The following is a 115,343-nucleotide window of genomic DNA, read 5'->3' as shown; positions in this document are numbered from 1 at the left end:
AAATCTATCCGCTTACCAAACCATCGCCAGTCAGTTAAACAACAAAATAATCAAGGGAATAACAGATATCCAGTCACCTCTTTACGAAGTGGTTGGCGCCAGTGTCACCTCATCCCAAAGCAATACGGCTAAGCTAAAAGCTTTTATGTTAGACAGAACGAAAGGGGTGGAAAATGAAATTACCATACCAGATTCCAAGGCCTTGTTTGAAGCGAGTATTCAGAAATACACAAAGGATAATGGACGGTTAGTGAAAACAGAAAAAAAGGGGTACCTCAAGCGAACAGAGACTTATATGGACAAAACTACCCAGCAGAAAAAAACAAGAACAGTATACGACAAAGTAAAGTATTACGAATACTATCTTGAACGCAAAGCTAATTTAACGGTATCTTATTCTATGAAAAGAAGAGATAGGGATGAAATTATCATTTCAAACGCCTTTAACAAAGAAGAAAAAGATATTATTCACTACGCTTATTTCGAGGGTGATTATAAAAAGATTGTTCCCGGCACCTGGAAATACCAAACCAAAAGCAATGCTGCCGATAAGGTATACGATGATGCTTCGAGCGTAAATAAACTACGTCAACTCTTCGAAGGTAACAGAACTGCTAAAACACTGACTCAATTAGAGAACACCCTAATGAATAACTGTGTGGCACAAATCACCCAAGAAATTAAAAATTATCAGCCAGAGAACTAAAATAAGATCGTATGCAAAAAATATTTACACTCATTGCCATAACAATTTTACTTTCTGCGTGCGCTTCCACCAAAAAACAAGCAGCACTATTAGAAGAATCAAAACCTGCCTGGTTAAAAGAGCGTCCCACTGATCCGGATTACTATTTTGGCATTGGAATAACACCCAAAATAGGAGCTCCCATGTTATATGAGGACAAAGCAAAGGAAAGAGCTTTAGCGGATATATCCAGCCAGATCAATTCAACAATTAAAGCAGAAGCCCTATTTTATCAGGTGGAAGACAAACAGGGAGTTCATGAGTATTTACAAAATAGAATCAAGTCCACCTCCTCCGAATACTTGGAGGGCTACGAATATGTGGATGACTGGGAAGACCTTTCAAACGTATATTTGATGTACCGCCTTTCTAAACAAAAATACAAGGAAACAAAAGAACTACGAAAGAAAAAAGCTTTTAAGCTGGCTACTGAAAAGTATCTAAAAGGACTGGAACTACGAGACGAAGGCAGACACATTTCGGCCATTGAACATTTTGCCCAAACGCTGGATGCATTGAGTGGTTATATGAATGAATCTACCTCCACCGATATCAATGGGAAACAGCTCGATTTGGCCTCAGAGGCGACAGTTCAAATCAACAAAATGATCAATAGCTTTGAAATTGTATCTGACCTAAACAACTTGGATCCATCTAATTTTTTTGTTGTATATGATGGAGATGAACGAACAGTGAGCAACTGTCCTGTGCATTTCAAGTATTCTGGTGGCTACTTGGTCAATGATCACGTAAAAACAGACGACAAGGGCAAAGTAGCAATACCCGCACTACCGCAAACAGAAACAGTCCAGTCGCAGGAACTATCCATTGAGATTGATTTGCTTAACTTAGGTCGCCAGGTTACTAAAAACCTATATGTCAGAAAACTAATCGAACAACAAAAAGCGGGGAGTTTGATCTTGGGAGAATAGGTCTTTATGCATCAGACCTTCACACAGTGAAATAGGAGTCGAATTAAACCATTAAAAAGACACCTTACACGATGGTTTTTCCAATCTCTATCCCAAACTTTTTTATTTTACGCTTAAGTGCATCCCTTGAAATACAGAGTAGATCAGCAGCTTGTGTCTGGTTCATTTGGCAACGTCTAAGTGCTTCCACAATAAGCTGCTGTTCATTACGCTCCAGATCCAAGGTATCAAAATACATACTCTCCTTTTGGGCATCCCCTTTTAAGGGGAAATCTCCAGGCAATAGCTCATTACCCTCCAATAAGATCAAAGCCCGCTCTACCATATTACGCAATTCCCGTACATTACCCGGAAAATAATATCCTTGTAATTTCTTAATTAAATCACCACTTATTCCGGGTGCTTCCATATTTTTTTTGCGCGCAAACGAGTCCACAAAATGGTTTAACAACGGCTCAATATCCTCGGGTCTTTGCCGTAAAGGAGGAATATTAATCTCTATGGTATTGATACGATGATACAAATCAATACGAAACTTACCCTCCTCAATCAGCTGCTCAATATTTTTATTGGTAGCCGAGATAATACGTACATCCACCGGCATCTCCTTGTTCCCTCCTACCCGCTTCACTTTGTTTTCTTCGATGGCTCTCAAAAGCTTGGCTTGCAAGGAAAAAGGCATGTCGGCGATCTCGTCTAAGAACAAAGTACCATTATTAGCCAGTTCAAAATATCCTTTTTTATCATCGCGGGCATCTGTAAAAGCCCCTTTTACATGACCAAAAAATTCACTCTCAAGCAATGTGGCAGGGATGGCCGAACTATTCACCGGGGCAAACACTTGCTCACTGCGGGGACTGGCATAATGTATAATACGCGAGATGATTTCCTTTCCAGTTCCGTTCTCACCTGTCACCAGCACGTTTACATCTTTATCTTTGGCCGTTTTAAGCGCTATTTTTATAACTCTTTTAATGGCATCACTCTCACCAATAAAGTCCTTTTCAATCATCCCTTCCAATTCACGCGAGACAAGCGATCCTATATCTTCTGCACGCTCCAGCTTCTTCTGAAGGGCAATAAATTTACCTGTTCGCTCCACAGCTACCTGAATATCCATTACCTGAAAAGGTTTTCTTATAAAGTCTGAAGCACCTTTACGCATGGCTTCAATTACCATATCCATATCACCATAACCACTTATCATGATCACCTCTATACTCGGATAATCCTCCTTCACCTTTTTCAACACGTCCAACCCATTCATACCCGGAAGTATCACATCCAGAATCAGTATGCCCGGCTTCTCCTTTTCCAGCAAAGCAAAACCCTCGTTGGGTGTATTGGCGGTATACACCTCAAAACTTCTCTTATCCAGATGATATTTTAATTTTTCGGTGATACGAACTTCATCATCCAGAATCAATATTTTCAAGTTACTCATTATATATTTATACTTTATAACAACAAATCATCGATTTGTCTGCTGCTTCTTTCAATAATCACATTATATGATATAAACACAATTTACCGACGAATAAGCCATAACAATAAAATACCATTCATTGCACAAAAACAACTCCACCCAATCAAATAATTATCCTATTGATTTATATTCTTCTTATCCACAGGAAAAATAACTTTCATGATCGTTCCATCCATCACTCGGCTTTGTACTTCTATACGTCCATTCATTTCTTTTACTAGACTATACGAGATAGACAAACCAAGTCCGGTTCCCTTTCCCAACTGCTTACTAGTGACAAAAGGGAGAAAAATATCGGTTTGTTTATCATGCGGAATGCCTGCTCCATTATCCCTGACTTTAATAAACACTTCGTTTGCTTCATAACCCGTTTCAATCACTATTTGCTTTTTAAAGTCAGGATTCTTTCGTTCTCGTTCATCCACAGCATCTCTGGCATTGGACAGCAGGTTATGAATCACCTGTTCCACTTTATGCGGGTTACCCATCAAATCGGGTACCTCATGACTTAATTGAAGCTGCAAATCTATATTGTGGTTCTGGTACTGACGCCGTATCATCGATATGGCAGCATTCACACATTCAGAAACCGAAAACCACTCGTACACTGTCTCCTTTTGTCCGCTGGAAAAAATACGTATATGATCTACTATTTCACGTACTCGGACAATATCTTCAAATATCTCACCAACCGACTTCTTTACAAAAGCATGATCGGGCGTTGTCTCCATTAGTTCAAACTGTATCCCTTCAGCAGACAGGGATATATTTTGAATGGGTTGATTGATTTCATGAGCAATACCTGCGGCCAATTCACCCAGAGAAGAAAGACTCGCCTGATGCACTATAATTTGCTGTTGTTCCTCTTGCTTTTTAAGCGCCTCCTTCACTTTTGTCTCCAGATTCTTATTTTCCTCGCGTTTCAAATAATAACGATAATAAATAACAAAGACCAGTATCAAAACCACGAGAATGGTAAAACCAAAAGAAAGCCGCCAGGCAGACAGGTTTTCTTTTTCTAACCTTAAACGATAATTTTCATTTCGTGCCTCCAGTACTTCATTCTCTCTTTTTTCTTTTTCAATATCATTTACCATCAAGGTTCTTATGTATTGATCTACATTCTGTGCTCTGGCTAACACACCCGAAGTATTAGAATACAAAACCTGATATTTATAGGCCAGTTTAAAATCCCCTTTTTTACTATAAATAATGGCTAACATTCTATAGTTATCCTGTTGAACATCCCGGCTACCAATCACCTTGGCCAGGGCAATACTCTTTTTATGAAGCAAGATAGCCTCTGGATGATCATTGAGTTTACTATAAATACGAGCCAGGTTAAGCAGCGAGATAGAAGCTCCCAAATGATCATTCATTTTTATTTGTAAATCCAAAGCCTGCCGATAAACATCTTTGGACTTATTTAACTGATCTTTACGATAATATACACCTGCCAAATTATTCGAAGCAGAGGCAATGCTCAATGTATCCCCCCTTTTCATATACTCATCATGTAACAAAGTATAATACCTCAATGCTTTATCATACGCTTCCTCATTAAACCATATATATCCAATACTCTCCCACAAGGCAGTCTTTTCCAGTTCATAGCCTTTCTTTTGCTCACCAATATAATCCAGCGCTTTCAAATAATTTTCCAATGCTATTTGGTAATCTCCCATACTCTTATGTACATCACCCATATTCTTATAGGTGGCTATAATTTTTTTTACATCATTTTCATTTAGATACAGGAGCAAGGAATTTTTGTAGTTATCCAAGGACTTCTGTGAATTGTCCAATCGATAAAATTTAGTAGCTAGATCTGTGATACCTCTCTGATCACCCAAAGAATCATAGGCCGTCAATGATCTTTTATAATACTCACGTAGATTATCGTAATCACTCAGGAAATAATACCCCATTCCCAAATTACCATAAGCCCTCGCTTTTCCAGGTAAGTCATTTAATGAATGAGCAATTTTGAGCGCCTGATTGGCGTATTTAATCGCTTTTTCGGCATCCGAAGAAATATAATAGGCTGAAAGCTGATTGTACACCTCCACCTTCTCGGGTAAAGAGGCATTTTTAAGTTTTCGATGAAGTTGATTAAGAACTGTTTCCTCGGCTTTTAACGGGGAAGCCAGTACCAATAAAAAAACAAATCCATATTTCAAAAAGCTCCTCATATCCCATTACCCATTAGTACCCGACAAGCTAAAAGACAATTCTCCGGAGAACTGAATCGACTTTACTTTTTTCACCTCAACCTCGGCCCTATCGACTCTTCCTTCCTCCAAAACAGTGTCCAAAATCATACGGGTAAAAGCCTCTATTAAATTAAAATGCCCTGACTCTGCCCGTCCCATAATCTCCTTCACCATGAGGTTTAAATCTATGGCATCCTTGGGATCGTCACTCCCCTCCTCTAACAAACTGTTATAACAAATAGAGATAGTCACCAGCAAGTCCTGCTGATAATCACGAATATGCGGCTCAAACCCCACATTACTACGAACCAATAAATTTTTTATTTTTAATGTTCCCATATGCCAATATTATTTCCCTTGTCATAAAAAAAATAAATGTAAGAATTTAAGCGAAATCACAACAGAAATAAGCATGATTATTATGCACAATTAGCCAAACATAAATATAAAATCGCAAATACATTAGAAAATCTAATTCGAAAGTCTAAAACATCTTTGGCACACTAAAATAAAAAAGAGGATACTACGAGCGCATCCTCTTTCCTAAATCGGAACATAAATTCACTATTTAAACATAAAATACATCACAAAACAGCATACAACCAAAATTACAGATAGTACCCTGAAATTTTTGTACCACACAACACCCTTTAGTTCCGCTGTTTCTTCATGCCATATTTTGACAGTCCAAGTATTTTGAGCCACTTTTTCGGCATCTGGTAGAACAGTCAACAAACTAACTATCACATTAACACTCATACTAAACATCATTACCACTGGAGCTATTAGTAAGAAATGATATGGAATATCAATACCCAACACATATTTTGAAATCATAAGAAATGCAGCAACTATTATCCCTGAAATCAATCCCCAAAGCGCACCATATTCATTAGAGCGTTTCCAAAACAACCCCAAAAAGAAAGTACCAACAATTGGGGGAGCCAAATAAGATACCACCTCCTGATAGTAAGACACTAAAGAATCAAATTTCGCGATAAAAGGAGCCCACATAATAGCAATAAGCAATACAACAATCGAAGTAATCCTTCCCACCTTTACCAACTTCTTACCATCAGCATTTTTATCCCATCGTTGATAAAAATCCATTGTAAACAAAGTAGACACGGAGCTCAGTGTAGCACTTAATGTAGATGTCAAAGCTGAAATCATAGCTGCCAGAATGAGTCCAATTAACCCTATAGGCAATAAATGAACAATCAATCTAGGATACACCTGATCGGTATTTATCCCAAACGTTGACTTCAATGTGCTTCCATCAATAATTTCAGCAGGAAGATTTTCAACACCAAACAAATGAATACCTCTCCCTATCAATCCGGGTAAGATAAAAATAAATAAAGTAAACAAATACAAGAAACCAACAAACAACACTCCTTTTCTACCATGATCTATAGACTTGGCAGATAACACACGCTGCACCATGACTTGGTTATTGGCCCAGAAGTAAAATCCCAGAATAGGAATACCTAACCACATACCTAACCAGGGAACTGTTGGATCATCAATGGGTCTGGTGAGCTTTAACCATACTCCATCGCCAAATTTATTATAAAGTTCTTCCCAGCCCCCTATTTCATTGAGTGCAAAAAAATAAAGAACACCTGAACCTATTATTAAAATAGTGGCTTGAATCATATCGGCATTGATGGCTGAAGACAATCCTCCAACAATGGTGTAACTACCAGCTACCAGAGCCATGATGACTATAATCCAAAACAAATCAACTTCAGGAAATATTAATTTAATGATTAAAGCGCCAGTATATAAGGTAGCAGCAGCATCCAAAAACACATTACCAAAAATAGTAATAAAAGAAAAATAATACCTCGACCGTTTATCAAAACGCTTCTCCAGAAACTCTGGCATTGTGAAAATTCCCGATTTAATATAAAAAGGTAAAAAGAATAGCGCAAAAAACACCATAACTAAAACAGATATCCAGTTATAATTAAAGACAGCTATTCCGGTAATAAACCCTTCTCCCGAATGCCCCATTAGGGTAGAACTTGAAACACTTGCCGCAAATAAAGACAGTCCCACCACCGGCCATGTCATATTCCTTCCTGCCAGAAAATAGGAAGTAGAATCGGAACTCTTCCCATTTTTTAAAGCCCACCATACTATACCCACCATAAAAAGCACCAGGATAGTAATATCTATTGTACTAATATTCATCATTATATAATATCATATAAAAAAAACAAAGCTCCTAAAAGCAATAGTGTAACAATTTTTCTAAAACAAAAATCAAAACAATTTACTTTACCAACTAATAATCCAGAGAGGTCAAAATAACAAAACTACTGGCAGGCATTGTCAACTCAATGGAATGTTTCGCATCTATTTTTTCCTCTACAGGAATTGGAAAACGATTGACATCAACTGCCCTATCTCCATCAAAATACAAGAATTTCTTAAGCTGTTTATGAGTTGGTATATTCAAAGAAATCGTATTGTCTACCCCCGAATTATTTACAATAGCAACAGTAATATCATCATTATAAACACCCGCAGTAAGCCTAAGGCCTTCTATTCCGGTAGAATCGGTTTTAACAACACTGCAACCACTAGGGAAATAACGACACAATAAAGACCAGCTATAAAACCAAGGACGCATATTTTCATCAGCTGGATTCTGACAGAGTTCGGTACCCAAGCTATTCCACATACCCCACCGTTTCAATTCATTTTTATTGCCCAGATCACCACATGTATGCATTGCATCATCCAATGCCCAAGCCGCAGCACCAGAATAACCGGCATTCATACTTTGAATAACAGCATCAGCCATATCTACACCATAACTAAATTTGAACACATCAAATTGACTATCCTCACAGGCGTAGAGATCACGGCTTGCTCTCTCTTGATTTTCAACCCCATTCCTACTAAAACCAAGCTCTCCAAAAATGATTTGCTTATTCGTATGTGCCATTAATTGAGCAATGTCTCCATGGTATTTTTTAAAGCCTCCACTTCTAACCAAATCGTATTCCGTATAGTCGTGCACTTCATAAATACCAACCATCTCATCCAGCTGTTTAGCTGTTTCCCTTACCCAGCCTGCTCCGCTATAAGTTGAATTTGGATTATCGTAACGCGTCACGGCATCTGGTCCGGCAACAGAAATATATTTATCCAAGCCTTTCTCTCTTAAAGCAGCCGTTAACATTCTCACGCCTTCAGCCCATTCCTCAAAATCACCTTTGGTACTTGCCCAATCACCATTGGGTTCATTTACCAGATTATAATACTTGATACAGGTATATCCTTTTTTTACAATCAGATAGTCAAGATATGCAACTATACTGCGAATCCACTTAGGATCGTTAGCGCCCTTAAATTTATCGCTATTACCTGCATCTAAATCATGCATTTTATAGGGCGTTCCCCACTCTCCAAACAAAACGGTAATATTATTTTTTTGAGCATAGGACAATATTTTCTCTACGGCTTTTACTTCAGGGGTATGAAAATCCAAAATAGGCTCACCATCTGAATCGAAACCGACCATATATCGCCAATTAGCCTGATCCAGCACTCTAAAAAGTTTAGGCTTCATATAATCCAACCTTTTAAAGTTCATCTCCCATTTCTCAGAAGTCATTAATTTACCCCACTCTCCATTCTCAGTATCACCATGTGGATATGCTGACCACTGAACCCCATTACCCATAAAATGAGTACTGATGAGTTCTTTGGTTTTAATTCTAATCTGCTCAGTATCATCCCGCTGACAAGACAATAACATAATTGTTCCAATGATAATCAATAATATATTCTTCATATGTCTATTTTTAACCAAACCATCATAAACCAGTACAAATTACAATCATTCAAGTACCTAATAATTTGCTCCACCCATGTGGATTCATGTGATGATCATTCTCTGCCAATTAATTATAGATAACACCCCATCCTATTCTTTTAATATCCCAGAATAGAAAGCATTTCCACCGCATATCTCCTCCCTAACTTTCTCACTCCAGCTGAATTAAAGTGCACGTTATCCTCTCTTACACTGCAACCGCTGGATGAAATAACAAATGCTGTTGGCACATAAAATGGCAAGGTATTAATAATATAATTCATACTAGAACACTTACCTCCCTGATCGGCATGAACCACCTCTCCTGCCAGCAATGGCACATCGTCGGCACTTAAAGACAGATCGTGCAGTAAATTTTCATAAACAGCCTTGACATACAAAGGCCAATTGGAATCTCGTTCATTGGTCTCGCCTTGATGCAACAATATTCCTTTAATCACACCAGTCCTCTGCGCTTTTTTAGCCATTTTGACCAAGCGCTCATATGGGTTTCCTCCATAGGCATTTATCTGATCTGCAAACCATTGCTCAGGGTAAGTATTTGTATATGCTTTGTACAAATCCTTATTAAACAAACGAATATCTGAGCCCCCGATGGCTACATTAATCACTCCCACAGTAATACTATCTGGAGTACAAGCCGCCATCGTTCTTCCAAAATAGTCAGCCGGAGAAAGACCTGCCCAACATTGGCTTAATGGAGGCACAGCTTGATACCACTGTCCAACTTTTCTCCCTTTCTCTGAACAATCCGTGGTGGCCATCATTTTAAACCGTGGCATCACAACTTTATCTTGGGCTTCAACAGTGGCTGAACCCTGCATATTAGATTGCCCCAGACACAAATAAATATGAAAATTTTGGTCTTGTGAAAACATATGAACGCTCAATAAAATTATCGAAATAAAAACTACTATTCTCTTTTTCATAATTCAGTTACATTCGTTTTATATTCCTTTTACAAATGCTAAAATATCAGAAACTTTACATGTGGCCAATCCAACGTATTTATCAGCGGCTCCATAATACACATATAAAGTATCGTCAACAATCACATTACCGGTTGGAAAAACACAGCCCTGATAAAACCCATTTGTTTCATATTCATACTCTGGTTCCATGATCCATTCGCTGGCACGAGCAATTACCTTTGTTGGATCATCTATATCCAATAAGGCTACTCCTACACGGTAAAAACCTTCTCCACCATTCTCAACTCCATGATAAAGAAGCAACCAACCATCATCTGTTTTTAGCGGTGGGGTACTACCTCCAATCTTTTCCTCCCATGTTCCATCTTTACCTGCCAACAACAATTTACTCGGTTCATTCCAGACCATTAAATCATCAGAAAACCGAATCCAAACAGCTGGCTTATCACATCCATATGCTTCACCCACCCATTGCTTCGGACGATGAAGCATGGCAAACTTACCATGAATCTTTTCCGGGAACAAGATAACATCTCTATCATCCAGATTTGTTTCAGTAATACGGCCCAAACGGCGCCAGTTTATAAAATCTTTGGTTACGGCTAAACCTGAGTTAGCAATATTTTCCTTGATTACCGCCGGAGAATACGCATTAGATTCCGGTAAAAGAATTACATCATGTGCAAATTTCCAATATTGGCCGGGATAATGGGGTCGATAGGCATAAGTCACATAAAATTCATCACCAAACTTCACAATTCTAGGATCTTCTACCCCACCTTGATCAGGACCATCAATACTTGGACCAAAAGCTGGCTCATCCGATACCCTTTCAAAATGCACACCATCGGTACTTATCGCAGTTCCCATTCTAATAAAATGTTGTTCATCATCACCCGCTGCCCGATATAGCATCGTGAATTTACCATTTTCGTACCATACCCCCGGATTACAGACCACTAAATTTTCCCAATAATTAGTAGCATGTGGTTTTAATATAGGGTTGTCTGGATGTTTTATTAATTTCATGCGTTTATAATTTTCAATTGTTGCATAAAACTCGCCAAAATTAGTCATGCTCCTGTGTGAGAAATACTCTATCGTGGCGCGTTTTAAATATTCTACTTCATTAATTTTTCAACGACCCAATAAAACTTACCTGAATACATAACATTTTTGTACAAGGTATTTCTCTTGATTCGTCTCATTTGATTATTTTCTTTTAATTCTTACCGACTTGCAGCTCTCTAAAAGCATACTTATTCCATATTGGTATATAGTATAAAAGATTCTCCTTTCAAGGTCATATCAAGTCCTTTTGAAAAATCAATTACCACGTTTTCCTCTACTGGGACAGCAAATCCATCGGCATCTACAACTCCAATAAACGCCTGTCCTTCTTCTACTTCATAACAGTATTTATTGAGAGTAACTTTGGGTAAAAAGTCCGACTTCAACTCTACTTCGTAATCGACATAGTGTGAATTCACAATGGCGATGGTATATTTTCCATCCTTTTCGCCCATCACGGCACGCACACCCTTTTTATTGGCAAATTCCACATTGTAAATGGTGGTACCAGCAGGAAAGTACCTACACAATAAGGAAACCGGATAAAAAAACGGACGTATCTCCTCATCTGCTGCATCCCCTACATGTTCTTCTCCTAGTATATTCCAGAATCCCCAACGTTTCATTTTATCCACATTATAATTGTTTCCATCGGGACTAACATACATCGCATCATCCATATCCCACACCAAGCCACCTGAAAAACCAGCTAACATCGACTGCATAATAGCATCAGCCATATCCGTACCATAAAATGACTCATAAATCATCATATTAGAATCATCTCCAGCATATGGATCATTTGCTATGGCTCTATCATTGGCTTCTTTTAGTTCATAATCAACCTCATCATATTTAAAACCAATCTCACTTAACACTATTTTCTTTTCATTTGGCACAACATCCCTATAAGCTTTGAGCATCTCTGTATAATCACCATTCCTCACAATCAACTGCTTGGGATAAACGTGAATATCATACAATCCAATCGATTCATCAAAATCATGATGAGCATTGGTTATCCAGTCTATTCCACTCACACTGTTAAAGATAGCAATATCAGGTCCCATCAGTTGAACCGCAGAAAGCCCGCTATACTTATCCATTTCAGCCAAATAAGCACTTTGGGCATTTTTCCATGCCGTATAATCACCTTTTGCACTGGACCATTCTCCATTGGGCTCATTAATGATATTCACTGTTTTAATACAGGAGTAACCTTTTTCATTTACCAAAAAATTTAAAAACTTAACTGATTGAGAAATCCAATCAAGATCTATATCCTGCAAGTTATTGTTGCTGTAGTGATGTCCCCACTCTCCGTATGCAATTTCTATATCACGGCTTTGTGCATAGTCTAACATCTTAAACAAAGAGCTAGAATTAGCCGTTTCATTATAAACACCCTCGCTGATATAAGACGATGCATTCACCATTATCCTTAGAAAAGGTGGACGCATAAAATCTATTCGCTGATAGAGCGTATTCCAATCTTCATCACTCAACGTTTCCGAACCTATCCAATCCTGTGTTGATTCATAGCCTCCCCACTGAGCTCCATTACCCACATAATCAGTGGATATTACTTCTGAAGTAATATTTATTACCCTATTCTTCATTACATTTTCTGGAACACCTCTATCTTCACTATCACAAGCAGAAACAGAAAGCACCAAAGAAAGTAATCCTATAAAAATTAAAACTTTTTTCATGTGTTTAAATTTATTTTTCAAAGGCCATATGGAACTCGCCAGAATTAATCATCCCCTGCTGTGAATAAAAGATCAGCGGAGTTAATTACACAATCATAGCGCGTTCCATCATTATCTTATTTTTATTAAAGTAAGCCTTAACTCTTTTTTTATAACTAACTTATTGAATATAGAACATCAAAACCTTACGTCTATTTACAATCTCATTAAAGTATAATACAACGCAGTACCAGCAATAAATTTATTTGAATGATCACCATAATAATTGTCCCAATTTATCTTATCAAGCTCTTGGGCACCTGTATTTAATGGAATTTTAAGAGTTGATTCATCCTCCTTCTGAAATATGCTAGTGGTATAAGATTTATCATCAACGGTAATGGTTATTGAATTATCTTTATTTAATACCCACTGCCCAGTTCCTACTGGCAACTGACCAAACAAGCTACTCCAATCAACCCCTGTTGATTCATAAACAAACGAAGCTACAGCCCCATCATCACCTGTTGTACGCTCATAGTCGCCGAACACTCTACCATCACTATCAGCACCTTTCACCTCGCCAAAAGTAATCACATCATCAAGTCCGGACGCTGATGCGGGCAATAAGGCAGCTACCTCATCCTCTCCTGCATTTCCCCAACCAAATCCATCATCCCACATAAAATAGAAACTCGAAATGGACCATGATCCTTCCAGTTCATTCACAAAAGGTTCAATAAAAACATCCCAAATAAGTGTTTCTCCTTTCTTTGAAGTCACCGTAATTGAAGCTTTATTTTCTGGATTATCAAAATCCAATTTTTCACCAACAGATGTATTTGCCGTGGCGTCATAAGACAAAGTAAGGTCTGTAATAGCAATTGCCGAAAGATCTAAATCAACTGCATTAACTGTAATATTTATTGTTGCTTCATCTGCTGTTCTTTTAATAACAGCCTCTCCAATCTGCTTATTTAAGTTGATACCTAAAATATTACGTTCATTATTCCAGTTACCCTCATTCACCTCATCCATCAAGTCTTTCTCACAAGAATGAAACAGCAAGGCTGTTATCAGAATTAGAATACTATATATTGTTGTTTTCATGCGTTTATAATTTTCATTTGTTGCATGAAACGCGCCGAAATTAATCATACTCTCGTGAGTGAATTCATTTCCATTGCTCGTTTCATGTATAAATTTTTCATCATTCACCCTAAACAATTTCCACCTAAAGGATCTAAACAGGTATTAAAACATATATCCTACCAACAAAACGCAAACTCGTTTTGCTACTTTTACACTTTGACACCTATCGCTGAAACCATTATCTGGCATTAGGATTTAAGTCTAGTTCCCTTAACGGAATTGGATAAAATGCAGCATCATCTTCCGTTACACCAGCCACCTTAGCTGCTGTAATAGTAGATGTTACCGAAGCCGTCCTTCTTAAATCATACAAACGATGACCTTCAAATGCTAATTCCCAACTCCTCTCCTGTAGTACAGCTTTTCTAAAATCCTCCGTGCTCATTCCTGTTGTTACCGGATCAACACCTGCACGAGCACGCACTCTATTCAACCAAGCTTCTCCCTCAGCAGTTGGACCTACAGCTTCAGCATACGTCAATGCGATATCTGTAAAACGGATCATTAAGGGCCTACAGCTGGATCTATTACCATTAAAAAAAGGATCTAAATATTTTTTACTGAAAAACCCTGGCACATTTCCATCCTCCACACTTCCAATTACATTACCATCCTTATCATAAATTGTATCATCCATCAAAGCTGTCATACGCTTATCTCCAGAATCAAATGTCGACCTAAAGTCGTCAGTGATACGATATACTTCCCAGCCATTCTGGGCAGGTTCCAGCACACCATCTGCATTTGTTACATAATATGAGACACCAGGACCCCAAGGCAACCACATTAATTGTGATGAACCAAACTCCTCGGTATTATCACCTGTTCTATCCATACTAATAATCCATATATGCTCAGGACCATCAGGTTTTTCTACATTATAAATATCACTTAGCTCTTCGTCAAAAGCATATTCTGCTTGGTCATTTAGCACCTTTGCCGACCACAACGCGGCTTCATTATACATGGCATTAACATCTTTAGCCATATCACGATAGCCGGCTGCACCATTATCCATACCAGAAGCAATGTTCAAATACACCTTTGCCAATATCGCCCAGGTGGCTACTTTATCAAAACGTCCAACCTTTCTGCCAATTTGCAAATAAGATTCAGCCAAGGTTAAGTCTTCAAGAATAAAATCATACACCTCATCCAAATCTTCTGCCAACACGGGATTCGTCTGCCCCTCTGTAACCACTAATTGTTTTAACATAGGAACCCGTCCAAAAACACGAACTAGGCTAAAATAACTCCAAGCTCTAATGGTATAAGCTTCACCAAGGATACGCTCTTTATCTTCTTGGTTAAAACTTTCATCTTTCACATTTTCGATAACACCATTGGCTCTATTTATGGCGATATAACAATACTGAAAAAAATCAGACAGGGTGCCATTGGTATTGTTTACCTTCCAAGAATTCAACTCCTGTACACCATTTCCTTCCCCCACCTTTACTGTCATCGTTTCAGAAGGCAAGTCGCCCGTATCAATAATCCCTCTATTATATCCCTGATAGTTGAATGCACGATAAGCGTACAGCAGTGCAGCATCAGCATCTTCTACTGTTTTATAAAAGTTATCATCAGAGTAAAAACCATAAGGCTCCTCCGACAAATCACAAGAACTCAAGGCCACTATTATTGTAAATAGATATATAATTTTATTTTTCATTGTTCTTCAGATTAAAAAGTTACATTTAAACCCAGTGTTACATTTCTAGTACGAGGATAACCGCCCCAATATATTCCATCCAAACCTACTTCAGGATCATACCCAGTGAAGTCACTAAATGTAAACGTATACAAGTTTGTCGCATTCAAATAAAGTCTCGCTTTCGATATAAACGATATATCATCCACATTAAAACGATATCCAACGGTCATATTTTGAATACGTACAAAAGAACCATCCTCAATAAACCAATCACTTAATCTTAAATCTCTTATACTTTTCAATTTCGGATAATCATTTGTTGGATGATCCATGGTCCATCTTAAAGGCATGATATTCGCCTGATCTAATTTTCCGGGATAAAATATATCATTACCAAAAACTCCATTGAAGAAAAGCGAGATGTCAAAGTTTTTATAGGTAAAATCCAGACCTAAACTTGCAATAAAATCAGGATTAGGATCACCTATAATTGTTCTATCCTCCTCATCAAACACCCCATCTTCATTAATATCTACATATTTAAATTCTCCGGGCAAAGCCATATCGCCCGTTAATCCAGCAGCAAGTCCTTCCTCCTCACTCTGGATGATTCCGTTGGTTTTATACCCATAAAATACATTCAACGGCTCGCCAACAGCATAAATATTTGCAGTAGCCATTCCAAAAGTATCAAAGCCTTCGCCCTGAAACTCATACTCCATACCTGTATTAGAGTCCTTTAGCAGCCCCATGGCAGCACTATTCCCAAGATCCTGAACTTCATTTCGATTGACAGATAACATCAAATTAGAAGTAAGACTTACATCTTTTCCACTAATGATATTACCTTCGAGTGATACCTCAACACCTTTATTCAATATTGTTCCATCATTCACCCATATTCGACTATAACTTGAGGACAAAGGCAAGAACTTTTGACGCAATAGATCGTTGGTTTCCTTACTATACAAATCGACCGTTGCCCTAAGTCTTCGCTGAAAGAATGCCATATCTAACCCAAAGTTTAACTGAGTAGTAGACTCCCACTTTAAATCCTTATTAGGAATACCTGACCAATAATTATAACGATAATCTGGCCCATACTGTCCACTAATATAGCCTGGCCCAATAACCGTTTTCCATTGTCCTTGGTCATAATAGTTTTCAATACCATATCTACTCAATGTTTGATAAGCTGAAATACCTTGATTTCCGGAAACTCCATAGCTCAAACGAGCTTTTAATTCCTGAAATACGCCTAAACTCTGAATAAAAGGTTCTTCATGTGCTTTCCAGCTAATAGCTGCCGAAGGGAAATATCCCCATTTATTATTCTCACCAAACTTCGAAGATCCGTCTGCACGCACAGTTCCTGTAAATAAATATTTATTTTTAAAACTATAGTTTACCCGACTATAAAAAGACAATAGTTGGGTTTTGATCTTATCATTTGATAACTCATTAGATTCAGGATCACCTGCACTCATATTTTCATTGAGAAGGGCTTCATTAACAAACCCTTTTGCTTTTAATTGCGACGATCTACTTACGTAATTTTTATACGAATGCCCAGCCATCACATCTAACTTATGCACTCCAAAATCGTTTTTATAGGTAGCAAATGTCTCCGATAAAATATCTTCCGACTGCCAGTTATCAATATAGGCTACCCCATCAAAATAATTACCTTCCCATGTATAATCTTTGGGGTAGTATTTATCGGCAATTGTAGAGCCATATTTATAGTTCAACTGCGTTTTAATATTCAAGTGATCACTCAATGTAAAATCAAACAAATAAGATGATATAACATCTAGTCCTTTGGTGGTATTCAACACATTATCGGTATAAGCCAATGGATGGTCAAAATCCTGCGAAGAAGTTCTCCAATAATCTCCACTCTCATCATATACAGGCCATAAAGGGTTTCTCCAATAGGCTAAACCGTCATTTTTATCACGCTTATTTTTAGACAAGATGTTAGATGATACCACCTTTAACCAATCATTAAATTGGTGAGAAACACCAAGGTTTATTATCATTTTTTCATAATCATCTTTTATATACACACCTTGTTCTGATAAGTAGTTGGCACTAATATTAAAAGATGTCGTTTCATTGGCGCCACGTAAGGAGACCGTGGAATTATGAGAGATAGGATGATTCCTAAAAACAACATCTCCCCAATCGGTATTATAGGGCCAAGCACCACTCGATATCTCAGACAACGAAGGATAATAAACCTGGTCAATAGATTGCCCTGTATAATATGGCACCATCCCATCATTCACACTCCTCTCATTACTCAACTGAGCCATCAACAGAGGATCTTCCCATTGAATTAGATTTGAAGTAAAATCCTTGACCGAAGTTTGATGGTTGACTTCGATGGTTGCTTTTCCGGCTTTTGCTTTCTTTGTGGTAATCATGATTACACCATTGGCTCCTCGAGAACCGTATATAGCAGAGGCGGAAGCATCTTTCATTACTTCAATAGATGCTATGTCTGAAGGATTAATCTGTTTTAAATTTCCTGCACTACCCAATGGAAACCCATCAACAACAACCAAAGGATCATTGCTTCCGCTAAAGGAGCTGGCACCTCTTATTCTAATGGTAGAACTAGCACCTGGTTCTTGTGACGAATTAATAACTTGCATCCCAGCTACACGTCCTTGCAATACCCCATCAATGGAGTTCGCAGGAATAGATTGCAACTTCTCAGTCTTAACACTAGCCACCGAACCTGTTAAATCACTTTTTTTAACAGACCCATACCCCACAACCAACACTTCATCCAAACCAAGCAATTCCTCTTCTAAAACAACATCAATGATGTTTTGCTGACCAACAACAATCTCCTGTGTCACCATACCAATTGATGAGTAAACAACAATTGCATTCTCCGAAGAAACCTCCAGCTCATATAATCCATTAATATCTGTTATGGTTCCTCTTGTTGTACCTTTTTCATATACATTGACACCAGGAAGAGTTGCCCCCAAAAAATCTTTAACTTCTCCTTTGATCCTCAGTTGTCCTTTTGCAACAAAGGAAAGCGAACACATGGAGAAAATAAAGAACAAAACTCTAAATTTATTTGTCCAACATTTCATAGAAATAACTGTTTACGTTAACTAACCTATTTAATTAATAATTTGATGATTAATCACAAAACAAAAATAGATCGTTTATATTTGTTAAAATATGTTTTTCATGTTAAAATATGATGATATTATGAATAAATTTACAACATAAAAGCAATATATCTACACAACATCCACCTTTACACCTTATTTATAAGCACTTAAAAAATATATGTATGCAATGATATTATGAAATTTTAATTACATTTGTAAAAAATATCATAAGACCATTAAGATGAACGGAAGAATAATAAGAGAAATAGCCCCTTTATCAGAAGATGATTTCTTTGTAATCATGAACCATCAGAATGCAAAATTTGACTTCCCGGTTCATTTTCATCCTGAATACGAGATAAATTTGGTACTAAATGCGAAAGGGAAAAGAATCATTGGCGACTCCATCATGGAGTTCTCTTCACCAGATTTAGTAATGATTGGCCCCAACACCCCTCATGCATGGACAGGTAACTCTCCCAATGCACAAGTGATCACCTTGCAATTTCACTCCAACTTTCCCAGTGATAATTTTCTCACAAAAAAACTATCCTTACCCATCAAAGATTTACTTGAACAGTCGAAAATGGGTATTTTATTTGGCCAACAAATTACCGAAGAAATGATAGGTCGCATTACTAAACTATCTAACCAACATGGATTTGACTCTGTTTTAGACATGCTTTCACTCTTATACGACCTAGCTACTTCACGAAACAAAACCAACCTTTCATCTTCGGCTTATGTAAAAAAGTTCGACACAACAAAAAGCCGGAGAATCAACATGGTAAACAACTACCTCACCAAAAACATACATAACACCATCAAAATAAATGAGGTAGCAGAATTGGTTAACATGTCACCTTCAGCCTTTAGTCATTTTTTTAAAAAACGAACACAAAGATCTTTTACAGAATACCTTACAGAAATGAGAATTGGAATAGCAGCACGAATGCTCATCGATTCCGATAGAAACATATCCGAAATTTGCTATGAATGTGGCTTCAGCAACATCTCCAACTTTAATCGTTCTTTCAAATCTCAAAAAGGATGCACTCCCAGCGAATTCAGATCACAACAAAAACTCGTTACAATTCATTAATGATGCATTAGAACTAGGTCATAAGAATCAAAAAGAACCAATCAACACCCCTCTAAAATAAGACTTAGCATCGCTTGGATAAATTAGAACAAACGGTACAAACCACTGTCTTTTTAATTACTTAACCTTTGTCATATTTTCTTTGACCACCTCCAGGGTACTAACATCCGAATCATAAACGCCATACCATCCTTGTAACTCATGTGGTGGATCTCCAATAAAATCATCACCTAGGCTCCAGTACTCTCCAGGTTGTAGAGGTCTACCCTCACCAGCATACGACCAAAAATTAACTCCCTGAACAGCTCCCTCTGATTCTACATTAGAAACAAACTTATTATAAATATACCAATAGTATCGATTTCGCTCCTCCACCGAAGCCTCCACCTCATATGAAAAATCATCACGAGCCATACCATATTCTTCTAGCACAAGTGGCTTATTCATTTTTTTTGCTATTGCAACATGATCATTCCAATACCTATCTACTTTTTTTACCATAGCATCATAAGCTGATTTTCCCTGACCAGGCGTATACCAATTCCAATTTTGAACCCAAATATGTAAAGTGATATAATCAATATTTTTATATGCATTATCAATATCAGCACGCAAGCCCTCCTTCGCGAAGGGCGTATTCCCTTCCGAACCTAAAGAAACCAAATGATTCCCATCCATACTTTTTATAAGATCCGAAGTTTGCTGAATCCATTTAGAAAACGCCTCTAAATCATCATAACCTCTTGGCTCATTTGCCAATTGCCAGGCCATAATGGTTGGATCATCTTTATAGAATTCTCCCGTAATCGAATTACGACGAGTAAGCACTCGTTTTACATGGTTTCTATACCATAACAAACATTTATCATTGGTCAAAAAATCTTTGGTATAATTTCCATACTCCCACCAATCATGCTCTTTCATTTGCGGATAAGGAATTTCACCATGCTCTGCCCATTTTAAATATTGAGAAAAACCACCACTCCACGACCAAAAATTACTAAGCACCATGACTGCTTTCATGTTCCTTTTGCCCATTTCAGCCAGTAAAAAATCAAGCCCTTCCCATAAATTTTCATCATACACACCAGGCGCCACTTGCAAGGCAGGCTTCATACAAAACAACGAATTACTATCGGCCTCACAAGAAGCCATTACACGCAAATTCGTAATCCCAAAAGACTTTAATTGATCTAATTCTCTTTTTAGTTGATCTCTATTCCCATATTTACTAGAACCCAAATGCATTCCTTGCCAATAATTGGTTCCTGCAAATACATACGGCCTACCTCCGTCCACAAAACGCCCATTTTCCACCCTTACAAACGACACTCCAGATCCTTTACTTCCACAAGCCACCATAACAATACCAACACATATAGATAGCATCAAATTTCGCATATTCATATTTTTTATTTATGATTATCTCATCTACAAAAATGCTAATATTCTACGAACCAACCTTTGCCAATAATACCAATAGATAATACTTTATTGAAAGTAAAGCCTACTTATAAATCAACTCAAGCAGTAGCTCAAGACCAGCTTGGTCGTCCTGATCAAATTGCGCCAAATCACGACTATCAATATCTAACACGCCTACCACTCGTCCCTCTTTCATAAGAGGCACCACTATCTCAGATTTTGTCAGCGAGCTACAGGCAATATGCCCCGGAAAACACTCAACATCATCCACCAAAATAGTTTTTTGGGTATTGATACCCGCCCAACAAACCCCCACATCTTTTCGGAGTCGCAAACAAGCCACGGGTCCCTGATAAGGCCCTACCAACAACTCACCATCTTGCAGTAAGTAAAACCCTGTCCAAAAAAAACCTTTCATCTTATGATGCAATAATGCAACCATGGTAGACATTCTTGATAAAGGATTATCAACAGGAGCAGTTAACTCTTCAACTTGTGCATAAAGCCTTTTATACTTGGCCAATTTTGACGATTCTTTTGTCATATCGATATACTGTAAAAACTTAAATAACTTACAAAACTCTCTTCTACAAATCCTATCCTTAAACCTCCAAATACATTAAAAAATTCTATCATCAGGGTTAAAAAGACAACCTCTTATAAAAAAAATGCAAGATAAACACTAAAGTTCATCTTGCACAATATTTAAAAAACTATGTCGCTATTATTTTAATCTTCCAGCATGCTTTGTAATTTTTTTCTTGTAAAGAAAATCCTACTCTTCACCGTACCAATGGGTAACTCTAACTTCTCTGCTATTTCCTTGTATTTATACCCGGAAGTATGCATGGTAAAAGGAATCTTAAACTCATCCTCCAGCTTTTCTATACTTTGATTCATCTCATTCACCGACTGTACCATTTCTGGCGTTTCAGAAGCATAATTACCTTTAAATGCAACCCTGTAGGCATCCTCTGCCGATTCGAAAGTATTTCTTGTTTTTTGTATTCTACGATAGTTGTTAATAAAAGTGTTTTTCATGATAGTAAACACCCATGCCTTAAAATTTGTATTAGATACAAATTGCTTTCTATATGTAAGCGCCTTTAATGTTGTTTCTTGTAACAAATCATTGGCATCCTCCTCGTTTGCGGTTAAACTAAGCGCAAAATATCTAAGCTTTTCCTGTAAGCTCAGTAAGCTTTCGTTGAATTGCATTGCTGTCATGGTATAATATTTTTGGCTTGTTCGTTACTGTTTCTCTCACTAATTGTTTAACAAATATAGGTCATCTATAAACGATACCAAAGGATTTTAAACTCTTTTATTATTTTATTTTTAATCATTCTAAATAGCACCTTTTATAAGATGCTGTTTTTCAGAATAGTTAAAACATATCGCCGACAGAATCTAAATTACCAATAATTTCTTTAGCAATAAACTTTTTATGCAAGTTTAAACAAAAAAAAATCGCCACCTCAAGCTGACTCTTGATTATTAGTCCATTAGCCATCTTTAACGCAAGCTTAGCTTTTTTGTAACCTGCCTATTACCCACTTCTATCTTTACCAGATAAAATCCCGACAACAATTTTGGCAAATACAACTCCTCTTCAAGCACCTCTGCTCCTTTAAAATAGGAGCTCTTCAGTAACTGCTGCCCCGAGGCATTATATATACTCACCTGCACAGTTCCAACATAAGCATCCCTCAGCCGAATATTAAAGTGATCCCCGTCTACTGGATTCGGGAATAGCGTTACCTCAAAGTCATCGGAAACATTTTCTTCAACAGCAGCTATTTGCCCTTGAATACGAAGGTTATCAATAATCCATCCCCAGCCATTTTCAAACGGATCAGAATGTAGCTTAAAACGTATTAATATGGTATCCGTCGCCGCAAAGTTATCCAGTAGATTAATAGTATGTTCTGTAAACGCAGCTACCGTAGGCGTACTTGCATAATCATCACCACCTTGATTCCACACATCATTATAGGAAAAGTCATATCCTGGAGCTAAGGCTTTCCATTCTAGGCCATCCTTACTGCCTTCTACAGCTACATAATCATAAAATCCCTCATCCATATAGGTAGCATCTGCCGCACCCGTTTCTACGTATGCAATATCAATATATTTAATAAATGCCAAATCCTCATCTCCCGAAACAATGATTGGATGCTTCAGCGTGTAAGTCAAATCCATATTTTCAGGATAAGGGTGGGGAGATTGAATGGCATTACTACTAAAGCTACCCCTACTAATTGAGAAGTAACTACCCACAAAATCATCTAAACCATCGTCTTCATCAAACTTATTTGTATAAGCAACAAGCGCTTGACTAACCGCAGTCAGTTCGAGGTGGCGTACGTTTGAACTGTATTTCATACCATTTAGATAACCATAAATATGCCATTTTTCAGAGATTCCCTCGGCACTAGGAATGGTCAACACCCGATCTTCTGCCTTCACTGTTCGATACGTACGCACCAATCCTTTGTCGTTATACAACTCAAAAGAATCCAATGCCACATCAAAAATTGTATGTAACACATAATTACCCGAAGGATTTATACCCGCATTATGAATAAAAGGATGCTTTATATCATTACTCAAGGGCTCCATTTTAACACTCCACACACCCAATCCATGAGTACCCATAATCACCTCATCACCAACTATTTTCATATCCCAAATAGAAACTGCAGGAAGGCCATTATTGGCATAGGTCCACGTTACTCCATCATCCTCACTTATAAATAGCCCTATTTCAGTACCTGCCCAAAGGGTTTGGCTATCAAATGGCATTACCAACAGAGTATTGACAGCCACATTCGGAAAATCATTACTACTGCTTGCTCTGGGATTATTTAAACCAAAGCCCGTTATATCTTCCCATGTAACACCTAAATCTGTTGTTCGTACAATTTTAGGTCTATTGGCCAATGAAAAGACCAGATAAGCCGTCTCCCGATCAAGCGGGTGAGTTACAATATCAGTGATAGCCCCCATGTTAGCAAAAGGCTCTATGTCTTCAAAAGATTCACCACCATCCATTGAAACATGCACCCTTCCTATCTCATACCCAGCCAAAGCATTCACCCGTACACCTGCCCAAACAATATCAGGATCAGCCTCACTAATAGCCACCTTAGGAGACGAGTTAGAAGTAAACCCCCAGTAAGTACCCATTTGAATATTCTTCCAACTATCGCCAAAGTCACTTGACTTCCACAGCCCTGATTTTCCACCCACAAACAGTAAATCTGGATCGGCCAGACAACTGGCAATACTCGTAATAAATGGTGCTGATCCATCATCCCCATTGTCACCTATCATCTTATAGGTATCAATCCAATTAAATCCACCATCCACACTCTTTTGCAACAGGTTATTGTAATAACTCCCCATCAGCTGAGTGGTCTTGCGCGGATGCCAGACCACATCAAAACCATCACCTCCAAGAACATCCTCCCATTCACTCAAACCATTTGGGTTCACAGACGAAAGCGCAGAACCATTGTCTTGTAAGCCACCAAAATATTGATATCGCTTGGGGTGCCTAGTAACTCCATAAAACTGAGAAGTAACATAACCTTTTGATTTATGAGCCCAATGATCACCTCCATCACTAGAATAAAATACGCCCCCATCATTACCTACAACAATTGAAAAAGGATCACCAACCTCTTCCAAGATAGTGATATTATGCTGGTCAGCGTGGACATAGTCACTGGCAGACTTAAAAGCCGACCATTTACTTATACGACTAGCCTCTAATTCCCTATTCTTCAGCTCATAGGAACGAATTCGGAGATCCCCTTCGGGCAGACCGGACGTCGCCCAAACAACACCTTCTATCAGCTTGGGATAAAGAGCTACCATGGTTTCATAAGCACCACCATTGGATACCACAGATTCATTCGCAGCCTCCTCAGCATAAGGCACATCATGAATCAATATAAACTCATAACCACCCTCATATATATCAAAGCTCCCATTTTCATTACCATCCACATAAGAAACATGCAGCTGTACTCCCGTTGACAAATCTACAACCCGAAAAGGAACATCATTATATCCCGCATAGGTCAGGCTACCCAAATCATCCGCAACATTCCTATTAAAGTCCGGCTCCGAGGGCTTCTTCACCAGGCGATGTGCCTTTTGCACTTTATCAGGTCCAAACTGAATCTGAATTTCACTTAATTGATTCTGAAAACCTTCTAATATTTCCACCCCTCCATTGGAGTAACGCCCTCCAAAATACTCAAAACCCAACCATGAAGTCATGTTATTTTCAACAGAAAAAGCCTGTCTTCCTGAGGATGCTATTTCATTTCCCAACTGAAAACGATACAAATCAATCCCTCCAATAAAACCTTTCGTCGCATCCGTTGGGTCAATGGCAATAACATTATTATACCATCCCTGACTACCTAAAAACTCAGTGACTGTGCCATTTTCGACAGACTTGCCCCATTCCGTACCTCCATCCTGAGAATAATAAAAATTAGAGTTGACATCCATCGCATACAAAACATCCGGATCATTCGCAGCAACAGCAATCTCTATCCTTTCCGGTACCAAAGATGACATATCATATACTAAAAACCAATGATCGCCACCATCCTCACTCTTATATATTCCTTTATTATTTCGAGTAACCCATAAAACAGCATCATTAAAAGGATGAATAAGAATCCTTTGATATCTATCTCCCCGATCCAAGCCACTATCTTCCCAGCTGGCCCCGCCATCATCCGACTTAAAAACACCCTGATTGGTGGCAACCCATAATCTATTCTCATCTATGTGTGACACCACAAGACTGTTTACATAATAAAACAAATTATTTCCCGAAGTAGATTCGATCACTGACCATGTATTTCCCTTATCTGTACTCTTAAAAATACCATCTCCTCTAACAGCATCCACATTGTAATACCCCTCTCCGGTCCCAGCATAAATAACATTGGTATTAGAAGGGGCTATCGCTAAGCACACAGTGGCTAAGTTAGGGATATCCGGCGATATGATATCCCAGGACACTCCTCCATCCTCTGTTTTCCATATACCACCAGAAACCGCACCGGCAAACCATGTCATCTTTGTAGGGTCATCCGGATCCACCACAACACAACGGGTTCTCCCTCCTATATTTCCTGGTCCGCGCTGAATCCAAGGGAGCTTTTCCGATGACGACTTCAATGATTGTCTGCGAAGCATAGCCGACTCCAGGGCCTTCATTTTATAGCCTTCTTGATAAGCACTCTGACCATCCAGAGATACCAAAGACCTGAGATAATTAATGTAATGATCGGGTTTGTCGGGTTTCGCATACCCTCTCTTTCTGCGTTCAATCTTCCTGTTAACCTGACGTTCTAAAATAACTAAAGAAGAAGTCGGCTTTAACTTCGACACCGAATAAAATTCTTCCCGGAACAAAAAATAATTCAATCCAATTCCTATGAAAACAAGTGCACTGAAAAAAAATAGATATTTTTTCATAAATCAAGTTAAAAAATACAACATTTCACCACAACCCACCTAATTCAACAATCTACATATAGCCATAATCCTCCATTAACACCTATCACACAGAAACCGGACTACAATACAAAATAAAAGTATAAAAAATTAATGAGCCATCACCTATTGTAAAATAAAATAAGATAGATATAGTTCAATCTAATGATTCGAACAATTTCCTACCGCAATTGAATATCCAATTTCACATTCACTCCGTACAACTCTACCTCATTTGATTTTCCAGCCAATATTGTTCGATCTATAAATTGCACTTCATAACCATTAGAATCGACGTTCATATGCTCAGCAAACTCTTTAGTCACAATAATTTCCTCTCCGTATTTTTTACATTGTTTTTGTATTCTGGCAGCCGTATTCAGCACATCACCATGAAAAGCTAATTCACTTTTAATTTCACCAACCTGAGCAGCCATCACCCTACCAGAATTGATAGAAGCAGTAAAAATAGGCATCAAACCATACCTTTGTTCAAAATACTCCCGATGCCTCTCCAACTCCGATTTATATAGGAAGAAGAAATCAACGGCTTTCTTAAAATTATCTTTCTTATTCGCATTCCAAGTCACCACTACTTCATCTCCCACATATTGATACACCCTACCATAAGTCAGTAACAAAGGCTCCGATAACATTCTAAAGCAATCCTGAATAAAATCACTATATTTCTGATGCCCCAGTTTTTCAGCAAAAGTAGTCGATGACCTTAAATCTAAAAACATAAATATCAGATTTTCCTCTCTTGGTTTCTGATAATACCCCATCATAACCCTTCCCAGCTTCGCAAAGCCTATTTGATGAAATAATGTATACAACAACTGATTCACATAACTTCCGATGGATAAAACAATTAAAAAGAAAAGGATCGTAGGATTAAACAAAAAACGTCCCAGAGCATGAAAAGCTTCCATGGGTGACAGTTGCCTATCCACCAGATAATGGGCAAAACCAAGCATTACCGCAAAACCAAAAAAAACGATGGCATCCATAAAAATAACAAGTATGGCCAATCGCCTGATATGATATTTACGTATTAAAACAGGGTAAACAAAACGACGCACATACCAGCTCAATATTCCAAAAATAGAAACAACAACTGACGAGAGAAGAACTTCTCCTGCCACAAACTCCATTCCCCGCGTCAAAATACCCTCAATATTGTCACCTTTATTACCCAGTACCCGGACAAAAATAGCTATTCGAATCACCACATTCCAATATATCAAAGTCAGTAACAAATAGGATAAATGATATTTAACCTTTGAAGAGGAATATTTTGATCTCAAAACCGGTGTCCAGTCCATAACTATCGTTTTATAATAAATACAGGTATAACTAAAAAATAAATTACACCCAAATAGGTTTATTAAGCAAGATTATTTTTTTTTACATATTCTTGTTAAAAAAGACAGACAGAATAGACAAAATTGCAACTGAAATATATAAGCGGCACTCCGAAATACCAACTCGGTTTTAACAGCCTAACACATTTATTAGCTCCCCCTTACAATCTGAACGAACACCAAACAACCCAAACAATGTATTAAAACTTCGTCCTAAGAATATAAAGAACAATTCATCAAAAACTTATTGAAGTCAAATACGATACCGTTCTAATAAAAATAAAACAACTTTGGACAGCTGACACAGGACCTTTCTCAGCCCCTTCTAGCAAATTAGCTCACGTCAGATAACAAGAAAGCCACTGTCAAACGTTCTGACAGTGGCTTTCAATCTTTAACCAAACCTAACCCTAAACTATGAGTACGACAAAAATACGTACTGTTTTTATAAATCCAAATATTTTAAGCGTTTTTTTTAAGACACATACAAAATCCCATAAAGGAAAGCCTTATGAAAAGAAAAGAGCCACTGTCAACGTTCTGACAGTGGCTCTCAATCTTTAACCAAACCTAACCCTAAACTATGAGTTGATACAAAGATACCAATATTATCATTAACTCCAAACTAATTGGGTATTTTTTTACTTTAATATTTCTTCGCAAAAACAATATCCCAACAAATATCACTCATAAAAAATAGCATAACAGCATATTAGAAATAACTATTGAATATTCACAAAAAGAAAATATCTTTACATAAAAAATTATTTAATCAAATGAAACAGACACTATTTTTACTGGTGGTTATGACATTCGTCATTAGCTGCACCGTTGAACACAAAAAAAACACCATGATTCCGCAACAACTCCCCCAAGCTCCCCTGGCCGAAAAAAAGGACTCTGCCATTACATTTCATGAGCACACACGTATAGATCCTTACTTTTGGATGCGTTTGACCGATGAACAAAAAAACGCAGAGAATCCGGATGAACAAACACAGAAAGTCCTACAGTATTTGAACGCAGAGAACAATTACACAGATTCGGTCATGCATAACACCAAACAACTGCAAGAAAATCTATTTAATGAAATAGTGAGCCGCATAAAAAAAGACGACGAGTCAGTGCCTTATTTTTCTAATGGATACTGGTATTACGTCAAATACCAAGAAGGCAAGGAATATCCCATATTTTGTAGAAAAAAAGATTCCTTAAACAATCCTGAAATTGTATTTTTAGATGTGAACCAATTGGCAGAGGGTCATGAATATTATGCCATCGGAAGTTTAACCATTTCATTAGACAATAAGATACTGGCCTATGCCGAAGATACTGTCAGCAGAAGAATTTACACGCTTCGTTTTAAAAATATAGAAACAGGAGAAAGCATTCAAGATGAAATCCCCAATGTATCGGCAGGTGGTGCATGGGCCAATGACAACCAAACATATTTTTACACTTCTAAAAACAAAGTTTCTCTTTTGAGTGAAAAAATATGGCGTCATAAATTGGGAGATGATATCACAAAAGATGTCATGGTATATCACGAGAAAGACCCATCGTTTTACCTCGGAGTAGACAAATCCAAATCTGACAAATACATTATTATCGGAGCCAGTAGCACTTTGGTAAGCGACTACCATATTCTAGATGCCAATAATCCTACCGGACAATTTAAACCATTCACTCCCAGAGGTACAGAACACGAATATTACATCAGTCACTTTCAGGATAAATTTTATATTGTAACCAATGATAAGGCAAAAAATTTCAGACTTATGGAAACCCCAGAGGATGCTACTGACATTAGCAACTGGAAAGAAGTAATTCCCCATCGTGATGATGTTCTATTAGAAGGCATAGATATTTTCAAAAACTATTTGGTGGTCAGCGAGCGCAAAAATGCACTAAACCACATCCGCATCATCAATCAAAAAACCAAAGAAGAACATTACCTAAAATTTGAAGAAGATGTATATGTGGCTCAAACCTCCACAAACCCGGAATTCGACACAAATATTTTAAGGTACAGCTATAGCTCCATGACCACTCCCTACTCGACCATCGACTATCACATGGATGGATACCCAAACAAAAGAAGTTAAAAAGGTGAGAGAAGTTGTCGGCGGCCACAATCCACAAGAGTATCGCACCGAAAGACAATGGGCAACAGCACGTGACGGTGTAAAAATTCCAATTTCAATTGTTTATAAAAAAGGAACCAAGTTGGATGGTTCAGCTCCTTTACTACTATATGCATATGGTTCATATGGGGTGACCATTGATCCGGGCTTCAGCTCTACCCGACTAAGTCTGCTGGACAGAGGCTTTGTTTATGCCATCGCCCATATCAGAGGAGGACAGTCCATGGGTCGCGCATGGTATGACGACGGCAAAATGATGAACAAAATAAATACTTTTAATGACTATATTGACTGTAGTCAGTTTCTAATTGAGCAAAAATACACTTCAGCTTCGCACTTATACGCCATGGGAGGAAGTGCCGGAGGATTACTAATGGGTGCTGTTGCAAATATGGCTCCCCAATTATACAATGGCATTATCGCTGCAGTACCTTTTGTGGACGTCATCAACACTATGTTAGACGAAACAATTCCCCTAACAACCAATGAATTTGATGAATGGGGTAACCCCAAAAACAAAGAGGCTTACGAATATATGCTAAAATATTCTCCTTACGATAATGTGAGTACTCAGGACTATCCGAATATGCTAATCACCACAGGGCTGTTCGACTCCCAAGTACAATATTGGGAACCCGCTAAATGGTTAGCCAAGCTAAGAGACACCAAAACAGATGACAATATACTGATCATGCATACCAATATGGAAGCAGGACACGGTGGAGCCTCCGGACGGTTTAAACGATATAGAGAGACTGCACTTGAATACAGTTTTATGCTTATGCTGGAGGGAATTTCTGAATAGTTTAAAATTCATTTCACACAGCCCTTGCGGTCAATAACAACAGAAATAATGGCTTTAGCATTGGTTTCCACAAACCAACTAAAGCCATTATCTTTACCCTGAGAAAATGCATTAGAAAATCTATAACTAAATCATAATGCATCATCCGGATTAAACTGATCTTATCACATATATACCCATGCAAACACTGATCTCATCACCATCCACCAACCAAGCTACAAGCCTTGATTTCTATAAAAGATTAAATTTTTACACCCTGTCTGAATATCCAGCTATTATATCTGACGGTAAATTCCTCATTGAAATCAATACAGACAAGTATGCTAGAACAGGTATCAAAATAATCAACAAAAGTTGGGAAAACGAGATTAATTATCTCTCTGAGCGTTACCCTTCGTTTCCCATAAAAGATGGATATTTGATCAGAGATAACAATGGGGTATGGATTTACCTGATAGAGAGCAAGGAACTGGAAATCACATTCAATACACATCAATCCAGAAGTTATCTAGGTAATTTTATGGGAATAAGCGTAGAAACCACTTCTTTTGAACACTCCATATCCTTTTGGAATACGCTCGGTTTTGTGCAAGTAAGCGGTGCCGCAGAACAAGGATGGATTGTATTGGCTAATTCAGACGGATTCGCCGTAAGTCTTATGCTTCCTTTGAGCTGTCCTCACACATTCACAAACCCGTCGATGACTTTCTTCAACAATGGAAAAAACCTTGAAAACATCAGCAAGATACGCCAATCGAACATTCCCATCAAAGAAGAAATTACAGCTTTTAACCCACAAGGTATTGCCGACAATATTATCATTCAAGATCCGGGTGGATACAACATATTTGTATTTAACGACTAGCATTTCGCCTATCAGTCATCAACCGTTAACTGTAAAAAAAAAGAGGTACAGCTGTAGCTGGTACCCCTTAAATATCTTAAAAGATCAGTTCTAAAAAGGTAGATCTTCCTTATCACCTGCCGGTGGAACTTCAGCCTCAGTATATGGCGGAGGAGGTGTTCCTGGATCAGCAGCAGCTTGCACTTTCTCCAATCTCCATGCTTCCAGATTAGAAAAATAATTCACTTTTCCATCTTTTTCCCACTTACGCCCACGAATATTAAATGAAACCTTTACAGGCTCTCCCAGATTAAAGGGATCAAGTTGCGCACATCGATCCTGCGTTAACTGAAACTTAATATAATCGTTCCAATCAGAGTTACGCTCATTCATCACTTCAATGACAAACTCTCTTTTCTTAAAGGATGCACTAATCGCTTGTTCGTTATCCTTTACAATTAAATTTCCTACTAATTCAAAATTCATCTATCCTGCTTGTAAATGGTTATTCTTCAATAATCTTAATTGTTTCAATTCCATCGCCGGCCTCTATGGCGTCAATCACTTCCAGCCCTTCATATACCATCCCAAAACAGGTATGCATTCCGTCCAGGTGAGCAGTATTATTACGGCTGTGACAAACAAAGAACTGTGAACCACCGGTATTTTTTCCAGCATGTGCCATAGAAAGAACCCCTCTGTCGTGATACTGCTTATCAGCATCCGTCTCACAGTCAATACTATATCCAGGACCACCAGTTCCCACCTTCGGACTACTCATATCTTTTGAGTGAGGACATCCTCCCTGAATCACAAAATCGGGTATGACGCGGTGAAAGGCCAAGCCATCATAAAAGCCGTCCTTGGCTAACTTCACAAAGTTTTCAACTGTTTTAGGTGTTTCCTTTTCATACAAATCCACCTTCATAACACCTTTCTCGGTATGTATTTCTGCTTTAATCATCTTTCAAACGGTTTAAATTCTAATAAAAACAAAGGTACAATTTAAAGTATCAAGTTCAAATGTTAAGGATAAGAGAATTTAATATCTAAGATGAAAGTACAAAGATATATTTATCATAAGGCGCAATACACCACTCTTAGAAACCTTGAAACGCAAAAAAGAGGGACAAGTCCCTCTTTTATCTGAAAATCTAATATTTTAATGGTATGGATTATTTCACAATATCCAATAACTCAACTTCAAAAACCAACAGTTGATTAGGCCCAATCGCACCTTGCCCTTGAGATCCATAGGCTAAGTTTCCTGGGATAAAAAGTTTATATTTTGATCCTGCAGGCATTAACTGTAAAGCTTCGGTCCACCCTTTAATCACCTGTGTTACTCCAAAAGTAGCAGGCTCACCTCTATCCACTGAACTATCAAATACAGTTCCATCCAATAAGGTACCGTGGTAATGTACTTTTACCTTATCCGCAGGAGTAGGTTTTGGACCTTTTCCTTCTTTGATGATCTCGTACTGTAGGCCACTGGCAGTAGTAACTACATTGGCTTTTTTTCCATTCTCAGCCAAAAATGCTTCCCCTGCCTTTTTGTTTTCAAATCCGGGCATTCCTGGTTGCATATTTTTACGTTCCTGTGCTGCCTGATAAGAGCTTTGCAAAAAGGCATTGGCTCCTTGCTGATCAAAAACAGCACCATCTTCTCCCAAAAGCGTATTGATAAATCCAGCTTTCATCACATCCCAAGAAATACTATCGAAACTTTTCGATAAACCATCTCTCATTTCTTGCGAAAACTCTGCATTAACATAAACAGACGCCAACCCTCTGGCATCAATAGAATCAAATGGTCCTTTAGCTTGCTGACTCATTTGAGACGCATTTAAATAACCTAAGGCATAACTGACACTGTCTGCCTCGTTTTTAAGCTCCACTTTCTTTACACTGGGGGCTTGAGTACAAGAAACAGCCATTACTGCCACTGCACCTAGACCTAAAATAAGATTTTTTATTTGCATGGTTTATTGTGTATGATTAAACAATTTCTAATAATTCTACTTCAAATATTAAAGTAGTATGAGGTGGAATATCTTGTCCTGCACCTTGCTCACCATAAGCCAGATTAGAAGGAACAAATAATTTCCACTTGGACCCCAATGGCATTAACTGAAGAGCTTCTACCCATCCTGCAATAACACCATTCACGGGGAATACAGCTGGCTCACCGCGTTGAACCGAACTATCAAACACCTTACCATCCAATAGGGTTCCATGATAATGACATTTTACATTGTCTGCGGCTGTTGGTTTAGCTCCACTTCCTTCGTTTACAACTTCATACTGTAATCCACTCTCCAAGGTCACAACACCCTCTCTTTTAGCATTTTCTGCCAAAAAATCCTGTCCTGCTTTTATGTTTGCTTCAAACTGTTTACTTTGCAATGCTGTAAAAAACTCATTGATAATTTGATTCGCCTCCTCAGGAGTAACCTCCGGTTTTGTACCTTCTAACTGGTGCTTCACTCCCCTTGCAAACGATTCATAATCTAGCTCACCAACACCTGAATTTTGAAGGTTTCCGGCAATGCTTAATCCTAACGAATAACTTAACTTTTCCATTTATTCTTATACCTATTTTTTTAAACGATGGCGAATATAGGCTTTTAGTAGATGGAAAACAAACGGTACAAAATTCTTTAACCCACGTTTAACGAATTAACTTAGAGGACATGGAGTATAGTACAGCGGTCTACACAAAAGAAATAAGAAGGTATATTTCACTAACAAGTGAGAGACGCACCTACCAAAAAAATCCCAACGAAGACGATCTTCATTGGGATGGAATAATTTTTTTTAACCGAAAATTAAAACAGCAAGAACAACGACGGCCACACCTAAAATAAGATTGATCGTATTTATTTTACTCACTGCAACAAAGGCATCTGGGCTGGGATTTTTTTTGGCTTTTTTTGCTTGGATACTAAGTAAAACCAAAACAACCAACAAAACCACAACAATAATTAACTTGGTTACCAGTAGTGGCATGCTTCCCAAAGCAGCCCAATATGGAGTCATCAGATACCCTCCAGTTATCACCAACAGGGTTAAACCAGTCTTTCCCAAATAATTAAGGGACAACAGGGCTGTTTTTACTTTTATTTTCCCTTCCTGGTCTAATTTATCAGCCACTCTACTTAGCACAAAAGCCGAAAGCGCAGCTCCAATAAAAGTAGCTACAGACAATAAATGTATAATTAACATGGGGTTTCTCATCGTTGTATTTTTATATGTTTAGATCAATAAAACCATGTTAAAGAGAAATTGTTTAAAAGCCATTTCTATTACATCCCGATCACCAGCTATCTAACACAGCTAAAAAAGTTTCTCCACAGATCAGGCTAAACGCTTCACATGCAATCCTCGTATATGTTTATACAATACTATTTATTTCTCAGGATCTACATCAAACAACATCTGATCCTTCATCACGGTATCTTCTGCCTTCACCTGAATACTCTTAATAATTCCATTTACAGGACTTACAATTTCGTTCTGCATTTTCATAGCTTCCAATATCAACACCGGCTCTCCCTTATGAACTTCCTGCCCTTCACTCATAAGCACAGCCACTATCTCGCCAGGCAATGGCGCATTAATTTTTGCTATTTTCTTTCCTGAGTTTTTAGCCAACTTTTCTTTCCGTTTACTGGCCAGCTCAGTATCCACTGTAAAGTGATAAGTATTACCATTAATTACCACCGAAACCTCATTTTGTTTAAGATCAAGAACCTCTCCCACATGCGATTTACCATTGATCTTTATTAAAAACTCATCGTTTTCAATATCCTCAATATCAATGGTAGTACGCCGATTATTTATCTTATGCAGTTTATTATCCCGTACCTGAATATTTACTTTTTTATCGCCGCTTAGCGTATAATTTTTGGTATGATGTATCAATTTCATAATTACTTAAAATTAAGACGCAAAAAAATACCGAAAAAGCTACGTGGTATACTTATTTTTAAAAACACCACCTTACTTTTTTCCAATATTCATTGATCTATTTTACCCTTTTATCTTTTTACTCATCGCCCAGGCAGACACCTGTTTATTGTCCAGTTCTCCCGAATTAATTTTAGCCTGTTCCTTCAAATAAGCTTCCATAGCCAAGGCGGCCGCAGCAATAATTTCATTATCCTCTTGAAAATAACTCTGTTCCAAGTCCTTATCAATAAAAGATGTGGTATAATTGCCCTTTATAAACGATGGTGTTTGCATTACCTGCTTAAAAAAAGGCAAGGTTGTCTTCACACCCTTAATAGTAGTACTATTTAAAACAGTACGAGCGTTTTTGATGGCCTCATTCCTGGTTTTACCCGTAATAATAAGTTTGGCCACCAATGAATCAAAGCTAGACACAACCACCTTACCGGTCTGATAACCGGAATCACAGCGCAAATACTTTTTATTAGGTATATCCATCTGTTCAATCAATCCAGTTGAAGGGGCAAATCCAGCCTGTACGTCTTCGGCATTCACGCGAAGTTCTATGGCCCATCCATTAATTTGTATATCATCCTGTTTCAGACTAAGCTCCTCTCCCTGAGCCACTCTGATTTGTTGTTCAATAATGTCCACCCCCGTTATTTCTTCGGTAACAGGATGTTCCACCTGTACACGAGTATTCATCTCCATAAAATAATGATTCAACTCGTCGTCCAACAAAAACTCCACGGTACCTGCGCTATAATAGTTAGTCGCTTTACAAATCTTCACCGCATCGGCACCTATTTTCTGTCGTAATTCTTCGGTCAAGGCAGCCGATGGAGCCTCCTCCAATAACTTTTGATGCTTACGCTGTATACTACATTCCCGTTCATAAAGATGAATAATATTTCCATGCTTATCGGCCAACACCTGAAACTCAACATGACGAGGATTCTCCACATATTTCTCAATCAACATGGAGTCATTGTCAAATAGTGATTTTGCCTCATTGGTAGCAAGCTTAAACATCAAAGGAAGCTCTGTTTTTTTACGAACCACCCGCATTCCCTTACCTCCTCCTCCGGCCACAGCTTTCAGTATAATAGGGTAACCAATATCTTTGGCTGTAATTTCAGCTTCTTCCAAAGTAGTAATAACGCCTTTACTACCCTGTAATACAGGAATCTTATTCTTCACAGCCATATCGCGTGCCATTCCCTTATTACCCATTTGATTAATGGCTTTTGACGAAGGTCCGATAAAAATGATATTATTACGCTCACATTCACGCGGTAAAAATGGATTCTCCGACAAAAAACCATACCCAGGATGTATCGCATCAATCTTATAATGTAATGCTGTTTCTATTAGCTTATCAATATTAGTATAAACATTAATAAAAGAATTATCAGACACATCGATCACCTCATCGGCATGATCTAAATGCAAGGCATTGGGTTCGTGATGCGACATAAACATATAGGTTTTTATACCCATACTTTTAGCCGTCCGGGCTATTCTGATCGCTATTTCTCCACGATTGGCAATTAAAATCGAGTTAATTTTCATGATTTTTATCCTATCCGGAATCAAGTATCAAAAGCCAGTATAATCGCTACCTAAACTTTTACACCATACTACCTGATCCTATGATTTAATTATAATGGTATATTCCCGTGTTTACGTATCGGGTTCTGTTCAACTTTGTTTTCAAGCAAGGCAAAAGCATTGATAATAACCTGCCGCGTTTCAGAGGGATCAATCACTTCATCAATATATCCCTTTTCATCGGCCACATATGGATTGGCCACATTATCCTTGTAATCGGCAATCAATTTACGCTTTAATTCTTCGGGATCCTTTGCACTGGCCAATTCCTTTCTATTTAATATTTTAACAGCTCCTTCAGGTCCCATAACTGCCACCTGAGCCGTTGGCCATGCAAAATTAAAATCACCCCCCATATTCTTACTATTCATTACAATATAGGCACCTCCAAAAGCTTTTCGTAGAATAACCGTAACCTTAGGCACTGTAGCCTCCGCAAAGGCATACAACAACTTGGCTCCATGCATAATAATTGCATTCTGCTCCTGACTTTTTCCTGGCATAAATCCAGGAACATCTTCCAACACCAACACAGGAACATTAAAAGAATCACAAAAACGCACAAAACGCGCTGCCTTTTTGGATGCATTGATATCAAGGCAGCCGGCCATTACTTTGGGCTGATTAGCCACCACTCCAATAACCTGATTATTTAAACGAGCAAGACCTATCACTATATTTTGCGCATGCTTTTCCGCAATCTCAAAAAACGACCCCTTATCCACAATCAAGCGAATCACATCCACCACGTCGTAAGGCTTATTGGGGTCATCTGGTAATAATAAGGAAAGTTTCTCAGGTTTCCCAGGCTCAATATCTTCGTCCCGTTTTACTGGCGGATGTTCCACATTATTAGAAGGCAGATAACTCAGGAGCTTCTTAACCCCCATCAAGGTATGCTCTTCATCATTAAAAATCATATCTGCCACACCACTCTCCGTAGCGTGCACTTCGGCTCCTCCAAGATCCTCGAAGGTCACATCTTCATTTAATACTTCCTTGACCACTTCCGGCCCCGTAACAAACATATATGAAGTATCTTTGGTCATAAACCTAAAATCGGTGAGTGCTGGAGAATAAACAGCACCTCCTGCTGCAGGTCCCAGAATAACAGATATCTGTGGAATAACACCTGAACTCTTAACATTCTGCATAAAAATACCGGCATATCCTGCTAAACTAGCTACACCCTCCTGTATACGAGCGCCTCCTGAATCGATAAGGCCAATGATAGGATGCCCCATCTTTAACGACATCTCTTGCACTTTTTGTATTTTACGAGCATGAACAGTTCCCAATGAACCTCCCATAAAGGTAAAATCCTGTGCAAACAAAAATACTTTACGCCCGTTGATGGTTCCGTAGCCTACAATAACACCATCACCATACTTTTCTTCATCTTCTCTTCCCAAAGGTTTAACAAAGGCATCTATTTCTCGAAAACTGCCCTCATCCATCAAAAAATCAATTCTCTCTCTGGCTGTCAGTTTTCCTTTGGCATGTTGTTTCGAATAATATGCCTCGTCATATTGACCCCGAAGACGTTCGTTTCGCAAATGAAACTTCTTAAATGGAATCCTATTGTCATTCATAGGTATATACTTAATTGATAGTTATTTTGACGGCCATAGATATCCTTTTCCCACAACCGAAATTAATTAAGAAATCCGTTAAATAATAAATATTCTACGTGTGTTTAATCTGTTTAATGTAGTAGTAACACCAAACTATTCTCATTTGTTTATCTTCAGTCATTATTGACAAAACAATAAAATTGTTTAGTTGAGAAAATATGAAGATAACAATCCTGGTGCTATTCAAATCATTTTCAAAGAATAAAATACTTTTAATCTACTTTTTTACAAGGATAAGTGAGTTTTTGCGTTATTTTTGTGCAAAATTTAATTTGGGAGACAATGGAACCAATTTCCTATAGTTTTAAATGGTCTGACCTTGGCGATATTGAGCTGGGAAGGCCCAATTTAGGCAATAGCACAAGTGTTGTAACATACAGACTTATGCAATATTCCTTACGGAATGTGTTAGAAATGGAGCTGGGAAAAGAAGCCACCCAACATTTTTTTTACAAAGCAGGATATATTGCAGGCATAGAGTTTTGTACCCATGCACTGGATATAAAAAAAGAATTTTACGACTTTATTGCGGACTTACAAAAGGCACTTAAAGAACTAAACTCAAGCATCTTGAGAATTGAAAAAACAGATTTAGAGAATCAACAATTCACACTGGTTTTGTCCGAAGATTTAGATTGCTCCGGCTTGCCCATTACGGATGCAACCACCTGCGATTTTGACGAAGGTCTTTTGGCCGGCATATTCAAGGCCTATACAGGAAATGAATTTAGTGTTACAGAGGTGGATTGCTGGAGCACAGGTGCCAGAGTTTGCCGCTTTGAAATAAATATAAAATAAATGACATCACCGAATTTGAAGCAACGGCTTACTCAAATAGTAAATAGCATTGCAAAAGGAGAGTATACCAAAGCTTCGCTCTATGACATACAAACAGAAGTTGAACAACTACCTGATGGTGACGATAAAACCCTTTTTAATTCCATCCTAACCTTATCGCAAAAAAACAACGAATCAAAAAACTATATCGAAGAATTATCCAAAGGCAATATACAAACAACACCCCCCACAAATAACCAGTGGGTATCTGCATACAAACAACTTCATGCCAATTTAAACCACTTGGTTTGGCAAATACAAAGAATTGCGGAAGGCGATTTAAATCAAAACATAGACTACCTGGGCGATCTATCATTATATTTTAATAAATTAATCTACTCCCTGAAAGAAAAAGATCAATTTGAACGCGCTCTCAAAAAAAGCGAACAAAAATTTAAAACCATTATTGAAACCTCTCCGGATGGAATTGCCATCACCAATTTAAAAGGAAAGGTACAATATGTTACTTCTAAAATAGTCTCCCAATGGGGCTATTCTTCTCCCGACGAAATTATTCAAAGAAACGTACTGGAGTTTATACACCCCAAGTACCACGAAAAAGCGACTTATTTTATTGGAGAAATGATAAAAGGAAATCTTTCGGGAGCAGTGGAGTTATTAATGGTTCGCAAAAATGGCACACATTTTTACAGCGAGATCAATTCAAATGTCCTCTGTGACGAAAACGACACACCCATAGGCGTACTTTACATAGAACGTAACATCACACAACGAAAGGAAATAGAGGAACTCATCTCTCAACAGATAGACCAACTATCAAAACTAAACGCTTCAAAAGATAAATTTTTCAAAATCATTGCTCATGACCTAAAAAACCCTTTTAATGCATTATTGGGCTTATCCAAACTTTTGGTAGAAAATGTGGCAGAAAATGATGTGGAAAACATACAAAAATACGCCCAATCTATAAACGAAGCCGCAGATCAAACCTACCATTTATTAGAAAACCTTTTAGAATGGTCACAACTGCAATCCAACGGATTAAAACCCAAACCAGCCATTTTTAAAGCCTCTGATATTATATACAGGGTTGTGGCACAATACAAGCCAATGGCTCTATCAAAAAATATAGCTTTACATTTCCATATAAATTCCAACCAAGCATTATGGGCCGACCAGGACATGATTGCCACTGTACTTCGTAACATGATTTCCAATGCACTCAAATTTACCAGTCCCCAAGGCCAGGTAAAAATTACGGCCCAACAAGTCAAATACCACATGCAGTTTGAGGTATCAGACACCGGCATTGGCATAAAAAAAGAAGATATCTGCCAGCTATTTAAGATAGACAACAAGCTAACTCAAATGGGCACGGCCAACGAAACAGGAACTGGTTTAGGACTTATCCTTTGCAAAGAATTTATCAAAAAGAACAATGGCCGCATATGGGTAGAGAGCAAACTAGGTAAAGGCAGCCGATTTATATTTACAGTTCCCCTCAAGCTAGTTTCTTCCCTTTCATAAATAATTGAAATTATAAATCCACATACGCATCCACAGGCAAGAACGCATCATTAACATTTATAAATACTTATATCCTATTTTTTAACAGCCCTCCAAGCATTCTCCATCCGATAAAGTCATCATTTACTTCAATCAAATATTTAACCATTTCATTTTATTAAAACATTATAAGTAATTGTTCAAATCGTATATTTGTAGCCTCATAAAACTGTCATAATATAAAATCTAAAATAATAAAAATGAAAAGTAAAAGTTTATGGCTATCCTTACTGCTAACGACAGCCGTAGTGTTTACATCGTGCGGAGACAAATCCTCAACGGAACAAGAGGAAAATGTAAAATATGTAAAATCAACGGAGGCACTTCCCATAGACGGAAGCAGTAAACTAATTTACAACGGTGTAGTTAAGGAAAACCGACAAGTTACATTATCATTTAAAGTTGGGGGTCCGGTTCAGGAATTATCCGTTGATGCTGGTGACTATGTTCAAAAAGGACAAATACTGGCTCGCATCGACAAGCGCGATTATAGGGTGAAAGTACAAGCGACCGAGGCTCAGTACAAACAAGCAAAAGCAGAGTACGAAAGATATCAGGAGCTTTATGAGCGCAAAAAACTGCCTAAAAACACATTAGACAAATTAGAAGCCGGTTTTCTAATGGCTAAAAGCCAATACGAAGCGGCAGCAAATGCACTGTCTGACACTGATTTAAAAGCTCCTTTTTCTGGATACATCAACAAAAAAATGATAGAAAACTACCAAACAGTTGGAGCGGGTCAGCCCATTGTTGAATTACTTGACTTCTCCAATTTAGAAGTTGTTGTAAGTATTCCTGAAGGTCAGATCAACGAAATGAGTGAAGTAGCCAGGATCACATGTGATATACGTAATGCTAACCTGTTCAATATTCCTGCTAAAATAAAAACCATCAGTAAAAAGACCGGTGACGACAGCATGTTTGAAGCGAAAATACTTTTGGATGCCGACAGCCTAGATATGGTTAAACCTGGCATGGTAGCTAAAGTAAAGGTAATACAAAAAATAAGCGAAAACGCAGGGCTACTTGTACCAGTAGAGGCCGTATTTGCCCAAGCCGGAAAACAATATATTTGGGTAATAGACCGTGATATGAGTGTCAAAAAACATGAGGTTACAGCATCCAAAATTCATGGAGATGGCTTAATGGAAATTAAAAGTGAAATTAAAACAGGTGAAAAAGTAGTAACAGCCGGCGTTCATTCTTTAATAGAAGGCCAAAAAGTAAAAATTTTACCTAAAAAATCTGCTACTAACATCGGAGGTTTGCTATGAGTAAAGGAACATTAGAAAAAGTATTAAACCAAAAGGCCTTTATCACAGCCTTTTTGTTTGCTGTATTTTTTGGAGGGTTTTTAGCCTTTGACGGTTTAGGAAAACTTGAAAATCCTGAAATACCAGTTAAATCAGCTGTTGTTATAACACCTTACCCTGGTGCTTCCGCTGCGGAAGTAGAACTAGAGGTTACGGATGTTTTAGAAAAAGCAGTTCAAAAACTGGAGAATATCGACTTTGTCGAATCTCGCTCAGTGGACGGCATGTCAGAAATAACGATCAACGTTGACGACAATGTACGAACACCACAAATGCCACAATTATACGATCATTTGCGCAGAAAAATAAACGATGCCAAAGGTTCATTACCTGCAGGCGCTAATGATCCCATTGTGATGGATGACTTTGGTGATGTGTATGGCATCTTTATTTCCGTCAGTGCAGATGGCTACTCTTATAGCGAACTGAATGACTATGTGGAATACATCAAAAGAGAACTATTATTGGTAGACAATATCCGAAGAATAGAAATCTTCGGACAACAAACCGAAACCGTAGATATCAAATTCTCTACCGAAAAGTTCGCACAACTGGGCATTAACCCCATGCTTATTGTTCAAGCCATCAATGACCAATCGAGCACTGTTAATCCGGGAAGCGTAGTGGTTGGTACTGAACGAATCCGACTAAGTCTGGGCGCCAAATTTAAAAGTATCGATGACATCAAAAACCTACTGGTTCAACTTCCTGGTGGTGGTTCTTTTGTCTTAGGTGAAATTGCAACTGTAGAGAGAAGCTTTTATACTCCTAAGCGAAGTGGACTTAAATACAATGGAAAGAATGCAATGTCCTTAGCTGTATCCGTAGAAAGCAAAGTAAACGTTGTAAAGATTGGAGAGATATTTGACAACAAAATTGCTGAAATCCAAAAAGATCTGCCTGTCGGCATTGAAATTAACAAAGTCTACTTCCAGCCAGAGAGGGTTAGCATTGCCATCAATGGCTTTATGATCAACCTAATAGAATCGGTACTAATTGTGATCATTGTGCTTTTATTTGCCATGGGACTTCGTTCTGGTCTGCTAATCGCCAGTGGCCTAATATTTACCATACTTGGTACTTTTATTGTCATGGAGGCAGTAGGCATAGAACTACAACGCGTATCGTTGGCTGCTATCATTGTGGCCATGGGTATGTTGGTCGATAACGCAATCGTAATTGCGGATGGCATTCTGATAGATCTCAAATCAAGTATGGATCGAAAAAAGGCCTTTATCAATACGGCACAGAAAACAGCCATACCTCTATTGGGGGCAACAGTCATTGCCATCCTAGCCTTTATGCCTCTGGGATTCTCCCCTGGTGCCGCAGGAGAATTCTTGAAATCTTTGTTTTATGTACTTGCAATATCACTATTCTTAAGTTGGGTATTTGCTATGATTCAAACACCTTACATGGCCAGTTGGTTTTATAAAAAACAAAGTGCAAAAAAACAAGACGAAAATGAAGACCCATACAATAATGGTATCTATAGATGGTTTAAAAACGTATTAAAACAGATGTTATGGCACAAAACAGTTTTTATTATCGTAACCACCATACTATTATTTGTATCTCTATGGTCCTTTAAATTTGTTAGGCAAGAGTTTATGCCAGGACTAGACTATCCTCAATACGTAATTGAATATTGGTTACCACAGGGTAGCGATATTTATCAGGTAGAGAGAGATCTTGATCAGGTTTATGAGGATCTAAAAGATTGGGAGGGAGTTGAAAACATCACAATCGCCTTGGGACAAACACCAGCCCGTTACACACTTTTACGCCCCATGAACACAAGCAACAATAACTACGGAGAGTTAATTGTTGACGCCGAAGATTTTGAAACAGCGCAAAAAACAGCGGCTGAGATTATACCATTTTTACAGCAAAAATATCCACAGGCTTTTGTAAGATCAAGAACGTACAGCCCAATATTTAGCGAATATCTGGTAGAAGCCAAATTCACAGGGCCCGATCCTGCGGTATTACATGATTTGGCAGAACAAGCCAAAGAAGTTATGCGCGCCAGTCCCCTGGCACAAATCGTAACAGACAACTGGAAAAACCAGTCGAAGATACTTACACCTGAATATTCTATTGATCAGGCACGCTTAACAGGAATCACGAGAAGCAACGTGGCCAATTCCTTAGCTATAGCTTCCAATGGTTTACCGGTAGGTGCACTGTATCAGGGTGAAGATATGCTTCCCGTCATACTCAAAATGGAAGAACCCATTGGTAAGCATGTGGAGAACATCGCATCCGTACCCGTTTGGGGCAATACCATGAACAGCACACCCCTGGGGCAAGTTATTGATTCTGTGAAGGTAAGCTGGCAAAATGGAACCATCCGACGTTACGATGGCATCAGAGCTATCAAAGCACAATGTAATCCCGTTGATGGAGTGACTGCTCCCGAACTGTGGACCTCCGTTAGCAAAGGTGTGGAAGCCATTGAACTACCACATGGTTATCAGCTGGAATGGCTAGGCGATCACAAGGATAGTGCAGAAGCCAATGAAAACCTGTTCTCGTTGCTGCCCCTTGCGATCGGACTAATGGTACTTATCATCATATTACTGTTCAACAATTTAAAACAACCCATGATAGTGATGGGAGTTGTACCTCTGGCATTAGTTGGGGTAGCACTTGGTCACCACATTATGTCTACGCCATTTGGTTTTATGGGCATCATTGGTACACTGGGACTCATTGGTATGATGATAAAAAATGCCATTGTACTACTCGATGAAATAAACTTTGAGATAAACAACGGCGTAGATCAGCTAAATGCCATTATCAACTCTGCTGTATCCAGGATGCGTCCTGTTATGATGGCTTCATTAACAACCATTTTAGGTATGATACCTTTGCTATTTGACGTTATGTTTAAAGGTATGGCAGTGGCAGTTATGTTTGGTCTCTTGATCGGATCACTGGTTACCCTACTGGTAGTACCCGTATTGTATGCCATCCTCTACAGAGTGAATACCAAAACATTACACGACTAAACCATGATTACAACAAAATATGCATATTTGATGATCCATATAACGCGCAAACAGACGGCACAAATTTATTGGAGAGTAGCATCGAATACACTTAAATAATAAATTTCAGACATGAAATACTATATAAAAACATGGATAATTTGCTTCGGATGGATCGTTTCTGCACTATCTATCCAGGCACAAAAAAAGCCTTTAAACCTTGAAGAAACCCGCAACCTGGCGCTGGAGTTCAACAAGTCACTGAAAGTATCGGCCTTACAAAAAGTAGAAGCCGAGGCGCAAAAGAAGGAAGCCTTCACCAATTATTTACCTCGCATTGACGCCAGCGGTTCTGCTTCTCTCATGCCCACCTTAGAAAATATTGGGATCCCCGGATTTCAATTACCTACAGGGCCAGAAGCAGGGGCTGGAGCAAGCAATGCCTATTTTCCGGGAATGACCCTTGAAACAGAAAAACTATCCATACTTGAAGCAGGCGTAACAGCTCAGCAAGCTATATACGCCGGTGGCCAAGTGCGTTTAGGAAACAAGATGGCCAGCACCGGAGTAGAAATCAGTGAGCAAGCCTACCAATTGAAGGAAGCCGAAGTGATATTAAACACCGATCAGGCCTATTGGCAATTGGCTGCGATGAATGAGACGGTGAAGCTAGCAGAGAAGTATGTACAAATGCTCGACAGCCTCGAAGACCAACTAAAAGATATGTATGAGTTAAGCCTTGTACCTAAAAGTGAAAAACTAAGGGTAACGGTTCAAAAAAACGATGCAGAACTAAAACTATTAAAGGCTCGCAATGGCTACCGTATCATGCAAATGAATCTTTGTCGGATAATAGGTTTACCACTAAGTACCGATATCGAAATAACCGAAAAGGTAAATCAGAACCCCATTTTACCAGATATGTCTAACAGTACTGAAAAAGCACTCGCTGGCCGCCAGGAACTAAAAATACTGGATGGACAGGCGCAGCTATCTGATTATCAAAAAAAGATGGTCAATGCTGCTTTTCTTCCCCAACTGGGAGCACAAGTAGCCTACCAATACAGTCAGTATGGCGATTTATATGACGATGGTCTGGTGACATTGGGAGCATCCTTATCGATACCCATATTCCACTGGGGCGAAAAAAAACATAAAAAATCGGCAGCACAAGCCCGCATAGAACAAGCTCAACTTAATCTGAGCGATTCGCAAGAGTTAGTTCAGCTAGAAGTACAACAGGTGATGATTCAATTACAAGAAGGATACGAATCAATACTATGGGCACAAAAAAACAAACAAGAAGCACAAGAGAGTCTGGAAGAAACACAAGCCAGCTATGAAGTAGGTCTGAATACGACAACAGATCTGCTCAATGCACAAGCCTCGTGGCAAGACGCTTACTCTCAGGAAATTAAAGCATTAGCAAACTTTCAAGTACTAAAAACCAGGTATCAAAAAGCATTAGGTTTGTTATAAATACTCCGACGGTGCGGTATGGAAGCGCTGCCACTGGCCCACCCTATATCAAACCAGAAACTCGGTTTATGTATTTATTAATGTAATTATTATGTGTTTAGTGTCCCGACTTTGGTGCGTTCGTAACTTTAGTTATCAAGCATCTTAGTCGGGAACAATTTATCAAAGATGAGACTATTAGAACAAGAACAAAGGTTGCCTGTAAAAAAACATACAAAAGTGTGTTAACAATTAGGTTTTAAAATGCAATGTAAATATCTTTTCATAATTACTAGATTTTTTGCAGGCGACCTTTTACATTTAACAAATGAATAAATGAGAAAGCTAAAAAACATAGACGACAAATGTAAACATTGGCGGAAATTGCATAAGGACAGCACCTTTGTTAGTTTCCGAAAAAGACTTGTGTTTGTGTTATTAATGGCTTCCTCTTTTTATTACATTGTACATGAGCTTATTTTAAAAGAAAAACACCTACACTGGACAGGCTATTTGTTTAGTCTTTTCATGTTTTTTATTTTCACAGAAACAGTATTATTATTTGATCGTTTAATTGCAAAAAGATATCCTTGGCACACGGAGGTTAAAAAAAGAACCCTCCTGCTACTAAGTTTCTCCTTGGGCTGGATGATTTTCATGGAGCGTATCGTTCCACATGTGGAACCCATTTTCGTAGTAAACCTCATCGACGATCCGGAAACACATAACTTAGCATTGGCTTTTGGAATCTTATATATGATTATTTACGTCATCCTTATTATTGCCCACAACTTTCATAAAAGTTTAGAGTATTTCATGGTAGAAAATGAAAAACTCAAACAAGATAAAATACTGACCGACTACAAGGCCTTACAAGATCAGGTGAACCCCCATTTTTTATTCAATAATTTGAGCACACTGATCGCCATTATTAGAACTGATAAGGACAAAGCCATTACCTTTGCAGAAAATTTTACGGATGTATACCGCTACTTGTTAATTGGAGCCGGACATGCAGCCATTCCTCTCAAAGATGAATTAAAATTTTTAAATGCCTACACCACACTCCACATTGCTAGAATTGGCGAAGGATTAAAAGTCCATGTAGATGTTCCCGATGAGGTGCAAAACAAAAGACTCCCTCACCTCAGCTTACAGGTTTTGGTAGAAAACGCCATTAAGCACAATATTACATCCCGTTCCAAACCTTTGTCCATCCATATAGGAATGGATGGACAAAAACTATTTGTAAAGAACAACAAGCAAATAAAAGAATCGACCTATTCAACAAAAACAGGCTTGTCGAACTTAGGTAAACGCTTAAAAATTTTAACAGACGAAGAATACAAGATCATAGAAGATGACCATTTCTTTAAAGTAGAAATACCCTTGATTGATTAATCATATAAATTTAAAACAATGGCATTCAATACAATAATCGTAGAAGACGAGATGCACACAGCTAGGATGCTGGAAAGCATGATCAAAGAACTAAGACCAGAATGGAAAGTTTTAGACATTTTTGACAGTATATCTGAAACTGTTGAATGGCTCCAAAACAATGAACATCCTAACCTTATATTTTTAGATATTCAACTGGCAGACGGACTAAGTTTTTCAATTTTTGACAAAGTAGAGGTCAAGAGTGCCATTATCTTCACCACAGCCTATGATGAGTATGCTGTAAAAGCTTTTAAACTAAACAGTATTGATTACATTCTAAAACCGGTTAAGGAAGAATCCTTATTGGCAGCCATCAAAAAGATGGAAAATGTAATGCAGCTTTTCGAAAACGAAAACCAAATAAACATCAATTATGCCGAACTGGTTAAAGGCATAAAAGAAGGAGAAGCCAAATACCGAAAACGCTTCCTGGTATCCAAACGTGATGCTTTCTTTGCCGTCCCGGTCGAAGATGTTGCCTACATCTATTTTGAAGCCAAAACCACCTATGCGGTCACCTTCGACAAAAAACAACATATGATCAACTTCACCCTCGACAAACTAGAAGAAGAACTGGATCCGGCCGTTTTTATCAGAGCCAACAGGCAAGCTATCGTCAACCTAAAAGCCATTCATTCGCTTGAAAATTATTTTGGCGGTAAATTAGTAGTAAAACTTTTACCTCAGTTCGACGAGAAATTTGTGGTCAGCAGGGCTAAGGCTTCTGTATTTAAAGAATGGCTCGACAGTTAATGGGAAGAAAGCGAATGCTTTTTATGAACCTGCATAAATGCACTTAATTCATTAATAACCTTACGACTATTCCCAATAAATATCTGGTTATCGATTATAAAAACAGGGCGCTTTAAAAAAGTATATTCTTCAAGTATTAGCTCACGCATCTTATCTTCGCTCAATTCCTGAGAATGTAGTCCCAACTCTCGATATTTTCGTGCTTGCTTATTAAAAATACTTTGATAACTACCCGCAAGTGCAAAAATATCATCCAATTGCTCTTTGCTTAGTGGCTCATTTTTTATATCCTGAAATATGAAATCATTATCGGGCTCAACCTCCTTAATTATCCTGCGACAGGTAGAACAGGTTGATAAATAATACACTTTCTTCATGTGTTTAAATATTATTGATGATGACAATACTAACAATGCGCAAGTTCTTTTTATACGCTGGATATTTGAAGTTATCATTCGATGGTGTAACCTATTCAAATCATCCGATAGCACATCTTAACGCAATAATGCTAAAATAACAATTATCATGCTCAAATACTGAAATATAGGGTTAAGGGGATGTTTAATTTTACGAACATGTTTAATTCTCTGATTAATCCATCAAGCATTTTACAGATTCCATTAGACATCGCTTGACGCCTGCAAAATATAATGTATATTGCATCATTATTATACCATAAAATATAAGATCATGGCAAATATTAGAGAACTAAAAAAAGACATCAATTATCTGGCTTCAGAAATTGTAACACAAGGTTATTTGAAGCTTACACTTATGAATACTGTTAAGGAAGAAGATATTACTCCTATACTTACTGAGGCAATCAGAATGCGGAATGAATTCATAGCGAGAACCAATCACCCCGACGGTAAAAACAACCGTAAACTGGTAAAGAAATATTACAACAAATTGCGAACAGACCTAATGTCTAAGTCGCTAGAGTTACTGGACCAAATACAGGCGGTTCAATAAATAAACATCCACTTTTCCAGATTATCACACTTTGGAAAAGTGGATTTTTATCAATCAAAGTCTATTGTCAATTGCACAGGGTCATTATGACTCTGCTCACCCTCCATGTTAGATACACTTAGGCCCATTAAGCGAACTTTCTTCTGAAACTCCACTTCGTCCATTAGCTGTATTGCCATATTAGACAATCCTTCTAATGTTTCTATCCGATGCAAAACCGTTTTACTACGGGTAAGTTGTTTAAAATCATTGAACTTTATTTTCAGGGTCATTGTTCTCCCATACTTTTTTGATGAATGCACTCGCTCCCACAAACCTTCTATGAGGAGCTCCAATTGTTTTTGTCGTTCCACGGCCGTTTCCAAATCATGTACAAAGGTATTTTCAATACCCACGGACTTTCTGATTCTATTGGGAACCACCGGACGATCATCAACCCCTCTGGAGATAGAATAATAGAAGTTACCCACTTTCCCAAAATGTTTCACCAACCCATTTAAACTCCAGGCTTGCAAATCCTTACCCGTAAATATGCCCAGTCTATTCATTTTCTCAGCAGTTTTTTTACCTACCCCAAAAAAATCCTTGATAGACAATTTTTCAATAAAGGGCAGTACTTCATCCGGCTTAATCACAAACAATCCATTAGGCTTATCCTGATCTGAAGCTATCTTAGCCAAAAACTTATTAACACTGATACCGGCCGAAGCAGTCAACTGCGTTTTCTCAAACACTTGTTGTTTAATTTCACGGGCAATGATAGTGGCCGATTTATGATTTTTTTTATTGGTGGTTACATCCAGAAAGGCCTCATCAATACTCAATGGTTCCACCAGGTCAGTATATTGATGTAAAATATCCATCACCTGTGCCGAAACTGCTTTGTACACATCAAAGCGATGGGGCTGAAATATCAGGTGCGGACACCTTTTAAGGGCCGTCTGAGATGGCATCGCCGACTTTACGCCATACTTACGCGCCTCATAACTGGCAGCTGCAATCACGCCTCGCATCGAAGGGCTTCCCACCACCACAGGCTTACCTTTTAAGGCTGGAAAATCGCGCTGCTCCACAGAAGCAAAAAACGCATCCATATCAACATGAATAATCTTTCGCATCTCTTTTCGTTCTCTTTCTATAGTTAGCTCTCATCCACATATATCCCGTAAAAATAGTTTTTTACTTCATAACGATGGTAAAAGAATCCCTTTTCCTAAATTTGTCGTTGAATAATACTTTTATGAGCAAAACAGAGATCATCACATCCAAAGACGGTTCTCATACACTATTTGTACCAGAACTGAACGAACATTACCACTCTACCAATGGAGCTGTTCAAGAATCAATACACGTATTTATAGAGGCGGGCTTACACCAGATATCATGCCGCAAAATAAACATCCTTGAATTTGGGTTTGGAACAGGATTAAATGCCTTTTTAACGGCTATACATAAAAAAGATCATGAAATCCATTACCATTCATTAGAAAAATACCCCTTAGATCAAAAACTGCTTAGCCAACTTAACTACGGTAATTTTTTTGAGGGCAAACACAAGGAGCTATTTGAACAGCTTCATCTATCCAAATGGGAAAAAGAAAACAGAATAGAGGATAACTTTTACCTCAACAAACAAAAAGTTGATTTTAAAAAGGTTATCCTCCAACAGCAATACCACTTGATTTATTTTGATGCTTTTGCTCCGGAGATTCAACCTAAATTATGGACCAAAGAAATATTTAAAAAAGCTTATCAAGCGTTGCTTCCCGGTGGCATCCTGACCACTTATTGCGCAAAAGGCATTGTGCGCAGAACCATGCAAGACATTGGATTTAACGTAGAAAGACTGGCTGGACCTCCAGGTAAAAGAGAGATGATACGAGCTACTAAGCCACAATAAAAATTTAAAAACATGAAGGACTGTATACACAAGATATACTGTCCTTAATCTTCTTTTTCAATCACCACAAAAATATCTTCGTTTTTCTTTTTCATCAGATACTGCTCACGGGCAAACTTCTCCAGACTTTCCGGACTTTCTTTTATTTCACTAAGCTTACGTTCGTTTTGTTCTATCTCTACCTCGTAGTGGTGCTTTTGTTTCTCTAACTGATTGATCCTAGATGACAATTTGGCCCTGTCCCAAAGGTTATTCTGATCAAAGAAAGTTACCCAAACACCAAATACCACTAATGAAAGGATATACTTATTTTTTAACAAGGGTGGCAGGTTGATAACTGGTAATTTCATAATCGTTCTGTTTTAGGCAAAGATAATTAAATCAATTGGGGTATCTACAAAATATTTTACGGTTGGCCGACTCCAGATAACAGCGGCGAATTCTTCACCCATCCTGGTAAATTCTTATCAAAGAAATACTCTTTTATTTTAATATTATTCTTATAAATATTCCGAGCCTCTTGACCATATTTTATTAGGCGTTTATGTGCCTTGGCATCCATAAACTGTGCATCCTGTTCAAAAGCAGTAACAGGCAATACCATAAACTCCTTTTTACCATTTATGATGGGGGTATAAACCCAGGTCAAGTAATAACCGGCATCACTTACTTCAGTTTTATCGCCAATCTTTGTCAGTTCCAAACGAACCATCACCCCTCCATCCCGGGGAGCTGTCCGCTGATTAGAAATAAAGTTACCCAAGGAGTAAACCACAAAATGATCTTCTTCATATTCAATAGGCTGTACTACGTGAGGGTGCGAACCAATCACCACATCCACCCCGTTCTCTTTAAAAACCTGATTAAACATCTTCTGTTCTTTATTGGCTTGTGTTTGATATTCCAATCCCCAATGTACAAAGGCAATGATCTTATCCGGCCGAAGTTTTTTCGCCTTTTCTATATCTGCCACTACAACATCCTTCTCCAAAAAATTCACCACATTGGGTTTACTCACAGGTATTCCATTGGTTCCATAAGTATAGTTAATAAGAGCAATTTTAATTCCGTTTTTACGCAATAACATAGGATTATTACGTTCATTATCCGACTGATTTTTAAATGTGCCCGTATGCGGAATAGCAAGGCTATCCAACACATCAATGGTTCTTTCCAGGCCTTTTCTTCGTCTGTCAACACAGTGATTATTAGCCGTTACCATAGCATTAACACCTGCATCTTTCATGGCAATAGCCAGTGCATCGGGAGAACTAAATTGTGGATACCCTTTAAATGGAGGCCCTGCCAATGTCACCTCCAAATTAGCGATGGTAAAATCAGCTTCCTCAAAAATATTACGTACATACTTAAAACAACCTTCATAACTGTATTGCTTGGTCTCTGGAACAAAGGCACTTTTTATTTGCGTACCATGTCCCATCACGTCTCCCACAAAAACAAGCGATACAGATGCCGCCTCTTGCGCATACAGAAGACCATTACTAACAATAAAAACGATAAATACTACAAGCCATTTTTTTAATGCCATCACGATTTCTTTTATTCAAATAAATGCTAAATTGCACCCCTTTAATGCAACATCGAAAAGTAATAAATGATTTTGGTTACACAAATTTTATATGCCCCAATAGCTCATTTGTTTGAAAAATAGTAATAATAAGATGATTTTTGAGAGAACCTTTGATATTTTAAAACACCTAAAAAAAACCAAGCCTCAAAATCAAATCCTTTGTTCAAAGAGCAATGGTCATTGGTATAAATCCAATGCAAAAGAATATTACGACAATGCCAAAAAGTTTGCTTTGGGTCTTTTAAGCATGGGATTTGAGCCGGGAGACAAAATTGCCACCGTTTCAAACAACCGCCCCGAATGGAACTTTGTTGACATGGGCATGGCTATGATAGGCGTCATTCATGTTCCCGTGTATCCTACCATCAGCGAAGAAGAATTCGAACATATTTTCAAGCACTCAGAAGTTCGTATGGCCATTGTCTCTGACACGTCCCTCTACAATAGAATCAAACCCATCACCAATAAAGTGGGTACGGTTCAAGAAGTACTTACCTTTAACGATGTTGAAGGAGCCCGTTGCTGGAGTGTTATTTCTCAAGCAGGGGCAGATCAAAAAACAAAGTACAATGCTCGTTATAAAGAAATTCAAAAAAACATTACACCAGAAGATGTAGCAACAATTATTTACACCTCAGGAACAACCGGCTTACCCAAAGGAGTAATGCTTACTCACAGTAATCTGATGAGTAATATGCAAGGCGTTTGGGATTTGTTTGAGCTAAACGAAGACACCAGAGTCCTAAGTTTTTTACCTTTGTGTCACGTATATGAACGCTTGGTCAACTATCTCTTTCAAGCCAAGGGCTGCACTATTTATTACGCAGAAAACCTGGGTACTATTGCAGCCGACATGGCTTCCGTAAAAGCCAATGCCTTTGCTACGGTTCCGCGAGTAATTGAACGCATCTATGATAAAATCGTTTCAAAGGGAGAAGACTTATCAGGCATTAAAAAAATCATCTTCTTTTGGGCCATGCGCCTAGGTGAACGATACAGCAAGGAAAACAATAACAACCTACTATATAGCTGGAAACTCAAGATAGCACGTAAGCTCGTCTTTAGTAAGTGGCAAGAATCTTTTGGTGGCCATCTGCATTTTGTAATCTCGGGTGGTGCAGCTCTTCAACCTCGATTAAGCAGACTCTTTTTTGCTGCTGGCATTCACTTAATGGAAGGTTATGGACTAACCGAAACATCTCCAGTTATTGCCACCAATTACTCAAAAACTCCAGGCAATTTAATGATAGGAACGGTAGGACCTATTATGAAAAATATTGAAGTTCGCATAGATGAAGATGGTGAGATACTTACCAAAGGACCCTGTGTGATGAAAGGTTATTACAAAGCTCCTAAACTTACCGCCGAGGTAATTGATAAAGATGGGTGGTTCCACACAGGAGATGTGGGGGAGATTATCAACGGCAGATTTTTAAAAATTACCGATAGAAAAAAAGAGATGTTCAAAACATCCAGCGGAAAATACATCGCCCCTCAAGCCATTGAAAACTTAATGAAAGAATCCATATTCATTGAGCAAGCCATGGTTGTTGGTGAAAGCGAGAAATATGCCAGCGCCCTAATTTCTCCCAATTTCGACCACCTGCACTCCTTTGCGCACGAACATAAAATACACTACCGCGACAACAAAGAACTAATTAAAAATCAAATGGTTCTAAAAACCTATCAAAAAGAAGTGAACCATGCAAACAAACAATTGGGACAACACGAACAAATCAAACGCTTTCGAGTAGTTTGTGAACCGTGGACTGCACCTACGGGTGAACTGTCAGCCACCTTAAAGCTGAAACGAAGGGTTTTATATAATAAGTATGCCGACTTATTACGTAAAATATATGCCTACGATGCCCATGAAGAAAACAAAGGATCCATCAGTTTTAATGGTGAATAAACAGACTATCAGATACCCTACACATCTCACACATAATTAACCAACCTAATCACCTTCACTTGATGGCAGACTAAAATATGATTACAATGAATTGGTTTTAAAATTAATCACTATCTCCGATTTATTATTAACCTTATCTTCTGCCACAATCTTTAACTCCACATCTACATTCTTTTTGAATCCGGTAATTTTATTATCATAAACCTGAAAAGCTTGTCCGTTTATGGAATAAGAAATTCGATGACATTCTGTTCCGGCATCTGTTCCGGCTAAAAAGATAGAAGTATAAGATGGATACACGGGTATTTGGTTGATCGTATCCATTGGAGAGGCCGAATAAGTTACAAAAATATCGGAAGGTACATTATCGACCGTACATTCAAAATGCTCCACATTCCGATTATTCACATTATCATAACCTACAATTGTAATTTTATGCAACCCATCCTCTTCAATATTCAATGGTTTAATATAATCCAATTCCTCACTTCCATCAATTCTATATTTAATTTGTTTCAACCCCGATTCCCGATCTGATGCTTGGAGAACGACATCCGTTTTCGCTGAAATATAATGCATGTTTCCCTTTTTAAAATGGGCTCCTTTTAGCACATAGTTTAAATCCGGCCCTGTCAAATCCACATAAACAATACCAACCACATGCTTATATTCCGAATATTTCTTATCGTTATCAACATTATCTCGGGCAAAATACTTCACAATATGTTTACCTGTTTTGCCGGGCAAATAAAAAGGATCCGTATAAGCTCCAAACTCATCATTATCTATTGCATACAAGACGTCCTTAATACCAGACTTATTATCTACAGCGGTCAACTTCAACTTCGTTCGTCCCGAATAATAAACCTTGTCGCCCACTATAAATTTATCTCCTAAAACATCCGCCGAAACAATCGGAGCCGTTTTATCCAGATAAAACTTCAGCTGTTCTTTTGCGGCTTTATTATTGACCATATCCACAGAATAATAGCTTAAAGTATGGTGTCCATCAGCCAATTGCGCTACATCAAAATCACTACCACTATAGACTTTCCATACGTCCTCATCAAAACAATAATAAGTATGTGCCACACCAGACAAACTATCGGAGGATGTAAGGTACAAGCGGGTGCTGGTTGAAATAATTTGATTCTTGGCTATTCCCACGATATGATAATAGGTTTTGGGCGGCGTTAAATCCAGCGTAAACCGATATTGCTTCGTTGCTTCAGTATTTCCCACACGATCTGTAGCATAATATTGCAATAAATAATCTCCTTCTTGCAACACCTCTAAATCATCCACGAAACCACTAAAAGGCTCTTTATTTTTAGAGATATAAATACGCTTCAAACCCGACATCTCATCCCTTGCCTCCAAGGAAAGAACCAGACCAGCGCCAAAAAACAGACGATCCTTACCCTTATAAATAGGGGCATCATTAGGTCTAACGTAGGTCTTTGGGGCTCTTCCATCCGCATATATGGTAAAAGCATCCAACGTTTTCCCCTGATGCCCATCCATATGTCTGAGTTTATGTTTGCCATGCCCATCCATATAAATCGCCTTTCGCTCATTCATCACATCTCCCTGATCAGAAGGAGCCAATTTTTTCCCCTCACTATCTAAATCATGCGAAATTGATAAGAAAACAGGAAGATCTGCCTGCATATAATAGCGATTCAAGCTATCCACATAAAATGTAGGATCTGGAACAATAGGTTTCTGAGCCACAACAGACTCCAACAAACAGCACATAGCCATTAAAAATAAAGCACTAGAAGAGGTAAGTTTTTTCATATGTTCAATTTTTTTTCAATGCCATATGGAACGCACCAGACTTAGTCACCTATGGGAGTAAGACCAATGTTCCTATAACACTCTCAAAATAACATCATCACTTGCATATCCATTGTGACGAACAGATTCACATCATAACTTCATGTATAGGTTGCCAATTAACACCTATCAACAGAACATCATCTGTTTGTGTTTGCCGCCCTTTCCAATCGTTAAAGGTCTTACTGATCAAGGCTTTTTGTTCGGCCCCTGTTTTCGTATAAATTCTAAGCAGAAGCGACCTCAATCGCGAGCGCATAAACTTCTTATCATCACTTTCATTAAACTGATCCACTATACCATCAGAAAAAGCATAAATCGATGTGGGCAGTGAAATATCCACCTGGTACTTAGTGAATCTCTTAGTTTTAAAATGAGACGCTCCATAACTACCTATTGAACAACGATCACCCTTTAGCACCTTCAATTTCTTATCCTGTATGTAGTATAGATTGTGCTTTGCCCCAGAAAAATACATCTGTTTATTTTTTTCGTCAATACACAGTAAGGAAATATCCATACCATCACTACTCACCATATTAACATTCTCATTTAAAGCCTTGTTAACACCAATACTTAACTGCTCCAGTATAGCATCTACCTCATGAATACCACTATTGGTTATCTGATTAATTAAATTAATACCTAACATAGACATCAGAGCTCCCGGCACACCATGACCTGTACAATCGGCCACTGCCAACATCGCATATCCATTCACCTTTTTGAACCAGTAAAAATCACCACTTACAATATCCTTGGGCCTAAAGAATATAAAGGCGTCTTTAAACAATGCACTGATATCACTTTTTTTTCCAAGAACAGCCTGCTGTATCAACTTGGCATAGTTGATACTACTGGTAATATGCTCGTTCCTTAAACTGATGATGTTGTAATACCTTTCCAGTTCTTTTTGTTGTTCTAGAATTTCATGGTGTTGACGATTTATTTCGGCATTCTGCTTACTAAGTACCTTATTAGATTTTCGCTTTTGCTGATGAAAATAAAACAAAAGAAGTAACAAAGTCAAAACAGTCAATACCAGAATTGACAATACACGAACAAATATCTCTTCTCTTTTTAACTTTTCTGTACTCTGAGAAATTTTTAGGTCTTTCAGTTGTAGATAATTATTGATCAAAGCATTGGCCAACTCACTTTTAGAATGTTCCAGCATCAATTGGTTGTACACCGTATCCTTTTGCGTCAATAATTTTTTCTGTTCTGCCAATTTTTGTTGCGCATTGATCAACTCTAATTCTTTGATTCTTTTTTGGGAGGCAAGGTTCTGCGCTTTCAGTTCTGCTTCACGGGCCTTTTCCAGCACATCCTGCCTTTTGCTACGCTCCACTAGTTCATGAAATGTACGATACAGGTTATAATAAGCTATCATTTTTTCGCCATCCCCCTGTTTTTCATATGTTTCAGCCAGCATACCATAACAACTTTTCATCTGGTCGGCATCACTATTTTCGGTGGCTAACAAAAGGGCATCTTCAAGATTCTCTATAGATTCAGCATAGCGCTCCAACTTATTCAGAACCACCGATGCATTGATATGTGCAGAAATTAAACCATTGGTCTCTTTTAGTTTTTTTCGGATAGAAATAGCCGTATTAAAATACTTTAACGAAGTTTCATAATCTTGCAGATCGGCATGAATCATTCCTAAATTACAGGATATCGCCCCGATTCCACTTTCGTTACCTATCTCTGAATTTAACTTAATCGACCTAATATAATATTCAATAGCCTTATAATAATCCTTCTTATTCCAATATCCTTCAGCAACAGCATTGATATATCTGGTTGCTTCCTTGATATCTCCCAAAGCAATATTTTCCTCTGCCTTGCTAAAATAAGCTTCAACATTTATCTCCTCCCCATTGGCATCATAAATGGCATCTTGGGCATCCGCATATTGCAACAAATGAGTAAACAAGACAAGAAAAAACAAGAAATAAGTTCTTGACTTACTTGGCCACGGGCAACTAACAATTCTGTTAAATAACACAAACGACATAAGCTCAGGGTTTCACTTGCATCATTGCTACAATGCTAAAGCTATTAATAGATTGACTATTACAATTTAGTGAAATTATTTATCAAAATGCAAATAAAAATCCCTTAGTTGCATTCAATTTATCCCTGCAGAAACCGATCCCTGCATAAAGACAACCATCAACACCTCAAAATTCGAATATCAGAATCCTTCCCTGACCGCAAATATTTTTTCCAACCTAGCCTTATCACTCCCTCTTGAGATAACAATCAGATAATTATCCGGTGCAATGAGCTGATCATCGGCCGGGTTCTTTATTAGTTTACCATCTACCACCAAACCAATCAAAATAATATTTAATTCCCTTTTCATATTAACAAAAGCATCCAAATACCTTTGTCCCACATAGGGATTAGTATCCCCTACTTTAAACTGTCGTATATCCTGATCATAATCATCAACTCCTGTGGAAATAAGGTCCGCGGTAAATTCAGCCACGTGTGGCTCAAACAAAAAGCTGGCCACCATCCTTGAAGCTACTTCGTGGCGGGCGACTACATGATTAACCCCTGTGTTCTCCAAGGTTGCTTTCAATTCCGGATTTGTACAGTTAATCACAATATTTAAACGAGGGAATTCCTTCTTAATATTCAACACAAAAACCAGTGTTTCAGTATCTTCCTTAAAATTAATAAAAACAGCTTTACTCTTGGTGATATTAATCTTTTTGTAGGCCTCCATATTTTTGTAGTCAGCAAACAAAGCAAAGCTATGATCACTTTCATACAAATCATTGAACAACTCCAAATCATTTTTAGAATTGGTCACCAAGGCAATTTTATGACCTGCATTGTATATCTGATCGGCCACCTGATGGGCAAATATATTCCAACCAATGATCACAAAATGATCCTCGAAGGTTGTCCCAAAATACCCGGTTTTCTTTTTATCCATATAAATATTTATTCTGTATGTAACTTCACCTATTAAATACCCGAGTATACCCATACTTCCCAGGATAATAAACAACCCAAGCACCTTTCCTACTGTTGTCACTGGATAAAAATCGCCATAGCCAACGGTAGTCAGGGTAACAACCGTATACCATACTGCATCTGTTAAAGATTTTATATTGGCATTCGGAGCTGATTTCTCTATAAGCGCAATAATATAAATAAGGATAACGTAAACAACAACACCTAAGTATAATAGCTTTTTATTTTTCATACAACAGAATCATCAATCAGATACATAAAGCCATTGATTTAACTATATTGTGTATTTGGCTCACTACACTTAATCTCATCATCCCAAGTGACCTTCACCAAAGCCTCTTTCACCAATTCTTTAAACCGAAAGGCCTTTTCTTTATTACAACTAGATAACTCAACATAACACCAGCCACTGTTGGTAAAAGTATGTATAGCTAAATGCGACTCCGCCAACAACCAAAAAGCAGAAAAACCATTTACCGGAAATTGATGCGAAGAGTAATCCAGCACGTTAAATCCAGCCCTAGACAGAATATCTGAAAAAATCTTTTGTAATTGACTCTCATCCACCAAAACAACCCAAGCTTTTAAATTGAATATTTGAGGCGGAAGGTGTTTATGTTGTATCTCTTTCATACTGTTTCAATCATTAATACAAATCCCAATTACCCTTTAAATAATACCTGTAAAGTACTGGATCCTGAATTTTATTTACCTGAACAGAATCACTTTGACCGGGATAAATATTTTTTCCAAAGGAAGTTATTAACTGCATGGCTTCATGATCGATCCAACGTGTTTCAATATCTTTAAAACGCAAGGATTGAAGTGCTTTTTTCAATGGATAAGCCCCATCTGTCTTAACACCTAGACTCCACCCCCATTCACCTAGGGTAATCACTTGATTATGCAGAGCTATGGTATTAAAACCGGCACTCTCCATCGTTTTAATAATACATTTAAAAGCTTTGGTTGCAAAATAAGGACTTCCTGCTTGCGTAATGATAACCCCGCCAGGTCTGAGATGTTTATACGCCGTTCTGTAAAATTCTTCCGAATACAGTCTTCCCAACTCCACCGTTCGCGGATCAGGAAGGTCAATGATCACTACATCGTAAAAGGCAGTATCCTCGTTCAAAAACACAAAGCCATCCTTATTCAGTATTTCCACTTTTTTATTTGATAGTGCTCCCTTATTAAGTTCTGTCAACAATGGATATTCCATTCCCAACTTAGTCATAGCAGGATCAAGATCCACCAAGGTAATTTTGTCAGTCGTCTGATACTTTAATATCTCCCGAACAGCACATCCATCTCCCCCTCCAAACACTAAAACATCTTTGGGGAGAGGATGCAAACTCATAGCCGGATGAACCAAGGGTTCGTGATACATCATTTCATCCATCGTACACAGCTGTTGGTTCCCATTCAAATAAAGCCAAAAATCCTTTTTCCACTGCGTAATTACAATTCTTTGATATCTTGTTTGCTCAGCATAAACAACCTTGTCTTTATATTTTCTTTGCTCGCCATATTTAATAATCGGATCCGCCATAAAAGCTCCACCTATAATGATAATAGATATAAAGACGATGGCCACGTTAAAATATTTCTTGAATCCGGAATCAATATACTTTTTTAAGAATATATATACCCCAATAGCCACACTAAAGTTGACCAGCCCCAAAACAAAAGGAGTATAATTAATACCTAAAAAGGGAATACCAATAAAAGCAAAAAAAACACCACCTAACAGACTCCCATAATAATCGTTTTCCAGTACTTTTGAGATATTTACCCTTAAATCATCATATTGATCATTAATACGGGTAACCAATGGAATCTCCATACCAATAAGAATACCAATCGTTATGCTACAGGAATAAATAAGGATAGACAGCGATTGCATGTAAGCTGAAGCGGTATAAACAATCAGCGGCACAAAGGAGACAACCAGTGAAAGAATAAACTCCAACATTAAAAACTTCTCCGTCAGGCGACTCTCAAACGACTTACTTATGCGGCTTCCTAATCCCATAGAAAACATCATAGTAGACACAATGAGGGCCCATTGCACGGTAGAATCACCCAAAAAATAGCTTGCCAGCGTCGAAAGAAGATACTCTGCTACGATTCCACTGAATCCGGTAGCAAAAATAGCCGCCATCAATATGGCGGAATACCTGTTTTTTACTTTAAACATTACAACTACAAACACCAGGTTATCAACACAGAACCACCTATATAGGCAAACGCTTCAATAATGGCTGCCCCCACATTGGGATGTTCCTGATTTACAATTTCATCCGTCAAACGCTGGCCGGGTAACAATATTTTATCTGTTAAAAAGCGCATTACAGGCAATAAAATAATACCCAATACCAATTCAAAGCCTGCTTCGGTAAAAGTAGGTATCCACCCTTCAAAATCACCGGCCACACCATGACGAATTAGGTTAGCAATGGCAATTAAAGCTCCGGCAAAGCCCACTCCAACAGCTACGTTATCCTTCTCTATTTCATCATGAACATCATAAGGCGTAATCCCCTGATAAACAGCAGCAGCAACAATCAAAGCCAATTGTCCTACAAACCAAAAAACAATAGCCGTTAAAATACCATGACCTAGGCCTCCCATTTCTGTTTCACCACTAACGGCACCAAAAATAATGAGTCCTGATGCGATGGAAACAGCACCCTCAATAACTCCGGTACCTGAATTACGGTCTTCTATAATTTCTTTTATGACTGAAAATTTACGCAGGATAATTTTATCATTAAACCAAATAGAAACATTCAGCAAAATAATAGCCAGCACACCATATATAAGAATATCTATAACATCCTGTACCAAACCATTTGAGGGACCCACTATAGCACTTCCAATAGCCAATAACAGACCTATAAAATAACCCACATGTGCAAAAGCAAAGGCCAGGTTATCCTTTTCAACCAATTCTTCCTTAACACTAAATCCTTTATGCACCCATTGGTAAACTAATTTCCCTAAAAAAAATATAACGAAGCCGATTGCGATATAAGCAATCGCTTCGTAAAGTATTGTTGAAATATCTGACAAATTCATATGTATTTATTTTCGAGGTTTCGCTTATTCTTTATTTACCAAATCCACCACTACGGCTTCGTGATGATGAGCCACTGTATCTTGAAGAACTACGAGATGTTCTTGCACTACTTCCTGAGTAACGTGAGCCGGATGAATAACTACGGGATTTACTTGCGCTGGTAGAACGCGACACGGAACTACGAACCTGATTCTTAAATGATGACGATTTAGAACCCCATGTAGTACTCTTTCCACTTCTAGAGGTATACGATTTTGTTCCGTAAACACTGCTTCCTTTAGGACCATAATAAGGACGTGAGCCATAGTATCCTCCACGATGATAATCGTTGTAATAAGAACGCCGTGCCGGATAAGTCATCAAATTAAACATAGATGACATAAAAGCATATTGACCATAAAACTCCCAGAAGGAATAGCCATCTCTTTGGCGCCAATGACCATATTTTTCGTTGCCGATATAATTACTATATCCTGCAGGAGCTGCCACTTTAGATACTTTACCATCCTTCTTGCTGACAATCTCCATACCCATATTATCAACATTAATGGCAAAGAAAGATTCAGGAACCTCTGTCCAATCTGTTTGATTAGCTAATACGGTATCCGCTTTTTCTACAATAATGTTATATTTATGAAAGTATTTCCCGCTTCTCGAATCCATATCGAGTAATATAATCGAAAAATTATTTTCAGACGAGAGATCTCGCACCAGATCGTCCACCGGAGACTTCTCCCAACTTTGAGCTGTTTGTGTTAATGCATTTGTATAAGGTTGTGTCGACTTTCGGATATTACAGGTTTTCAATACGAAAAAGCCGATAATAACGACGATAATGACTTTAGCAATTCCATTGTTCATAAGAATGAATATTATACATTAAAAATAAATGTAATAAAACTTAGTTAGAGGCTGGTAATATATTTGAAATTTCAAATTCCTGCAAGATAATGCCTACCGAAGCTTCAAATTCTTTATCTCCCCATTGTTCTATGGTCAGAATATGTTTACCTTCTTTATCCACAAAATCCCAGGATCTAAACTCTTCCCAACTATCACCTTTCGCGATATCATGAAAATAACCAGGAGCCTCTTTTTCTAATAGATAGCTTACTCCGTTATAGTTTATTGTTTGTGGCGGCTTTTGACGCTCCATCAAACTACTCATCAAATCCACACCCAAAGTTCTGATCTTCACTTTCTCTGACAGACTGATCTCCAGTTCATCATCTTCTTCAATAGCCAGATAACGAGTCAGAGCCCCATTGCTTACTTTAAACTCACGCGTGAAATAATCATCTCCCCAGTCGTATTCATAGATGGCCTGCACCTCCCATGTAGAGAGATCATACTCAAAAACAAAACCAACATCCAGGTCTTGTACCCGGATGTTGGTGCTATCGTAATGAGGTTCTTTTTTCTTAAAAATATCAAAGATACCCATATTCGCTTATTATTGCATTATAAAAAACTACTGTTGTTTAAGCCTGGCTTTTAACTCCTCCAGTGAATTAGTGGCTTTCACACTATTCTCTGAAAGCACATCATCAATTTCATCATCAATACTTCGGCTATCCATTGCAATCTCACCATAAGCTTCGCTCATAGCTTCTTGCTGTGCCACTTTCTCCTTCATTTTCTCCAGCATAGAAACAGTACCTGTACTATCAATGCCACTCAATTGCTTATTGATTTTCTGAGTTGCAGAGCTCACCCTTGCACGTGCTTTCAAAGTACGCAGCTCATTTTCATAACTCACAATCGTACTTTTAAGTTTTTTAATATTTTTATCCAAAGAAGCAATATTCGTTTCAAAACGATCCACTTCTGTTTGAGCCCTGGAAGCCTCAGCAACAGCCTCTTCTTTCCGGGTTAAAGCTTCTGTTGCCAACCTATCGGCCTCTGCAGGATCCAACTCTCCTTTTTCTGTCTTCTGAATCAATAAGATAGCCTTTTGTTCATAATTCTTAGCCATCTCTTTATTGGTCATCAGATCCTTTTTACTACGAATAGCCATTGCCTTCACTTCGGCCAAGGCTTGCAGACTTTTATCCAAATCTTTTTTTAAATCCCGGATACCCTGTTCTGTCATTTTTATTGGATCTTCCAGTTTATCCACTACTGCATGGGCTTCTGCTTGCCCTACTTTAAATATCCTATTGAAAATTCCCATTTTTTTTTCGTTTTAAGCTTTTGAAAATTCGATTAACTCAGCGGAGTACTCCGACAACACTAGCTTCAATGAGTTCAATGATGCTTCCAACTCATTTAAATCCAGATTCTCCAACTGAAGGGTGTCGCGAAAAATAACTCTTTTACCTGTTTCGTCCAATGCAAAAGCACCGTGAACCACTTCGCGGTTTTTCATCAATAAAGATTTGAAAATATCTGCTGACCCAGCATTCATTTCAAATAAAAGACCTTCGATTATCACAATGCTGTCCTCGCAATCAATCACCACATTGCTGATACCATCTTCCTCTTTTTCGATGACAACAAGCTCTTCCGCTGCATCCTCAGTAACAATGCGGTATTCCAAATCCATAAGGTAATCTTTTACCCTGTTAAAATATTCACTCATAGCAATTTTTGTTTGAATGATAAGTTGATAAAATTAAAAAACTGATTTACTTCACCAAAAACTTCGTATATGCGCACATCCTTTTGAGATTGATATGTAAACTGCATCAAAAATTATTTTTGGTTTTGTTTGAAAGACAAGCGTAGCACAATATTAATAAAAAAAAATGAATCGATAAATAACTAAGTGATTTTTTATTGCATAAAATGAGCCATAATAAAGTATTTCCCACACAGGGAAATGATTAAGTTCGCCGAGTTTCTTATGTCAAATTTAAACATATCATTTGTTTGTGGTATGCAAAAAAACTAGCCAAGCCTATGCCCATTGAACATTTTATACTCACAAATACTCAGCAGTCCAATAAACATCAGGAGCCCATTCAGTACCAACTTTTCGAAGCCCAATTGAAAGCCAAACCAATCAACGGAGTGATAGTCCAGCAATCCGGTAACCAGGGGAGCCGTAATAGCTACCCAAGGCACCCAATAATCCTTGACCTTTATCTTTGAAAACAATCCAAAAGCATACAATCCCAACAAAGGACCATAGGTATATCCTGCTATGGTAAACACAGTGCTTATAATACTATCTTCTTTGAGTGCTCTAAATATCAGTATCACAAGTATCAACAATACCGAAAAAGTAAGATGCACCAAAATGCGGGTTCTTTTGGATAGGTTTTCACCGTGGTTTGATGAACCCATTATATCCACCGTAAAGGAAGTCGTTAAAGAGGTCAAAGCCGAATCGGCGCTACTATATGCTGCCGCTACCAAACCAATAATAAAAAAGACCCCTACCACTGCCGGCAATGCTCCACTATTTACAATCATAGGAAAGAGGTCGTCGGAGCGTTCAGGTAAGGCCAGCCCCTCACGCTGAGCAAAGACATACAACAACACGCCCAACGACAAAAAAAGTACATTAGTAGGAATAAAAGCAAAGCCATACCATTTCATATTTTTTTGGGCTTCTTTCAAATTTTTACAGGACAGATTCTTTTGCATCATATCCTGATCCAGCCCGGTCATCACAATAGTAATAAAAGCACCACTGATAAACTGCTTTAAAAAATGCTGTTTCGAACTCCAATCATCCCATACAAAAACCCGAGAAAGCTCACTCTGACTAATTAGTTCAACTACCCCACTTACATTTAAATTCATTGACTTCGCAATATAGACAATGGTAATAACAACAGATGTAAGCATAAAAACAGTCTGCAAGGTATCTGTCCATATAATAGTTTTTACACCTCCTCGGTAGGTATAAAGCCATATAAGAGCAATCGTAATAATAACGGTAATAGCAAAAGGAATACCCAGGGCATTAAACAAACTAATTTGCAGCACATTGGCCATCAAATACAACCTAGCTGAAGCACCTATGGTACGCGAAATCAAAAATAACCAGGCCCCTGTTTTATAACTTCTTTTCCCAAAGCGTTGTTCCAGATAAGTATAGATGGAGGTCAGGTTCAGACGATAATAAACAGGAAGCAACACATGTGCTATAATCAAGTAACCTAAGAAATACCCTCCCACCATCTGAAGATAAGTGAACTGGGTATTATTAACCCACCCGGGCACTGAGATAAAAGTGACCCCCGATAGACTAGCCCCTATCATTCCAATAGAAACAATATACCACGGAGATTGACGATTGCCGCGAAAAAAATTCTCATTATCGGATTTTCTGCCTGTGATATACGAAATTACCATCAATATGATAAAATAAAGTAAGACTAGCAGACTGGTATGTAGTGGGGTCATAAAATTATTTTTAAACGATAGCAAATATATAAAAATAAAGATATTCTGATAATTTCAAACTTAGCTCCATTACTATTGTTCAAATAACTATATAATCATTTCTACCTAGATATTTTTTTTAACTTTGAACGATTTTAATGGTTGGCAATAATGAATTCTGATAGTTATCCCTCGCAAATACTCGCAAACGCCGTCAGGGAGTTTGCTCAACTACCGGGAGTAGGTAAAAAAACAGCACTCCGTTTGGTACTATATCTGTTGAAACAGGAAAAAAACGATGTGTTTCGCTTTGCTGATTCATTGCGTAAGTTACGCGAAGAAATTGTCTATTGTAAATCCTGTTATAATATTTCAGACACAGAGGTTTGCCAAATTTGCGCCAGCCCTAAACGTGACCACTCAACCGTTTGTGTTGTTGAAAATATCAAAGATGTGATGGCTGTAGAAAACACACAACAATATTTTGGTATTTATCACGTTCTGGGTGGTGTGATATCGCCCATGGATGGAATCGGTCCGGACGACATTACCGTGAACCCTTTGCTTGAAAAAGTAAAAGCCGGTCAAATAAAAGAACTGATTTTTGCCCTGCCAACAACCATGGAAGGAGATACAACAAATTTTTATCTTTACCGTAAATTTAGTGATACCAACATAAAAATTACGACATTGGCTCGCGGAGTTTCCATAGGCGATGAATTGGAATACACCGATGAGGTGACACTGGGGCGCTCCCTGATAAACCGTTTACCTTTTGAAAAGACACTATAAATGGATACAAACATCAAAAAGAAATTCAAAGAATTAAATATAATTTACATGCTAATCCTCGGTTCCATGTCAATGGCAGCCGTGTTAACCATGTATCTGGTATTTAAAACAGGAGGCATTCATATTTTTGAACCTGATTCATTAAATATGATTAAATCACTTGTCATTATCGCTTTATTAGTAGGCATTCCGGTCAGCCACATTTTTTATCACAAAAAGATTAAACACATCAACGAATCACTCAAGCTAGCACAAAAGATAGCGATGTTTAGGGTGGCTTTTATTGTCCGCATCGTCATGCTTGAAGGCATTGGCTTGCTATCGACAATAGGATACCTGGTAACAGCCGACAAATCATTTTTATATATGTTTGGAGTCGTGTTTATCCTTTTTATCATTCATGCACCTACCCGCCAACGTATCAGTAGCGATCTGGCCTTGAGTGAAGAAGATAAAGAAGCACTAAATTAATCACATAGCAAACCCTATTACAATATTAAAATATGACAATAGCTGTTGATTTTGACGGAACTATCGTAGAACATAAATACCCTGCCATAGGCAAGGAAAAATTGTTTGCGTTTGAAACCCTAAAAGCCATGCAAAAAGCAGGTCATTTATTAATATTATGGACCTACCGATCGGGTAAAGAGTTGGACGAGGCCGTTGCGTATTGCCAAAAAAGAGGAGTCGAATTTTTTGCCGTTAACAAAAGTTATCCCGAAGAGGTCTTTAACGAAAAAGAGTCTAGCAGAAAAATAAACGCCGACTTATTTATCGACGACCGCAATGTCGGTGGCTTTTATGGATGGGGAGAAATCTGGCATGAATTAGGACTGGGATCTGATGAGGAAACAGAGAAAATAAGGCGTAAATTGGAGCGTTCGTCAAGGAGTAGATGGTGCAACCTTTTTAAATCACTTTTTTGTAGAGAATAAGACCTTGAAATTATCCGTTATCATAGTGAGTTATAACAGTGTCCATTTTTTAAGATTGACACTAAGTTCGGTTTTTACCGCTTGCAAAGATATAGAAGCGGAAGTTTTTGTGGTGGACAACCACTCACAAGACAATACAACAGAAATGGTGAAGAACGAATTCCCTCTCTGCAAACTCATCACCAACAAAACCAATCCTGGTTTTGCCATTGCCAACAACCTGGCCATACAAAAAGCAAAAGGGCAATATGTATTAATCCTCAACCCCGACACCATACTTGGCGAAGACTGTCTTAAGAAAGCACTCTCTTTCATAGAAAATAAACCCCGGGCGGCAGGTCTGGGAATACGTATGCTGGACGGATCAGGATGCTTTTTACCAGAATCAAAACGTGGCATCCCATCCCCGTGGGTATCCTTTACCAAGGTAACAGGATTATCAAGTCTGTTTCCTAATTCCAGATACTTTGGAAATTATCACAAAGGCTATCTACATGAAAAAGAAAATCATCCCATAGAAATTTTATCGGGGGCATTTATGCTTTTTAAGCGAGATGTATTAAACCACATAGGACTACTGGACGAAGCTTTTTTTATGTATGGCGAAGATATTGATCTATCGTATCGTGCCATAAAAAATGGCTATCAAAACTACTATTTTTCAGATGTATCCATTATTCATTTCAAGGGAGAAAGTACCGTTAAAGACCAAACATATGTAAATAGGTTTCACAAGGCCATGATACGGTTTTCCTGGAAACACTTTAGCAAATCTTATGGCTTTCTATTTAAGATGCTCATTTACACTGGGATATATATCATTCGTCTTTTTTCTTACCTAAAAAACCATCGCTCACAAAGTCAGCAAGCCGCCGACAAGCCCGACAAGCGGATTCTAATACTAAAAAGCCAGCTTCCTTCGCAGGACGTAATACAAATCCTTCGCAAAAAATTTGAAGTTTGCATCATTAAAAATCTCGCTAAATCAAAAGGAGGAACACTTGTATTTGTACAAGGTATTGTGAGCTATTCCGAAATGATTCACACCATGGACACTTACAAAAAAAAATTCAAATATCGTTTTCTGGATCCGCAAAAGTTAATGATGATTGGAAGTGACCATGCATTTAATACAGGACTTACACTCAGGCTTTGATAAAAAGCATTGTATTGTAAAAACAATTCTCTATTTTTAGGTCATTGTAAACGAATAGTGCCATCAAATCATCGCACATCAATATTTATAACCAACAATATTTTTTAACCCATATGTATTTTTGCGGTTCAGCAAGAAACATTCATTAAAATTTAAATGCCTTTATGAGGAATCTATACTTTCTACTTCTGTTTTTGTTTTCCTTTGCAAGCATACACGGCCAATTAAAAGAATATAAAAAGGAGATCATAAAAGCCGACGATTTACTCCGGTTTGAGAATTATAACAAGGCCGCACTCATTTATGACGAGCTCGTTAAAAAATATCCCGATGATGTTTACATACAATTTAAAGCCGGTGAATGCTATCTTTTTTCTGAGGGGAGATTAGGTAAATGCATTGAACTGCTTGAAAAAGTCGTACCTCAATATCCCATTGAGAACAAAGGCAACATCCAGGCTATCGAAGCCAGGTTTTACCTGGGACAAGCCTATCATTTAAACGGTCGTTTTGAGGATGCTTTAAAAACATTTGAAAAACTAAAGTCCCAAATCCCTCCCAAAAGGTTCGAGGCAATCGCCAAAATAAAGCGAGAAATGCAATATTGTAAGAATGCCCTTGAACTAAAAAGCAAGCCGGTTCAGTTCTCTATTACAAATCTAGGTCCAATCATTAATACAGAATATGACGAACACAGTCCTGTCATTAACTTGCACGAAGACCTGCTACTCTTCACCTCCAACCGGGAGACTACAATAGCACAGGCCGAAAAGGGTGAGCTTTACGTTGAGAATATATTCTATTCGCGCTATCGCGATAAAAAATGGATCACAACCAGAGCCATGGATCTAAATACGGAGGCCAACAATGCAACCATTGGAATATCACCCGACGGAACAAAATTACTGATATATCAAAATGATGGAATCGTCGGTAATATCTATGTATGCGAGATGAAAAACGATCAATGGGGTGAACTACAAAAGCTACCCTCCCCCATCAATACAATGGCTAACGAAACGCATGCATCCTTTTCGATGGACGGTAAAACACTGTTCTTTACCAGTGATCGAATTGGAGGATTTGGAGGAAAGGACATATACTCAGTAAACCAATTACCCAATGGAGAATGGGGTAAAGTTCGTAACTTGGGACCAGATATCAACACCGAGTTTGACGAAGAGAGTCCATATATTCACCCCAACAACAAGACCCTGTATTTTAGTTCCGAAGGCCATCAATCCATGGGTGGATTTGATATCTTTAAAGCCATCCGGAACGAAGATGGAGAATGGGGAGAAGCAAAAAATATAGGATACCCCATTAATACGCCATTCGACGACCTATTTTACGCGCCCACCATTGACGAACAACGTGTATATTATGCATCTAAAAGAGATGATGGTCTTGGTGGCTCTGATATTTATTTAATTGAATTCCCCAACGACCACCCCAATGAGCTATCTGTGGTTGGCGGCTTTGTTTATACCCCTGATGGTGCCCCAGCAAGCGAAGCAAAAATCACCGTCCGCGAAAAGAAAACAGGCAACAAAGAAGGCGTTTATCGTCCCAACGCCAACAATGGAAAGTATATTTTCATTATACCTTGTGGCCAGAGCTATACAATGGAAATAGAATTAAACAAACACAAAACAGTGATAAAAGATTTTAAAGTTCCATCCGGCAAATCCTTCGCCCGTAAAAAAACCACTTTTTATCTTGACCCATTGGTTTTGAAGGTAGACAAGTAAAATATTGCTATTTCATAAGGTTTTATAGGTATTACACCAAAAGGCCTTTGACCTTTAATAAGCTATTTCGTACCTTCGTCTGTAAATTAGTAAACTCATAACTATGTTTCTTAAACTTAAACACTTAGCAGCTTGTATCGCATTACTGGCTGTAATAATGCCCGCAACAGCTCAAGCCCAGAGCTCAAGCGTCACGAAGTTATTTAACCGTGCGGCAGAATACGCTAAAAAACAAGATTATGAGAAAGCAATCCCATTATTTAAAAAGGTACTTGAAAAAGAGCCCGAAAATAAAAACGTACTCTACAATTTGGGGAATTGCTATTTAAATATCAATGATAGACACGACTCCGCTGCAGTCTATTTCAAAAGATCCATTGAGTTGTTAGATGATGATGATTACAATACAGATATCGGCATAGACTTGCATCTTTCTTTGGCCAAGACACAACAATTGTTATATAAATACGAGGATGCCATGGCTACCTATAACAAAATGTCAACTTTTATTGGGCCGGATATGAACACCCTGCAGGAAGAAATCGACCGGGAAATAGAAATATGCAACAACGGCATTCATTTCATGAAAAATCCCGTAAAACTGGAAGTGCATAACCTGGGAAGTAATGTTAACTCCTCATACGACGACCACAGCCCGCTGGTAAGCGCCGACGAATCAATCGTATTGTTCATCTCTCGTCGTAGATCATCCTATTCGCAGATATTAGAAGATGGTCAGTTCTCTGAAAAAATATACATCGCCAACAAGGAAGGTGAAAACTGGAAGAAAGCAAAAGCATTGAAAGAGGTATTGGAAAGAGATGCCCATGAATCTGGCGTTTGCCTATCGGCCGACGGAAATGAACTTTATATCTTACGCAGTGATTTTCAAGGACAAAATCTTTATGTAAGTGAATATGATGGAGACAACTGGAGCGAACCCTATTTATTGCCCGAAGGTATCAATAGTCGTTACAATGAAACGCACGCATCCATTAACGCAGACAAGTCTGTACTCTTTTTTACCAGTGACAGAAAAGGAGGACTGGGAGGTTTAGATATATATATGGTCAGAAAACTACCCAACGGGAACTGGGGTAAATCAGTCAACTTAGGCAATAACATCAATAGTCCTTACGACGAAGAGACACCCATGATTCACCCGGACGGTAAAACTTTGTTTTTTAGTTCGGAAGGTAGAAACACCATGGGCAAGTTTGATATTTTTTATAGCCATATGAATGCCGACAGTAGCTGGAACGAACCTGTAAACATGGGATATCCCATTAATACACCGGATGACGACTTCTTTTTCGTTCCCACAGTGGCAGAGAACAGAGCCTATATGGCATCCTCGCGTTTTAAAGAAAACTATGGCGGCTCCGACTTATATATGATAGAATATGAAGAACCTGAAATCAACCGCATGGCTGTGGTAAATGGACGGCTGAATGCGGGCAGACCTTATCCATGGGACAATATTGTTATCTCCGTTAAAGAAAAAGATAATGATCTTTTGATTGGTGAATACAGGCCCAACCCGGTTTCAGGTAAATACCTGATGATATTAGAAGCTGAAAAAAACTACGATATCACCATCCGAGGAAATAGTATCCAAGACACCAAATCGGACCTTACGATTACACGTGAGATGACTTACTTAAACAATCAACAATCGGTAAGTATAGGCGACATCATGGTAACTGGCTTAATACCTCAGGAACAATTAAATTCTCAACAAACACCCGTCACTTCTACCCAAGGAGATGCTGTTGCAACAGATTTAAAAACCACATCTACAACTAGCAACCAAACAACTGAGACAACAGGAAAATATACCGTTCAATTTATCACATTAAAAATGCCCCTGGAAAATTACGATAAATTCATACAGCTCGACACCAGTAAAATACAAGTATACAAATGTAATGATGGCAATTACAGATACGTCTATGGTAGCTTCACTTACTTTAAAGATGCAAAAAAAGTTAAAGAAGAGCTAATAAAAGCGACAGGCTATAGCGATCCTTTTGTTCGCTATTTTTGGCAACTTCAAAAAATGAAATCTGAGAATTAAAAAGAAAATACGAAAAACGAGCCAGGGAAATGATTCATTGCAGGGAGTTCCATATGGCCTTTAAAAGAAAAATATAAACACATGAAAAAAGAGGTGGCGCTGAGGGCTTTAGAACCTGAAGATGTAGACATCTTGTACAAATGGGAAAACGACATGGCTTTATGGATATATTCAGAAACCTTAAAGCCCTTCTCAAAGCAACAGCTCAAACAGTACATCCAAGGAATTAATTTGGATATATATCAATCCAAGGAACTTAAACTATTGATTGAAAGCGAAGGTGAACAACCTAGTCCCATTGGCATTATTGACTTATTTGACTTTGATCCCTACCACAATAGGGCCGGCGTAGGAATTATGGTTCATAAAAAGTACGAGGGCTACGGCTATGCGTCTGCTGCGCTCGATTTATTTATTGACTATTGCTTTAATACGCTGGGTATACAACAATTATATTGCTCAATATTAGTAAATAACCAAAAAAGCATCCATCTATTCGAAAAAAAAGGATTCGAATTAACAGGAATAAGAAAAAAATGGAGAAAAGTAGGAAGGGAGTACGTAGACGAAGGTTTTTATCAACTCCTGAATCTAAGATAAAGGAAGTGCTCATCTCAACAAACGCCTACCATAACAATAAAGTAGTCCGCACTCCTAATATTCGGCCATATAACTTTTTACAAATGAATACTCAGGTATCTCTTGTAAAAAGTTATATCCTGTACCCTTTTTATCCAGCAAGGCACAGAAATGTTGTAAACCATTCGTTACACAAATCAACTTTGTTTTTAATTGAATATTATATCGACTCACCTGTTCAAATACCTCTCTGGATATTTTAACCGAGGGAGCTTTACATTCTACTACCAATACCGGTTGACGCTGTTTATTATACACAACAATATCGGCCCGTTGCGAGAGACCATTAATATTCACAAGGCTTTCAACAGCTATTAAAGAAGCCGGATAACCTTTGTCTTGTGTAAGGAACATGATAAAATTTTGCCTCACCCATTCTTCAGGAGTAAGAGCCACTCTCTTTTTACGGATGGGATCAAAAATTTTTCTTTTTCCATTCTCATGAGAAAGAGAAAAAGTATAACGGGGCAAATTGAGTGCTTGCATTCAAAAGTATTTACCGCAAATATAACAGCATTCACTGAAATTACACCCTTCTGACTCAATACGATTCCATCAGGACCAACAAAAGCGTTTATTCTTCTATTTTATATTCCATATTTTTGTCCCATATTTATCTACCAAATAAAAATTTAAATCCATCTAGTACAGATAAAACAAACATATGAAGACAAAAAAAGACATTGTAGACAATTGGCTTCCTCGTTATACAGGACGCAAGCTTAAGGATTTCACCCCATATATCTTACTCACCAACTTTCAGCATTATGTTGATTTATTTGCGGAGTGGCACAACGTTCCGGTTGTGGGTGAAAACAACAACATGCCCAACGCCAGTGCCGAGGGAGTCACCATTATTAACTTTGGAATGGGTAGTCCCAATGCCGCCACCGTTATGGATCTTTTAAGCGCTATTATGCCCAAGGCAGTTCTCTTTTTAGGAAAATGTGGCGGGCTAAAAAGAAAAAATCAACTAGGAGATTTAATAATCCCCATCGCAGCCATCCGAAACGAAGGTACTTCCAACGACTATCTTCCAGCCGAAGTACCTGCATTACCCGCCTTTAGTTTACAAAGAGCCGTATCTACCACTATTCGCGACAAAGCGCGTGATTACTGGACTGGCACAGTATTTACCACCAACAAAAGAGTTTGGGAATATGATGACAGATTTAAACGATATCTGGAAAGTACAAGAGCCATGGCCATTGATATGGAGACTGCCACCATATTTACGGTAGGCTTCGCCAACGAAATTCCAGCGGGAGCATTATTGCTTGTATCGGACCAGCCGATGATTTCCACCGGAATAAAAACAAGTGCCAGCGACAAAAAAGTAACTGTTCAATTTGTAGAACAACACTTACAAATTGGCATTGACTCATTAAAGGAAATCAGTTCGGGAGGAAAATCAGTGAAGCACCTTTTGTTCGATAATTAATAGTATTTTTGTGGCAAAGCAATGCTCCTATGAACGAATTTCAACACATAATGGCGGACTTGAAGAACCGCCAGTTCAAGCCTATCTACTTTTTAATGGGTGAAGAAACCTATTATATTGATATGATCACCAATTACATTATTGACAATGTATTAACTGAAGAGGAAAAAGGTTTTAACCAAAGCATTTACTACGGCAAAGATGTGGATGCAACAACCATCACGATGGCTGCCCGGCGCTACCCAATGATGTCACAATATCAGGTAGTAGTGGTAAAGGAAGCACAATATCTCGACAAGATCGAAGAATTACAACACTATGCCAGCGCTCCTTTAAACTCGACCATACTGGTTATTAACTATAAATATAAAACGCTCGACAAAAGGAAGAAACTGGCTACCATCCTAAAAAAGAACAAAGCGATATTTGAATTCAAAAAACTTTACGACAATCAGGTTTCAGCTTGGATTACTGGATATCTTAAAGAAGAAGGTCTGTCAATAGACATGAAAGCCAGTACATTACTGGCCGACTCACTAGGCGCTGACCTATCAAAGATTGTAAAAGAACTTGACAAGCTAAAGGTGGCCATTGGCAATGAGGTAAAGCAAATAACGCCGGAACATATCGAAAAAAATATTGGCTTAAGCAAGGACTACAACAGCTTCGAACTTCAAAAAGCACTTGTTAGCAAAGACATTCTCAAAGCCAATAAAATAATAAAGGTATTTGCCAAAAACCCCAAGGATCATCCAATACAAGCTACTATTTCGGTACTTTTTAATTATTTTTCTAAGCTGATGGTTTATTACTATTTGACCGACAAAAGCAAAGGAAATGTAGCCAAAGAACTATCCATCAACCCTTATTTTGTACAAGATTACACCTTAGGTGCCAGAAATTATTCGGGCCGAAAAGTGGTTTCTATCATTTCAATCCTGCGCGAATTTGACATGAAAAGCAAGGGCTTTGGGAACGTATCAGCCGACATGGGGGAACTATACAAAGAAATGATATTTAAAATAATGCATTAATATAAACAGATGAATGTACTTATAATACTTATAGCGGCCATTGGAATTGTGAGTTCTATAGCTTTTAGCCAGCCCCATATTTTTGACAAATACAAATTCAACGCTTACCAGATCATTCATCGAAAAGAATATATCCGGCTACTTTCTCATGGTTTTATTCATGGATCCTGGACACACCTTCTAGTAAATATGTTTGTACTCTATTCATTTGGGAATGCTGTCATATATTATTTCAATCAGGCTTTTTCAGGTAGAGGAAATATCATGTTTTTAATTTTATTCTTTGCTGGTTTGGTTTTTTCAAGCATGTATTCTCTATTTAAAGAAAAGGACAATCCTTATTATAGTTCCATTGGCGCTTCCGGCGCAGTATCCGCAGTAGTTTTTGCGAGTATCTTTTTTGCTCCTTATGCAAAACTATATTTATTTTTTGCCATCCCTATTCCCGGAATTATTTTTGGGGTTGCTTATTTGGTATACTCAAGAATTATGGCACAACGAAATATTGATAACGTAGGGCACGATGCTCATTTTTGGGGAGCTATTTTCGGTTTTGTTTTTCCAATTATCTATAAACCATCTCTTTTCTTACATTTTATTCATGAATTAATGCCGTTTTTAAAATGAACAAAGCAGTATTTATTGATAGAGATGGAGTAGTCAATAGCGATCAAGGCCATTATTATATTTATCGAGTTGAAGACTTTATTTTTAATCCTGACATTGAAGCATCTCTTTCGCTTCTAAAGGAAGCCGGATATAAAACAATCTTAATCACCAACCAAGGAGGTGTTGCCAAAGGAGAATACAACACGGAGGCAGTAGAAAAACTGCACGATTTTATGCAATTTCATCTAAAAGGACAAAACGCTGAATTTGATGCAATATACTATTGCCCACACCACGATTCTGTAAGCTCCTGTGAATGCAGAAAACCAAAACCGGGCATGATCATAAAGGCCATCCAGGAATTAAACATAGACCCCGATCAGTCATTTTTGATTGGCGATTCGAAGCGAGATATAGAAGCAGGTAAAGCAGCGGGGCTAAAGGCTTGCTTTAAGGTTAAAAAAAACACTTCTATTTTTAAAGAAGCAAACGAAATAATATCTATCAATAGTCAATGATGTCAGCACTATTTAACGGAAAAATTTATCCGCAAGAACAGATTCCCATCGCCTATAACAACCGCGCTTTTAAGTATGGGGATGCAATTTTCGAAACCATCCGTTGTAACGGCCACTATCCGCTTCATTTTGAACTACATTACAAACGGTTGACAAAAGCTATGTTGAGCCTCAAAATGGATCTAGCCTCCTTACCCAGACAAAACGAACTGGAGAAAATGATCATTAAACTATTACAAAAGAAAAAAAGTTTTACTGCTTCAAGGGTTCGTTTGCAAGTTTATCGGGATGGAGAAGGATTATACACCCCACAAAACCACAAGGTCAATTTTTTAATAGAATCCTCCGACCTTCCCACTGCACAATACCAACTAAACACCAAAGGATTATTGACAGATGTTTATGGCGAAATAAAAAAACAATACAACCCTATTTCCTTTTTTAAAAATGCCAATTCCTTGCATTACGTTTTAGCATCCTGTTTTAAGGAAGCAAACGAACTGGGCGAGTGCCTGCTCATCAACGAAAAAAACAAAATTATAGAAGCCAACAGTTCTAACCTTTTTTGGGTAAAAAACAACACCATTTACACCCCTTCGGTCTTTTCCGGATGTGTCGATGGGGTCATGCGCCAGCTTTTGATCAAAATCATAAGAAAACATCAACTGGCACCAGTTATTGAAACCCAAGGAGCTACTGAGCAAGAATTATTAGATGCGGATGAAATATTCATTACCAATGCAATACAAGGCATACAATGGCTTGTTGGCTTTCAGGAAAAAAGATATTTCTGCCAACTCGCAAAAAAAATAGTTGAATTATTAAACCAATACACATTTAATTAAAAGACGGATCCTCAGGAAAACCCGACCAGGCTTTATATACATCCCCTAAACTCTCCATGCTATATTTCCAGATACTCTCATCATCCCCGTCCATAATCATCTCATCCTCTATCTCGGTTACAATCCAGGAATTTTCCTCGATTTCCGCCTCCAACTGCTTGGGAGACCAGCCTGAATAACCCGCAAAAAACCTCACCTGTTTATAATTTGCAGAATCCTTATTGATTAAATCTTTTATTGTATCAAAATCACCACCCCAATAAATACTGTCGGTAATTTTTACCGCACCTGGTACAACATCGCCCAGCGTATGTAAAAAATGAAGTGTATCTCCAGAAACAGGACCTCCGATATACAACTCGCCTTTAAATGAAAACAGATCATCAATAACTTCGTCGGGATATAAATTACTGGATTTATTAAGCACAAATCCAACAGCTCCATGATCGCCATGCTCAGTCAGCAAAATAATGGATCTACCAAAATAAGGTCCTTTCAGAAAAGGATCTGCAATAAGAATTCTACCTTTTTGAGGCTTTAACTTTGGCAAACGATTCTCGAAAATATTAAAATCCAATTTCCTCATATAAAATATTTAGCTAAGGTTAAATTAATAATTAATCAGATGTATTAAAAATTATTTGTTGATTTTAATGTAATATTTTCACAGAATCATATTTTTTTATAATACAAAATAAAGAATAAGCCTATATTTGCAAAAACAAGATTCGCAAAAAACAGATGTCAAGAGTCAAAATAGCCATTTTTTTAATCCTAACCCTGTTTGCAAAAGGCATACAAGCTCAAAATAGCACCGTTGAATTCATCTCATCTGACATTTTTGTTACCTCCATTGAAACAGATATTAAATTACAGTTCGATGCTTTTCCCGATTCTATAAAAGAACAAATTCAAATTACACTTAATGGAAAAAAACAGCTGATTAACTGGGACAATAATTATGCCTCTCTTCAAACCCGCTTATATGAATCCACCACACTAAAAGCGGTTGCAGACACAACTGTTTTATATGAAAAAGAACTGAGTCCCATCCCCTTATGGTTCTCCATCTGGCCTCCCCTAATTGCTATCTTCATGGCTTTACTGACCAAAGAAGTCTTTTCCTCCTTATTCGTTGGCTTGTTGGTAGGAACGACTATCATATGGAAGTACAAAGGCTTTTCGTTGTTTATAAGCCTATTTAAGGGCTTATTTAGCGTAGTGGACACCTATGCTTTGTCTGCACTGTTAGATTCGGATCATCTTTCTATCATCATATTCTCTATGCTTATTGGAGGTATGGTGACACTCATTACCTTAAACGGAGGCATGAAGGGCATTGTATCCATCCTGGCACGCTACGCCCGCAACCGTCGTTCCGGACAGTTTATTACCTGGCTAATGGGGCTGATGATATTTTTCGACGACTATGCCAATACCCTGGTTGTAGGAAATACAATGCGTCCGGTTACTGATAAACTGAAGGTATCCAGAGAAAAACTGGCTTACATTGTAGATTCCACCTCGGCCCCCATCGCTTCGGTTGCTTTTATTACTACATGGATAGGTGCTGAATTAAGCTATATCAGTGAAGGAATTAATCAGCTTGGCATTGACAAGTCGGCTTATCAGGTATTTATAAACTCGTTAAGCTATGCTTTTTATCCCATTTTTACCTTGGGCTTCGTATTGATGCTCATCTTAAAAAAGAGGGATTTTGGTCCTATGCTAAAAGCAGAACTGAAAGCATATGCAGCAAACTCACCAGATAGTCTGCATAACTCGTCACACGCACCCCAAATCATGAAGGAGATAGAGTTGAATACTGGGGTAAAAGGAAGATGGTATAATGCATTTATACCGGTAATGGTTGTTATTTTGGGCACAATAGGCGGATTAGTTTACACTGGCTACGATACGGAGGTATGGCATAGCAAAAGTATTGACTTTAGCTCAAAACTTTCCATCATCATTGGCAATGCTGATTCCTTTAAAGCCTTAATATGGTCATCTTTAGGGGGCGTTCTGATGGCTATCATATTAACCACCGCACAGAGAATACTAAATTTTAAAGATACCATTGAAGGATTGGTAAATGGTTTCAAAACCATGTTTAATGCCGTATTGGTATTAACCTTGGCCTGGAGCATTGCACTGATCACCACAGATATGCACACCGCTTCGTTTATTACAGAAACCATGCGGAGCATTCAACTTAACCCATACTGGATTCCGGCACTTGCTTTTGTATTCTCAGCTCTGATAGCTTTCAGCACCGGATCTTCATGGGGTACCATGGCCATCATATATCCGCTTATATTACCTGCTTGCTGGAAAATATCCATGGATGCAGGAATGGATATAAACAGCGCCTTGCCTGTTTTTTACAACGTAGTATCAACTGTTTTAGCAGGGTCCGTTTTGGGTGACCACTGCTCGCCCATCTCCGACACAACCATTCTCAGCTCATTGGCCAGCTCATGCAACCATCTTGCCCACGTACGAACTCAATTACCTTATGCCTTACTGGTAGGTACAGTCTCCCTATTTGTGGGAACGATACCTGGTGCATTTGGCGTTCCTATATGGGTACTCTTATTAACAGGATTTACTGTACTTTATCTCGTCATTATAAAATTCGGAAAAAAGATAGATTAAGTCGTTCTAAACCAATCATCAAATGCACTATTGCACAAAAATATCCATTCCTTTTCCCCAAAAAACACCATCACTTTTTTACTAACTTTTGGGTGATTATGGATCCATCCAACAAAATAACTCTCACAATATAAATACCATTAACCAAATCAATGAGAGACAATCTAAGTTCACTTCTCCCATTACCAGATTTTTCCAGCACCACATCTCCCAATACGGATATAATTTCCACCTTCAACAATCCTGAAACACAGACCTGCAAATCGTTATAAGCCGGATTAGGATATATTTTAACACCATTCTGCTTCCTCGAATAGACGTTACTGGTGATGCAATTATTTTCACTTCCAGGACTCGCAAATACTACAAATCCATTTCTGCTCAACCCTGAATCAGTACCTGCCTTTTGCCAATGCAATGGATCCGAATTGTCACTATTTGGATCGCACAAAATAATAGAATACCCTTTTCCATCAGCTTCCGAGGGCCAATCGCCACTATTATCATAAAACACATAATCCACCAAATCACCATCTATTCCATCCAGAAGTGTCAAAGCTTCTCCTGAATTAGCCAAAGCACCACTCCATTCATAAGTGTCGGCAATCTTAAAAAAAGTTTCTAACTCTGCTTTATCTTCCGTAAGCACGATATATTCTCCTGCTTGCATTTCCACTTCGCCAAAAGTAAAATCAATCCCTTCGCTAAATGTATAGCCTTTTAAGTTAACCACCTCGGTACCGTTGTTATACAATTCAATAAATTCGATAACATCCCTCCCTGATTCCGGAGGATTATACATAATTTCACTAATAACCACCTGTCCTATTGCGCAATAAAAAGTAGATAACACAGTAAACAAAAGAAAAACGCGTTTCATAAGCCAATATGTTGATTGGTAAAATCTTAAATTAAATGAATAACAAAAAGAAACAAACCATCATACAAAATCAAAAAAACATCCCTTATTCGAACAGCAATTTATCATGATTCAAAAACAATGTCAAGTAACAGCTTCTCAAAAAACAAATTTTCACCCATATCAAAGCCCCTAGACTGGCGTAAATTGCACTAATAAAACGATCTAATAATATCCTTTTGTACTGGACTAATGAGGGGTTTCGAGCTGCTCACTTAAAAGTTGAATTTTTCTTTCTACCGCATCCTTATATTCTCCGTTATTTAGGCGCTTTGCTTCTTCTAAAAAAAACCTGGCTGTAACGGGGTTCTGATCCTTGTGTAATTCTGCAGTAAACACGGCAGCATATGGTGCAAAATACCGGGTATCATTTTCACCCAGTCTAATGGCCTCTGTATAGTGAAAAATAGCCGTAGTACGCTGATTCAATAAGTGATAACACCTTCCTAATCGATATTGAAACTCTACCTGTTGGCCCGGTTCACTTATACTTTTAAAATCCACCGTTAACAGACTATCAATGGCTGCCTGATAATAACCTGCGTCAAACAACAAGCGCGAGCGCAATAACATACTATGAGGCATCACATCCAAACCACTTTCATTTCTAGCTTGCTTGTCTTCCCAGGTTGGATAATAATTCAAGTCTTTTATGCTATTTTGGAGTTGCAGGTAGCCCGAGGTATCACCCTCTAGGAACAGTTGCCATGAATGATAACGATAAGCATCTGCCTGAAACTGCCCCGAAGTATTGCGTCTTGAAAAAAGCACCAGATCTTCCGCTCCACTGTCATCGTTGATCAACACTTTATATTTGCCACGCAGATAAACAAGAGGCAAAAAATCATCACGCTCACTATTCCTTAACCAAGCATCATTCAACACAGGTTTTCTTATTTTAAAGGCACACCTGGCAACAATAAACTGAGTAAGAGGCAACAGATCTTCAAATGAGGAATCCAGAATTAAATTTTTAATTTTTTCTTCGCCAGGATCAAATTTCAAATAGGCATAAGCCAAATACAAGAGGGCTTCCTGTTTGCTACCCTCTTTATGGGAATTGGCATAATAATTAGTTTTTAAGGCATTAAAACCAATGGAATCATTACCTGAAAAACCAATCCAGCCAGCCATTCTCCGATAAGGCTGTGGCATATTACCCATCAACAAGTTAAACACACCAGCTAATTTTATATTCTCCGTCAGCTGGGGATATTCACTTTTGCTTCTTCTCCAAAATCGATAGGCTTTAAAAAAGGAAAACACCGCAGCTCTTTGGTGCTCCACGCTAAATTCCATGATTCCCTTTTGAATATAAACTTCCGATAAAAAAGCAATAGCTCTTTCATCCTTACTTTCATTTTCCTCCAAAGAATCCACAATAAGCTCCAATTGACGGTCGTAATCAAGAGGCCATTGTCCATCAAACATTTGCTTGATAAAGATCTTATAATGCATCAAATAGGCCTTTTCTAAACGATTATCCAATGTCATCAACATAGAGTCCGTTTGAATTGAATCGAGACTTAAGATGTCATACAAAGTTTTTTGAAACGGGGACTTCTCACTTTGAGCCATGGCATCACATGACACCAAAAACACAGCGATTATAGCTAAAAATAGTTTTATCCTCGAAACCCAACACATAAAAAAATAGTTAAATGACACTCAAAAATAAGCAGAAAGCAAAGTATAATCAATAAAAAAGGCCACTTAATAGCGGCCTTTTAGTATTTTATATGATTTGATGTTATTCTTCAACCGGTTTTTGATCAATTTCATCATCCACCAAGATTCGTCCACAATATTCACAAACGATCACTTTTTTACGAGATTTAATATCTAACTGACGTTGAGGTGGAATCTTATTAAAACAATCACCACAAGCATCCCGTTCAACAGTCACCACTGCCAATCCGTTGATGGCATTTTTACGGATACGTTTAAAAGCAATCAATAAACGCTCTTCGATGGTACTTTCGATTTGTGCGATCTTTTCAATTTTTCTTTCCTCATCCACCTGTGTTTCACCAACAATCTCAGTTAGTTCCTTCTTTTTGGCGGCAAGGTCAGCTTTTCTATCCTCCAACAACTGTCTAGAAGACTCTATGACAGATTCTTTATTGCTCAGCTCTGCGGTAAACTCTTTAATTCTTTTTTCGCCCAGTTCAATCTCAAGTTTTTGGAACTCTACCTCCTTCGATAAAGAATCAAATTCACGATTATTACGAACATTTGACTGTTGCGCCTCGTATTTTTTAATGAGTATACCGGATTCTTTAATTTCGTTTTTCTTTGCTGAAATAGAATCGTTTAACGCTTTAACTTCTTTGTCGTGATTGGAAATACGTGTTTCAAGACCTTCAATCTCGTCTTCCAAATCCTGTACTTCAAGTGGTAACTCACCTCTAAGTGTTCTAATCTTGTCAACCTCAGTTGCCACTTTTTGCAAGTCGTATAATGCCTTTAACTTTTCTTCTACAGACATTTCAGCGTTTTTATTTTTTGTTGCCATTCTGCTACAAATATTTAATAGGATTTGTATTTACTTTCGATAAATGAACCGCAAAATTAGGTATTTTTTTTGTAAGTAGCTCAAAAAAAACTTCTTTAGTAAACTGTTCACTCTCAAAGTGCCCAATATCGGCTATTATTAATTCATTTTCGGCATCCGAAAACTGATGATATTTAAAGTCACCACTGATAAAGATATCCGCCCCTACTCTTTTTGCTCTATCGATCAAAAAACTCCCTGCGCCTCCACAAACAGCCACTGTTTTAATTGGTTTATGCAAAAGTCGGGTATATTTAACAACACCTGCTCCAAATGTTTGTTTAATTCTTCTTAGAAAAGAAAGTTCATCCTCGGGCGACTCTAACACTCCATACATTCCTGATCCTGCTTGCTCATAATTATTTTCCAAGGGATAAATATCATAAGCCACTTCTTCGTAAGGGTGTATTTTCGTCATAACTGACACTACCTGCTCTTTCAAGTAGGCAGGCACAACTGTTTCAATCCTCACTTCTTTTTCCAAATGAAGCGCTCCCTTCTCTCCCACAAAAGGATTGGCTTGATCTCCTGCCTTAAATGTACCCTGCCCTTGTAAATTAAAACTACAGGAGTCATAACTACCTATATGTCCGGCACCTGCCTCAAACATGGATCGTCGCACTTCTTCTGCATGGGCTTCAGGAACAAAAGTGACTATCTTAAACAGTTCTTTTTTCTTAGGATCCAATATTTTGCAGTCTTTCAGTCCAATTTTCTCACATATTCTACCATTCACCCCTTTCATCACACTGTCCACATTGGTATGCCCAGCATAAATGGCTATCTCATTTTTTATGGCTTTTATGATGATCCGTTCCGTATAATTATTCCCATTAAATCGCTTAACACCTCCCATAGCAACAGGGTGATGCGCAAGAATGAAGTTATATCCCAGTTCTAAGGCCTCATCAATCACCTCTTCCGTGACATCCAGCGTTATCAACACCCCCGTAAGCACATCATCCTTATTTCCAATAATCAGACCTGCATTATCGTAGCTCTCCTGAAACGATAACGGGGCAAAGTCCTCAAGTATTTTTGTTATTTCCTTTATTCGCATCTTTTAGTGGTTGTTATAAAATAAACCCCAAGCAAGGTACTATAAATTTTTCTTTGGTAAAAAAATTACACATTTTAATGTGTTTATATTTCCCCCCAAACACAATAAGCGATCTAGCCCATTAAGATTTCTTGTCAGCATCACCCTCTCCTTCCAGGTTTTCTTTCATTTCCAACAAAACAGCTCTAATATCCTTTAATTTGGTGATCACTTCAAAATTATTAATCGTATCCTCGCGGTTCTCCTCCAGCTTTTTCTTTGCGCCTTTCAAAGTCATCCCCTTCTCCTTCACCAGGTGAAAGATCAAGTGAAAATTCTCCACATCAGCCGGCGTAAAAAGCCGATTCCCTTTCTTGTTTTTAAATGGTTTAATGATATCAAACTCCTTCTCCCAAAAACGTATAAGCGAAGTATTAACATCAAACATCGCCGCCACTTCACCGATGGCGTAATACATCTTTTCTATTTTCGGTTCTTTGTAAGGCATGCTTCAGCTATTAATAGGCTGTTTTATGAGGATATACCCAATCATTCTATTCTTCTGCAATATTACTTCATTTTTACCAAATGGCAATAAATATTGCTTTCGAGCATTTTTACCATCGTTACGCAATTCCTACAACATAGAATGTTTGAAATGATTATGGCGAATTGCAGCTTTCTGAACTCTATCTCACCATGTATCGTTTAAAAGAGGCTCTACAAATACTACAGCGCATAGAAGATCGCCATAAGGACTCTTTAAAAAGTATACACTGTCTTATTTACGAATATATGGGACGTTATTATCAACAGATAAACCAACCCCCAAAGGCCATCAATTATTTCAAAAAAGCCATTTTTGCCATCGACTCTTTCGAAGCACACATCTCCAATAAAGTAGAGGTACTGTTAAACATATCGCAACTATATGCGGATTTAGGAAACACCAAACAAGCTTACAAATATCTACTGCAATCAAAACAACTGAACGACAGTGTTTTTAGCAGTACCAGCGACAGAAACAAGGAGCTATTTGAAATCAAAAACGAATACGAAAGTCAGCTGCGTAAACACGAGGCCACGTTGAAAAATCAGAAACTTACTATGTTAGAACAGGAAAAAAGCCTATGGCTTTTGAAACTTATCATTATAGCTTCTATATTCGTATTTATAGAAGGTGGAGTGGTTTTTTACAAAGTTTTGGTTTGGAATGACGATCTGTAAAAGCTACTTTTGAAAAAAAACGGAGATATGAGAATCCTATTAATATGCTTTTTAACCACTTTGGTAAGCTTTGTAAATTCACAAACTCAAAACGACAGCTTAATTTCCTTTGTTGGCGTTGGAGATATGATGTTAGGAACAGATTTTCCTAAAAAGAGTTACCTCCCACCCAATAACGATCCTCTACCCTATGTTTCAGAAGCTATTCCTTATCTAAAAAGTGCCGATGTCACTTTTGGAAACCTTGAAACCTGTCTTCTGGACAAAGGCCCTGTGGTGAAACGTTGTAAAGACACCACCAAATGTTATGCTTTTAAGATGCCAGAAAGATATGGGCTAACCTTGAAAGAAATGGGCTTTGACCTTCTCAACCTGGCCAATAACCACATTCGTGATTTTGGAAACTTGGGAATGCAAACCACCCGTTATCATTTAGACAAACTAGACATCGCTTGGTCGGGCTTACTTGATAAACCAACCGTTACCGTCACCTCCAAAGGACTAAAGATTGGTTTGGCTGGATTCTCACCTAACACAGGGACAGTAGACATCAATGACCTACCCAATGCCATCAGAATTGTAAAAAACCTACAAGATTCCTGTGATATTGTCATCGTTTCATTCCACGGTGGAGCTGAAGGGGCCAAGCATCAACATGTAACACGCAAAAAAGAAATATTTTACGGCGAAAACAGGAGCAATGTATATGAGTTTGCGCATGCCATGATTGATGCCGGCGCAGATATCATCTTCGGTCATGGACCGCATGTTACAAGAGCCATAGAGATTACCAGAAGCGTTTTATCATATATAGCATGGGTAATTTCGCTACTTATTCGCGCTTCAATCTAACCGGCCCCAATGCACTTACTCCCATTATTAAAGTATATACCAACCGAAAAGGAGAGTTTATTAAAGGAGAGATCATCCCTTTTAAACAAATTAAGAATGTGGCATTAAGTTACGATCACAGCAATGGTGTAATTCATAAAATCAAGGATCTCACAAAGCTAGACTTTCCGGAATTAAATCACCGTCTGGTAATTGAACCTGACGGCAAATTCAGCATGCCATTGGAAAGAAAAATGACACCAAAGAAAATATCACTCCACAAATAAAATCTATCGTAATAGAAAATTTGCGCACACAAAAAAAATAGGCAAATAAAACCGTGCGGCAAAAAATCTTCCCCAAAGGCAAAAGCAATGGGGAAGCAATATCATTATGAATAGATGGGTGGAAATTTTTGAGGATTCACTTCACTCATCATATCGTAAATAGCCTCATATACATCTTCGGCACTTGGATTTGAAAAGTAATCTCCATCTGTTCCAAACGCAGGTCTGTGATCCTTTGCCGTAACTGTTCGTGGAGCAGAATCCAAGTAATTAAAACCACCTCCTTTTTCTATCACTTGCTGCATCATATATGCGGTTGTTCCTCCAGGTACATCCTCATCAAAAAACACCACTCTATTGGTCTTTTTAACAGATTCCAATATCACCCCATGGATATCAAAAGGCAATAAGGTCTGCACATCAATCAGCTCAACAGATATTCCAATCTCTCCTAACTGTTGCACTGCTTCCTGCGCAATACGAACACAGGATCCATAAGTCACCAAAGTAGCATCTTGTCCAACATGCAATACTTCGGGTATTCCCAATGGTATATTATATTCACCAATATTACTAGGCTTCGGTTCCCGGATACGATATCCATTGAGTGGTTCAATCACCAATGCAGGATCATCGGCCTGAACCAGTGTATTATACATACCGGCTGCTCTGGTCATATCACGCGGCACACAAACGTACACACCTCTAATGGAATTGATCACCATACTGGTGGGTGAACCAGAATGCCAGATACCTTCCAGTCGATGTCCTCGTGTTCGAACAATCATAGGCGCTTTCTGTCCTCCTTTGGTTCTATAACGCAGGGTAGCCAGGTCGTCGCTCATGGTTTGCAATCCATACATCAGGTAATCAAAATATTGAATTTCGGCAATAGGTCGAAAGCCACGTAAGGCCATTCCCAAGCCAGTTCCGATGATAGTTGTCTCACGTATTCCCTCATCCCATATGCGCGATGAACCATATTTTTTCTGCAAACCTTCCATGGATTGATTCACCCCCCCAAGAACACCTGTATCCTCACCAAAAGTGACCAACTCAGGCACCTTAGCAAACAAAGCATCAAAATTATCACGTAAAATTTCCCTTCCCGGCACACTCTCAATCTCTTTAGGATAAAGAGGAGGAACCACTGGCACTTTCAAGGCTGCAAATTCATCCTCACAGTACAACCTATCATTATACATCTCATGTGCCTTGGAACGATAATCTCTGATCCAATCCTGCAAATTATTTTTCAGACTACCCGTATGGTTACACGAATTACAAATATGACGCAATATTTTTCGAGCAGTAGAAAGAATCGCTTTACGATTCAAGGTAAGCTCATTTCTAAGTCCATTGGCCATGGCATCAATTCGCTCATTCTTTTTTCCGCTGCATTCACACGTCCTATTTTCAACCAGATTCAAGAGCGCATCCCTTTCCTCTTTAAGGGTAGTCGTATACTGTTTCCAGGCTTCTTTTTTTGCTTCCTGCACCTCCTGACGTGCGTCCTTTTCTAATTCATCCAGTTCTTTAGCAGTAGCTAAGGAACGTTCTATGATCCATTCCCTCATCTTTACCAGGCAGTCAAAATCCTTTTCCCATTGCAGACGTTCTTCGGTCTTATAGCGCTCGTGTGAACCGGAGGTAGAATGACCTACTGGTTGAGTAACCTCCTCCACATGAAACAATACGGGCACATGCTCCTTACGACATCGGGCCACTCCTTCTTCGTAAGCCTGACACATACCTGCATAGTCCCAACCTTTTAACTTATAAATAACAATACCTGTTGTATCTCTCGCTCCTTTTTCAAAGCCTTTCAACAGCTCCGAAATACTTTCCTTGGTAGTCTGAATTTTTTTGGGCACAGATATCCCAAAACCATCATCCCATACCGACATGGCAACGGGTATTTGATGAACGGCTGCGGCATTCATGGTTTCAAAAAAGTGACCTTCAGAAGTACTGGCATCACCAATAGTACCAAATGCCACCTCATTGCCTCCTCTACTAAATATTTTAGCCTGTTTCAAGCCAGGGTTACTGCGATATAACTTTGAAGCATAAGCCAAACCAATGAGACGTGGCATTTGCCCTGCCGTAGGCGAAATATCAGATGATGTACATTTGATATCCACAATATTCTTCCACTCCCCCGTATCTGTGATCGTTCGTGTTCCAAAATGATTATTAAAGGAACGGCCTCCATTATCGGGGTTTCGTTCTGTGTTCGTTTCTCCATAGAGGGAGGCAAAAAATTCTACCGGCGTGGTCATTCCTGCAGCCAACATAAAAGTCTGGTCGCGATAATACCCAGCGCGCCAATCACCTTTCTTAAACTGCTTAGCCATCGCTATCTGAGCGATTTCCTTACCGTCGCCAAATATTCCGAACTTAGCTTTACCACTCAAAACTTCTTTACGACCGGTTATGCTCATATTACGGCTCATATGACCCACACGATAATCTCGCAATACCTCTTTTTTAAACTCGTCAAAACTGATTCCTGAATTCGATATCATATTTTTATAATAGACTATTAGAGTTTAGACAATACATCCTTCACTCATTTTAAAAATTCCAAAATGATTATAACCCTTTTTTTACCGACGAACAAAGCTAATAAGAATTATTCTAAATAAAACTGCTATGTGTCATTCTCTAGTGTAATAAATACGTAGTTCAATTTATGCCACTAAAATGCGATTTTGCCTTTCCTTTTCCAATCTTCAAACATATTTCTATACAGTTTGTTTATTAAATATTAAAAAAGCGTATTTTTGCGTATTCAAAATCAAAACAGAAAAGCTATGTTTTTAAAAGTATTATTACTTAGTATTGTATTGGTGGCAGTGGTGTTTGTATTGATGGCTATCAGTATTTTGATTAAAAAGAAAGGGAAATTTCCGAATATCCATATCGGAAGTAACAAAGAAATGCAGAAGAGGGGTATTTCGTGTGCCACAACCCAGGATAAACTAGCTCAAAAAGAAACCATTAAAATTAAACCTCTGCACTTAGGTGGTGACGGAGAAAGTCAAACACTCAGCTGTTAGTATGACTTTCCACTGCTTTCAATGGCTTAATTTTCCACCAATAAATCTTTAAATCCCTTTGTGAACTTCACTTTATTTTTACCATTTTCATCCACATAGATAAAATAACCTTTGGTATCAGGCAGTGAATCAATTAAAGCAAACCCTTTTTCCAAACCCATTACCATACATGCTGTTGCATAGGCATCGGCATGCATACAATCTGGTGCAATAATGGATGCACTAAGCAGGGAGTGTTGCACAGGATATCCTGTGTTAGGGTCAATGGTGTGGGCATATTTTTTTCCATCCTTCACATAAAAATTCCGATAATTTCCGGAAGTGGCCAGGGCAACATCCGAGAGCGAAAGAACGGCTTGTAACTCTCTGTCTTGAGCCGCCTTATCATCAATGGGTTTATCTATACCAACACGCCACGGAATGGCTTTATGGTTTATACCGCTAGCTCTTATTTCTCCTCCAATCTCCACCATATAGTTTTTAACACCTTGTGAAGCTAAAAAATCAGCAGCCACATCTACTCCAAACCCTTTTGCAATAGCGCTGGCATCCAACATAATACCAGGCCTTTCTTTTTTTAAAAATCCATCCTGTAGCTGAACCATATCCATCCCCACGTTATTGCGTAAAGAATCAATTAATTCTGCAGTGACCTGATCTTGCTTTTTAAAACCAAAGCCCCAAGCATTGACCAATGGCCCCACGGTCATATCAAAAGCACCCTTTGAATTTTTAAAAATATCCTGCCCTGTTACAAATACTTTTTTCATCATAGCGTCCGGAACAACCCCCTTCGAACTCTGATTAAACACACTAATGGTGGATGTTTTTACATAGGTTGATAAAGATGCATTCACTTCATTCAGTACTTGCAATACTCCTTTATCCAAGGTATCATTTTCTTGATTGGCTTGATATATGATATGATAATAGGTTCCAAAAATAGACCCTTCAATTTTTACATAATCATTTTGTTTCTGCTGGCACGATAAGGTTAGAAACACCAAGGTGCTGATAAGGATCTGTTTCATGAAATTATTTTATGATGATTCGAATGCAAAAGTAAAGCAATCTTCTTTGTATACAAAGAATAAATACATCTAGGCACGAATAAAAAATTCACAGTGCAAAAATATTTTTTATTGATCATCACACACTATGTGAAGATCTTCTTCGTTTTTGACTATATGAATACGCACAACACAATGAAAAAACACTTGCTACTCATGACGCTGGCAGTTGGTTTTTTCCATTTTGCTTATGCAGCAAGAGGAGATAAAAACAAACCTACATGGCTGGTTGGCTTTTACGGAGGCGTTAATTTTACGCAACCATCGGTATTAAATACCTTTAGCGTGACGAATCACTTAGGTCCTACTGCGTCTATTGCTCCTAAAGATTACAGCAGTTCGCTCAGTAATATGGGACATCAATTCGGCTTTGCCATGTTTTATCCTGCTTTCGGCAATTTGCACCTAGGTTTGCTTCCCTCATATAACACCTATCAATACTCCTACAATGGTGAACAAAGCTGGAACGAAGAAACGGGTGCCACTCTGAATAAAGAAACAGATCATACCCAGAAACTCCGTTACTTTGAAATTCCTTTATCCATTCGATATTATGTGGGCACTGCGAACTTCAAACCTTATGTAGAAGGCATCGTTACTTATGGGATGATGCATACTGCCGACAAAACGGCTAATACGAATTTCATTCGAATCAACGGTAGTTCTTCTTCCACCGTGCAGCGCACATCCTTAAAGTCTGACTATAGTGATAGTTATATTACCAGCCAATTCAAATTAGGATTTGGCACCGGTATATCATACGATTTAAACCAGATCATACTCATGCTTGGTGCTTCATACAATATCAACATCAATAATGTAACCAATGAAAAAAATCGCTATGCAAATGATTTGTTTGTGGGCAGCTCTTATGATGTGCAAGATGACCTGAATCTACATACCTTAAAAATCAATCTTTCTGTGATATTCCCCATTAGTAAAATCACCAAACGATCTGAGGTAGAGTGTAACTACTTTAAGCAACAAAGAGAAAAAAGAAGAAGATAAACATATCGTTAGTTTGTGGTACGTAAAATATTATTAGAAATGAATAAGAAATAATACCCTTATATTGGTTAAAAAGCTCCATCTGCTGCGTTAACTTTATTAAACAGATAGATTGAATCTAAGTTTCATATTAAGAACAGCAGATTATTGAGTAAAAGCCAGAGAGTATTTAGGGCAGAACCCACTATCACGATGTTAGCCACTCAATACGGAGCATAAAACAAAATGTTTATGCAAGTATATGGAATTGATTTATCAATGGAAAAGTTTGATGTAAACTTTATTGACAAGAATGGAAAAGAAAAGAAGAAACAAGTGAAGAACAGACTAAGTGCCATATCAAAGTTCTTAGAGAACGTATCAGAAGATGCCGTATTGTGTGTTGAGCATACAGGTTCCTATGGAGACTTATTGGTTTATTTATGCAACCAGTTAGGAATAGATATAGCCTTGATACCGGGTTATACCATAAAGCATAGCCTAGGTATGATAAAGGGAAAGTCTGATGATATAGATGCCGCTAGAATACGAGAATATGGAGAGCGATTCTTTGATAAGTTAAAATACAAGCAGTACGATTCAGAAGAGATAGTTGAATTGAAAAGTTTGTATACACTGCGTTCTCAATTAGTGAAGGCAAGAAAGGTTTTAAGAACAGGAGAGCACGGTCGTTCCAATGTGCCCATACAAAGCGTAAGTGCACATAAATATGCAGATAAAGCTATATTCAATTTAAACAAAGAGATAGAAGAAGTAGAAAGTGAAATAGAAGCTATAATAACGGCAAACAATGAACTGAACGACAATTATGAACTAGTTGTCAGCGTAAAAGGAATAGGGCCTGTTATAGCCACGGATTTGATTATTAAAACAGGGAACTTTCTTGTGATTGACACCGCTCGAAAGGCATCTTCATATGTGGGGATTTGCCCTTTCCCCAATGCGTCAGGAAAGATGGTCGGCAAAGCAAAAATAAGCCCGTTTGGAGATCGAAAATTAAAGGCTCTCCTTTATATGGGTGCTAAGTCTGCTGTCAAGCACAATAAAGAATATAGGCTGTATTACGAAAAGAAAAAGTTAGAGGGCAAACCTCATTATTTAATTATGAATAATGTGTCAAATAAAATGTTGAGAACAATTTATAGCGTTGTAAAAAATAAAACGCCTTACAGTCAAGATTACATATGTCTTGACCCGAGAGAGAAAAATATTAATAGCTCCACTGAAATAGTGGCTTAAAAATTTGTAATTAATTAGAGTATATGAAAACAATAATAAGCATTGCTTTACTTGTACTTGTAACGACAGCTTGCGACATTAAAGACAGTGATATCAACCCCGATTACCATTTTGTAAAGGTATATGACGACAAGGATGTAAGCAGGTCCTACTACCCAGTTGATGCCATTGAATCTACCAATGGTAGTATCCTTATTCTATCTGCCATCAATGATTCTCAGTATACCAGTTACCCCACCATTCACGTGATGAAAACAGATAAAAACGGAAACATGGTATGGGAAACAAATGTGGATCCCACCTATATTAGTCCAGTCTCCGAATTAATGAATATTGACGGGAAAATACGCTTTGTTTGTATGGACGACCATTCTTTTACCGCCCAAATGATGGAGATCAACGCCGAAAGCGGAGCTATAACAATGATTGGCAGCATGCAGGTCAACTATCCACTTGCCGCTCATTATTCACCAGAAACCAACTCTCTTATCATCGCATCCTACGACGGAATAGCATACAACACTGTGATCACTGGGTATGACACATCTTTAAATATATCCTTTCAGCTTAGCACTCCCACAAATAAAGACTTTTCATATGACATATTCCAACATCTAAAAAAACAACGGGCTCCCTTTCCCTTTTTTATACATTCTTTCAATTATAGTGGCATAAACTACTATGGCATTAATGCCTTCTCTAATTATACATTATCCTTACTTTTCGTTCAGCATAACACCCCAATAATCAGCGGTAGGGTAAACGGATATCAAGAACAAGGTGGTATTGGAGCTTTTGCTATGAATAATGATGGAACCTTTGCCATCGCCAAATCTAAATTTAATGTTGGTGAAATAGCCCTGGCCACGAAAAGCTCAATCGATATAGATGGCATTCAGAACGTAAGCCAATTAGAAGACGAGGCCTATCCTGAATTATCAACAAAATCGAACGTAAGAATCATACGCGAAGCAATCAACGAACAAGAAATATTGATCTATGCCGCCACAACAAACAGCAATCAATTGGCATTGTACTTTTTTGACGCACTCAACTACGAACTGAAACATACCCTATATCTGGGCCATACAAATCCCGTAGAAATAGCCAGTTTCTTTCAAGCCAATGATGGTGGACTGGTTATTGTTGGAAAAACAATGATAGTTGGACGATATGAACGCATTATACTCTATAAAATACCCAGTGACAAAATAAATTTTAACCACGAGTGATGCGATGAAACCTCATCTCCTAAGAATGAATTTAGTTCGTAATAGATTTTCTATTTAAGCAATCAACCGTAAAAACAAAAAGCCAAGTGCAAAAAAACAGGTATTTCGCGCTTGGCTTTTTTGTGGTTCATTTCTGACCTACCTTTTCACAATAACTTTTCCACTTTCGGTATACTGGTTGGTACCAACTGTAAATACATATTGGCCCGCAGGAAGACTACTCACACGCAACACAAAGGTCTGCGAACCATAATATAAATAATTCAAACGCTTTTGATACACCATTCTGCCATTCACATCAAAGAGCTTTATAACGGCATTTCCAGGCATCGGCATATTAAACTGAAAGGTAAGAGTATCGGTTGCCGGAATAGGAAAAGCAATGGCATTTACCTTACCTGCTTCCAGCTCTTTGACTCCTATATCCAATCCAAAAATATCTATTCTACTATCTACAAATTCGCTAAAACGGGCTGCCTCCAAAGCTTCTTTACCTGCACCAAACCAATCTTGCAATACCGATGTATACACCTGTCTATAATCCACCTGATATTTCATATTACCCCCAACCAGATCGCTCAAATCCGGATTATCGCCCACCACTTGACTTTTAACTGCTTTACCAAAAACAAAAACCGGAGTGGAAGTTCCATGGTCTGTACCATAACTATCATTGGATTTTACCCGGCGCCCGAATTCTGTAAAGGTCATGGTCAACACTTTATCTTCCAATCCCAAATTAGCCAGATCATCCTGAAAAGCCTTAATGGCAGATGATAGGTGATACATTAAGGAAGCATGGATACCCAGCGTTGCATCATTCTCATCCACCTGATTACCATGCGTATCGAAACCTCCCATACGACACATAAAAATGCGGGTTTTAATTCCACCTTTTAATAAACGAGCAATCAACCTTAGCTGTCCCGACAAAGCATTTTTTTTATACAGCGCAAGGGTAGGTGCCGGATACTCCGTAGGATACTCCACCGTAGAGTTAGACCCATAGTCATATACCTGTTTTAACCGTTCGGCATACACATTAGACATGCCCTCAAACTGCCACAGGTATTCCAATTCATCTCCCGCGTATCCCTCAGGCTTATACAACGTGGCATTGTCTACACCTACCCCATTTATCAGTTCATAGAAAGCTTCCGGGCTCTGTACATTCAGTCCCACTGGTATACCTTGCTCCCTATGAAAAGCCAATGACATGGAACTCCCCATTTCAATGGCAACAGGGTCTCTCATGCTTTCACTGGGATATGCATCCGGATAATTGGGATATTCAAGGTTCAGGAAGCGTCCCATCCATCCAGAACTCACATCAGCTTGATCTTCTGTTCCATCCAGCCCCATAAAAACCAGGTCACGCCCTCTAAAATGAGAACCGTTCATATCAGGATATCCAACGTTTTGTATCACCACGGCCTTATCTTCGTCATACAATTGTTTAAAGTGAATCATATCCGGATGTAACCCCACCTGTTTACTTTCAGGAATAGAATCATCAATATTGATATAACTCCTCTGACCATGATCAGGCAAAGCAATATTAGCCCTCAAATTATAGTACTCATTGTACTGACTGACAGGAACCAAAGAATTTAATCCATCGTTCCCTCCGTGCAGTTGAATAAATATTAACACATTATCATTACTACCATCCAATGCCGCTTGAGCTATAGCAGCACCTGGCCTCATCGCCCTAAGCGGCACTCCGCCCAAAGCAAAGCTACCCGCTGCCGCTGCTCCTATGTTTCGTATAAAATTTCTTCTTTTCATAGTGATTTAGTACAATTGATATTCAGGAGACTGCATAATAGCATTGATCAGGACTGAGATCCGAGATGCAACGGTGGCTTTATATTGAGTTGGATCGGAACGATAGTTGTTCCATTCAGTGGTCCAGGCTGCCGGATACAAGCCATCAAGGAAGACGGTTGTCAGAAAAAAATCGCGTCTTTCAGAGGCCACCGGAAAAGGGATCATCAACTCCAACAATGCATCAACCAATATATTCGCATCGGCAGGATTAGAAACCGCACCTCCATTCTCCACCCAAGAAAGCACATCCAGTTTAATGCCTAAATCTTTCCCTTTGGAGTTGATACCATTTAAAAAATATTCAGACAACTTATATCGATAAGCCAAGGTTTGAGGTCTGATCCAGTTTCTGCTATAAATAGGAAATTGATGATAAGCAGGATAGCCTGCCACTTCAAAAGGCTCATAAAAATCAAGTCCTTGCTCCTCAATAAACTTAAAAATACCATTGATATAAACAGTATTGTACAGGGTATCTAAATCCGTTGGTACATCCACTTGAAACAAACGTAATGTACCCAATATCATGTCAATAGGCGATTTAATAATAGACCCCATGATATTATTTGATGACTCTGCATCATCCACATCATAAAAATGTTGACTACTCAACATCGCTCTCGCCAATACAGACATATCATAACCCGAAGATTTAAACTGGGCTGCCAACGGAATAATCACGTTATTTTCTACATAGTCATCAATTTGATAATAGACAAAAAAACGATATAACTTACGCGTTATAAAGCGTGCTGTCTCATCTTTTTCAAAGATCATCTCAATCATCTCGTCAAACTCTTGTTTGGCAGCCTCACTGGTCGCAAAACCATTGACGAGTTCCGAGGGGGCAATCACCCGCTTACCAAAGTGATGGCTAAAGATTTTTTCACCTGCGTCATGCCTATGGGCAAGCCAAACACCATCACGATCCACTTCCCGTATTACCCCCGTAGGCAATTGGGTTTCGCTATGGACATTTGCAAATGAATAATCCACCTGATAACCTGTCAAGACACGCGTAGCAGCCTTGATATCATCTTCGGTGAAATGTGTATAATCGCCCAATCCTATCTGTGGCCCACGCCCAATAGAATAAAGCTCTAACATTTCGCGTGCAAAATTCTCATTGGGACTACTTACATCGTTGGTACCATTATCCAAATAAATAAGCATGGCATTATCCATGCAAATATGCTTAAACAGTGTTTTGAAACTTCCCTTGGCAAATTGTCGGAACAGTGCATTCTGATAATAAATCATTTCCGACGACTCTACCAAGCTACGACGAACCGGCAAGTGCGTATGATAGAAGTAGGTTAAACGTTCAGAAATATTTACCTCTGACTGACGCATCCGCTCCAGGTGCCAAATAATGAAGTAATCAGTTAGCTTTTTTTGTTCGCTATTTGCATCCCCTGCTTTAGGATTTAACCACGTTTGATTGGTTTTTAAATCGATGGGCAAATCAGCCGGTACGGGATCTGAGAATAGCAGATCCATTGCTTGGTCAACTGTGAGTGAAGCAAACTGTTGAATAGCTGACTCTGTAAGTCCAAAAGTAGCCCGCCGTAAAAGGTGAGCCGCATTTGTTCGCCCCAAAACACCTGAAAATTTGTCTGTTGCTGCCATTTAATTGTGTGTTGTATTTATCTATTTGATCATAACGGATTTTTTCATCTCTTATTATCAAAACGAATAAATTATACACAAATACGGAGTCCTGCAACAAACATGAAGCATTACGACTACGTTTGGTAAGATATTTTCCAATTCAGCTCATTTAATTTAAAACAATTATTCCTATTGTACGTATTGCTTAAAAAACAATCGTCCGACCCATACGCAAGATACCTAGGTATACGATCAGACGGAATAAAATAAATGCAGAAACGTTTTATTGAGAAATGGAAGATTCGCAGATTATTGAAGAACTAAGAGAACAATTACCTAGAAAACTAAAAGAGGTAAAAAAAGTAACTTGGTTTTTAAGAGGTTATCAACTAAACGATCAGGGGCAAGTAAGCCATTTAAGCATCTCAAAATTTGGGTTGAAGGGCGAGTGGCCCAAAGCCATTTTTAAATTGAGACACCTGGAGTTTCTGGACATGCAAGATAATGAGATTCAATCCATCCCAAAGGATATTTCTGCGCTAAAAAATTTAAGATGCATTGATATGCGCATGAATCAATTAAACGCACTCCCCACATCAATGACGAATTTACCTGTATTAGAGAAACTATATTTAGGTGACAATTATTTTAAAAATGTACCCGAAGCAATTCGCCACTATCCTTCTCTTTATACCATTGATTTTACCAACAATCAATTAGTTGGAGGTTGTGAACATTTATTAAATGCACCTAACATTCAAAACATATATCTTAAAAATAACCAGCTTACGTCCTTTCCTTTTCACCTGACAGAAAATAAATTGATAAAAGAATTAAATTTGATGGAAAATCCAATCCACCAAATCCCCAAAGAACATAAACACATTGCCCAATTATGGTATTAAAGCAAAGCACGAAGAGGTATCTTGCTTAAGATCAGATCAAATTTTCTTCGTATATGATAGAAAGCTGATGAATAATTCAACAAATAAAAATTACAAAAGCATAAAAAAAAGGTATGAGAATTAAGAGAGCACCCTCAATTCTCATAAATTTCCACATGTATTTTTCGGCTTAGTTACAGCCTGCTGCAAACTTAGCCTGTGTTCTCACCTCTGCCATAGCACTCAATACGAATGACTTATAAGACAGCGTAGCAGACTTCAAGGAAGCACTACTTTCTGAAGAACTTACGCATCCTGAATCTAAAATAAGCTGATCCGCTGCACCATCACACTCATCCTCATCACCATCCTCATAATATTCAGAACAGTAATATTTTACATCTCCATTCTCATAGTAATCCCCATTCTCATCACTACAAGCATTAAAGCTTAATTCCGAGCATTCAGGGGAAGTAAATGCTTCACAAAAAGCATCTTCTTCTTCATCTTCACAGCCCCAGGTAATGAATGATAATACCATCCCCAAAGCAATGGGCAATAAAAACATTTTTTTCATATACTTATAATTTATTTATCAATGGCCATCTGGAACTCACCAAAAGTAATTATACTTCTGTGTACGAAATAATTCCCATGACTCATTTCATCATTTACTTTTAAATTTATTATCCAACAATAATTTCATATTTGAGAACCCTGTTATTACATGTTTATCTACCACAAATCCAGGTGTACCTTTTATCTTTAACTCCTTAAACATTTTTTTATTATCATCGATATATTTTTTAGTAGCATCATCAAAGTAACTATTGGCAATGGCACTATTTAAACCCATGATTTCCATCAAATAATCTTTATAAGAATCAGCATAAATCACATCAGGGTCTCTCAATAACAAGGTATGAAATGGCAAATAATCTCCATATTTAAATACAGATACAGCCATCCGTAAAGCATCCATTTCCTCTTGCGTATGAGAAAAGAGAATGGGTTTAAATACCACCTTCACCTTTCCATCATAATCGTCCAATATTTGTGGCAATCCTTCCTTAAAAAAACTCAAACAGAACTGACATCGGTAGTTCGCAAACAAATAAACAGAACACCCGGCATCCGGGGAACCGAAAATAATATCTCCTTCACCATCCAATTGAAAACCTTCGGGCAGCAAAGACATCCGTTCAGCCCCTTTATTCCACCCCAATAACCCTACAATTTTAAAAACTATAAAGAAAAGTAAGATAAAAGAAACAAGCAAAGAAAGCAACTTAATTTTTCGCATATCCATACCCTTCCTTTATTTAACATCTGTTTCATAACGAACCAAAACAGGCTTAAATAAAACCATCAAACCTCTCTTATTCATTCTTATACGAGTATCCATCCTTTCCCTATCGCTCTTATTATCAAACCAGGCTTTACTTTTTCCATCCAAATAACTAGTCACATAATATCTTCCTTTGTCATCGCTAGCAAATCCTCCTTTTTGTTCCTCTTTAGATGGTTTTGACACCTTACCAGAGAGTATTTGACTTAATATGGCTCTAATATGAAAATCATAGTCCCCATTAAAACTATACATTCCCAAAAGAGAAGCCTCAAAAGAAGAAGAGTAAATATCGGTTTTAGGCAGGAAAATATTATTTCTGTAAATAAACAAACTACTGGATAATGTTCTAAACCTTAGGTTATCCAAATTTTTTATTCCTATCCCAGGTAAATCTTGCAATTCAGCAATCGCTTTTACCCCAATCAAAGCTCCTTCATCGAGGGTCAAATCTCCAGATATCATTAATGAATCAAAAACAGGCATATAATTCTCCATTACGATTCTACCATCTAAATCTGAAGAAAGAAATCCTTTCACATTCTCTCCTGTAATATCATACTCTTGTATATATTCCTGCAACCCACTAACCATTTTAGAAACATCCAAATTTTCTGCATCGATTTTGAAATCCATAACATCCCTCAACACCGTATCCGTAGGCAAATCTACCATCCTATAACGAAGTGCTCCATTCACCTGTCCATCAAACACGTCACACACTAAACTGTCGGCCACAAAAAAATTATTTTCCAAATCAGCCAAAAATTTGGCATCTATATTTTTAAGCAGGATATCACCATATTTAAAGCTACGGGCTTTCATATGCCCATTTGCTTTTATGGTGTAATGCTGCTCATAGGGTTCTTCTTCTAATGCTGCTTGCATTTTTGCCTGCGTTAACTCTTCCGGTTCCGGTACTGTATCGCCCATAAAAGCCTCTATCCACGCATAGTCCATATCTCCCACTTCAAAGTTACCATGAACCCTTATCTCCTTTTTGTTATTTTGAACAGCACCGGAATAAACATGAGAAACAGTAGTAGAATCAGCCCCAAAATCAAGCCCCAGATAACTCCCTGATACACGATTCATCCATATACTATCGCTATGATAAATCACGCTCCCCGACAAGTTCTGAACGTTCAATAAAGTATCCTGCATATCCATAGATACATCTTTCATATGAATACCCAGCTTACTATTCTCAAAAAACAAACGCATAGATTCCTCCACCATTGAATCCATAGCAAAAATACCCGCAGAACACAGACTTGCATCAATCGCTCCCGACATGCTATGAGCCATAGAATCCGGCATCATCTCATATACTTCTGAGAGATTCAGCGACAGATCGCTGCTTAGGTCATATTTAATCGTCTTCAACCCTTCCACCTGTCCGGACGCCGAAAAAGAAGAATATGAAGTCGCCAACAAAAGACTATCCATCTGCAATGACATATTTTCATAATCACTGATTTTGCCGAGCCAAGAGCCTCTAAAATACCCATTTGTTATATGGACATGATAGTCGGGCACTTGCATCCTAAATGCACTTAATGTTAAATTTTTCGGACTATAGATCAAGGTTCCGCCCAAACCAATAATTTGAGGTATAGAATCCATTTGTAAGCCCACCTGATCCAATTGAAGATTAAAACGAGTTCTCTGCAAAAAGTATTCACTAAAGTCATCCGTTATAGAATCAGGCAATACGCCCGCTGTAGACACACTTGCTTTAAGGCGTCCACTGACACTCTTTACCAAAGAGTCCGGCATCATTGATTTCCACTCGCCCAAATCAATAGCGACACTACCCGCAATATCATATTGCGGTTTAAGAGGATGCATGATCTTAGCCGATAAATCAATACTACTTTTTTCTGTTTCAGCATGAAAACGCTTCAGATTTACAAGCGAGGATTCCATTTTTGCGACATAACCATTGGAAAAATTAGCCTCCATTTGAATGTGACGGACACTTGGATAAGTATCATACTGCACAAAGCCATCAGTCAAACGAACATCCATCTCAACTTGCGGCATGGTATACGACGTAAGAAAACCATGCGCGTTTCCATTAAAATGTAACATCCCTGCCGCCCCAGTTATATTGAGCTCCTCCATCATATGCGATGGCAAAATAGACAAGTTTTTGGCAATATCGATATCTGAACCATTGAATGAAATATCCAACAATGCACTATCCTTATTAATAACATTACCTGTCAAACTAAGCTCGGCATCACCTGTATTCAATGTGAGATCTGATATACCAACTGAATCGTTCAAGGCTGTCACCGAAAAATTAAGTTTGGTATTTGCTAAGCCTTTACAATTATAATCGGCATAGCATAGTTCCCTAACAAATACTTCTCCATGGGTAGCCGCTTTAAATCCAAGAGACTCTACCTCTCCTTTCATTTCCAATTCGGCAATATGAACGCTTGCCGAAGCACGCATTAATGCGTCTACATATTGTAGTTCTATATTTTCCAAGGTCAGTTTATCCAAGGTATAAACACCTTGCACCTTAGAAGTATCCTCTATGTTCACCACCGTATCACCACCGCCCGTCTCGTTCATTAAAAAATCAAAATTACTTTTCCCCAAACTATCGACCAAGTAACAAGCTTTCATATTTTCAATTTTCACTTTTTTAACCAAAATATTTCCTTTCATCAGCTCTATGAGGTCAACTGATGCATAAAGCTTAGAAATAAAAGCAGTAGTATCCGAGTTTGTTGCCAAGGAATCCTTTACTCCATGGGCTAACATCACCAGGTCATTAAATTCAATGGTAGCCAAAGGAAAACGGTAAAGCAAACTAAAATCCACTTCTCCAACATCAAGGGGCACATCAAAGGTTTTGGCTCCCTTTTGAATAGCCAGTTTAACCATATCATCTTTAAAAATTTCGGCCAAAACTATCAACAAAAGCACTACACCGCCAGCGATAAATAACAAATTACGGATAAATCGTTTTTTGGACATAAAAAATGGTAAATATGAAAATTAGAAAACAAATAATTACATCATGAAACACTGCACTGCAACAACAATTGATGTTTCGAAGGTAGAAATAATATTAAAATAAGGAATACACAATAAACGAAAAAAGACCCCCGAAGGAGTCTTTTTTTATTAAGTAAGACCATAGGTCTTAGATCATTTACTGCCACTAGAAAGTTACGATCCAAAATCATCGTAAGCAATCATTTCATCAGGCACACCCAGATCATAAAGCATTTTATTTACTGCATCATTCATCATAGGTGGTCCACATAAGTAATATTCAATATCTTCCGGTTCTTCATGTTTACTTAAGTACTCATCATTAATCACTTGATGGATAAAGCCAGTGGCGCCTTCCCAATTATCTTCAGGTAGAGGCTCACTTAAAGCAATCGTAAACTTAAAGTTAGGAAACTGTTTCTCGATAGCTTCAAACTGATCCTGGTAGAATATTTCCTTTTTAGAACGAGCCCCATACCAGAAAGTAGCTTTACGGCCGGTTTTCAAGGTGTGAAACAAATGGAAGATATGCGAACGCATAGGAGCCATACCGGCACCCCCTCCAATAAACATCATTTCACGATCCGTATCTTTGATAAAGAATTCTCCATAAGGTCCTGATATGTTCACTTTATCTCCAGGTTTACGAGAGAAGATAAACGAAGAACAAATTCCTGGATTTACTTTCATAAAACCATTATTCACTCTATCCCAAGGAGGAGTAGCAATACGGATATTCAACATTACAATATTCCCTTCTGCGGGGTGGTTAGCCATAGAATAAGCCCTATAAGTAGGTTCTGGGTTCACCATTTTAAGGTCAAACATACCAAACTTCTCATATTCTTCACGGTATTTCTCCCCAATCTCCATATCCTTAAAATCAACGGTGATTTTAGGAACGTCAATTTGAATATATCCTCCCGATCTAAAGTCAAGATTTTCACCTTCGGGTAATTTCACCACAAACTCCTTGATAAAGGTGGCGACATTATCATTAGATACAACGGTACACTCCCATTTTTTAATACCAAGAATTTCTTGCGGTATTTCCATCTTAATATCCTCTTTCACTTTCACCTGACAAGCCAAACGCCAGTGATTGGCCTGCTCTTTACGGGTAAAATAACCTGTTTCAGTAGGTAAGATAGATCCTGCACCATCGTTGACCTGACAACGACACATGGCACAAGTACCACCACCACCACAAGCAGATGGAAGAAAAATTTTGTTACTTCCTAAAGCAGACAGTAATGTTTGACCCGGAGCCACCTCTAAGGCTTTCTCTCCATTATTAATGTCGATAGTTACGGTTCCTGCCGGCGTTAACTTTTGTTTTACGTACAAAAGGATGGACACCAACAGTAGGATAACCAGCAAGAAGACTACCACACTGGTAGCTATTACTGTACCCTGACTAGCTAAAAATATCATATTTATTTCCATTTTTCTTTTTTTAAACAAGATTTTCAAGCGTAAACACTTGAGTTACTTGCTCCGGTACTACCGGCTAGAGTTGAATTCCCATAAAGCTCATAAACGCGATACCCATTAATCCGGTAACGATAAACGTAATACCTAAGCCACGTAAAGGAGCAGGAACATCAGAGTATTTTAATTTTTCGCGAATAGCTGCAATACCTACAATTGCCAATAGCCAACCAATTCCGGAACCTAATCCAAATGAAGTAGCCTCGGCCAATGTAGCATATTGACGCTCTTGCATAAATAAAGATCCTCCAAGAATAGCACAGTTTACAGCTATCAGCGGTAGGAATATACCCAGAGAACTGTACAAAGCAGGCGCAAACTTTTCAACAATCATCTCCACCAATTGCACCATAGAGGCGATGACAGCAATAAACATGATAAAGCTCAAAAAGCTAAGGTCTACTTCTGCAAATCCTTCGCCCAGCCACGATAAGGCACCTTCTTCGAGTACATATTTATTTAAAAGGTAATCGGCAGGCACTGTAATAAAAAGCACAAACACAACTGCCAACCCAAGTCCAAACGACGTCTTAACAGTCTTTGATACCGCCAAGTATGAACACATACCCAAGAAGTAAGCAAACACCATGTTATCGATAAAAATAGACTTGATGAATGTATTAATTATATTTTCCATTGAAATCAATTTTTCCTGTTAACCATTAATCTTCTACCAAATCCTTGTTACGAGAACGTTGCACCCAGATAATGATTCCCACGGTTACCAAGGCCATCGGAGGCAAAATCATGAAACCATTATTCACATAACCCATATCATAGAAGGCTTGAGGAATAATATGCAGTGTTCCTAACCCAGGCAATGTTAAGGTACCAGATCCGAACAATTCACGGAAGAAAGCCACAATAATAAGTATGACACCATAACCAGCTGCATTACCCACACCGTCTAACGCGGATTGCCAAGGTTTATTACCCAAAGCAAATGCCTCTAGGCGTCCCATGATAATACAGTTGGTAATAATCAATCCCACAAATACGGACAACTGCTTACTTACTTCATATGCATAGGCTTTCAGTATCTGGTCAACCAGAATTACCAATGCTGCCACAATCACCAACTGAACGATAATACGAATACGAGCTGGAATAGTGTTACGAAGCAATGATATAATCACATTGGCAAAAACCAACACGAACATTACCGAAATAGACATTACAATAGCCGGCTCTAATTTAGCCGTCACCGCCAATGCCGAACAAATACCTAAAACCTGTATGGTAATAGGGTTTTGCGCATTCAGCGGGTTTGTTATAAGTTTTCGGTTTTTAGCTGAAAACAAAGGTTCTTTGTCGCTCATTTTTTAACCGTTTAATTTTTTAAATACTTTTCGTACCCTTGAAGGCACTCTTTTAACATATCAGTAACCCCATTACTGGTAATAGTACCTCCGGAGATGGCATCAACAGCATGCGGATTACCATCAGAAACACCACCTTTTAAAACAGCAATAGAGGTAAAAACCCCTGCGTCATCAAAGATCGTTTTCCCTTTAAATGGTGTTTGAAAAAACTCTTTAGAGATTTCTGCACCCAAGCCCGGTGTTTCTCCTTTGTGATCAAAGGTAGCACCATACACTGTTTTTTTATCCGCATTCAAAGAGATATAACCCCAAATAGGTCCCCATAATCCAACACCACGAAGTGGAATAATAATTTTCTCATCTCCGTTATCCAGCTTACAAATATAAAGCGGGTAGTTACGATCTTTAGGTTCTTTACGAAGCTCTTTGGCCATATCAATGGTAAAAGCATTTCCCTCAACTTCGCTACCGCTCATGTTGATTACTTTGGTATTATCACCAATATGCTTTTCAAATAATTCTTCTGCTGTACTCGCATCACTGCTTATTCCAACCGACCTAAGCAAGTCGATTTTCTTAGCTATTTCAACGTTTTTGTTTTGCACCGGTTTTAATGACTCCGAAACAAAGGCCAAAACCGCTGCCACCACAATTACCATGATAGATGCGTACAGAAATGTATATAAATTTCCTTGTTTGTCCATTTTTATAGTTTATTAAGCGTTTACTTTTACTCGTTTTAAACGACGTTTAATATTTTGTTGAACAATTAAATGATCAATCAATGGAGCAAAAGTGTTCATCAATAAAATAGCTAACATTACACCTTCAGGGTAAGCGGGATTAAATACACGAATCATGATGGCAAAAACACCCACCAAGAAACCATATATAAACTTTCCTTTTTCTGTACGTGCACCGGAAACCGGATCTGTAGCCATAAACACGGCACCAAAAGCAAAACCTCCTAAACAAAGCTGTTGCAAGGGATCTACCGACATTAATTCGTTTGCACCAATGGCATTAAATCCTAAAGCCATTAAAAACCCTCCAGCAAAAACACTGAGCATGATTTTCCAACTACCTATTCCTGTAGCTAAAAGAACAATTGCGCCTATCAAGATAGCCAAGGTACTTGTTTCTCCTATGGAACCAGGAATGGTTCCTATAAAACTATTCCAAAGGTCAAATGCTTTGCCATCGGCAAACAAGTCCATTTTTCCAATGGCTGCATTACCCAGGGCCGTTGCTCCAGAGTAGCCATCCACGATACCTTCACCGCTAGACATACCAGAAACCCATATAAGATCACCCGACATTTTAGAAGGATAAGCAAAGAATAAAAACGCCCTAGCGATCAAAGCCGGGTTCCAAATATTCATACCTGTACCACCAAAAACCTCTTTACCTATTATAACCGAGAAAGCAGTAGCCACGGCTACCATCCACAAAGGAACATCAGCTGGCAACACCAAAGGTATCAGCATCCCCGAAACCAAAAATCCCTCTGCCACTTCGTGTCCTCGTAACTGAGCAAACATAAACTCAATGCCAAGACCTACCACATAAGATACCACAACTATAGGGAGTACTTTCAAAGCACCATATCCTACCATTGGCCAAAAGTCAATCGCCTGACCTGTAGCTAAAAAATGTTGATATCCTGTATTCCAAATACCAAACAGCAAAGCAGGTATCAATGCCAAAACCACCACTGCCATTGTTCTTTTAGAATCAATAGCATCATGGATGTGTACACCATTTTTTGATGTTGTTTTCGGAACAAAAAGTAAGGTCTCAAAAGCATCAAATGAAGAGTGCAATTTTTCAAACTTCCCCCCTTTTTCAAAGTTGGGCTTGATTTTATCCAAATATTGTCTTAATGCTTTCAATTTATTATGATTTTAATTTTTACAAATTGATTAAACGGATTAGCTCATCTCAGCAATCATCGTATCTATACCCTTTCGAAGTATACTTTGAATTTCAAGTTTCGAAGTACACACAAACTCACAAAGAGCCATGTCTTCTTCTACCACTTCATAAATTCCCAACTGCTCCATTTTATCGATATCCTCAGTAAGAATAGCCTTGATTAAATGTTCTGGTAGGATATCCATAGGTAATACCTTATCATACTGTCCTGAAACAATAATAGCACGAGGGCCTCCATTCAGGTTAGCATCCAGTTTGTACTCTTTTTTAGCACACAACCACGAAAAATAAGATTTAGAGATACTGAACTTTCCAAAGCGAGGCGCAGCCCAACCCATAAATTCAGATTCATCTCCTTCGGGTATCACTGTGATTTGAGAATGATAGCTTCCCAAATACCCATCCTTAGAAATCTTATCACCAGTAAGCACGTTACCACTGATATATCTAAGTTTACCTTCTTCAACATTGGATACATATGCAGCAATATTAGCACCTACCTTTGTCTTTACGTAATTACGGGTCTTCAATTCAGAACCTGTCAACGCTATAATCCTCGATGCATCATAAACTCCTGCTAAAAATAATTTACCCAAAGAAATCACCTCCTGAGGCTGGATCGTCCAATATATATCCCCCTTGTTGATGGGCGACACATGGTGAATTTGCACACCTACATTACCTGCCGGGTGTGGACCTAAAAAGGAGTGCGTAGTGGCTCCATTAACAGAAACAAAAGCTTTTGACGCTGTTTCATTATTAATGCCAATATGCACACCGCCTTGTGTTAGTTTATTCAGCACATCTATACCAGCCTGGAATTCTTTTTCTTGCCCTGTTACAATAAAATCATAATCAGGAGCTAAAGGAGAAGAATCAAACGCTGAAATAAATATTGCTTTGGGCGAATCAGCCGGATTAGCAACTACATTGTAAGGGCGCTGACGAAAGAAAGGCCACATACCTGAAGCCAAAATCTTTTCTAACGCCTCTTGTTTTGACACTTGCTTTGGATCAACAGCCCCAAAACCCTCTGCTTCGTTTTGGTTATCACTTTTAACCACAACCTCTAATATTCTTCTACGCTCACCACGGTTAACCACCTGTACTTCGCCACTGACCGGAGAAACAAACTTAACATCGGTACGGTATTTGTCGAAAAACAAAACCGAACCGGCCTTAACTTTATCACCCGGCTTAACAGCTAGCTTCGGAACCAACCCAGGAAAATCACCCGGTTTGATAGCAAAAAGCTCTGGTAACTCGGCAGTACCAAATACTTTTTCCGCTTTACCCTGCAGCCGAATATCAAGACCTTTTTTTATTTTGATTACGTCTGACATGTTTGATAAAAAGTTTTAAAAAAATTTCGATGCAAAAATACAATAATTTATAACTTGACAATCCTATAATCCTAACTAATAAAGAAAAAATTCGTTAAATAATTTTCAAACCATCGTTTCAACGTAGCAGATTGGCTTCTTTTGCGTTATACAATTATACAATATGTAAATCAAAAATTTATGAATCGGTTTTAAAGCTTTACGCACATTTCTCAACGGAGTTACACTATTTAATCCGGAAAATGCACTGAATAATATATCACGAAGTTCTAGCTCATCATCTGGCCTTAAAAATGACTTGTCAAGACACTGTCTTTTTATGTTATAAATAGTATTTTAGCCCATATTAATCATTGTACAAAACATCAAAATGAATCAACAAAACAATACATATCAACGTCTACTACTGTCTTTCGCTCTATTTATCTCGGTATTGGGTATGTCGGCACAAACGCTCACCAATAAAATATACCAACATAAAATAAAAACGGTACAGTGTCATAAGTATGGCTGGGCATTATCTTATCCTATCATAGGATTAAACGGGGATCACCAGATCATTTTATCTTTTGACGATTTAGACGTGGAAACCAAAGATTTTTATTACACATTGATACATTGTAATGAAAACTGGGAACCATCACAGCTAATGGACACCGAATATGTGAATGGTTTTAATGAAAACCCAATTCTTGATTATGCCTATTCATTTAACACTTCTGTTGAGTATGTCCATTATAGTGTTATACTACCCAACGATAATATTGATATCTTACTATCAGGAAATTACATCATAAAAGTTTATGCAGATGGCAATCCGGAGAACGTGGTACTGACGCAACGATTTATGGTCACAGAACAAGCTGTTAAAGTATCTCCCACAGTAAAATATACCATGAATGCAAATCTACGTAAAGCACAGCAAGAAATTGCTTTGGTAATTGAACATTCTAACTTTGACCTTGTAAACCCCATGGAAGAAGTGAAAGTTCATATTTTTCAAAATGGCAGAACGGATAATGCCATCACTAATCTTCAACCTCAATTTATCAAGCACAATGAACTGGATTACAATTACAATCGGGAAATTATGTTTGAAGGTGGAAACGAATTTAGATGGTTAGATATCCGTAGTCTGCGTTTTCAGAGCACAAAGGTCAGGGAGGTATCATACCACGAACCTTATACGCATGTTGACCTTTTCCCTGATCAATCCATAGCCGGAAAATCCTATTATTTCAATAATGATTTTAACGGCAGATACGTCATCGAAGTCCAAGAGAAGGATGATAATGAACGGGAGGCAGAATATGTATTTGTTCACTTCTCCTTGCCCAGTGACCCCATGGCCGGAGGTGACGTTCATATACTAGGTGGGCTCACCGATTGGTTATTGAACGACCACTCAAAAATGCAATATAATTTTCAACGCAGACAGTACGAAGCAACCCTCCTACTAAAACAAGGTTTTTACAATTACCAAATTGCCTTTAAACCCAATAGTCTTCGTAAAGCTACCGTCAGCCTCTTCGAGGGCTCACACAGCGAAACAGAAAATGACTACCTGGTATTGGTTTACTACCGGGGCATGAGCGACTACTACGATAGATTAATTGGAGTTAGTCAAGTAAACTCCATGAATAACAGAGAATAGATACACAAACAAACCTATCGAACCAAGAACATTCTATACCTGACTTAAAATAAATACAGGCAGAGATAATACATTTTAGCTCTTACAAGAATAATTGTGACTATTATCATATGGCTGATATTCAAACACTGACTTTATTCATTAAAATCACAGACTTCCTATTGTAAATTTGTACGAGAGAAGAAGCTGGGTATTGCAAGCCCCTCCTTTTTGAACGAATTTTAATCACGATAATTTTTAAGTTATGCCTAAAGGAATATTTAATGTACCCCTTGCCGAAAATGAGCCGGTATTAAGCTACGCTCCGGGAACACCCGAAAGAGAAGCGCTTCAAGCACAATTGAAAGCATACAAACAAACCGAAGTAGATATTCCAATGTACATCGGTGGACAGGAAGTCAGAACAGGAAATAAAGTTCCCATACACCCACCACACGACATCAAGCACTGTCTAGGATACTATCACCAAGGCGATGAAACACATGTACACCACGCTATTGAAGCAGCATTAACAGCCAAAGAAAAGTGGGCCAGTCTAAGCTGGGAACATCGCGCAGCCATCTTTTTAAAAGCTGCCGATTTGGTATCAGGTCCTTACCGACAAAAGCTAAATGCAGCAACCATGTTAGGACAGTCGAAAAATGCATTTCAGGCAGAAATTGATGCAGCTTGCGAATTTGCCGACTTCTTACGTTTTAACGTTCAGTATATGACCGACATCTATGCCGATCAACCAGAAAGTGCACCCGGCATGTGGAACCGCGTTGAGTACCGTCCATTGGAGGGATTTGTTTTTGCACTGACACCTTTCAACTTTACCTCCATTGCCGGCAACCTACCTACAGCTCCCGCATTAATGGGCAACACTGTGGTATGGAAACCATCCAAAACAGCGATTTATTCCGCTCAAGTACTCATGGAACTATTTAACGAAGCAGGCGTACCAGCAGGCGTAATTAACTTAGTATATGCTTCAGGTCCTGTAGCTGCCAAGGTTATATTCGATCACCCGGAATTTGCAGGCATCCACTTTACCGGTTCAACAGCAGTATTCCAAAGCATGTGGAAAACCATTGGAGGTAATATAGAAAAATACAAATCTTACCCTCGTATTGTTGGAGAAACAGGAGGTAAAGATTTTATTATAGCGCACCAATCGTGCGATGCCAAAGCTGTTGCCACAGGCATTGTAAGAGGAGGTTTTGAATTTCAAGGACAAAAATGCTCCGCAGCTTCGCGCGTATACCTTCCTGCCAGCCGCTGGGAAGAAATAAAAGGCCATATAGCCACACAAATGAGTGAAATTAAAATGGGCGATCCCGAAGACTTCTCTAATTTTGTTAATGCAGTTATTGACGAAAGCTCATTCGATAAGCTGGCCGGAGCCATCGATCATGCCAAGGCAAGCCAAGAAGCAGACGTCATCTTTGGAGGGAATTACGATAAATCAAAAGGCTACTTTATTGAGCCTACAATTATCCAAACAAGCAACCCCCAATATATAACCATGAAGGAAGAACTTTTTGGTCCGGTTGTGACTCTATACGTTTACGAAGATGCAAAATTTGAAGAGACCATGGATATTTTAGACAAAACATCCATGTACGCACTTACAGGCGCCATCTTCTCCCAAGATAGATATGCGGCTGAACTAGCCACCAAGAGATTAGTAAACTGCGCCGGCAACTTCTATATCAATGACAAACCTACAGGGGCAGTGGTAGGACAACAGCCATTTGGAGGCGCCAGAGGTT

98 protein-coding genes (2 of these 98 cut by a window edge) are annotated in these 115,343 nt (G+C 38.3%); 39 read left to right on the top strand and 59 right to left on the bottom strand.

What is annotated here, in order from left to right:
- Positions 1-706: the 3' portion of a hypothetical protein gene (locus CYTFE_RS0122695; RefSeq protein ID WP_027473697.1), read on the top strand. The gene continues 683 nt to the left of window position 1, outside the view; the window shows 706 of its 1,389 coding nt (coding positions 684-1,389); its start codon lies beyond the left edge, outside the window; its stop codon occupies positions 704-706.
- Between the two features lie 11 nt (positions 707-717).
- Positions 718-1,677, top strand: coding sequence for an LPP20 family lipoprotein (locus tag CYTFE_RS0122690; protein WP_027473696.1), 960 nt, complete (start codon positions 718-720; stop codon positions 1,675-1,677).
- Positions 1,678-1,741: 64 nt separating this feature from the next.
- Here CYTFE_RS0122690 and CYTFE_RS0122685 read toward each other — a convergent pair whose 3' ends face one another.
- The 11 genes from CYTFE_RS0122685 to CYTFE_RS0122635 form a co-directional block, all read right to left on the bottom strand.
- The gene (locus CYTFE_RS0122685; RefSeq protein ID WP_027473695.1) at positions 1,742-3,121 is read right to left on the bottom strand and encodes a sigma-54-dependent transcriptional regulator; all 1,380 of its coding nucleotides are present in this window, start codon (positions 3,119-3,121) and stop codon (positions 1,742-1,744) included.
- Positions 3,122-3,279: 158 nt separating this feature from the next.
- Entirely contained in the window at positions 3,280-5,355 is a 2,076-nt protein-coding gene (locus CYTFE_RS29155; RefSeq protein ID WP_027473694.1) for a tetratricopeptide repeat protein, read from the bottom strand.
- A 6-nt stretch (positions 5,356-5,361) separates the two neighbouring features.
- Positions 5,362-5,715 (bottom strand): dihydroneopterin aldolase, encoded by a 354-nt coding sequence (locus CYTFE_RS0122675; RefSeq protein WP_027473693.1) that lies wholly within the window; start codon positions 5,713-5,715, stop codon positions 5,362-5,364.
- Positions 5,716-5,940: 225 nt separating this feature from the next.
- Positions 5,941-7,578, bottom strand: coding sequence for a sodium:solute symporter (locus tag CYTFE_RS0122670; RefSeq protein WP_027473692.1), 1,638 nt, complete (start codon positions 7,576-7,578; stop codon positions 5,941-5,943).
- 91 nt (positions 7,579-7,669) lie between these two features.
- A complete protein-coding gene (locus CYTFE_RS0122665) occupies positions 7,670-9,187 on the bottom strand; it encodes a cellulase family glycosylhydrolase (RefSeq protein WP_052343380.1) in 1,518 nt (505 codons plus the stop codon).
- 140 nt (positions 9,188-9,327) lie between these two features.
- A complete protein-coding gene (locus CYTFE_RS0122660) occupies positions 9,328-10,107 on the bottom strand; it encodes a sialate O-acetylesterase (RefSeq protein ID WP_235207929.1) in 780 nt (259 codons plus the stop codon).
- 69 nt (positions 10,108-10,176) lie between these two features.
- Positions 10,177-11,190 carry a glycoside hydrolase family 130 protein gene (locus CYTFE_RS0122655; protein ID WP_027473689.1) on the bottom strand — a complete coding sequence of 338 codons (1,014 nt, stop codon included), beginning with the start codon at positions 11,188-11,190 and terminating at the stop codon, positions 10,177-10,179.
- Positions 11,191-11,420: 230 nt separating this feature from the next.
- Positions 11,421-12,944, bottom strand: coding sequence for a hypothetical protein (locus CYTFE_RS0122650; protein WP_027473688.1), 1,524 nt, complete (start codon positions 12,942-12,944; stop codon positions 11,421-11,423).
- Between the two features lie 195 nt (positions 12,945-13,139).
- Positions 13,140-14,033: a hypothetical protein gene (locus CYTFE_RS29150; RefSeq protein ID WP_152541628.1), complete on the bottom strand. Its 894-nt coding sequence runs from the start codon at positions 14,031-14,033 to the stop codon at positions 13,140-13,142.
- Positions 14,034-14,253: 220 nt separating this feature from the next.
- A complete protein-coding gene (locus tag CYTFE_RS0122640) occupies positions 14,254-15,750 on the bottom strand; it encodes a RagB/SusD family nutrient uptake outer membrane protein (RefSeq protein ID WP_027473687.1) in 1,497 nt (498 codons plus the stop codon).
- Positions 15,751-15,761: 11 nt separating this feature from the next.
- On the bottom strand, positions 15,762-18,848 hold the full coding sequence (locus CYTFE_RS0122635; protein WP_027473686.1) for a SusC/RagA family TonB-linked outer membrane protein: 3,087 nt from the start codon (positions 18,846-18,848) through the stop codon (positions 15,762-15,764).
- A 265-nt stretch (positions 18,849-19,113) separates the two neighbouring features.
- On the opposite strand from CYTFE_RS0122635, the gene CYTFE_RS0122630 reads away from it, so the two are divergent.
- A complete protein-coding gene (locus CYTFE_RS0122630; protein WP_027473685.1) occupies positions 19,114-19,974 on the top strand; it encodes an AraC family transcriptional regulator in 861 nt (286 codons plus the stop codon).
- 117 nt (positions 19,975-20,091) lie between these two features.
- Here the strand turns inward: CYTFE_RS0122630 and CYTFE_RS0122625 are convergent, their stop codons facing one another.
- The 5 genes from CYTFE_RS0122625 to CYTFE_RS0122595 all read right to left on the bottom strand — a co-directional run bounded on the left by CYTFE_RS0122625 (position 20,092) and on the right by CYTFE_RS0122595 (position 28,250).
- Positions 20,092-21,375 carry a glycoside hydrolase 5 family protein gene (locus tag CYTFE_RS0122625; RefSeq protein ID WP_162150103.1) on the bottom strand — a complete coding sequence of 428 codons (1,284 nt, stop codon included), beginning with the start codon at positions 21,373-21,375 and terminating at the stop codon, positions 20,092-20,094.
- Between the two features lie 106 nt (positions 21,376-21,481).
- The gene (locus CYTFE_RS0122620) at positions 21,482-21,943 is read right to left on the bottom strand and encodes a GAF domain-containing protein (protein ID WP_044211764.1); all 462 of its coding nucleotides are present in this window, start codon (positions 21,941-21,943) and stop codon (positions 21,482-21,484) included.
- A 185-nt stretch (positions 21,944-22,128) separates the two neighbouring features.
- Entirely contained in the window at positions 22,129-22,626 is a 498-nt protein-coding gene (locus tag CYTFE_RS0122610) for an RNA polymerase sigma factor (protein WP_027473682.1), read from the bottom strand.
- A gap of 288 nt (positions 22,627-22,914) precedes the next feature.
- Entirely contained in the window at positions 22,915-26,907 is a 3,993-nt protein-coding gene (locus CYTFE_RS0122600) for a VPS10 domain-containing protein (RefSeq protein ID WP_027473681.1), read from the bottom strand.
- A 200-nt stretch (positions 26,908-27,107) separates the two neighbouring features.
- Complete coding sequence (locus CYTFE_RS0122595) at positions 27,108-28,250, bottom strand: adenylate/guanylate cyclase domain-containing protein (RefSeq protein ID WP_027473680.1); 1,143 nt, start codon at positions 28,248-28,250, stop codon at positions 27,108-27,110.
- A gap of 815 nt (positions 28,251-29,065) precedes the next feature.
- On the opposite strand from CYTFE_RS0122595, the gene CYTFE_RS30935 reads away from it, so the two are divergent.
- From CYTFE_RS30935 to CYTFE_RS0122580, 3 genes are all read left to right on the top strand, one after another.
- Positions 29,066-30,394, top strand: coding sequence for a S9 family peptidase (locus CYTFE_RS30935; RefSeq protein WP_200871169.1), 1,329 nt, complete (start codon positions 29,066-29,068; stop codon positions 30,392-30,394).
- Entirely contained in the window at positions 30,369-31,238 is an 870-nt protein-coding gene (locus CYTFE_RS30930; protein WP_200871168.1) for a prolyl oligopeptidase family serine peptidase, read from the top strand. The genes CYTFE_RS30935 and CYTFE_RS30930 overlap by 26 nt, the downstream gene beginning before the upstream one ends.
- 178 nt (positions 31,239-31,416) lie before the next feature.
- Positions 31,417-32,103, top strand: coding sequence for a hypothetical protein (locus CYTFE_RS0122580; RefSeq protein ID WP_027473679.1), 687 nt, complete (start codon positions 31,417-31,419; stop codon positions 32,101-32,103).
- A 90-nt stretch (positions 32,104-32,193) separates the two neighbouring features.
- Here the strand turns inward: CYTFE_RS0122580 and CYTFE_RS0122575 are convergent, their stop codons facing one another.
- The 8 genes from CYTFE_RS0122575 to CYTFE_RS0122540 all read right to left on the bottom strand — a co-directional run bounded on the left by CYTFE_RS0122575 (position 32,194) and on the right by CYTFE_RS0122540 (position 39,236).
- Positions 32,194-32,568, bottom strand: coding sequence for a DUF3127 domain-containing protein (locus CYTFE_RS0122575; protein ID WP_027473678.1), 375 nt, complete (start codon positions 32,566-32,568; stop codon positions 32,194-32,196).
- A gap of 19 nt (positions 32,569-32,587) precedes the next feature.
- Positions 32,588-33,046 (bottom strand): peptidylprolyl isomerase, encoded by a 459-nt coding sequence (locus CYTFE_RS0122570; RefSeq protein WP_027473677.1) that lies wholly within the window; start codon positions 33,044-33,046, stop codon positions 32,588-32,590.
- Positions 33,047-33,257: 211 nt separating this feature from the next.
- Positions 33,258-34,064, bottom strand: a complete 807-nt coding sequence (locus tag CYTFE_RS31320; RefSeq protein ID WP_027473676.1) for an FKBP-type peptidyl-prolyl cis-trans isomerase — start codon at positions 34,062-34,064, stop codon at positions 33,258-33,260.
- A gap of 16 nt (positions 34,065-34,080) precedes the next feature.
- Complete coding sequence (locus tag CYTFE_RS0122560) at positions 34,081-34,665, bottom strand: FKBP-type peptidyl-prolyl cis-trans isomerase (protein ID WP_027473675.1); 585 nt, start codon at positions 34,663-34,665, stop codon at positions 34,081-34,083.
- Between the two features lie 234 nt (positions 34,666-34,899).
- Positions 34,900-35,319: a hypothetical protein gene (locus CYTFE_RS0122555; RefSeq protein ID WP_027473674.1), complete on the bottom strand. Its 420-nt coding sequence runs from the start codon at positions 35,317-35,319 to the stop codon at positions 34,900-34,902.
- Positions 35,320-35,490: 171 nt separating this feature from the next.
- Positions 35,491-36,012, bottom strand: a complete 522-nt coding sequence (locus CYTFE_RS0122550; RefSeq protein WP_044211750.1) for an acetyl-CoA carboxylase biotin carboxyl carrier protein subunit — start codon at positions 36,010-36,012, stop codon at positions 35,491-35,493.
- Positions 36,013-36,114: 102 nt separating this feature from the next.
- Positions 36,115-37,605, bottom strand: coding sequence for an acetyl-CoA carboxylase biotin carboxylase subunit (locus CYTFE_RS0122545; RefSeq protein ID WP_027473672.1), 1,491 nt, complete (start codon positions 37,603-37,605; stop codon positions 36,115-36,117).
- Positions 37,606-37,694: 89 nt separating this feature from the next.
- Positions 37,695-39,236: an acyl-CoA carboxylase subunit beta gene (locus CYTFE_RS0122540; RefSeq protein ID WP_027473671.1), complete on the bottom strand. Its 1,542-nt coding sequence runs from the start codon at positions 39,234-39,236 to the stop codon at positions 37,695-37,697.
- Between the two features lie 324 nt (positions 39,237-39,560).
- Here CYTFE_RS0122540 and CYTFE_RS0122535 point away from each other — a divergent pair, with 324 nt between their 5' ends.
- The 7 genes from CYTFE_RS0122535 (at position 39,561) to CYTFE_RS0122505 (ending at position 49,602) form a co-directional block, all read left to right on the top strand.
- On the top strand, positions 39,561-40,076 hold the full coding sequence (locus CYTFE_RS0122535) for a V4R domain-containing protein (RefSeq protein ID WP_027473670.1): 516 nt from the start codon (positions 39,561-39,563) through the stop codon (positions 40,074-40,076).
- Complete coding sequence (locus tag CYTFE_RS29145; protein ID WP_052343378.1) at positions 40,077-41,603, top strand: PAS domain-containing sensor histidine kinase; 1,527 nt, start codon at positions 40,077-40,079, stop codon at positions 41,601-41,603.
- A 239-nt stretch (positions 41,604-41,842) separates the two neighbouring features.
- Complete coding sequence (locus CYTFE_RS27775) at positions 41,843-42,916, top strand: efflux RND transporter periplasmic adaptor subunit (RefSeq protein WP_044211748.1); 1,074 nt, start codon at positions 41,843-41,845, stop codon at positions 42,914-42,916.
- Complete coding sequence (locus tag CYTFE_RS0122520) at positions 42,913-45,969, top strand: efflux RND transporter permease subunit (protein WP_044211744.1); 3,057 nt, start codon at positions 42,913-42,915, stop codon at positions 45,967-45,969. Before CYTFE_RS27775 ends, CYTFE_RS0122520 begins: the two co-directional genes overlap by 4 nt.
- A 111-nt stretch (positions 45,970-46,080) precedes the next feature.
- Positions 46,081-47,427, top strand: coding sequence for a TolC family protein (locus tag CYTFE_RS27770; RefSeq protein ID WP_044263007.1), 1,347 nt, complete (start codon positions 46,081-46,083; stop codon positions 47,425-47,427).
- Positions 47,428-47,742: 315 nt separating this feature from the next.
- Positions 47,743-48,807, top strand: a complete 1,065-nt coding sequence (locus tag CYTFE_RS27765; protein WP_044211739.1) for a sensor histidine kinase — start codon at positions 47,743-47,745, stop codon at positions 48,805-48,807.
- 18 nt (positions 48,808-48,825) lie between these two features.
- Positions 48,826-49,602 (top strand): LytR/AlgR family response regulator transcription factor, encoded by a 777-nt coding sequence (locus tag CYTFE_RS0122505; RefSeq protein WP_027473668.1) that lies wholly within the window; start codon positions 48,826-48,828, stop codon positions 49,600-49,602.
- Here the strand turns inward: CYTFE_RS0122505 and CYTFE_RS0122500 are convergent.
- Positions 49,599-49,979, bottom strand: coding sequence for an arsenate reductase family protein (locus CYTFE_RS0122500; RefSeq protein ID WP_027473667.1), 381 nt, complete (start codon positions 49,977-49,979; stop codon positions 49,599-49,601). The genes CYTFE_RS0122505 and CYTFE_RS0122500 overlap by 4 nt on opposite strands.
- Positions 49,980-50,292: 313 nt before the next feature.
- On the opposite strand from CYTFE_RS0122500, the gene CYTFE_RS0122495 reads away from it, so the two are divergent.
- Complete coding sequence (locus tag CYTFE_RS0122495) at positions 50,293-50,574, top strand: hypothetical protein (protein ID WP_027473666.1); 282 nt, start codon at positions 50,293-50,295, stop codon at positions 50,572-50,574.
- A 50-nt stretch (positions 50,575-50,624) separates the two neighbouring features.
- Here the strand turns inward: CYTFE_RS0122495 and dinB are convergent, their stop codons facing one another.
- The gene (dinB, locus tag CYTFE_RS0122490; protein ID WP_027473665.1) at positions 50,625-51,692 is read right to left on the bottom strand and encodes a DNA polymerase IV; all 1,068 of its coding nucleotides are present in this window, start codon (positions 51,690-51,692) and stop codon (positions 50,625-50,627) included.
- A 122-nt stretch (positions 51,693-51,814) separates the two neighbouring features.
- Between dinB and mnmD the strand changes: the two genes are divergently transcribed.
- Positions 51,815-52,474, top strand: coding sequence for a tRNA (5-methylaminomethyl-2-thiouridine)(34)-methyltransferase MnmD (gene mnmD / locus CYTFE_RS0122485; protein WP_027473664.1), 660 nt, complete (start codon positions 51,815-51,817; stop codon positions 52,472-52,474).
- 44 nt (positions 52,475-52,518) lie between these two features.
- Here the strand turns inward: mnmD and CYTFE_RS0122480 are convergent, their stop codons facing one another.
- A complete protein-coding gene (locus CYTFE_RS0122480; protein ID WP_027473663.1) occupies positions 52,519-52,824 on the bottom strand; it encodes an FtsB family cell division protein in 306 nt (101 codons plus the stop codon).
- A gap of 56 nt (positions 52,825-52,880) precedes the next feature.
- A complete protein-coding gene (locus tag CYTFE_RS27760; protein WP_044263005.1) occupies positions 52,881-54,023 on the bottom strand; it encodes a CapA family protein in 1,143 nt (380 codons plus the stop codon).
- A 133-nt stretch (positions 54,024-54,156) separates the two neighbouring features.
- Here CYTFE_RS27760 and CYTFE_RS0122470 point away from each other — a divergent pair, with 133 nt between their 5' ends.
- Positions 54,157-55,977, top strand: a complete 1,821-nt coding sequence (locus tag CYTFE_RS0122470) for an AMP-dependent synthetase/ligase (protein WP_027473662.1) — start codon at positions 54,157-54,159, stop codon at positions 55,975-55,977.
- Positions 55,978-56,058: 81 nt separating this feature from the next.
- Here CYTFE_RS0122470 and CYTFE_RS0122465 read toward each other — a convergent pair whose 3' ends face one another.
- The 11 genes from CYTFE_RS0122465 to CYTFE_RS0122410 form a co-directional block, all read right to left on the bottom strand.
- Positions 56,059-57,777: an OmpL47-type beta-barrel domain-containing protein gene (locus tag CYTFE_RS0122465; protein ID WP_027473661.1), complete on the bottom strand. Its 1,719-nt coding sequence runs from the start codon at positions 57,775-57,777 to the stop codon at positions 56,059-56,061.
- A 127-nt stretch (positions 57,778-57,904) separates the two neighbouring features.
- Positions 57,905-59,773, bottom strand: a complete 1,869-nt coding sequence (locus CYTFE_RS0122460) for a tetratricopeptide repeat protein (RefSeq protein ID WP_161636201.1) — start codon at positions 59,771-59,773, stop codon at positions 57,905-57,907.
- Between the two features lie 246 nt (positions 59,774-60,019).
- Positions 60,020-61,045 carry a potassium channel family protein gene (locus tag CYTFE_RS27755; protein ID WP_044211733.1) on the bottom strand — a complete coding sequence of 342 codons (1,026 nt, stop codon included), beginning with the start codon at positions 61,043-61,045 and terminating at the stop codon, positions 60,020-60,022.
- A 38-nt stretch (positions 61,046-61,083) separates the two neighbouring features.
- Positions 61,084-61,446: an S-adenosylmethionine decarboxylase gene (gene speD / locus CYTFE_RS27750; protein ID WP_044211731.1), complete on the bottom strand. Its 363-nt coding sequence runs from the start codon at positions 61,444-61,446 to the stop codon at positions 61,084-61,086.
- A 13-nt stretch (positions 61,447-61,459) separates the two neighbouring features.
- Complete coding sequence (locus tag CYTFE_RS0122445; protein WP_200871167.1) at positions 61,460-63,028, bottom strand: polyamine aminopropyltransferase; 1,569 nt, start codon at positions 63,026-63,028, stop codon at positions 61,460-61,462.
- Positions 63,019-63,894, bottom strand: coding sequence for a DUF350 domain-containing protein (locus CYTFE_RS0122440; RefSeq protein WP_027473658.1), 876 nt, complete (start codon positions 63,892-63,894; stop codon positions 63,019-63,021). The genes CYTFE_RS0122445 and CYTFE_RS0122440 overlap by 10 nt, the downstream gene beginning before the upstream one ends.
- A 31-nt stretch (positions 63,895-63,925) precedes the next feature.
- Positions 63,926-64,756 (bottom strand): hypothetical protein, encoded by an 831-nt coding sequence (locus CYTFE_RS0122435; protein ID WP_052343377.1) that lies wholly within the window; start codon positions 64,754-64,756, stop codon positions 63,926-63,928.
- 40 nt (positions 64,757-64,796) lie between these two features.
- The gene (locus CYTFE_RS0122430; RefSeq protein WP_027473656.1) at positions 64,797-65,339 is read right to left on the bottom strand and encodes a DUF4178 domain-containing protein; all 543 of its coding nucleotides are present in this window, start codon (positions 65,337-65,339) and stop codon (positions 64,797-64,799) included.
- Positions 65,340-65,366: 27 nt separating this feature from the next.
- Positions 65,367-66,068 carry a PspA/IM30 family protein gene (locus tag CYTFE_RS0122425; protein ID WP_027473655.1) on the bottom strand — a complete coding sequence of 234 codons (702 nt, stop codon included), beginning with the start codon at positions 66,066-66,068 and terminating at the stop codon, positions 65,367-65,369.
- 12 nt (positions 66,069-66,080) lie between these two features.
- The gene (locus tag CYTFE_RS0122420; RefSeq protein WP_027473654.1) at positions 66,081-66,476 is read right to left on the bottom strand and encodes a YbjN domain-containing protein; all 396 of its coding nucleotides are present in this window, start codon (positions 66,474-66,476) and stop codon (positions 66,081-66,083) included.
- 308 nt (positions 66,477-66,784) lie between these two features.
- Positions 66,785-68,251: a sodium:solute symporter gene (locus CYTFE_RS0122410; protein WP_027473653.1), complete on the bottom strand. Its 1,467-nt coding sequence runs from the start codon at positions 68,249-68,251 to the stop codon at positions 66,785-66,787.
- 150 nt (positions 68,252-68,401) lie between these two features.
- Here CYTFE_RS0122410 and recR point away from each other — a divergent pair, with 150 nt between their 5' ends.
- The 7 genes from recR to CYTFE_RS0122375 all read left to right on the top strand — a co-directional run bounded on the left by recR (position 68,402) and on the right by CYTFE_RS0122375 (position 75,544).
- Complete coding sequence (gene recR, locus CYTFE_RS0122405) at positions 68,402-69,022, top strand: recombination mediator RecR (protein WP_027473652.1); 621 nt, start codon at positions 68,402-68,404, stop codon at positions 69,020-69,022.
- Positions 69,023-69,493, top strand: a complete 471-nt coding sequence (locus tag CYTFE_RS0122400) for a hypothetical protein (protein WP_027473651.1) — start codon at positions 69,023-69,025, stop codon at positions 69,491-69,493.
- Between the two features lie 32 nt (positions 69,494-69,525).
- Positions 69,526-69,960: a BT0820 family HAD-type phosphatase gene (locus CYTFE_RS0122395; RefSeq protein WP_027473650.1), complete on the top strand. Its 435-nt coding sequence runs from the start codon at positions 69,526-69,528 to the stop codon at positions 69,958-69,960.
- Between the two features lie 4 nt (positions 69,961-69,964).
- Positions 69,965-71,116, top strand: a complete 1,152-nt coding sequence (locus tag CYTFE_RS29140) for a glycosyltransferase family 2 protein (protein ID WP_081736069.1) — start codon at positions 69,965-69,967, stop codon at positions 71,114-71,116.
- 164 nt (positions 71,117-71,280) lie between these two features.
- The gene (locus CYTFE_RS27740) at positions 71,281-72,867 is read left to right on the top strand and encodes a tetratricopeptide repeat protein (RefSeq protein ID WP_052343375.1); all 1,587 of its coding nucleotides are present in this window, start codon (positions 71,281-71,283) and stop codon (positions 72,865-72,867) included.
- 103 nt (positions 72,868-72,970) lie between these two features.
- On the top strand, positions 72,971-74,944 hold the full coding sequence (locus CYTFE_RS27735) for a tetratricopeptide repeat protein (protein WP_044211728.1): 1,974 nt from the start codon (positions 72,971-72,973) through the stop codon (positions 74,942-74,944).
- Positions 74,945-75,025: 81 nt separating this feature from the next.
- Positions 75,026-75,544 carry a GNAT family N-acetyltransferase gene (locus tag CYTFE_RS0122375; RefSeq protein WP_027473649.1) on the top strand — a complete coding sequence of 173 codons (519 nt, stop codon included), beginning with the start codon at positions 75,026-75,028 and terminating at the stop codon, positions 75,542-75,544.
- A 54-nt stretch (positions 75,545-75,598) separates the two neighbouring features.
- On the opposite strand, the gene CYTFE_RS0122370 is transcribed toward CYTFE_RS0122375, so the two are convergent.
- Positions 75,599-76,069: a type I restriction enzyme HsdR N-terminal domain-containing protein gene (locus CYTFE_RS0122370; RefSeq protein ID WP_027473648.1), complete on the bottom strand. Its 471-nt coding sequence runs from the start codon at positions 76,067-76,069 to the stop codon at positions 75,599-75,601.
- A 178-nt stretch (positions 76,070-76,247) separates the two neighbouring features.
- Here CYTFE_RS0122370 and CYTFE_RS0122365 point away from each other — a divergent pair, with 178 nt between their 5' ends.
- From CYTFE_RS0122365 to CYTFE_RS0122345, 5 genes are read left to right on the top strand one after another with little or no spacing between them, the layout of a single operon-like run.
- On the top strand, positions 76,248-77,024 hold the full coding sequence (locus CYTFE_RS0122365) for an AMP nucleosidase (RefSeq protein WP_027473647.1): 777 nt from the start codon (positions 76,248-76,250) through the stop codon (positions 77,022-77,024).
- A 29-nt stretch (positions 77,025-77,053) separates the two neighbouring features.
- Entirely contained in the window at positions 77,054-78,058 is a 1,005-nt protein-coding gene (holA, locus tag CYTFE_RS0122360) for a DNA polymerase III subunit delta (protein WP_027473646.1), read from the top strand.
- Between the two features lie 9 nt (positions 78,059-78,067).
- Positions 78,068-78,685 (top strand): rhomboid family intramembrane serine protease, encoded by a 618-nt coding sequence (locus CYTFE_RS0122355; protein ID WP_027473645.1) that lies wholly within the window; start codon positions 78,068-78,070, stop codon positions 78,683-78,685.
- On the top strand, positions 78,682-79,185 hold the full coding sequence (locus tag CYTFE_RS27730) for a D-glycero-alpha-D-manno-heptose-1,7-bisphosphate 7-phosphatase (protein WP_044211724.1): 504 nt from the start codon (positions 78,682-78,684) through the stop codon (positions 79,183-79,185). The genes CYTFE_RS0122355 and CYTFE_RS27730 overlap by 4 nt, the downstream gene beginning before the upstream one ends.
- Positions 79,182-80,030 carry an aminotransferase class IV gene (locus tag CYTFE_RS0122345; protein WP_052343374.1) on the top strand — a complete coding sequence of 283 codons (849 nt, stop codon included), beginning with the start codon at positions 79,182-79,184 and terminating at the stop codon, positions 80,028-80,030. The genes CYTFE_RS27730 and CYTFE_RS0122345 overlap by 4 nt, the downstream gene beginning before the upstream one ends.
- On the opposite strand, the gene CYTFE_RS0122340 is transcribed toward CYTFE_RS0122345, so the two are convergent.
- On the bottom strand, positions 80,023-80,616 hold the full coding sequence (locus tag CYTFE_RS0122340) for a YqgE/AlgH family protein (protein ID WP_027473643.1): 594 nt from the start codon (positions 80,614-80,616) through the stop codon (positions 80,023-80,025). The genes CYTFE_RS0122345 and CYTFE_RS0122340 overlap by 8 nt on opposite strands.
- A 155-nt stretch (positions 80,617-80,771) precedes the next feature.
- Between CYTFE_RS0122340 and CYTFE_RS27725 the strand changes: the two genes are divergently transcribed.
- The gene (locus CYTFE_RS27725; protein WP_052343373.1) at positions 80,772-82,688 is read left to right on the top strand and encodes a Na+/H+ antiporter NhaC family protein; all 1,917 of its coding nucleotides are present in this window, start codon (positions 80,772-80,774) and stop codon (positions 82,686-82,688) included.
- 70 nt (positions 82,689-82,758) lie between these two features.
- Here the strand turns inward: CYTFE_RS27725 and CYTFE_RS29135 are convergent, their stop codons facing one another.
- The 5 genes from CYTFE_RS29135 to CYTFE_RS0122310 form a co-directional block, all read right to left on the bottom strand.
- The gene (locus CYTFE_RS29135) at positions 82,759-83,568 is read right to left on the bottom strand and encodes a lamin tail domain-containing protein (protein WP_052343372.1); all 810 of its coding nucleotides are present in this window, start codon (positions 83,566-83,568) and stop codon (positions 82,759-82,761) included.
- Positions 83,569-83,796: 228 nt separating this feature from the next.
- On the bottom strand, positions 83,797-85,107 hold the full coding sequence (locus CYTFE_RS0122325) for a tetratricopeptide repeat protein (protein ID WP_154665718.1): 1,311 nt from the start codon (positions 85,105-85,107) through the stop codon (positions 83,797-83,799).
- Between the two features lie 250 nt (positions 85,108-85,357).
- Positions 85,358-86,122 (bottom strand): zinc ribbon domain-containing protein, encoded by a 765-nt coding sequence (locus CYTFE_RS0122320; RefSeq protein ID WP_027473641.1) that lies wholly within the window; start codon positions 86,120-86,122, stop codon positions 85,358-85,360.
- A 4-nt stretch (positions 86,123-86,126) separates the two neighbouring features.
- The gene (locus tag CYTFE_RS0122315; protein ID WP_027473640.1) at positions 86,127-87,221 is read right to left on the bottom strand and encodes a Nif3-like dinuclear metal center hexameric protein; all 1,095 of its coding nucleotides are present in this window, start codon (positions 87,219-87,221) and stop codon (positions 86,127-86,129) included.
- A 121-nt stretch (positions 87,222-87,342) separates the two neighbouring features.
- The gene (locus CYTFE_RS0122310) at positions 87,343-87,708 is read right to left on the bottom strand and encodes a MerR family transcriptional regulator (RefSeq protein ID WP_027473639.1); all 366 of its coding nucleotides are present in this window, start codon (positions 87,706-87,708) and stop codon (positions 87,343-87,345) included.
- A 191-nt stretch (positions 87,709-87,899) separates the two neighbouring features.
- Between CYTFE_RS0122310 and CYTFE_RS0122305 the strand changes: the two genes are divergently transcribed.
- From CYTFE_RS0122305 to CYTFE_RS29130, 3 genes are read left to right on the top strand one after another with little or no spacing between them, the layout of a single operon-like run.
- Positions 87,900-88,427, top strand: coding sequence for a tetratricopeptide repeat protein (locus CYTFE_RS0122305; protein ID WP_027473638.1), 528 nt, complete (start codon positions 87,900-87,902; stop codon positions 88,425-88,427).
- A 27-nt stretch (positions 88,428-88,454) separates the two neighbouring features.
- Positions 88,455-89,279 (top strand): CapA family protein, encoded by an 825-nt coding sequence (locus CYTFE_RS27715; protein WP_052343371.1) that lies wholly within the window; start codon positions 88,455-88,457, stop codon positions 89,277-89,279.
- Complete coding sequence (locus CYTFE_RS29130; RefSeq protein WP_052343370.1) at positions 89,243-89,545, top strand: hypothetical protein; 303 nt, start codon at positions 89,243-89,245, stop codon at positions 89,543-89,545. Before CYTFE_RS27715 ends, CYTFE_RS29130 begins: the two co-directional genes overlap by 37 nt.
- 104 nt (positions 89,546-89,649) lie before the next feature.
- Here the strand turns inward: CYTFE_RS29130 and CYTFE_RS0122295 are convergent, their stop codons facing one another.
- Positions 89,650-92,073, bottom strand: coding sequence for an alpha-ketoacid dehydrogenase subunit alpha/beta (locus CYTFE_RS0122295; RefSeq protein WP_044211719.1), 2,424 nt, complete (start codon positions 92,071-92,073; stop codon positions 89,650-89,652).
- Between the two features lie 288 nt (positions 92,074-92,361).
- Between CYTFE_RS0122295 and CYTFE_RS27710 the strand changes: the two genes are divergently transcribed.
- Complete coding sequence (locus CYTFE_RS27710) at positions 92,362-92,607, top strand: hypothetical protein (RefSeq protein ID WP_200871166.1); 246 nt, start codon at positions 92,362-92,364, stop codon at positions 92,605-92,607.
- 26 nt (positions 92,608-92,633) lie between these two features.
- On the opposite strand, the gene CYTFE_RS0122285 is transcribed toward CYTFE_RS27710, so the two are convergent.
- Entirely contained in the window at positions 92,634-93,638 is a 1,005-nt protein-coding gene (locus CYTFE_RS0122285) for an FAD:protein FMN transferase (protein WP_027473636.1), read from the bottom strand.
- A 93-nt stretch (positions 93,639-93,731) separates the two neighbouring features.
- Here CYTFE_RS0122285 and CYTFE_RS0122280 point away from each other — a divergent pair, with 93 nt between their 5' ends.
- The 3 genes from CYTFE_RS0122280 (at position 93,732) to CYTFE_RS0122270 (ending at position 97,156) form a co-directional block, all read left to right on the top strand.
- The gene (locus CYTFE_RS0122280; protein WP_154665717.1) at positions 93,732-94,685 is read left to right on the top strand and encodes a porin family protein; all 954 of its coding nucleotides are present in this window, start codon (positions 93,732-93,734) and stop codon (positions 94,683-94,685) included.
- 231 nt (positions 94,686-94,916) lie between these two features.
- A complete protein-coding gene (locus tag CYTFE_RS0122275; RefSeq protein ID WP_044262557.1) occupies positions 94,917-95,924 on the top strand; it encodes an IS110 family RNA-guided transposase in 1,008 nt (335 codons plus the stop codon).
- Positions 95,925-95,947: 23 nt separating this feature from the next.
- Entirely contained in the window at positions 95,948-97,156 is a 1,209-nt protein-coding gene (locus CYTFE_RS0122270; RefSeq protein WP_027473634.1) for a hypothetical protein, read from the top strand.
- 138 nt (positions 97,157-97,294) lie between these two features.
- On the opposite strand, the gene CYTFE_RS27705 is transcribed toward CYTFE_RS0122270, so the two are convergent.
- A complete protein-coding gene (locus CYTFE_RS27705; RefSeq protein WP_052343369.1) occupies positions 97,295-98,944 on the bottom strand; it encodes a DUF1501 domain-containing protein in 1,650 nt (549 codons plus the stop codon).
- Positions 98,945-98,950: 6 nt separating this feature from the next.
- Positions 98,951-100,615: a DUF1800 domain-containing protein gene (locus CYTFE_RS0122260; RefSeq protein ID WP_027473633.1), complete on the bottom strand. Its 1,665-nt coding sequence runs from the start codon at positions 100,613-100,615 to the stop codon at positions 98,951-98,953.
- Between the two features lie 275 nt (positions 100,616-100,890).
- On the opposite strand from CYTFE_RS0122260, the gene CYTFE_RS0122255 reads away from it, so the two are divergent.
- Entirely contained in the window at positions 100,891-101,502 is a 612-nt protein-coding gene (locus CYTFE_RS0122255) for a leucine-rich repeat domain-containing protein (RefSeq protein WP_027473632.1), read from the top strand.
- Positions 101,503-101,671: 169 nt separating this feature from the next.
- Here the strand turns inward: CYTFE_RS0122255 and CYTFE_RS0122250 are convergent, their stop codons facing one another.
- The 9 genes from CYTFE_RS0122250 to CYTFE_RS0122210 all read right to left on the bottom strand — a co-directional run bounded on the left by CYTFE_RS0122250 (position 101,672) and on the right by CYTFE_RS0122210 (position 111,935).
- Entirely contained in the window at positions 101,672-102,058 is a 387-nt protein-coding gene (locus CYTFE_RS0122250) for a hypothetical protein (RefSeq protein WP_027473631.1), read from the bottom strand.
- 90 nt (positions 102,059-102,148) lie between these two features.
- Positions 102,149-102,790, bottom strand: a complete 642-nt coding sequence (locus CYTFE_RS0122245) for a DsbA family protein (protein ID WP_027473630.1) — start codon at positions 102,788-102,790, stop codon at positions 102,149-102,151.
- A 9-nt stretch (positions 102,791-102,799) separates the two neighbouring features.
- Entirely contained in the window at positions 102,800-105,823 is a 3,024-nt protein-coding gene (locus CYTFE_RS0122240; protein ID WP_027473629.1) for a hypothetical protein, read from the bottom strand.
- Between the two features lie 195 nt (positions 105,824-106,018).
- Positions 106,019-107,290 carry an NADH:ubiquinone reductase (Na(+)-transporting) subunit F gene (gene nqrF, locus CYTFE_RS0122235; protein WP_235208171.1) on the bottom strand — a complete coding sequence of 424 codons (1,272 nt, stop codon included), beginning with the start codon at positions 107,288-107,290 and terminating at the stop codon, positions 106,019-106,021.
- 64 nt (positions 107,291-107,354) lie between these two features.
- Positions 107,355-107,972 carry an NADH:ubiquinone reductase (Na(+)-transporting) subunit E gene (gene nqrE, locus CYTFE_RS0122230; RefSeq protein WP_027473627.1) on the bottom strand — a complete coding sequence of 206 codons (618 nt, stop codon included), beginning with the start codon at positions 107,970-107,972 and terminating at the stop codon, positions 107,355-107,357.
- Between the two features lie 25 nt (positions 107,973-107,997).
- On the bottom strand, positions 107,998-108,654 hold the full coding sequence (locus CYTFE_RS0122225) for an NADH:ubiquinone reductase (Na(+)-transporting) subunit D (RefSeq protein WP_027473626.1): 657 nt from the start codon (positions 108,652-108,654) through the stop codon (positions 107,998-108,000).
- 11 nt (positions 108,655-108,665) lie between these two features.
- The gene (gene nqrC / locus CYTFE_RS0122220) at positions 108,666-109,361 is read right to left on the bottom strand and encodes an NADH:ubiquinone reductase (Na(+)-transporting) subunit C (protein ID WP_027473625.1); all 696 of its coding nucleotides are present in this window, start codon (positions 109,359-109,361) and stop codon (positions 108,666-108,668) included.
- Positions 109,362-109,373: 12 nt separating this feature from the next.
- Positions 109,374-110,549 carry an NADH:ubiquinone reductase (Na(+)-transporting) subunit B gene (locus CYTFE_RS0122215; RefSeq protein ID WP_027473624.1) on the bottom strand — a complete coding sequence of 392 codons (1,176 nt, stop codon included), beginning with the start codon at positions 110,547-110,549 and terminating at the stop codon, positions 109,374-109,376.
- 39 nt (positions 110,550-110,588) lie between these two features.
- The gene (locus CYTFE_RS0122210) at positions 110,589-111,935 is read right to left on the bottom strand and encodes a Na(+)-translocating NADH-quinone reductase subunit A (protein WP_027473623.1); all 1,347 of its coding nucleotides are present in this window, start codon (positions 111,933-111,935) and stop codon (positions 110,589-110,591) included.
- Between the two features lie 370 nt (positions 111,936-112,305).
- Here CYTFE_RS0122210 and CYTFE_RS27700 point away from each other — a divergent pair, with 370 nt between their 5' ends.
- Both CYTFE_RS27700 and pruA read left to right on the top strand, forming a co-directional pair.
- The gene (locus CYTFE_RS27700) at positions 112,306-113,589 is read left to right on the top strand and encodes a type IX secretion system plug protein (RefSeq protein WP_044213111.1); all 1,284 of its coding nucleotides are present in this window, start codon (positions 112,306-112,308) and stop codon (positions 113,587-113,589) included.
- Positions 113,590-113,833: 244 nt separating this feature from the next.
- On the top strand, positions 113,834-115,343 hold the 5' portion of the coding sequence (gene pruA / locus CYTFE_RS0122200; RefSeq protein WP_027473622.1) for an L-glutamate gamma-semialdehyde dehydrogenase. The gene runs 116 nt beyond the window's last position; the window shows 1,510 of its 1,626 coding nt (coding positions 1-1,510); the start codon lies at positions 113,834-113,836; its stop codon lies off the right edge, out of view.

The organism is Saccharicrinis fermentans DSM 9555 = JCM 21142 (assembly GCF_000517085.1).
Classification (GTDB): domain Bacteria; phylum Bacteroidota; class Bacteroidia; order Bacteroidales; family Marinilabiliaceae; genus Saccharicrinis; species Saccharicrinis fermentans.
The sequence above is the reverse complement of the archived record's forward strand: the minus strand, read 5'-3'. Positions and strand labels throughout refer to the sequence as shown.

Excerpts from the sequence above, each read along its gene's own strand:
- dinB (WP_027473665.1), bottom strand. The coding sequence starts at position 51,692 with ATGCGAAAGATTATTCATGTTGATATGGATGCGTTTTTTGCTTCTGTG.
- CYTFE_RS0122520 (WP_044211744.1), top strand. The coding sequence starts at position 42,913 with ATGAGTAAAGGAACATTAGAAAAAGTATTAAACCAAAAGGCCTTTATC.
- CYTFE_RS0122295 (WP_044211719.1), bottom strand. The coding sequence starts at position 92,073 with ATGATATCGAATTCAGGAATCAGTTTTGACGAGTTTAAAAAAGAGGTA.
- CYTFE_RS0122550 (WP_044211750.1), bottom strand. The coding sequence starts at position 36,012 with ATGAAATTGATACATCATACCAAAAATTATACGCTAAGCGGCGATAAA.
- CYTFE_RS27770 (WP_044263007.1), top strand. The coding sequence starts at position 46,081 with ATGAAATACTATATAAAAACATGGATAATTTGCTTCGGATGGATCGTT.
- CYTFE_RS0122610 (WP_027473682.1), bottom strand. The coding sequence starts at position 22,626 with ATGACAGCAATGCAATTCAACGAAAGCTTACTGAGCTTACAGGAAAAG.
- CYTFE_RS0122320 (WP_027473641.1), bottom strand. The coding sequence starts at position 86,122 with ATGGCAACAAAAAATAAAAACGCTGAAATGTCTGTAGAAGAAAAGTTA.
- CYTFE_RS0122430 (WP_027473656.1), bottom strand. The coding sequence starts at position 65,339 with ATGGGTATCTTTGATATTTTTAAGAAAAAAGAACCTCATTACGATAGC.
- CYTFE_RS27710 (WP_200871166.1), top strand. The coding sequence starts at position 92,362 with ATGTTTTTAAAAGTATTATTACTTAGTATTGTATTGGTGGCAGTGGTG.
- CYTFE_RS0122440 (WP_027473658.1), bottom strand. The coding sequence starts at position 63,894 with ATGAATTTGTCAGATATTTCAACAATACTTTACGAAGCGATTGCTTAT.
- CYTFE_RS0122495 (WP_027473666.1), top strand. The coding sequence starts at position 50,293 with ATGGCAAATATTAGAGAACTAAAAAAAGACATCAATTATCTGGCTTCA.
- CYTFE_RS29150 (WP_152541628.1), bottom strand. The coding sequence starts at position 14,033 with ATGAAAACAACAATATATAGTATTCTAATTCTGATAACAGCCTTGCTG.
- CYTFE_RS29130 (WP_052343370.1), top strand. The coding sequence starts at position 89,243 with ATGGGTAATTTCGCTACTTATTCGCGCTTCAATCTAACCGGCCCCAAT.
- CYTFE_RS27715 (WP_052343371.1), top strand. The coding sequence starts at position 88,455 with ATGAGAATCCTATTAATATGCTTTTTAACCACTTTGGTAAGCTTTGTA.
- CYTFE_RS0122285 (WP_027473636.1), bottom strand. The coding sequence starts at position 93,638 with ATGAAACAGATCCTTATCAGCACCTTGGTGTTTCTAACCTTATCGTGC.
- recR (WP_027473652.1), top strand. The coding sequence starts at position 68,402 with ATGAATTCTGATAGTTATCCCTCGCAAATACTCGCAAACGCCGTCAGG.
- CYTFE_RS0122500 (WP_027473667.1), bottom strand. The coding sequence starts at position 49,979 with ATGAAGAAAGTGTATTATTTATCAACCTGTTCTACCTGTCGCAGGATA.
- CYTFE_RS0122650 (WP_027473688.1), bottom strand. The coding sequence starts at position 12,944 with ATGAAAAAAGTTTTAATTTTTATAGGATTACTTTCTTTGGTGCTTTCT.
- speD (WP_044211731.1), bottom strand. The coding sequence starts at position 61,446 with ATGAAAGAGATACAACATAAACACCTTCCGCCTCAAATATTCAATTTA.
- CYTFE_RS0122575 (WP_027473678.1), bottom strand. The coding sequence starts at position 32,568 with ATGAATTTTGAATTAGTAGGAAATTTAATTGTAAAGGATAACGAACAA.
- CYTFE_RS0122425 (WP_027473655.1), bottom strand. The coding sequence starts at position 66,068 with ATGGGAATTTTCAATAGGATATTTAAAGTAGGGCAAGCAGAAGCCCAT.
- CYTFE_RS0122410 (WP_027473653.1), bottom strand. The coding sequence starts at position 68,251 with ATGACCCCACTACATACCAGTCTGCTAGTCTTACTTTATTTTATCATA.
- CYTFE_RS0122620 (WP_044211764.1), bottom strand. The coding sequence starts at position 21,943 with ATGACAAAAGAATCGTCAAAATTGGCCAAGTATAAAAGGCTTTATGCA.
- CYTFE_RS27725 (WP_052343373.1), top strand. The coding sequence starts at position 80,772 with ATGTCAAGAGTCAAAATAGCCATTTTTTTAATCCTAACCCTGTTTGCA.
- nqrF (WP_235208171.1), bottom strand. The coding sequence starts at position 107,290 with ATGGAAATAAATATGATATTTTTAGCTAGTCAGGGTACAGTAATAGCT.
- CYTFE_RS0122255 (WP_027473632.1), top strand. The coding sequence starts at position 100,891 with ATGGAAGATTCGCAGATTATTGAAGAACTAAGAGAACAATTACCTAGA.
- CYTFE_RS0122690 (WP_027473696.1), top strand. The coding sequence starts at position 718 with ATGCAAAAAATATTTACACTCATTGCCATAACAATTTTACTTTCTGCG.
- CYTFE_RS0122310 (WP_027473639.1), bottom strand. The coding sequence starts at position 87,708 with ATGCCTTACAAAGAACCGAAAATAGAAAAGATGTATTACGCCATCGGT.
- CYTFE_RS27765 (WP_044211739.1), top strand. The coding sequence starts at position 47,743 with ATGAGAAAGCTAAAAAACATAGACGACAAATGTAAACATTGGCGGAAA.
- CYTFE_RS0122270 (WP_027473634.1), top strand. The coding sequence starts at position 95,948 with ATGAAAACAATAATAAGCATTGCTTTACTTGTACTTGTAACGACAGCT.
- CYTFE_RS31320 (WP_027473676.1), bottom strand. The coding sequence starts at position 34,064 with ATGCAAATAAAAAATCTTATTTTAGGTCTAGGTGCAGTGGCAGTAATG.
- nqrC (WP_027473625.1), bottom strand. The coding sequence starts at position 109,361 with ATGGACAAACAAGGAAATTTATATACATTTCTGTACGCATCTATCATG.
- CYTFE_RS29155 (WP_027473694.1), bottom strand. The coding sequence starts at position 5,355 with ATGAGGAGCTTTTTGAAATATGGATTTGTTTTTTTATTGGTACTGGCT.
- CYTFE_RS0122340 (WP_027473643.1), bottom strand. The coding sequence starts at position 80,616 with ATGAGGAAATTGGATTTTAATATTTTCGAGAATCGTTTGCCAAAGTTA.
- CYTFE_RS0122225 (WP_027473626.1), bottom strand. The coding sequence starts at position 108,654 with ATGAGCGACAAAGAACCTTTGTTTTCAGCTAAAAACCGAAAACTTATA.
- CYTFE_RS27755 (WP_044211733.1), bottom strand. The coding sequence starts at position 61,045 with ATGAAAAATAAAAAGCTATTATACTTAGGTGTTGTTGTTTACGTTATC.
- CYTFE_RS27730 (WP_044211724.1), top strand. The coding sequence starts at position 78,682 with ATGAACAAAGCAGTATTTATTGATAGAGATGGAGTAGTCAATAGCGAT.
- CYTFE_RS0122595 (WP_027473680.1), bottom strand. The coding sequence starts at position 28,250 with ATGGACTGGACACCGGTTTTGAGATCAAAATATTCCTCTTCAAAGGTT.
- CYTFE_RS0122375 (WP_027473649.1), top strand. The coding sequence starts at position 75,026 with ATGAAAAAAGAGGTGGCGCTGAGGGCTTTAGAACCTGAAGATGTAGAC.
- CYTFE_RS0122580 (WP_027473679.1), top strand. The coding sequence starts at position 31,417 with ATGCAAACACTGATCTCATCACCATCCACCAACCAAGCTACAAGCCTT.
- CYTFE_RS0122400 (WP_027473651.1), top strand. The coding sequence starts at position 69,023 with ATGGATACAAACATCAAAAAGAAATTCAAAGAATTAAATATAATTTAC.
- CYTFE_RS0122570 (WP_027473677.1), bottom strand. The coding sequence starts at position 33,046 with ATGATTAAAGCAGAAATACATACCGAGAAAGGTGTTATGAAGGTGGAT.
- CYTFE_RS0122240 (WP_027473629.1), bottom strand. The coding sequence starts at position 105,823 with ATGTCCAAAAAACGATTTATCCGTAATTTGTTATTTATCGCTGGCGGT.
- CYTFE_RS29145 (WP_052343378.1), top strand. The coding sequence starts at position 40,077 with ATGACATCACCGAATTTGAAGCAACGGCTTACTCAAATAGTAAATAGC.
- CYTFE_RS0122260 (WP_027473633.1), bottom strand. The coding sequence starts at position 100,615 with ATGGCAGCAACAGACAAATTTTCAGGTGTTTTGGGGCGAACAAATGCG.
- CYTFE_RS0122480 (WP_027473663.1), bottom strand. The coding sequence starts at position 52,824 with ATGAAATTACCAGTTATCAACCTGCCACCCTTGTTAAAAAATAAGTAT.
- CYTFE_RS0122420 (WP_027473654.1), bottom strand. The coding sequence starts at position 66,476 with ATGAGTGAATATTTTAACAGGGTAAAAGATTACCTTATGGATTTGGAA.
- CYTFE_RS0122625 (WP_162150103.1), bottom strand. The coding sequence starts at position 21,375 with ATGCGAAATTTGATGCTATCTATATGTGTTGGTATTGTTATGGTGGCT.
- CYTFE_RS27700 (WP_044213111.1), top strand. The coding sequence starts at position 112,306 with ATGAATCAACAAAACAATACATATCAACGTCTACTACTGTCTTTCGCT.
- CYTFE_RS27735 (WP_044211728.1), top strand. The coding sequence starts at position 72,971 with ATGTTTCTTAAACTTAAACACTTAGCAGCTTGTATCGCATTACTGGCT.
- CYTFE_RS0122435 (WP_052343377.1), bottom strand. The coding sequence starts at position 64,756 with ATGAACAATGGAATTGCTAAAGTCATTATCGTCGTTATTATCGGCTTT.
- CYTFE_RS27760 (WP_044263005.1), bottom strand. The coding sequence starts at position 54,023 with ATGGCATTAAAAAAATGGCTTGTAGTATTTATCGTTTTTATTGTTAGT.
- CYTFE_RS0122600 (WP_027473681.1), bottom strand. The coding sequence starts at position 26,907 with ATGAAAAAATATCTATTTTTTTTCAGTGCACTTGTTTTCATAGGAATT.
- CYTFE_RS27775 (WP_044211748.1), top strand. The coding sequence starts at position 41,843 with ATGAAAAGTAAAAGTTTATGGCTATCCTTACTGCTAACGACAGCCGTA.
- CYTFE_RS0122560 (WP_027473675.1), bottom strand. The coding sequence starts at position 34,665 with ATGGAAAAGTTAAGTTATTCGTTAGGATTAAGCATTGCCGGAAACCTT.
- CYTFE_RS0122275 (WP_044262557.1), top strand. The coding sequence starts at position 94,917 with ATGCAAGTATATGGAATTGATTTATCAATGGAAAAGTTTGATGTAAAC.
- CYTFE_RS30935 (WP_200871169.1), top strand. The coding sequence starts at position 29,066 with ATGAAACAGACACTATTTTTACTGGTGGTTATGACATTCGTCATTAGC.
- CYTFE_RS29135 (WP_052343372.1), bottom strand. The coding sequence starts at position 83,568 with ATGAAACGCGTTTTTCTTTTGTTTACTGTGTTATCTACTTTTTATTGC.
- CYTFE_RS0122395 (WP_027473650.1), top strand. The coding sequence starts at position 69,526 with ATGACAATAGCTGTTGATTTTGACGGAACTATCGTAGAACATAAATAC.
- CYTFE_RS0122315 (WP_027473640.1), bottom strand. The coding sequence starts at position 87,221 with ATGCGAATAAAGGAAATAACAAAAATACTTGAGGACTTTGCCCCGTTA.
- CYTFE_RS0122345 (WP_052343374.1), top strand. The coding sequence starts at position 79,182 with ATGATGTCAGCACTATTTAACGGAAAAATTTATCCGCAAGAACAGATT.
- CYTFE_RS0122665 (WP_052343380.1), bottom strand. The coding sequence starts at position 9,187 with ATGAAGAATATATTATTGATTATCATTGGAACAATTATGTTATTGTCT.
- CYTFE_RS0122545 (WP_027473672.1), bottom strand. The coding sequence starts at position 37,605 with ATGAAAATTAACTCGATTTTAATTGCCAATCGTGGAGAAATAGCGATC.
- mnmD (WP_027473664.1), top strand. The coding sequence starts at position 51,815 with ATGAGCAAAACAGAGATCATCACATCCAAAGACGGTTCTCATACACTA.
- CYTFE_RS0122540 (WP_027473671.1), bottom strand. The coding sequence starts at position 39,236 with ATGAATGACAATAGGATTCCATTTAAGAAGTTTCATTTGCGAAACGAA.
- nqrE (WP_027473627.1), bottom strand. The coding sequence starts at position 107,972 with ATGGAAAATATAATTAATACATTCATCAAGTCTATTTTTATCGATAAC.
- CYTFE_RS0122655 (WP_027473689.1), bottom strand. The coding sequence starts at position 11,190 with ATGAAATTAATAAAACATCCAGACAACCCTATATTAAAACCACATGCT.
- CYTFE_RS0122505 (WP_027473668.1), top strand. The coding sequence starts at position 48,826 with ATGGCATTCAATACAATAATCGTAGAAGACGAGATGCACACAGCTAGG.
- CYTFE_RS0122685 (WP_027473695.1), bottom strand. The coding sequence starts at position 3,121 with ATGAGTAACTTGAAAATATTGATTCTGGATGATGAAGTTCGTATCACC.
- CYTFE_RS30930 (WP_200871168.1), top strand. The coding sequence starts at position 30,369 with ATGGATACCCAAACAAAAGAAGTTAAAAAGGTGAGAGAAGTTGTCGGC.
- holA (WP_027473646.1), top strand. The coding sequence starts at position 77,054 with ATGAACGAATTTCAACACATAATGGCGGACTTGAAGAACCGCCAGTTC.
- CYTFE_RS0122210 (WP_027473623.1), bottom strand. The coding sequence starts at position 111,935 with ATGTCAGACGTAATCAAAATAAAAAAAGGTCTTGATATTCGGCTGCAG.
- CYTFE_RS0122365 (WP_027473647.1), top strand. The coding sequence starts at position 76,248 with ATGAAGACAAAAAAAGACATTGTAGACAATTGGCTTCCTCGTTATACA.
- CYTFE_RS0122470 (WP_027473662.1), top strand. The coding sequence starts at position 54,157 with ATGATTTTTGAGAGAACCTTTGATATTTTAAAACACCTAAAAAAAACC.
- CYTFE_RS0122555 (WP_027473674.1), bottom strand. The coding sequence starts at position 35,319 with ATGAGAAACCCCATGTTAATTATACATTTATTGTCTGTAGCTACTTTT.
- CYTFE_RS0122640 (WP_027473687.1), bottom strand. The coding sequence starts at position 15,750 with ATGAAAAATAAAATTATATATCTATTTACAATAATAGTGGCCTTGAGT.
- CYTFE_RS27705 (WP_052343369.1), bottom strand. The coding sequence starts at position 98,944 with ATGAAAAGAAGAAATTTTATACGAAACATAGGAGCAGCGGCAGCGGGT.
- CYTFE_RS0122305 (WP_027473638.1), top strand. The coding sequence starts at position 87,900 with ATGTATCGTTTAAAAGAGGCTCTACAAATACTACAGCGCATAGAAGAT.
- CYTFE_RS0122370 (WP_027473648.1), bottom strand. The coding sequence starts at position 76,069 with ATGCAAGCACTCAATTTGCCCCGTTATACTTTTTCTCTTTCTCATGAG.
- CYTFE_RS0122250 (WP_027473631.1), bottom strand. The coding sequence starts at position 102,058 with ATGAAAAAAATGTTTTTATTGCCCATTGCTTTGGGGATGGTATTATCA.
- CYTFE_RS0122660 (WP_235207929.1), bottom strand. The coding sequence starts at position 10,107 with ATGTTTTCACAAGACCAAAATTTTCATATTTATTTGTGTCTGGGGCAA.
- CYTFE_RS0122325 (WP_154665718.1), bottom strand. The coding sequence starts at position 85,107 with ATGTTGATGACATTGGATAATCGTTTAGAAAAGGCCTATTTGATGCAT.
- CYTFE_RS0122630 (WP_027473685.1), top strand. The coding sequence starts at position 19,114 with ATGAACGGAAGAATAATAAGAGAAATAGCCCCTTTATCAGAAGATGAT.
- CYTFE_RS0122670 (WP_027473692.1), bottom strand. The coding sequence starts at position 7,578 with ATGATGAATATTAGTACAATAGATATTACTATCCTGGTGCTTTTTATG.
- CYTFE_RS0122675 (WP_027473693.1), bottom strand. The coding sequence starts at position 5,715 with ATGGGAACATTAAAAATAAAAAATTTATTGGTTCGTAGTAATGTGGGG.
- CYTFE_RS27740 (WP_052343375.1), top strand. The coding sequence starts at position 71,281 with ATGAGGAATCTATACTTTCTACTTCTGTTTTTGTTTTCCTTTGCAAGC.
- CYTFE_RS0122635 (WP_027473686.1), bottom strand. The coding sequence starts at position 18,848 with ATGAAATGTTGGACAAATAAATTTAGAGTTTTGTTCTTTATTTTCTCC.
- CYTFE_RS0122245 (WP_027473630.1), bottom strand. The coding sequence starts at position 102,790 with ATGGATATGCGAAAAATTAAGTTGCTTTCTTTGCTTGTTTCTTTTATC.
- CYTFE_RS0122465 (WP_027473661.1), bottom strand. The coding sequence starts at position 57,777 with ATGAAAAAACTTACCTCTTCTAGTGCTTTATTTTTAATGGCTATGTGC.
- CYTFE_RS0122535 (WP_027473670.1), top strand. The coding sequence starts at position 39,561 with ATGGAACCAATTTCCTATAGTTTTAAATGGTCTGACCTTGGCGATATT.
- CYTFE_RS0122355 (WP_027473645.1), top strand. The coding sequence starts at position 78,068 with ATGAATGTACTTATAATACTTATAGCGGCCATTGGAATTGTGAGTTCT.